At 71.0% G+C, this 115343-nt stretch carries 80 protein-coding genes, 1 tRNA gene and 5 pseudogenes (1 of these 86 running past the window's edge); 41 read left to right on the top strand and 45 right to left on the bottom strand.

The window, feature by feature from the left end; translation table 11 throughout:
* Window positions 1-2552, bottom strand: partial view of a fibronectin type III domain-containing protein gene (locus tag ACIA3K_RS24560; RefSeq protein ID WP_396804055.1) — the 5' portion only. 76 nt of this gene lie to the left of the window's left edge; the window shows 2552 of its 2628 coding nt (coding positions 1-2552); its start codon is at window positions 2550-2552; the stop codon falls past the left edge of the window.
* 200 nt (window positions 2553-2752) lie between these two features.
* The gene (locus ACIA3K_RS24555; RefSeq protein WP_396804054.1) at window positions 2753-5584 is read right to left on the bottom strand and encodes a tetratricopeptide repeat protein; all 2832 of its coding nucleotides are present in this window, start codon (window positions 5582-5584) and stop codon (window positions 2753-2755) included.
* 208 nt (window positions 5585-5792) lie between these two features.
* Here ACIA3K_RS24555 and ACIA3K_RS24550 point away from each other — a divergent pair.
* Both ACIA3K_RS24550 and ACIA3K_RS24545 read left to right on the top strand, forming a co-directional pair.
* Window positions 5793-5876 (top strand) — tRNA-Leu (locus ACIA3K_RS24550).
* Between the two features lie 815 nt (window positions 5877-6691).
* Entirely contained in the window at window positions 6692-7306 is a 615-nt protein-coding gene (locus ACIA3K_RS24545) for a hypothetical protein (protein ID WP_396804053.1), read from the top strand.
* Window positions 7307-7407: 101 nt separating this feature from the next.
* Here ACIA3K_RS24545 and ACIA3K_RS24540 read toward each other — a convergent pair.
* Window positions 7408-7570 (bottom strand): annotated as a pseudogene (locus ACIA3K_RS24540) (IS5/IS1182 family transposase); the annotation flags it as partial.
* A gap of 182 nt (window positions 7571-7752) precedes the next feature.
* On the bottom strand, window positions 7753-8331 hold the full coding sequence (locus ACIA3K_RS24535) for a carboxymuconolactone decarboxylase family protein (protein ID WP_396804052.1): 579 nt from the start codon (window positions 8329-8331) through the stop codon (window positions 7753-7755).
* A gap of 309 nt (window positions 8332-8640) precedes the next feature.
* Between ACIA3K_RS24535 and ACIA3K_RS24530 the strand changes: the two genes are divergently transcribed.
* Window positions 8641-9588 carry a hypothetical protein gene (locus ACIA3K_RS24530; RefSeq protein WP_396804051.1) on the top strand — a complete coding sequence of 316 codons (948 nt, stop codon included), beginning with the start codon at window positions 8641-8643 and terminating at the stop codon, window positions 9586-9588.
* A gap of 310 nt (window positions 9589-9898) precedes the next feature.
* Window positions 9899-11209: a multicopper oxidase family protein gene (locus tag ACIA3K_RS24525; protein ID WP_396804050.1), complete on the top strand. Its 1311-nt coding sequence runs from the start codon at window positions 9899-9901 to the stop codon at window positions 11207-11209.
* A 45-nt stretch (window positions 11210-11254) separates the two neighbouring features.
* Here ACIA3K_RS24525 and ACIA3K_RS24520 read toward each other — a convergent pair whose 3' ends face one another.
* A complete protein-coding gene (locus ACIA3K_RS24520) occupies window positions 11255-12418 on the bottom strand; it encodes an epoxide hydrolase family protein (RefSeq protein WP_396804049.1) in 1164 nt (387 codons plus the stop codon).
* A 282-nt stretch (window positions 12419-12700) separates the two neighbouring features.
* Here ACIA3K_RS24520 and ACIA3K_RS24515 point away from each other — a divergent pair, with 282 nt between their 5' ends.
* A complete protein-coding gene (locus ACIA3K_RS24515) occupies window positions 12701-14086 on the top strand; it encodes an FAD-dependent oxidoreductase (protein ID WP_396804048.1) in 1386 nt (461 codons plus the stop codon).
* Between the two features lie 198 nt (window positions 14087-14284).
* Here the strand turns inward: ACIA3K_RS24515 and ACIA3K_RS24510 are convergent, their stop codons facing one another.
* Entirely contained in the window at window positions 14285-15466 is a 1182-nt protein-coding gene (locus ACIA3K_RS24510; protein WP_396804047.1) for an acyl-CoA dehydrogenase family protein, read from the bottom strand.
* A gap of 375 nt (window positions 15467-15841) precedes the next feature.
* Between ACIA3K_RS24510 and ACIA3K_RS24505 the strand changes: the two genes are divergently transcribed.
* The 8 genes from ACIA3K_RS24505 (at window position 15842) to ACIA3K_RS24470 (ending at window position 25444) form a co-directional block, all read left to right on the top strand.
* Complete coding sequence (locus ACIA3K_RS24505; protein ID WP_396804046.1) at window positions 15842-16246, top strand: SgcJ/EcaC family oxidoreductase; 405 nt, start codon at window positions 15842-15844, stop codon at window positions 16244-16246.
* Between the two features lie 105 nt (window positions 16247-16351).
* Complete coding sequence (locus tag ACIA3K_RS24500; RefSeq protein ID WP_396804045.1) at window positions 16352-18109, top strand: non-ribosomal peptide synthetase; 1758 nt, start codon at window positions 16352-16354, stop codon at window positions 18107-18109.
* A complete protein-coding gene (locus tag ACIA3K_RS24495; RefSeq protein WP_396804044.1) occupies window positions 18106-18330 on the top strand; it encodes an MbtH family protein in 225 nt (74 codons plus the stop codon). Before ACIA3K_RS24500 ends, ACIA3K_RS24495 begins: the two co-directional genes overlap by 4 nt.
* 9 nt (window positions 18331-18339) lie before the next feature.
* Window positions 18340-19701, top strand: a complete 1362-nt coding sequence (locus ACIA3K_RS24490; RefSeq protein WP_396804042.1) for a condensation domain-containing protein — start codon at window positions 18340-18342, stop codon at window positions 19699-19701.
* Between the two features lie 14 nt (window positions 19702-19715).
* Window positions 19716-20954, top strand: coding sequence for an acyl-CoA dehydrogenase family protein (locus tag ACIA3K_RS24485; protein WP_396804040.1), 1239 nt, complete (start codon window positions 19716-19718; stop codon window positions 20952-20954).
* 62 nt (window positions 20955-21016) lie between these two features.
* Window positions 21017-22540, top strand: coding sequence for a 4-hydroxyphenylacetate 3-hydroxylase family protein (locus ACIA3K_RS24480; RefSeq protein WP_396804083.1), 1524 nt, complete (start codon window positions 21017-21019; stop codon window positions 22538-22540).
* A gap of 240 nt (window positions 22541-22780) precedes the next feature.
* Complete coding sequence (locus tag ACIA3K_RS24475) at window positions 22781-23782, top strand: class I SAM-dependent methyltransferase (protein ID WP_396804039.1); 1002 nt, start codon at window positions 22781-22783, stop codon at window positions 23780-23782.
* A gap of 15 nt (window positions 23783-23797) precedes the next feature.
* On the top strand, window positions 23798-25444 hold the full coding sequence (locus ACIA3K_RS24470) for a thiamine pyrophosphate-binding protein (protein ID WP_396804037.1): 1647 nt from the start codon (window positions 23798-23800) through the stop codon (window positions 25442-25444).
* Between the two features lie 18 nt (window positions 25445-25462).
* Here ACIA3K_RS24470 and ACIA3K_RS24465 read toward each other — a convergent pair whose 3' ends face one another.
* On the bottom strand, window positions 25463-26836 hold the full coding sequence (locus ACIA3K_RS24465) for an FAD-binding oxidoreductase (RefSeq protein WP_396804035.1): 1374 nt from the start codon (window positions 26834-26836) through the stop codon (window positions 25463-25465).
* 55 nt (window positions 26837-26891) lie between these two features.
* Window positions 26892-28112 (bottom strand): acyltransferase family protein, encoded by a 1221-nt coding sequence (locus ACIA3K_RS24460; RefSeq protein ID WP_396804034.1) that lies wholly within the window; start codon window positions 28110-28112, stop codon window positions 26892-26894.
* A 240-nt stretch (window positions 28113-28352) separates the two neighbouring features.
* On the opposite strand from ACIA3K_RS24460, the gene ACIA3K_RS24455 reads away from it, so the two are divergent.
* From ACIA3K_RS24455 to ACIA3K_RS24445, 3 genes are all read left to right on the top strand, one after another.
* Window positions 28353-29780, top strand: a complete 1428-nt coding sequence (locus ACIA3K_RS24455; RefSeq protein ID WP_396804032.1) for an extracellular solute-binding protein — start codon at window positions 28353-28355, stop codon at window positions 29778-29780.
* 111 nt (window positions 29781-29891) lie between these two features.
* Window positions 29892-30029, top strand: a complete 138-nt coding sequence (locus tag ACIA3K_RS24450; RefSeq protein WP_396804030.1) for a hypothetical protein — start codon at window positions 29892-29894, stop codon at window positions 30027-30029.
* Between the two features lie 56 nt (window positions 30030-30085).
* Complete coding sequence (locus ACIA3K_RS24445; protein WP_396804028.1) at window positions 30086-31705, top strand: MFS transporter; 1620 nt, start codon at window positions 30086-30088, stop codon at window positions 31703-31705.
* A gap of 186 nt (window positions 31706-31891) precedes the next feature.
* Here ACIA3K_RS24445 and ACIA3K_RS24440 read toward each other — a convergent pair whose 3' ends face one another.
* From ACIA3K_RS24440 to ACIA3K_RS24430, 3 genes are all read right to left on the bottom strand, one after another.
* Window positions 31892-33202, bottom strand: a complete 1311-nt coding sequence (locus ACIA3K_RS24440) for an RNA polymerase sigma factor (RefSeq protein WP_396804027.1) — start codon at window positions 33200-33202, stop codon at window positions 31892-31894.
* A gap of 113 nt (window positions 33203-33315) precedes the next feature.
* Entirely contained in the window at window positions 33316-33732 is a 417-nt protein-coding gene (locus ACIA3K_RS24435; protein ID WP_396804025.1) for a YciI family protein, read from the bottom strand.
* A gap of 133 nt (window positions 33733-33865) precedes the next feature.
* Entirely contained in the window at window positions 33866-35971 is a 2106-nt protein-coding gene (locus tag ACIA3K_RS24430) for an MMPL family transporter (protein ID WP_396804024.1), read from the bottom strand.
* Between the two features lie 217 nt (window positions 35972-36188).
* On the opposite strand from ACIA3K_RS24430, the gene ACIA3K_RS24425 reads away from it, so the two are divergent.
* Window positions 36189-36839, top strand: coding sequence for a dihydrofolate reductase family protein (locus ACIA3K_RS24425; RefSeq protein WP_396804022.1), 651 nt, complete (start codon window positions 36189-36191; stop codon window positions 36837-36839).
* A 198-nt stretch (window positions 36840-37037) separates the two neighbouring features.
* Entirely contained in the window at window positions 37038-38420 is a 1383-nt protein-coding gene (locus tag ACIA3K_RS24420) for an acyltransferase family protein (protein WP_396804021.1), read from the top strand.
* A 112-nt stretch (window positions 38421-38532) separates the two neighbouring features.
* Here ACIA3K_RS24420 and ACIA3K_RS24415 read toward each other — a convergent pair whose 3' ends face one another.
* Window positions 38533-40221 (bottom strand): (2,3-dihydroxybenzoyl)adenylate synthase, encoded by a 1689-nt coding sequence (locus tag ACIA3K_RS24415; RefSeq protein WP_396804019.1) that lies wholly within the window; start codon window positions 40219-40221, stop codon window positions 38533-38535.
* A gap of 304 nt (window positions 40222-40525) precedes the next feature.
* Here ACIA3K_RS24415 and ACIA3K_RS24410 point away from each other — a divergent pair, with 304 nt between their 5' ends.
* Window positions 40526-45802, top strand: coding sequence for a type I polyketide synthase (locus ACIA3K_RS24410; RefSeq protein WP_396804017.1), 5277 nt, complete (start codon window positions 40526-40528; stop codon window positions 45800-45802).
* A 100-nt stretch (window positions 45803-45902) separates the two neighbouring features.
* The gene (locus ACIA3K_RS24405; protein WP_396804015.1) at window positions 45903-47153 is read left to right on the top strand and encodes a cytochrome P450; all 1251 of its coding nucleotides are present in this window, start codon (window positions 45903-45905) and stop codon (window positions 47151-47153) included.
* A gap of 76 nt (window positions 47154-47229) precedes the next feature.
* Here ACIA3K_RS24405 and aroH read toward each other — a convergent pair whose 3' ends face one another.
* From aroH to ACIA3K_RS24380, 5 genes are all read right to left on the bottom strand, one after another.
* Window positions 47230-47616, bottom strand: a complete 387-nt coding sequence (gene aroH, locus ACIA3K_RS24400) for a chorismate mutase (protein ID WP_396804013.1) — start codon at window positions 47614-47616, stop codon at window positions 47230-47232.
* Between the two features lie 9 nt (window positions 47617-47625).
* On the bottom strand, window positions 47626-48429 hold the full coding sequence (locus tag ACIA3K_RS24395; RefSeq protein ID WP_396804012.1) for a TIGR03084 family metal-binding protein: 804 nt from the start codon (window positions 48427-48429) through the stop codon (window positions 47626-47628).
* 135 nt (window positions 48430-48564) lie between these two features.
* Entirely contained in the window at window positions 48565-49116 is a 552-nt protein-coding gene (locus ACIA3K_RS24390) for a copper resistance protein CopC (protein ID WP_396804011.1), read from the bottom strand.
* Between the two features lies 1 nt (window position 49117).
* On the bottom strand, window positions 49118-49714 hold the full coding sequence (locus tag ACIA3K_RS24385; RefSeq protein WP_396804009.1) for a hypothetical protein: 597 nt from the start codon (window positions 49712-49714) through the stop codon (window positions 49118-49120).
* A 72-nt stretch (window positions 49715-49786) separates the two neighbouring features.
* Window positions 49787-50854 carry an NAD-dependent epimerase/dehydratase family protein gene (locus ACIA3K_RS24380; RefSeq protein ID WP_396804007.1) on the bottom strand — a complete coding sequence of 356 codons (1068 nt, stop codon included), beginning with the start codon at window positions 50852-50854 and terminating at the stop codon, window positions 49787-49789.
* A gap of 189 nt (window positions 50855-51043) precedes the next feature.
* On the opposite strand from ACIA3K_RS24380, the gene ACIA3K_RS24375 reads away from it, so the two are divergent.
* The 11 genes from ACIA3K_RS24375 to ACIA3K_RS24325 all read left to right on the top strand — a co-directional run bounded on the left by ACIA3K_RS24375 (window position 51044) and on the right by ACIA3K_RS24325 (window position 65778).
* Window positions 51044-52036, top strand: a complete 993-nt coding sequence (locus ACIA3K_RS24375) for a DUF1702 family protein (protein WP_396804005.1) — start codon at window positions 51044-51046, stop codon at window positions 52034-52036.
* A gap of 229 nt (window positions 52037-52265) precedes the next feature.
* Window positions 52266-53264, top strand: coding sequence for a DUF1702 family protein (locus ACIA3K_RS24370; protein ID WP_396804003.1), 999 nt, complete (start codon window positions 52266-52268; stop codon window positions 53262-53264).
* Window positions 53265-53268: 4 nt separating this feature from the next.
* Window positions 53269-55239 (top strand): CRTAC1 family protein, encoded by a 1971-nt coding sequence (locus tag ACIA3K_RS24365; protein WP_396804001.1) that lies wholly within the window; start codon window positions 53269-53271, stop codon window positions 55237-55239.
* Between the two features lie 5 nt (window positions 55240-55244).
* Window positions 55245-56264 carry an enediyne biosynthesis protein gene (locus ACIA3K_RS24360; protein WP_396803999.1) on the top strand — a complete coding sequence of 340 codons (1020 nt, stop codon included), beginning with the start codon at window positions 55245-55247 and terminating at the stop codon, window positions 56262-56264.
* Entirely contained in the window at window positions 56261-62047 is a 5787-nt protein-coding gene (locus ACIA3K_RS24355; protein ID WP_396803997.1) for an SDR family NAD(P)-dependent oxidoreductase, read from the top strand. Before ACIA3K_RS24360 ends, ACIA3K_RS24355 begins: the two co-directional genes overlap by 4 nt.
* Before the next feature lie 2 nt (window positions 62048-62049).
* Window positions 62050-62487 carry an acyl-CoA thioesterase gene (locus tag ACIA3K_RS24350; RefSeq protein ID WP_396803995.1) on the top strand — a complete coding sequence of 146 codons (438 nt, stop codon included), beginning with the start codon at window positions 62050-62052 and terminating at the stop codon, window positions 62485-62487.
* An 18-nt stretch (window positions 62488-62505) separates the two neighbouring features.
* Window positions 62506-63060 (top strand): flavin reductase family protein, encoded by a 555-nt coding sequence (locus ACIA3K_RS24345; RefSeq protein WP_396803993.1) that lies wholly within the window; start codon window positions 62506-62508, stop codon window positions 63058-63060.
* The gene (locus ACIA3K_RS24340) at window positions 63057-64406 is read left to right on the top strand and encodes a cytochrome P450 (RefSeq protein ID WP_396803991.1); all 1350 of its coding nucleotides are present in this window, start codon (window positions 63057-63059) and stop codon (window positions 64404-64406) included. Before ACIA3K_RS24345 ends, ACIA3K_RS24340 begins: the two co-directional genes overlap by 4 nt.
* 113 nt (window positions 64407-64519) lie before the next feature.
* On the top strand, window positions 64520-64927 hold the full coding sequence (locus tag ACIA3K_RS24335; protein WP_396803990.1) for a VOC family protein: 408 nt from the start codon (window positions 64520-64522) through the stop codon (window positions 64925-64927).
* On the top strand, window positions 64927-65298 hold the full coding sequence (locus ACIA3K_RS24330) for a VOC family protein (RefSeq protein WP_396804082.1): 372 nt from the start codon (window positions 64927-64929) through the stop codon (window positions 65296-65298). Before ACIA3K_RS24335 ends, ACIA3K_RS24330 begins: the two co-directional genes overlap by 1 nt.
* A 30-nt stretch (window positions 65299-65328) precedes the next feature.
* The gene (locus ACIA3K_RS24325) at window positions 65329-65778 is read left to right on the top strand and encodes an SCP2 sterol-binding domain-containing protein (protein WP_396803988.1); all 450 of its coding nucleotides are present in this window, start codon (window positions 65329-65331) and stop codon (window positions 65776-65778) included.
* A gap of 13 nt (window positions 65779-65791) precedes the next feature.
* Here ACIA3K_RS24325 and ACIA3K_RS24320 read toward each other — a convergent pair whose 3' ends face one another.
* The 8 genes and pseudogenes from ACIA3K_RS24320 to ACIA3K_RS24285 all read right to left on the bottom strand — a co-directional run bounded on the left by ACIA3K_RS24320 (window position 65792) and on the right by ACIA3K_RS24285 (window position 74747).
* Window positions 65792-66469 carry a MerR family transcriptional regulator gene (locus ACIA3K_RS24320; protein WP_396803987.1) on the bottom strand — a complete coding sequence of 226 codons (678 nt, stop codon included), beginning with the start codon at window positions 66467-66469 and terminating at the stop codon, window positions 65792-65794.
* A gap of 177 nt (window positions 66470-66646) precedes the next feature.
* Window positions 66647-67726 (bottom strand): carboxymuconolactone decarboxylase family protein, encoded by a 1080-nt coding sequence (locus ACIA3K_RS24315; protein ID WP_396803985.1) that lies wholly within the window; start codon window positions 67724-67726, stop codon window positions 66647-66649.
* Window positions 67727-67763: 37 nt separating this feature from the next.
* On the bottom strand, window positions 67764-69422 hold the full coding sequence (locus ACIA3K_RS24310; RefSeq protein WP_396803984.1) for an FAD-dependent oxidoreductase: 1659 nt from the start codon (window positions 69420-69422) through the stop codon (window positions 67764-67766).
* Window positions 69419-69988, bottom strand: coding sequence for a DUF5987 family protein (locus ACIA3K_RS24305; RefSeq protein ID WP_396803982.1), 570 nt, complete (start codon window positions 69986-69988; stop codon window positions 69419-69421). Before ACIA3K_RS24305 ends, ACIA3K_RS24310 begins: the two co-directional genes overlap by 4 nt.
* A gap of 269 nt (window positions 69989-70257) precedes the next feature.
* A complete protein-coding gene (locus ACIA3K_RS24300) occupies window positions 70258-71085 on the bottom strand; it encodes a helix-turn-helix domain-containing protein (protein WP_396803981.1) in 828 nt (275 codons plus the stop codon).
* A gap of 1258 nt (window positions 71086-72343) precedes the next feature.
* A pseudogene (locus tag ACIA3K_RS24295) lies at window positions 72344-72892 on the bottom strand (response regulator transcription factor).
* Window positions 72893-73119: 227 nt separating this feature from the next.
* Window positions 73120-73839 carry an ABC transporter permease gene (locus ACIA3K_RS24290; RefSeq protein WP_396803980.1) on the bottom strand — a complete coding sequence of 240 codons (720 nt, stop codon included), beginning with the start codon at window positions 73837-73839 and terminating at the stop codon, window positions 73120-73122.
* A 26-nt stretch (window positions 73840-73865) separates the two neighbouring features.
* Window positions 73866-74747, bottom strand: coding sequence for an ABC transporter ATP-binding protein (locus ACIA3K_RS24285; RefSeq protein WP_396803979.1), 882 nt, complete (start codon window positions 74745-74747; stop codon window positions 73866-73868).
* A 107-nt stretch (window positions 74748-74854) separates the two neighbouring features.
* On the opposite strand from ACIA3K_RS24285, the gene ACIA3K_RS24280 reads away from it, so the two are divergent.
* From ACIA3K_RS24280 to ACIA3K_RS24265, 4 genes are all read left to right on the top strand, one after another.
* Window positions 74855-75997, top strand: a complete 1143-nt coding sequence (locus ACIA3K_RS24280) for a sensor histidine kinase (protein ID WP_396803977.1) — start codon at window positions 74855-74857, stop codon at window positions 75995-75997.
* On the top strand, window positions 75994-76596 hold the full coding sequence (locus ACIA3K_RS24275) for a response regulator (RefSeq protein ID WP_396803975.1): 603 nt from the start codon (window positions 75994-75996) through the stop codon (window positions 76594-76596). The genes ACIA3K_RS24280 and ACIA3K_RS24275 overlap by 4 nt, the downstream gene beginning before the upstream one ends.
* Before the next feature lie 134 nt (window positions 76597-76730).
* Window positions 76731-77636, top strand: coding sequence for a class A beta-lactamase (gene bla / locus ACIA3K_RS24270; RefSeq protein ID WP_396803973.1), 906 nt, complete (start codon window positions 76731-76733; stop codon window positions 77634-77636).
* 322 nt (window positions 77637-77958) lie between these two features.
* Window positions 77959-78789 carry a lysostaphin resistance A-like protein gene (locus tag ACIA3K_RS24265; protein ID WP_396803972.1) on the top strand — a complete coding sequence of 277 codons (831 nt, stop codon included), beginning with the start codon at window positions 77959-77961 and terminating at the stop codon, window positions 78787-78789.
* On the opposite strand, the pseudogene ACIA3K_RS24260 reads toward ACIA3K_RS24265, so the two are convergent.
* From ACIA3K_RS24260 to ACIA3K_RS24250, 3 genes and pseudogenes are all read right to left on the bottom strand, one after another.
* Window positions 78786-78917: pseudogene (locus ACIA3K_RS24260) on the bottom strand (serine hydrolase); the annotation flags it as partial. The gene ACIA3K_RS24265 and the pseudogene ACIA3K_RS24260 overlap by 4 nt on opposite strands.
* Window positions 78917-79099: pseudogene (locus ACIA3K_RS24255) on the bottom strand (LysR family transcriptional regulator); the annotation flags it as partial. The pseudogenes ACIA3K_RS24260 and ACIA3K_RS24255, both read right to left, overlap by 1 nt.
* Window positions 79100-79132: 33 nt before the next feature.
* On the bottom strand, window positions 79133-79732 hold the full coding sequence (locus tag ACIA3K_RS24250; RefSeq protein WP_396803971.1) for a TetR/AcrR family transcriptional regulator: 600 nt from the start codon (window positions 79730-79732) through the stop codon (window positions 79133-79135).
* Window positions 79733-79831: 99 nt separating this feature from the next.
* On the opposite strand from ACIA3K_RS24250, the gene ACIA3K_RS24245 reads away from it, so the two are divergent.
* Window positions 79832-80926, top strand: a complete 1095-nt coding sequence (locus ACIA3K_RS24245; RefSeq protein WP_396803970.1) for a saccharopine dehydrogenase NADP-binding domain-containing protein — start codon at window positions 79832-79834, stop codon at window positions 80924-80926.
* Between the two features lie 127 nt (window positions 80927-81053).
* On the opposite strand, the gene ACIA3K_RS24240 is transcribed toward ACIA3K_RS24245, so the two are convergent.
* A complete protein-coding gene (locus tag ACIA3K_RS24240; protein WP_396803969.1) occupies window positions 81054-82073 on the bottom strand; it encodes an aldo/keto reductase in 1020 nt (339 codons plus the stop codon).
* 127 nt (window positions 82074-82200) lie between these two features.
* On the opposite strand from ACIA3K_RS24240, the pseudogene ACIA3K_RS24235 reads away from it, so the two are divergent.
* Window positions 82201-82344: pseudogene (locus ACIA3K_RS24235) on the top strand (TetR family transcriptional regulator); the annotation flags it as partial.
* Between the two features lie 233 nt (window positions 82345-82577).
* Window positions 82578-84452 (top strand): S8 family peptidase, encoded by a 1875-nt coding sequence (locus tag ACIA3K_RS24230; protein ID WP_396803967.1) that lies wholly within the window; start codon window positions 82578-82580, stop codon window positions 84450-84452.
* Window positions 84453-84513: 61 nt separating this feature from the next.
* Here ACIA3K_RS24230 and ACIA3K_RS24225 read toward each other — a convergent pair whose 3' ends face one another.
* From ACIA3K_RS24225 to ACIA3K_RS24170, 12 genes are all read right to left on the bottom strand, one after another.
* Window positions 84514-85821, bottom strand: a complete 1308-nt coding sequence (locus tag ACIA3K_RS24225) for a sulfate adenylyltransferase subunit 1 (RefSeq protein WP_396803965.1) — start codon at window positions 85819-85821, stop codon at window positions 84514-84516.
* Entirely contained in the window at window positions 85821-86744 is a 924-nt protein-coding gene (gene cysD, locus ACIA3K_RS24220) for a sulfate adenylyltransferase subunit CysD (RefSeq protein ID WP_396803964.1), read from the bottom strand. Before cysD ends, ACIA3K_RS24225 begins: the two co-directional genes overlap by 1 nt.
* Before the next feature lie 7 nt (window positions 86745-86751).
* Window positions 86752-87615: a 3'(2'),5'-bisphosphate nucleotidase CysQ gene (locus ACIA3K_RS24215; RefSeq protein ID WP_396803962.1), complete on the bottom strand. Its 864-nt coding sequence runs from the start codon at window positions 87613-87615 to the stop codon at window positions 86752-86754.
* Between the two features lie 37 nt (window positions 87616-87652).
* Window positions 87653-88483 carry an ABC transporter permease gene (locus tag ACIA3K_RS24210; RefSeq protein WP_396803961.1) on the bottom strand — a complete coding sequence of 277 codons (831 nt, stop codon included), beginning with the start codon at window positions 88481-88483 and terminating at the stop codon, window positions 87653-87655.
* The gene (locus ACIA3K_RS24205) at window positions 88480-89625 is read right to left on the bottom strand and encodes an ABC transporter ATP-binding protein (protein ID WP_396803959.1); all 1146 of its coding nucleotides are present in this window, start codon (window positions 89623-89625) and stop codon (window positions 88480-88482) included. Before ACIA3K_RS24205 ends, ACIA3K_RS24210 begins: the two co-directional genes overlap by 4 nt.
* 48 nt (window positions 89626-89673) lie before the next feature.
* On the bottom strand, window positions 89674-90666 hold the full coding sequence (locus tag ACIA3K_RS24200) for an alpha/beta hydrolase family esterase (protein ID WP_396803958.1): 993 nt from the start codon (window positions 90664-90666) through the stop codon (window positions 89674-89676).
* 146 nt (window positions 90667-90812) lie between these two features.
* Entirely contained in the window at window positions 90813-92387 is a 1575-nt protein-coding gene (locus ACIA3K_RS24195; protein ID WP_396803956.1) for a hypothetical protein, read from the bottom strand.
* A gap of 301 nt (window positions 92388-92688) precedes the next feature.
* Window positions 92689-93651, bottom strand: a complete 963-nt coding sequence (locus ACIA3K_RS24190; protein WP_396803955.1) for a sulfotransferase domain-containing protein — start codon at window positions 93649-93651, stop codon at window positions 92689-92691.
* A 26-nt stretch (window positions 93652-93677) separates the two neighbouring features.
* On the bottom strand, window positions 93678-94517 hold the full coding sequence (locus ACIA3K_RS24185; protein WP_396803954.1) for an alpha/beta fold hydrolase: 840 nt from the start codon (window positions 94515-94517) through the stop codon (window positions 93678-93680).
* A 2-nt stretch (window positions 94518-94519) separates the two neighbouring features.
* On the bottom strand, window positions 94520-94831 hold the full coding sequence (locus ACIA3K_RS24180) for an acyl carrier protein (RefSeq protein ID WP_396803952.1): 312 nt from the start codon (window positions 94829-94831) through the stop codon (window positions 94520-94522).
* Window positions 94832-94869: 38 nt separating this feature from the next.
* Window positions 94870-99672, bottom strand: a complete 4803-nt coding sequence (locus ACIA3K_RS24175) for a beta-ketoacyl synthase N-terminal-like domain-containing protein (RefSeq protein ID WP_396803951.1) — start codon at window positions 99670-99672, stop codon at window positions 94870-94872.
* Window positions 99673-99745: 73 nt separating this feature from the next.
* Window positions 99746-107101 (bottom strand): SDR family NAD(P)-dependent oxidoreductase, encoded by a 7356-nt coding sequence (locus ACIA3K_RS24170; protein ID WP_396803950.1) that lies wholly within the window; start codon window positions 107099-107101, stop codon window positions 99746-99748.
* A gap of 674 nt (window positions 107102-107775) precedes the next feature.
* Here ACIA3K_RS24170 and ACIA3K_RS24165 point away from each other — a divergent pair.
* A complete protein-coding gene (locus tag ACIA3K_RS24165) occupies window positions 107776-108669 on the top strand; it encodes a sulfite exporter TauE/SafE family protein (protein ID WP_396803949.1) in 894 nt (297 codons plus the stop codon).
* Window positions 108670-108812: 143 nt separating this feature from the next.
* On the opposite strand, the gene ACIA3K_RS24160 is transcribed toward ACIA3K_RS24165, so the two are convergent.
* Window positions 108813-109856, bottom strand: a complete 1044-nt coding sequence (locus ACIA3K_RS24160; protein ID WP_396803947.1) for an NAD(+)/NADH kinase — start codon at window positions 109854-109856, stop codon at window positions 108813-108815.
* Window positions 109857-110142: 286 nt separating this feature from the next.
* On the opposite strand from ACIA3K_RS24160, the gene ACIA3K_RS24155 reads away from it, so the two are divergent.
* On the top strand, window positions 110143-110712 hold the full coding sequence (locus tag ACIA3K_RS24155; RefSeq protein ID WP_396803946.1) for an RNA polymerase sigma factor: 570 nt from the start codon (window positions 110143-110145) through the stop codon (window positions 110710-110712).
* Between the two features lie 110 nt (window positions 110713-110822).
* Window positions 110823-111851, top strand: a complete 1029-nt coding sequence (locus tag ACIA3K_RS24150) for a hypothetical protein (protein ID WP_396803945.1) — start codon at window positions 110823-110825, stop codon at window positions 111849-111851.
* 248 nt (window positions 111852-112099) lie between these two features.
* Here the strand turns inward: ACIA3K_RS24150 and ACIA3K_RS24145 are convergent, their stop codons facing one another.
* From ACIA3K_RS24145 to ACIA3K_RS24135, 3 genes are all read right to left on the bottom strand, one after another.
* The gene (locus ACIA3K_RS24145; RefSeq protein ID WP_396803944.1) at window positions 112100-112930 is read right to left on the bottom strand and encodes an FkbM family methyltransferase; all 831 of its coding nucleotides are present in this window, start codon (window positions 112928-112930) and stop codon (window positions 112100-112102) included.
* 168 nt (window positions 112931-113098) lie between these two features.
* Window positions 113099-114277, bottom strand: a complete 1179-nt coding sequence (locus tag ACIA3K_RS24140; protein ID WP_396803942.1) for a GDSL-type esterase/lipase family protein — start codon at window positions 114275-114277, stop codon at window positions 113099-113101.
* Between the two features lie 86 nt (window positions 114278-114363).
* Window positions 114364-114933, bottom strand: a complete 570-nt coding sequence (locus ACIA3K_RS24135) for a TetR/AcrR family transcriptional regulator (RefSeq protein ID WP_396803940.1) — start codon at window positions 114931-114933, stop codon at window positions 114364-114366.
* Between the last annotated feature and the right edge of the window lie 410 nt (window positions 114934-115343).

The following is a 115343-nucleotide window of genomic DNA, read 5'->3' as shown; positions in this document are numbered from 1 at the left end:
TTGTAGTCCACCTGCACCCACCAGGTGCTGCGCTTGTCCTTGTTGTAGATGTAGGCGTAGACCTCTTCGCCCGACTTCTTGCAGTAGGCCTGCAGCCGCGTGCCGTTTGCCACCCAGCCTGCCTGGCGGTCGTTGTCCTGCCGCGGAACCTCGAAGATCTCGTTGCCGTTGCGTTCGCCGGGGATCTCCCGCGTGCAGTAACTCGCCTCCGGGCCTGAGGCGCCGTTGCGGCACGTCGCGATCCCGTACAGCGGCTGGGTCGTCTGCGCCCTCGTCGCGGTGTTCTTGCCGGCCGCGTTGGTCGCCGTCACCGTGAACGAGTACGCCGTGCCCGGCGTCAGGCCCGTCATCGTGATGCTGGAACAGGCTCCGGCCTTCGCCGGCTCACCCGAGGTGCTCAGCGAGCAGGTGGCCCTGCCGCCGCCCGCGTCCACGGTGAACGTGACGGTCGCTCCCGTCGCCGTCGCCGACGAGCCGGTCACCGTCACCCGGGGAGCCGCGACCGTGCGGGCCGTGGCGGTGGCCTCCGGGCCCGGCCCGGCCTCGTTGACCGCCTTCACCTTCACCGTGACGTTCTGGCCGTTGCCCAGACCGGTGACGGTGGTGCGGGTCTCGGTCACCTCGCTGGTCTTGCCACCGACGTCCACCTGGTACTTCGTCACCGGCCGGCCGTTCGCCTCGGCCGGCGACCACTGCACCGTGACCGCGCCCGGCTGGTCGGCGACCGTACCGGCCTGCAGATCCAGCGGACGACCCGGCGCCGCGAACGGCACCACCGTGTTGCTGACCGGCGAGGCCGCCGAGCCGGCGCCCTTGTCGTTGACCGCCACGACGGTGAACGCGTACTGGGTCCCGTACTCCAGCTCACCGGCCGGAACCACCAGCTCGGTCTTGGTCGACTCGCCGGCCGGCGCGTTCGTCCCCGCCGACGTGGCCGTCACCGCGTACTTGGCGATCTTGTTGCCCTGGGCGTTCGCGGCCGGCCACTTCACCACCACCGTGCCGTCCGGCCGCTCCTGCGCCGTGATGCTGGCCGGCGGATCGGGCACCGCGGCGGTCGGGGTGACCGGGTTGCTGCTGCGCGGCGGGCCGTCACCCTTGGCGTTCACGGCGTGCACCGCGAACCGGTACGTCTCGCCGTTGGTCAACCCCTTCACCTCGACCGCGCGCTGGTTGGCGCCCACCTCCAGGCGCTGACCGGCGCCCTGCACGACGTACTTGATGATCTCGGCGCCGTTCGCGGCGGCCGGCCGCCAACTCACCCGGGCCTGGGCGTTGCCGGCGGCGGCCGTGACGCTGCGCGGCGCGCTCGGCTTGCTCACCCGGGGCTTCTTCGGCGGAGGCGGCGGCGGGGGCGCCGGCGGCGGGTCACCGCCCAACACGTCGTTGGCGTACTTGTCGACCTCGCGCACCTGGTGCTTGTCGTCCACCACCCGAGCCGTCGCCGAGTCGGGCGAGTTGATGAACAGGTGGTTCTCCCGGACCTCCATCTCCAACGGTCCGGTCGCCTTGCCCTTGATGGTGTCGACCAACTGGCCGCCCACGTCGAAGGAGTAGATGGTGCCGGTGGCCTCGTCGGCGCAGTAGAACCGATCGGCCCACGCCACCGCCGGGCTCAGCCGGTCGCCGCTACCCGGCACCGTGAACGTCCGCTCCTCGCCGACGTCACCCACCACCAGCACCCGCCGCTCGGCCGGCACCGTCACCGGCACCCGCGGCCCCGACGTGCGGGCCGGCAACGCCGCAGGGCCGGGCAGCGTCAACGGCGTCGGGCGCACCTCGCCGCGCCGTACCCGCAGAAGCCGGCCGGCCGTCCGGTCCAGCACCGCCACCCCGTCGTCCAGGGTGGAGACCACCAGATCGTGGCTGGGGTCGGCGACGTCGTACGTCTCGACCCGCTCCGGGCTGAGCCCTCCGCCGGCCGGCGCGGCCGAGGCCGGCGCGGACGGCAGCTTCGCGGCGGTGACCGCCGAGACCGTGCCCTCGCTGGGCACCGCGATCCAGAGCCGGCCCTCACCGTCGAACGCGCCGCCGGTGATGCCCGGCGGATAGCGCACCGGTTCACCGACCGGGCTCAACGAGCGCGGGTCGAGCTGCCGCACGATGCCCTGCACCGCGTCGACGACGAACGCCGCGTCCTCGTGCAGGGCGACGCTCACACCCAGGCCGGGCGTGGTCGGCGTGGTCGCCGTGAGCTGCAACGTGGCCAGGTCCAGTGAGCTGATCTGCCCGGTCTGCAGGTCCCGCAGGATCAGCAGCCGGTCGGTCTGGGCGACCTGCATCGGGTGCCGGCGGGCGCCCGGAATCTCGGTGCGGGTGTCCACCCGGGCCGTCACCCCGTTGACCCGGGCCAGCTCGCTGCGCACCCCGCTCCACAGCCAGGAACTCGCGTCGTAGTTGGCCACCGCGTTGTCCGCCGCGCCCAACCCCAGGACGGTCAGCCCCATGGCGGCCAGCAGCGCGGTGACCGTGCCCACCGTCACGAGCCCGCCTCGCAGTCGGGACCGGGAACGGGGGGCGTCGGTCCGCTCGGCGTCGTCGATGCTGGCCACAGCCGGCTGCCTTCCCTGAGTCGTGGCAGGTGGCGTACGCCTCGCGGCGACCCCTCCCCTGAGCCGGGTGCCATCATATGGCCCGGCCGGGAACGGGGGAACCCGCACCGTCACCCCTGTGGATACCGAGCGTGCGCGGCGGACGCCCAGCTCAGCTCCACAATCGTCAATCCGACGATGACCAGCTCGCCGGTGCGTGCTCAGCTCGGCGGTGTCGACCGCTCACGATCCGTGCACACCTGACCCGAGGTGGCGAAGCTGTCGGTCGAGTAGACGGCCAGCACCGTGAAGCAGTAGTCCACCCGGGAGCTGAGCCCGTTGACCGTGTGGCGGGTCCGCCCCGGCTCCACTGTCGCCATCACGCCGAGCGCCGACCCGGCCCGCCCACCCGCGACCATGAACGGCACCGTGCCCCCGGACGGATCCGTCCAGCTCAGCGTGATCGTCACCGCGTCGTCGCGCAGCTTCAGGTCGCCGGGAGGGGGACCGGTCGTCGCCGGTGCCACCGTCACCGGTGTCCCGGACGGCGGCGGCACGTCCTCACGGCTCAACACCACCGCGCCCAGGCCCGCGACCGCCACCAGGGCAACCCCGGCGGCCACCGCCGCGCCGATCACCGTCGCCCGGTTGCGGCCCGTCGAGCCAGTCCCATCGGGGTACGACGGCGCGTACGCCTCCTGCGGGTAGTACTGCCCCGGGTACACCTCGTGGCTGGCCGGGACGTGCTGCGCCGGGTACCGTTGGCCGGCCGGGTACTGCTCGGTGGCCGGGTAGGCGTGCGGGACCGGCGGGCCGTAGGGCGCGGCCAGGCCCGGCACCAGATCGTCCACCGGAGTCGACGCCGAGCCGCCATGCCCGCCGGTGAGGTGCGTCGGGCCGCCGTGTCCACCCGGGACGGATCCCGGTCCGCTGTGCTCGGTCGGGATCGGGGCGACAGGCGTCGTCGGCGCCGGTTCGAGGTTTGGTGCCCAGTCGGGTGGGGTCGCCAGATCTCCGGCGTCGGGCCTGCCCAGCTGAGGGGCCGACGGCCCGACGGCCGGGAACACCTCCGTCGACGCGGACGCGAAACCTGACGCTTCGCCGGGTCCGGCCGACAGCGCTTCCGTGCCTCGGTTGCCCGGAACGGGCCGCTCGGGCACGCCCGCCTGGCCGTCCCCGGTGCCCGGTGAGCGCGGCGTGCCCTCGGCGGCCGGTGTGGGCCGGACGTCCGCCGATCCGGGGGCGACGGCACTTGACGGGGGTAGCGGTTGCGGAGGTGCGCTGCTGCTCCACGGCGGCGCGGTCAGTCCCCACGGCGGCGCGCTCACCGGAGGCGCCGACACCGGCTGGCTCTGCCCAGGTGGTGCCGATACGGGGAAACCGGGCGGCCCGGAGACCGGGAACGCCGAGGCCGGTGGGCCGGAGGCGGGGTAGGGCGGTGCGGACGTCGGGAATGCCTGGGCTGGCGGCCCGGACACGGGGTGCGGCGGCGCGGACGTCGGGAACGCCTGGGCTGGGGGCGCGGACGTCGGGGATGCCTGGGCTGGCGGCCCGGACACGGGGTAGGGCGGTGCGGACGTCGGGAACGTCTGGGCTGGCGGGCTGGACACGGGGTGCGGCGGTGCGGACGTCGGGATCGACTGGGCTGGTGGACCGGACACGGGGTAGGGCGGCGGGAACGTCTGGGCTGGCGGCCCGGACACGGGGTAGGGCGGCGCGGACGTCGGGAACGCCTGCGCCGGGGGACCGGACACGGGATAGGCGTGGCCGGGTGGTCCGGACACCGGGTTGGCGGGCGGCCCGACTACCGGTTGGGGCCGGGCGGGCGGCCCGGAGACGGGGTGGTCGTACCCGGGCGGAGCGGACATCGGACGGCCGGCTGGTCCAGAGGCCGGCGCCGAGGGCAGGGGAGGTCCGGACACCGGCCGCGGCGGTGCGGCGGGCGTTCCGCCGAGTGCGTGGTGCGGGGGCGTGCCCGCCGGACTGTTAGTCGTCGGGATCGCTCCGGACGGGGTCGAACCCGCTGCCGTGCCGGCCGCGCCACTCGCCCCTGCCGCCGCGAGACGAGCCGCCTCCTCGGCCAGCAGGGGCTCGATCTGCCGTACCTGAATCGTGGGGTCATCCCACCGCGGCGCTGGCGCGGGGCTGGGGTGCGGACCGGCGGAGGTCGGCGCGGTGGGCCGCTGCGCGGTGGCGGGCGGTCCGGCCGTGGGCGGTGTCTGCGACCCGCCGGAGGCGGGGCGGGAAGGCGCGTCGTTCGTGCGCTGGCGCGGCGGCGCGGGTGGAGGCTGCTGCCGTGGGTGTGGCGTGGGCCGGGCGGCTAACCCAGGTGGTGGGCCGGCCGGTGGCCGGGGTGCGACCGCCTGCTGCTCGACCCGCTGGCGGGGCATCGGCGGTGCGGCCGGCACCGGGGGGACGGCCGACGCGGGCCGCGTCGGACCGGCAGGGGTCGGCGAAGGCTGCGGCGCCCAGGGCGACGCGGGCGGTGGCGGACCGTCCGTTGTCGGCCGCATCGCGGCCAGGGTCGCCAGAGACAGCGTCGGGCCGGAGAGTGCCGACCGGGCCCCCGAGTCGGTCGAGGTGGCGGAGGTCGGCGGCCCCACGTACGTCTGCTCCGCGGCGGGGCTGCCCTCGCCGAGGTAGTCACGGGCGGCGCGTACGACCGGGTGGTTCTCCCCGAGCGCCGCGGGCCCGGCGCTGGCGACCCGGGTGTAGTTGCGGCGGGCCTCGTGCCGGTTACCCAACTCCTCGGCGACCTCCGCGAGCTCGAAGGCGAGCGCGAGCATCGTCGGTTCGGAATGGTCCCAGCGCCGCTCACCCGCCGCGAAGGCCTCCTCGAGCACCCGGCGGGCGGCGAGCGGGTCGTCGGCCTCGCGGTGCAGGCGGGCCAACAGGTGAGCGGTGTGCAGCGTCTCGGGATGGTCCTCGCCGTACGGCGGACGGGCGGATCCGACGGCGTCCGCGAGCAACGTCCGGGCGGCGTCGTGGTCGCCCGCCGCGCGCAGTGCGAGGGCCCTTTGCTGTACGGCGGCCAGAGGAGAGGGATGGGACACAGGGCAATGCTGCCGTCACAGGGCCGCCGACGCTAGCCGGGGTCGCGCTCACGCCAACTCTCGTGACCCTGGGTGGCGGTGTGAGCAGCGACGGGAGGGTGATGTGCATGATCCACGGGTGCCGTGTACAGTAACTCCCCGTGCGGCCCGCTGGGCCGGCCTTCGGATGCAAGATCATCTGGGTCGGCGAGGTAGGCTGAACGAGCAAGTCCGGGTGGCGGAATGGCAGACGCGCTAGCTTGAGGTGCTAGTGCCCGTATAGGGCGTGGGGGTTCAAGTCCCCCCTCGGACACATCATCACCACATATTGATCATGATCCGCGCAGGTTGACCTGCGCGGATTTTTCTATGGTTGGTGTGCAGTGTTCCTGGTCGCAGACGATGGTGATCTTCCTGCTGCGCGGGAGCGTGAGCAGGTCGTGTGGCTCTGGATGGCGCTGGCAAGGCGGGGATGGTCGGCGAGTCGGGTGATGATGTGGTCTTCCCTGAGGTAGAGGATCTTGCTGTCGGCGGTTGGTGAGATGTTGGGTGCTGGCGACCGGATCCTGTGCGTCCAGCTCGGCTGTTACTGCACCTGTCTGCTCGATCGATGCCGCCGCCGGCAGAACGGCCCCTGACCGACCGGCCGCGGCGATTCGCCCAAGACGCGAGACGATCCCGCCAGGTGCGATCCTGCCGGGCCGCACCGCGGTGCTGGATCAGGTCGTGCTTCCGGTGGTAGCGCCCATCGTCCGGGTTAGGCGACACAGCCCCTCCGAGGTAATCGATGGCGTGATCATCAGCAGGTCATAAAGCATCACCGGGTCAGACCGGCGGCTTGACGCACGAGGCGGATGACCGCTCCGGCGTCGTACCCGGGGCAGCCACGAGCAGGACCGCCGGGACCGCATCACGCGCGGACTGCGTCCGGAGTGCTTACCGGCTCGGCGCGATGAGGGCGACCGACCCGATCTCGCCGCCGCCGTGGTGAGCGCGCTCTCCCTGTGGAAGGCCAACAGAACGTCAGCGGAAACGCAACCGATCATCGTGACAGAAATCTGAGTAATTTACAGCGATCGACGTTGCTGCTAGATTTGCCCCGATGCTGGTGAGACTGTTGGGGGAGCCATGAACAAGGCGTTCAACGTCAAACGCTCATCCCGTCGATCTATTCTTGCAGGCGGAATCTTGCTCGGCCTGTCGGCGGCAGCTGGCGGATCTTTGTTGTCGCCAGCACCGGTAGCTGCGGAACCCCGGTGGACGTCGGACGGATGGCGATTCTGCGTCAACTGCTTCGAGCTGTTCCTGTTTGACATCACCGTCAACGAAAGTCGCTGCCCGCAAAACAGCGGCACACATCAGCCTGCCGGCTGGACCTTCCGGCTGACGTACAACGACAGTCAGCCCGGCGTAGGCGAAAGTTCCAATGTTCAGGCCAACTGGCGGCACTGCTACCGATGCTCTGCGCTCTATTGGGGGCCGAGTGCGACGAAGAGATGCCCGCTGTGGCCGGGCGGAGATCATCAGTGGCTCAACCCGTATTCTCCCTATCCTCCTCGGCAGTTCCTACTGACACACGACGTCGGCCAGCCGTCAGGGTGGCAGAACCGGTGGCGGTTCTGCTTCAAATGTTCCGCGCTGTTTTTCGATGGCTACGCACAAAAGGGCCTCTGTCCATTCGACTATATTTATGGCCACACTTCGGCGGGGTACGACTTCGCGATGCCCGTCTCAGCCTACTGATCATGGTTCTCAGCGCGTTGGCGCAGGAAAGGCTTAGCTCCAGCGCAGCATCTAAGAGGACGTCTGACGCACGTATTTGTGTGTTGTGGTTGTAGGGGTTCTCGCCAGGTTCGGGTGGTTTCGAGGGTGAGGCGTTTGGCCGGGTTGTCGGTCATGGCGAGGGGTGATCATGCTGGCGGAGTTGTCAGGGCGGGTTTCGTAGTCGCGCACGAGTCGGCGGTGGTGCATGAGCCAGCCGATGGTGCGTTCGACGACCCATCCACGGGCACTGCCCTTGACAGGGACTTCAGCTGGACGCACCGGCGTGAGGCACGAGGACCTCCCGGGTGATGCGGAACCTTCGACAAGCTCCACCTCACCCAGAGGCCCGCACCCATTCCAAGATCTCAGCCCGGTCACCAACTTCCGTGGGCAGAACACCTGGATCTGGTCTTCCTTGTTCGTGCTCAGTTGGCCGGGGCGGTCGTCGGTTGCAGGGGAACCGCCGATTCGTAGCCAACCTCGATGATTCGACGCACCGACTCGGCGTAGGCGTCCTGACCGGCGGGCGCGAAAGTGCCGAGCCCGTCGACGTACCGGTTGAACATGCAGAAGGCGGCGGCGATCAGGACGGTGTCGTGGATTTCCAGGTCGGTGGCGCCCTCCGCGCGGGCGTCGGCGACGAGCTCGGTGGTGACGCTGCGACCGCTGATCTGGACCGCGCCGGCGATGCGCAGCAGCGCCCGCAGCTTCGCCGAGATTGGCGCGGTGTCGAGGTCCGCGCGTACCTGATCGACGAGGGCCATGCCCTCGTCGAGCTGCGCGGCGGCGAAAGCCGAGTGCGACGCACAGCAGAAGTTGCAGTCATTGCGACCGGAAACGTACGCGGCGATAAGCTCCCGCTCCCCGGCCGGGAGCGAGTGAGGGGCGCGCAGCAACACCTCGGCCAGCTCGTTGAGCGGCTTCGCCGTTTCCGGACGGTAACGCATCGGACCGGTGATGCCGGGGAACTCCTTTTCGTCGACCCCTAGATCGATGTACGCCATCGTGTCATGCCCTCCAGCCGTGAGCTCGGCCCGACCAGATCACGCCTCTGCCATCGACCACGATCGGGGCGGGGCGGCGTGAGCGGACGCCGCGCGGCCACGATCCCATACCGACCGTCTGTTGTGCGTCTTCGCTCGTGCTCTTCGCGGCGGCCCCGACGCAGCGCGGATCGTGCCTGAACTTGACGAACGGCGTGCGGCGACGGGGTGATCAGTACGACCGCAGAAAGCGCAATCTGGAACACATCCGGTCGGCCAACCATCGCAAGAATCGACCTGTCCCGATTTCCGCACGGAAGAAGGTTTGCCATGGTGACCACTGGAGTACCGGCCCCGGCCATCGGCTCCGCTGCGCGTCCCGGGATCCGCCGCTGGCCGCTCATCTCCGCCAGCGTGCTCGGCGGGGTGCTGCTGGCGGTCCTGTGGTCGTACGAGTTCGTTGACCATGTGATCGGCGACAACGTGGCCAACACGATGCTCGGACACGACGCGAAGGCGACCGCCATCGACGGGGTGGCAGCCGGCATGCTGTTCGCCTTCGTGTCCGGGTTCGCCGGCACGTTCACCGCCTGCAACATCGCCATGGTCGCGTCGATCGGCCCGATGGGCCACGCCAGCGCCGGCACCGTCGGCGGACCCGGATCGCGCGCCGCCCTGGCGACGCTGCTGCGCCCCATCGGGCTGCTGGCGCTCGGCATGGTGGTGGTGTCGGCGATCTACGGCTTCGTGGGCGTCCTGATCGGCGGCGCACTGCCGCAGTTGTCCACCGCGACGGCGGGCGGCATGCCGGTGCGACTGCTCCAGTCGTCGGTCGTGTTCGGGCTGGTCGGCCTGGCGTTCGTGTACCTCGGGCTCGCCGCGCTCGGCGTGCTGCCCGACCCCTTCGCGCGCCGGCCGGCGTGGCGGGTGGTGACTCTCGGCGCGTTGGTCGGCGGGTTCCTGATCGGCCGTCCCTACCCGCTGTTCCACAAGCTCTTCCAGTGGGCCGTCGACACCGGAAACCCGCTCTACGGCGCGGGGGCGTTCGTCCTCCAGTCGCTGGGTAACATCGCCATCATCGCCCTGCTGTTCGCGTTGCTGATCGTGCTGACCCGTGGCCGTTTCGTCGGCTGGCTCGCGGCCCGCCCGTCCCGTGCGGTGGCCGTCACCGGTGCTCTTCTGCTGGCTCTCGGGGTCTTCACGGTCGTCTACTGGGACGTCCGGCTGCCGGCGATGTTCGGCTACGGCTGGTTCCCGACGATGCCGTACAACCAGTAGCCACCAGCCGGCCCGGCCCGCCGCCGTTCGCCGTGCCGGGCGCCGCGCTCCATGACGGTCGCCGCGCTCCGTCGCGGAATCGCATGACAGAAGAAGACCACGGCCGTCGTCGATGCGACGCTGTGGCCGTCGGTGACCATGCGGGGATCGGAGCGGAATGCTGAAACGACGACAATTGATGGCACTAGGGGGCGTCCTCGGTGGGGCGGTACTGCTGCCCACCGGGGTTGCCGCGGCGCGTAGGGAGGGTGCCAGCGGGCCTCCTCAGGGGGCCGGGCACCACCACGGTCTGCCGGCGTCCACCGCCGGCGTGCGCAGCACGGTACCGCCGTTCTCGGTGCGGATGCCGGTGCCGGCGGTCCTCGCGCCGATCTCCAACGTGGGTGGGGTGGACGTCTACCGGCTCGCGATGAAGCACGCGGACGTCGAGATCCTGCCGGGCGTACGGACACCGGCGCTGACCTTCGGCGGCACCTTCGTCGGCCCGACCATTCGGGCCCGGAGCGGCCGGCGGGCGCTGGTGTGGATCGACAACCGGCTCGACGTGGCGGCCAACGTGCACCTGCACGGCGGTCACGTGGCCGCGTCCAGCGACGGGCATCCGATGGACGTGATCGCGCCGGGCGGCTCCCGGCTGTACGAATACCCGAACGGCCAGCAGGGCGCCACGCTCTGGTACCACGACCACAGCCACCACACCGAGGCGGAGCACGTCTACCGGGGCCTGCACGGGTTCTACCTGATCGACGATCCGGCGGAGTCGCACCTCGGCCTGCCCCGCGGGTCCTACGACATCCCGATCATGATTCGGAACGCCGAGTTCGACGCCGAGGGTCGGCTCGTCTTCTCCCTCAACCCGAGCACGCGCACGACGTTGCTGGCCAACGGGCGTCCCCAGCCGTACCTGCCGGTGGCCGCCCGGAAGTACCGGTTCCGGCTGCTCAACGCGGCCGGTGAGGCGGTGTTCCGGCTGAACCTGGGCGGGGCGCAGATGCTTCAGATCGCTTCCGACGGCGGCCTGCTGCCAGCCCCGGTGCCGCGGACCGAGCTGGTGCTGGGTTCCGCCGAGCGGGCCGAGGTGGTCGTCGACTTCTCCCGGTACCCGTTGGGTAGCCAGCTGGTGCTCGCCGACGGCGACAACCCGCTCGTGCGTTTCGACGTGGTTCGGACCGCTGAGGACACCAGCACCGTCCCCAGCACCCTGCGCCCGCTGCCGGCGCTTCCGCCCGCGACGGTGTTCCGGAACGTGTCGATGAACTTCGACCTGTCGAACCCGACCGCGCCGGTGGCGCTCGTGAACGGCCAGCCGTTCGACCCGAACCGGGTGGACTTCCAGGTCAAGCGGGGCACGACGGAGATCTGGACGGTCGTCGCGGCTGACCCGATGATGATCAGCCACACGTTCCACCTGCACCTGGAGCAGTTCCGGGTGCTGGAGCGGGACGGCGGCCCGCCCTCCCTGGACGACGCTGGCCGCAAGGACACGATCTACCTGCCGGTCGGCGGGTCCGCGCGGATCCAGGTCACGTTCAACGACTACGTCGGGCGGTACGTGTACCACTGCCACTTCCTGGAGCACTCACAGCTCGGCATGATGGCGCAGCTCGAGATCGTGCCCTGAGACGGCGCGGGAGCCGGCCCCCCGCCGAGGGGGGCCGGCTCCACCTCAGCCCTTCAGCGCGCGGGTGAACTCCCGGACGTCGGCCACGAACAGGTCGGGCTCCTCCATCGCCGCGAAGTGACCGCCGCGGTCGAACTCGCTCCAGTGGACGATGTTGCCGAAGTCCCGATCGGCGAATCGGCGTACCGGCTGGAACATGTCGTGCGGGAACACGGCCACGCCCAGCGGTACCGGGATCGCCTGGTGCCGCAGCGACGGCGGGTTCGCGATCGGCAGCATCGGCGCGACCTCGTGGTAGAGCTGAGCGGAGGAGGCGGCGGTGCCGGTCAGCCAGTAGAGCATGACGTTGGTCAGCAGCAGATCCCGGTCGACCGCCTCCTCGGGCACGTCCGTGGAATCGGTCCACTCCCGGAACCGGTCCACGATCCAGGCGAGTTGCCCGACCGGCGAGTCGCTGAGCGCGTACCCGAGGGTCTGCGGGCGGGTGGCCTGGATCGCCATGTAACCGGCGCCGTGGTCGCGGAATCGCGGCAGCAGGGCGAGGCGGGCCTGGTCGGCCTCGCTGAGCCCGGTCAGCTCGTCCGGGTCCTCGCCGGTCGGGCCGGTCAGCAGCATGTTGATGTGCACACCGAGCACGTGCTCCGGGTCGAGCTGACCGAGGATCAGCGACACCACCGAGCCGAAGTCGCCCCCCTGCGCTACGTACCGGTCGTAGCCGAGCCGGCTCATCAGCTGGGCCCACGCCCCGGCGATGCGTCCGACGTGCCAGCCGGGGGCGGTGGGGCCGGAGAAGCCGTACCCGGGCAGGCTCGGCACCACCACGTGGAAGGCGTCCGCAGGGTCTCCGCCGTGCGCCGCCGGGTCGGTCAACGGGCCGATCACGTCGAGGAACTCCGCGACCGATCCCGGCCAGCCGTGCGTGAGCAGTAGCGGGGTGGCCCCCGGCTCGGCCGAGCGGGCATGCAGGACGTGCACCCGGGTGCCGTCCAGCTCCGTGGTGAACTGTGGGTACGCGTTGAACCGGGCCTCGGCGGCCCGCCAGTCGTACTCGTCGCGCCAGTACTCCACGAGGTCCCGCAGGTACGACAAAGGCACTCCCCGCTCCCACCCGTCGACCGCCTCGGCCCCGGCGGGCCAGCGGGTCGCGGCGAGCCGGCGGTGCAGGTCGTCAAGCGTGGCCTGGGGGACCTCGATGCGGAAGGGGTCCATGCGTCGGCCTCTCATCCTGTCGAATGCGGTCGTTACCGGCCGGCCGTCGGGCGCTGCCCGGGGTAGATGACGGCCGGGACACGAGGCATCGTCACACCGCCGCCCAGAGGGCGACATCTCCTGGCGTGCGGAACGGATCCGCCATCCCACCGGGCGGCGGCGGCGACCGGCGATCCCGCAATCCGAAAGATGCTCGCCGCATGCGTCGGCTGTGACGATTCCAGGCGTCGGGGTCGGTGACCCGGCGTGGAGTCGGATTCGGCGAAACGAGAGGGTTGAGCGATGGCCGGACTGGTCGGTGAACGCGCGGTGGTGCTGGGCGGAAGTATGGCCGGCCTGCTGGCCGCGCGGGTCCTCAGTGAGTTCTACGGTGACGTGACGATTGTGGACCGCGATGTGCTGGTCGGGGCCACGGGGCCGCGACGCGGTGTGCCACAGGGCTTCCACGCGCACGCCCTGCTCGCACGCGGCGGTCGGGAGATGGAGGGCCTCTTCCCCGGGCTGACTGAGGAGATGGCCAACTCCGGGATGCCCATGGTCGACATGGGGGAGATGCACTGGTACATCGACGGCTTGCGGGTCAAGAACGCGCACACCGGCCTGGTGGCCGTCAGCATGACCAGGCCGGCGCTGGAGAACATGGTCCGCAACCGGGTCGCCGCGATCCCGAATGTGACCTTCCTCGAGCGCACCGACATCGTCGGGCTGATGTCGTCGCCGGGGCGGGACCGGATCATCGGTGCGCGGGTGCAGGCGCACGAGGCCGGCAGCGAACCCCGCGACCTCACCGCCAATCTGGTCATCGACGCCACCGGCCGGGGCTCGCGTACGCCCGTCTGGTTGGAGGAGTTGGGCTACCAGCGTCCGGCCGAGGACCGGGTGAAGATCGGCCTCTCCTACACCACCTGCGAGTTCGACCTGCCGGCCCGGCCGCTGGAGAACGACTGGTCGGAAATCCCGCTCGCCACACCGAGCAGCCCGCGCGGGGCGTTCTTCGGTCGGACGAAGGGCGACCGGCACATCCTGTCGCTCACCGCGATGCTCGGCGACGAGCCGACCACCGACCTCAAGGGCGTTCGGGAATTCGCCAAGTCGCTGCCGATCCCGACGGTGTACGACGCGATCCGCGACGCCGAACCGGTCGTCGGGCCGGTGCTGATCCGCTTCCCCGCCAGCGTCCGCCGGCGCTACGAGCGGCTGACCGCGTTTCCGCAGGGCTACCTGGTGGTTGGAGACGGTGTGTGCAGCTTCAACCCGGTGTACGGGCAGGGCATGACGGTCTCCGCCCTGGAGGCGCTCACGCTGCGCAAGCACCTCAACAGCGGCCGTGCCCCGCAGGCCCGTGCCTTCTTCAAGGAGATCTCCACGGTGATCGAAGCGCCGTGGGGGATCGCGGCCGGTGGCGACCTGGCGTTCCCCGAGGTGGAGGGGGACCGGCCGTTGATGGTCCGCGTGATGAACCGCTACATGGCCAAGCTGATGTACGGCATGCTCCACGACAGCCGGATCACCGAGGCGTTCATGCGGGTCGCCGGCCTCATCGATCCGCCGCAGTCGCTGCTGAAGCCCGCCATGATGATGCGGGTGTTCCGGGCCGCTCGTCGCCCGCTACCGGCCGTGCCGGAGCCCAGCCGGCCGGCCGAGTCCGCTTCGGAGCTGGCCACCTGATCTCTCCACCCCCTTCGTCGCCGCGTCGCTGGCCGGGTCGAACCCCCAGCGGCGCGGCGTCCTCAGCTCGAAGGCCCCCACCCGGTCCCGTCCCGACGTGCCAACCCGCCGGTGCACGGTGTCCGCGGGGGACCCGTTGTGCTCAGGGCCATCGACACAAGGACCCGCCGGCGACGCCGACGGGTCCTTGTGGATGGGTCAGATGTACAGGGTGTTCGGCTCCAGCCCGGAGAGGATGCGGCCGTACAGCTCCGCGTTCGTGTCCGGGTTCATCAGGGCGTGCAGGTTGATGGCCTGGACGTCCCGCAGGATGCGCTGGATCGGCACGTCCTGGTAGACCGACGAACCGCCGCTGGCCGAGGCGAGCAGGTCGACCGCCCGCCTGGCGAGCTGGGTGGCGCGGCCCATGTCGGCACGGGCACGAACTCGCTCGACCAGGGACCACGGCGTCCCGTCGATTCCCTTGCTGTCGACCGTGTCGGCGAGTCGGTGGGCGTGGAACACGGCCTCGTCCGTCAGCATCGTCGCCTCGGCCAGTTGCAGGTGCGTCAGCGGCGCGTCCGCCTGGTGTTCGTACGCCGTGTAGGTGATCTTGCGCTCCGGGAGGCGCTCCAGGAACACCTCGCGGGCCGCGGTGGCGAGGCCGACCGCGACACCTACCGACATCGCGGAAGCGCTGGCCAGCAGCGGTGTGCGGTAGATGGGGGACGCGGCGTTGGTGCGGGACGCGTACTGCTCGCCGAGCACCAGCGGCAGGGGCAGCACCCGCCGCTCGGGCACGAAGACGTTCTGCGCCACCGTGCTGACACTGCCGGTGCCGCGCAGGCCGGAGGTGTGCCAGTCGTCGACGACCTGAAGCTCGTTCAGCGGCACCGCGGTCATGATCGGCCAGAGGCTGCCGTCCGGCGCGGGGGCCATCGCGATGACCATCTGCCACTGGGCGTGCAACGCGCCACTGATGAAACCCCACCGCCCGTTGAGCGTGAGGCCGCCCTCGGCCGGTGTGCACATGCCGGACGGGCTCAGCGTGCCGCACAGTCGGACGTCCGGCGCGGAGAAGATCTCGTCCTGCACCTCGTCGGGCAGGAGCGAGGCCATCCACGTCGTGATGGAGTTGACCCCCGCGATCCAGGACGCCGAGCCGTCCCCTGCGGACAGTGCGGTCAGGACGTCGACCACGGTGCGGGTGTCGCTCTCGTAACCGCCGTAGCGGGCGGGCAGCCGCATCCGGAAGATGCCGGCCTCGGTCATTGCCTCGATCACCTCGTCGTGCAGGCGTCGATTCTGCTCGGTCCACGTGGAGTGCGACTGAAGCAGCGGTACCAGTGACGACGCGCGGCGGACGAGATCCGCCTGCGGGGGTGCTTGGGTGACGGTCACCCTCTCCTCCTCGATGCTGTCGGCGAGGGACTCGGTTGAGCCCAGGACGTGGGGTCCGCGGTGCACGCCGACCGGCCGCTCCGGGCCGGGCGCCCGCGCCGGCTCGCACGGGTACGCAAGCGGTGCGATGACCTGGGCGCGTACCCCTTCCGCTCGAAGGGAACTCTCACATCCACGCTGGCCGCGGCTCATCTCCCTGAGTGCGAACCCGGCTCGGGCGGCCGAGGGCCGCAGTGGGGCGCAACGGGGAAGATGCGGCACGGGCGGGCCAGTTGCGAGAGTCGTGGTGGCCCCGCTCCGGGGCGGGCGGACGACCGGCGCCGGGTGCCGGGCACACCTCCGCCGTTTTCTCCGCCGTCGCAAAGGAGACCGACGATGACCACGCCATCCGTCACCGACGACCAGGCCGCCATCGCTGCCGTTCCGCAGCGGATCGTCGCGGCCTGGGCCGCCCACGACTCCGATGCGTTCGCCGACGTCTTCGTCGAGGACGGCGTCATGATCCTCCCCGGCGTCCTGCGGCAGGGCCGGGAGGAGATCCGCGCGTTCATGGCGGAGGCCTTCGGCGGCCCCTACAAGGGCACGCAGGTGACCGGCCAACCGCTGGCGATCAAGAGCCTCGATACGGGAGCGGCCGTGCTCGTCACCCAGGGGGGTGTGCTGGCCCCGGGCGAGACGACGGTCCCCGCCGACCGGGCGATCCGGGCCTCCTGGGTGGTGGTGAAGCGGGACGAGCAGTGGCGGCTCGCCGTCTACCAGAACAGCCCGGCGCACGCCTGAACGACCGCACGCTGGGAGAAGAACCGGCGGGCAGCGGAATGTGATGCTGGCCGACGGCCGGCGGCGGCAGGGAACGTCGGCGGCGAGCAGAGAGCGGAGTACGCGATGGCCTACTCATGCGTCCAGGAGGCATTCGCGGCCGCGGTCGAGCGGGCGCCCGACGCCGTCGCCGTGTCGTCGGGTGCCGGCCAGCTCACCTACCGGGACCTGGACGTGCGGTCGAGCGAGGTGGCCGAACGGCTGCGGGCCCTGGGCGTCGGCCCGGAGACTGTGGTCGCGGTGCTGATGGAGCGCTCACCGGAGCTGGTCGTGACGCTGCTCGGGGTGCTGAAGGCGGGCGGTTGCTACCTGCCGCTGCCGGCTTCCTATCCGCGGGAGCGGATGCAGGCGGTCATCGACCGGGCGGGCTGTGGGCTCCTGATCACCGATCGGCCCGCGCACGACGACGGGCTGCCGGCGGTCCCGCACGTGCTCCGCCCGGGAGAGGGGGACCCGGTGGGGAAGGCCGAGCCGGTCCACCCGGTCCACCCCGACCAGCTGGCGTACCTCATGTTCACCTCGGGCTCCTCCGGCGATCCCAAGGGAGTGGCGATCACGCACCGCGGCGTGCTGAACATGGCCGCCGACCCGGTGTGGGCCGGCGGCGGGCACGACGTCGTCCTCATGGTGGCGCCGCACGCCTTCGGCGTCACCGCGTACGAGTTGTGGGTGCCGCTGTTGCACGGCAACCGGTTGGTGCTGGCACCCCTTGGCGACCTGGACGTCCACGGCCTGCGGGCACTCATCGAGCGGGAGCGGGTGACCGGCCTGCACCTGACCGCCGGTCTGTTCCGCGTCGTCGCCGAGGAGGCGGCGACCGCGCTGGCCGGGGTGCGGGAGGTGCTGACCGGCGGCGACGTGATCGCGCCGACCGCCGTCTCACGGGTGCTCGACGCCTGCCCCGAGACGCTGGTGCAGGCCATGTACGGGCAGACCGAGGCGACGGCCTTCGTCACCCGCTCGCCGATGGCGGCGCCCTACCAGGCGGGACAGACCGTACCGGTGGGCCGACCGCTGGCCGGCGTCCGGCTGTACGTCCTCGACGGACGGCTGGAGCCGGTGGCGCCGGGCGTGACGGGTGAGCTCTACGTCGCCGGGCCGTGCCTGGCCCGGGGCTACCACGGCCGTCCGGACCAGACCGCGGTGCGTTTCGTGGCCGACCCGTTCACGGGCGGCGGCGAGCGGATGTACCGCACCGGGGACCTGGCCCGGCTGACCTCGCAAGGGCTGGTTGAGTTCGTCGGCCGGGCGTCCGACCAGATCAAGGTCCGCGGCTACCTGGTCGAGCTGCGCGAGGTCGAGGCGGTGCTGGGTCGCGGGCCCGGGGTCGCGCATGTCGCCGTGACGGCGCACGAGGTCGAGGCGGGGGAGAAGCGGGTCGTGGCGTACGTCGTGCCGGGCCCGGCCGGCGTCGACGACGCGAAGTTGGCGGCGTACGCCCGGACGCTGCTGCCCGACTACATGCTCCCGGACGCGGTGATGACGGTCCCGGCTCTGCCCCTGACCCCGAACGGCAAGCTGGACCGACGGGCGCTGCCCGAGCCGCAGTTCTCCAGGGCGTCCGACTATCGGCCGCCGCGCGGGCCGCGGCAGGAGCGGCTCTGCGAGATCTTCGCGGAGGTGCTGGGTGCCCCCCGGGTCGGCGCCGACGACGACTTCTTCGCACTCGGTGGGCACTCGCTGCTCGCCATGCGGCTGGTCAACCGGGTCCGGTCCGCGCTCGGCGTGGACATCCGGATCGACATGGTGTTCGACGCGCCCACCGTGGCCGCCCTGGATGAGCGGCTCGACGTGGCGCAGGAGCCGGAGCGGAGGCCACGATGAGCAATCCTTTCGACGATCCCGACGGCGTGTTCCTGGTCCTGGTGAACGCCGAGGGCCAGCACTCGCTCTGGCCGGCCACCGTCGGCGTGCCGGGCGGCTGGACCGTCGCGTACGGCCCGACCGACCGCAACGCCTGCCTGACGTACGTCACCGAGTGCTGGCCCGACCTGCGACCCCGCTCCCTTGTCGCGGCGCTGGACCGGACCGTTCCGGGGAGTTGAGGAGAAGTCATGCCGTTCGTCGACATCTATCCGATCCGCGCCCCCCTCTCCCACAATCAGGAGTTCCTCTGCCCGTTCGACCGGGGCGAGGCGGAGGGTGCCTTCGGTGACCGACACGTGCTCGTGGCGGGCTGGCGGATCAGTGGCCGGATCGACCTGGACGCCCTGCGCCGGGCGCTCGCCGACGTGGTGGCGCGGCACGAGGCGTTGCGGACGTCGATCCTGCGCGGCGAGGGGCCGCACGCCCAGCTCGTCCACCCGCCGACGATGCCGCCGCTGGTCGTCCGGACGCTGACCCCGGCGCCCGGCGAGTCACGGGACGGACGGGCGGAGCGGTTGCTCAACGAGGTGGACGCGACCCCGTTCAGCCCGTCGCACCAACCGCAGTTGCGGGCCATCGTCGGCCGGTTCGACGACACCGACGCGGTGCTCGTGCTGGCCACCCACCATACGGCCACCGACGCCTGGTCGATGCGGCTGATCATGGAGGACCTGTCCGCACGGTACGCCCGCCACAGCGGGCACCCCGTGCCCGACGACCCGCCGCCGCCCACGTACCGGGAGTTCGCCGCCGAGCAGCTCCGTGGCCTGGAGAGCGAGCCGGTCCGGGCCGCCCGTGCGTACTGGCGGCGCAAGCTGCGCGGCGCGGAGATCCTCGGGCTGCCGACCGACTCACCCCGGCCGCCCGGCGTACCGAACGCGTACGCCGCGCACCGCTTCCTGGTCGAGGCGGGGCTGACGGCGAGCGTGCTCGGGTACGCCCGTGCCACCCGGAGCACACCGTTCGTGGTGCTGTTCGCGGCGTACACAGTGCTGCTGCACAACCGGACCGGTGCGTGGGACGTGACCATTCCGACCTTCCTCGCCGGTCGCTCCGACGAGCGGTTCCAGCGCACCGTCGGCATGTTCTTCTCGTTCGTCCCGCTCCGCACCGACCTCACCGGCTGCGACACCCTGCGCGAGGCCGTCGAGCGGACCCGTCGTACCTGTCTGGAGGCGTACCACCACGAACTCCCGTTCGGGCTGATCGCGGCCGAGGCGCCGGAGCTGACCCGGCAGTTCGCCGACGACAACCGGACGGTGGTCACGTTCGAGTTGCTCCAGTCCGGCTTCGGCGACGCCGATCCGCCGGCCGGAGGGCTGCACGCCACCGAGATCCGGCGGCGGCTGCTCTCGCAGGAGGACAGCTCGCACATCCCCGACGGCGGACTGTGGGCGATGGACCTGCTGCCCTCGGGCGAGATGGTGGGCAGCCTCAAGTACAACCGCAATCTTGTCGACGTCGGCACGGCCGCCGGGCTGGTGGACGACTACCGGCGGGTGCTCCGCGCGGTGGTCACCACGCCTGACGGCCCACTGAAGCAGATCTGAGCAGGGAGAGGCGTATGACAGTGGCCAGGGACGTACCGGCGCACGACTTCCCGCCGCCGCCCGAGCCGGACCTGACCCCGGAGGCGGTGATCGCCCGGGCGGGGGCGATCGCGGCGTCGTTGGTGGACCGGCAGGCGGAGACGGAGCGACGCACGTACTACAGCGAGGACACCCATCGGGAGTTCCTCGACGCCGGCTTCTACCGGCTCATCGTGCCCCGGCGTTTCGGCGGCTACGAGTTCGGTGTGCAGACCCTGGTACGGGTGGCCACGGCGCTGGCCCGCGGCTGCCCGTCCACCGGCTGGATGTACCTGTTCGGGGCGGCGCACGCGCTGGTGGCGGCCTCGCTCTTCGAGGAGAAGGCGCAGTCCGAACTCTTCGCGGAGGGTGACTTCGTCTGCCCCGCCGCAGTGGCGCCGACCGGCACCGCCGCCCGCACCTCCGACGGCGACTGGCTCATCAACGGCACGTGGGGGTACTGCTCCGGGTCGCCATACGCGACGCACTTCATCGGGCACGCGCTCGCGGTGGGTCCGGACGGGCAACCCGCGGAGCCGGTGATGTTCGTGCTGCCGCGCCAGCAGTGGCGGCGGCTCGACGACTGGGGTGGGCAGCTCGGCCTGCGAGGCAGTGGCTCGCATGGCATCGCGGTGACCGACGCGCGGGTGCCCGACCACCACGTCCTTCCGGTGCACCTGAGCCAGCTCAGCGTGACCGGCGGCACGCCCGGCCGGTTGCTGCACGGCAACCCCGAGTACGGCGGCGGTCCGCTGAGCTTCATGCTGCTGGAACTGGGCGCCCTCGCGGTCGGGATGGCCCAGGGCGCGCTCGACGCGTACGAGGAGCTGCTGCGCACCCGGAGCACCATCTTCCCGCCCGTGGTGCTCCGGATGGAGGACCCGGACTACCAGTTTCGATACGGCGAGGCGGTGGGGCTTCTGGCTACCGCCGAGGCCGCCCTGACCGATGCCGTACGGCAGTGGAGCGAGGCGTGCGCGAGCGGGCCGCAGGTCTTCACCCGGGAGACCGAACTCCGGCTCGCCACCATCAGCCGCGAGGTGGTCCGGCTGTGCTGGCGGGCGGTGGAGGGCCACCTCTTCCCGAGCGCCGGCTCCAGCGCGTCCCGGCAGGGCGAACGGATGGAGCGCGTCTGGCGGGACATGTCGATGCTGCACGGTCACGCGGGCCTCTCCACATTCCTGGCCATGAAGGCCAACCGGGAGTTGGCGCAGGCCCACTTCGGTCTGGCCTGAGGCGTACCGACCGGACGCGGACGAGCGAGGGGAGCACGGTGAACGAGGAATCCAAGCGCCCGATGACCGGTGCCGAGTACGTCGACAGCCTGGCCGATGACCGGGAGGTCTACCTCTTCGGCGAGCGGGTGAAGAACGTGACGACCCATCCGGCGTTCCACAACCCGATCAGGATGACGGCGCGACTGTACGACGCGTTGCACGACCCGGTTACCAGGGACGTGCTCACGACCCGTTCGGACGCCGGGGGTGACGGCTACACCCACCGGTTCTTCACCACCCCGCACAGCGTGGACGACCTGGTGGCCGACCAGCGGGCGATCGAGACCTGGGCCCGGATGTCGTACGGGTGGTTGGGCCGTAGCCCCGACTACAAGGCGTCGTTTCTCGGCACCCTCGGCGCGAACGCGGATTTCTACGAGCCGTTCGCGGACAACGCCCGGCGCTGGTACCGCGAGTCGCAGGAGAAGGTCCTGTACTGGAACCACGCCATCGTCCACCCGCCGGTGGACCGCAGTCGGCCGCCGGACCAGGTGCGGGACGTGTTCGTGCACGTCGAGAAGGAAACCGACTCCGGGGTGGTGGTCAGCGGCGCCAAGGTGGTCGCCACCGGCTCGGCGCTGACCCACTACAACTTCATCGCCCACTACGGCCTGCCGATCAAGGAACGCGAGTTCGCTCTGGTCGCCACGGTGCCGATGAACGCGCCGGGGATGAAGTTGATCTGCCGGCCGTCCTACTCGGCGACGGCCGCGGTGATGGGCAGCCCCTTCGACTACCCGCTCTCCTCACGGCTGGACGAGAACGACACGATACTCGTGCTGGACAAGGTCCTCATCCCGTGGGAGAACGTCTTCGTCTACGGTGACGTGGCGAAGGTCCAGCTCTTCAGCGCCGGCTCCGGCTTCCTGGAGCGGTTCACGTTCCACGGCTGCGTACGCCTGGCGGTGAAGCTGGAGTTCATCGCCGGCCTCCTCGCGAAGGCACTGGAGATCACCGGCGCCAGTGAGTTCCGCGGCGTCCAGAGCCGGCTGGGCGAGGTGCTGGCCTGGCGTAACCTGTTCCGCTCCTTGTCCGACTCGGCCGCCCGCAACCCCGTCCCCTGGCACAACGGCGCGGTCCTGCCCAACCCGGAGTACGGGTTGGCGTACCGATGGTTCATGCAGGTCGGGTACCCCCGGATCCGCGAGATCGTGCTCCAGGACGTGGCGAGCGGGCTCATCTACGTCAATTCCAGCGCCGAGGACTTCAAGAACCCGGACATCCGGCGGTACCTCGACCGCTTCGTGCGCGGGTCCAACGGCGTGGACGCGGTCGAGCGGGTCAAGGTGATGAAGCTGCTCTGGGACGCCGTGGGCACCGAGTTCGGCGGCCGGCACGAGCTGTACGAGCGCAACTACGCGGGCAACCACGAGAACACCCGGGTCGAGCTGCTGTTCGCGCAGGCCGCGTCCGGCCAGCTGGACGGCTACCGGGATCTGGTGGACAGCTGCCTGGCCGAGTACGACCTGGACGGCTGGACCGTGCCGGACCTGGCCTCGTACGAGCACTTCCGGCCGGTGCGCAACGAGCTGCTCAACGGGTGATCTGGTGCGCGTGGTCCGCACGCGGAGAGGTGCCGACGGATCACCGTATAACCGACCATATAGGTAGGAAGCGATCATTCGCCTAGACGCAGGTCACCGCCCCGGCGATCCGTCGGGACAACCCGGTCGACACGACCGCCCGGAAGCGCGGGTGACAGTGCGCCACGCCGACAGGAGGCACAGCCAGTGAGAAGCGCAGTGCAACGCGGTGGACCGGACGGAACGGAGGGCGGGCGGGCGGTGAGCATCGACGTTTCGCGGACCGGCAGCCAGCGCCACGTCGCTGACATCTTCAACTCGGCGGTCGCCGCCTGGGCGATCGGCGCGGCCTGGGAGGTCGGCGCGCTGGACGAACTCCGCCAGTCCGGCAAGCTCGACGCCCAGGAGTTCGCCGCGCGGCACGGCCTCGACGGGCCGTCCACCGAAGGCCTGTTCCGGGCCCTCGCCGCAGTGCGGGTGGTGGAGCGCGACGGTTCGACAGTCACCGTCGCGGCGGCCTTCGACGACGTGTACCGCAACCGTGCCTTCGTGCACTGGCTGAGCCGGGGCAGCGCCGAACTGTTCCGCCAGATGCCGTCGATCCTGCGCACCGAGAACCGAACCGGCCGGTTCTACCAGCGCGACGCCGCGGCCATCGCGTACGCCTGCCGGGAGCTTGACGCGCTCTGCTACGCGCCCACGTTCTGGGCGGCGATGGAGCGGGCCCGACCGACCGGGCTCGTCGTCGACCTGGGCTGCGGCAGCGGCGGCCGGCTGTTGGACGTACTCCGGCGCTATCCGGGCACCAGCGGCCTGGGCGTCGACATCGCCCGACCCTCACTCGACGTGGCGGAGCGGGACGCCGCGGCCGCCGGCTTGGCCGACCGGCTCCGGTTCGTGGAAGGTGACGTGCTGCGCCTGGAGCCACGGCCCGAGTTCGCCGAGGTGGAGGTGATCACCTGTTTCATGATGGGCCACGACTTCTGGCCCCGGGACCGGTGCCTGGCCACGCTCAGCCGACTGCGGGAGGTCTTCCCGGCGGCACGGCGGTTCATCCTCGGTGACGCGACCCGCACCTCCGGGATCCCGGACACCGAGTTGCCGGTCTTCACGCTCGGCTTCGAGCTGGGGCACGACCTGATGGGCATCCGTATCCCGACGATTCCCGAGTGGCAGTCGGTGTTCGCGGCGAGCCAGTGGCGGCTGCTGCGCACCAACCGCATCGAGATGACCGTCGGCGAAGTGGTCTTCGAGCTTGCCTGAGCGGAAGAGGAGACGATGAGCACGGTAGCGGCAGCGGTCGGTCGCGCGCTCGCCGACGCTGGCGTCCGGCACGCCTTCGGTGTGGTGGGCGGCGGCAACATCATGGCGGTGGCCGGCCTCACCGAGGGCGGCGTCCGGTACGTCGCCGCCCGGCACGAGGGCGGTGCCATGGCGATGGCGGACGCCTACTTCCGGGCGTGCGGCGAGGTGGCGGTCTGTACGACGAGTCACGGGGCCGGCGTCACCAACGTGGCCACCGGGCTCGCCGAGGCGGCCCGGCACGGCAGCGGCGTGCTGCTGCTCTGCGGAGACGCGCCGACCGGCCACCTACGGCGCAACGACATCGACCAGCGGGCCCTCGTCGACGGCCTCGGCGGGTACGTCGTCCGGGTCGACGACCCGGCGACCGCGCCGGCCAGGGCACGGGCCGCGCTGCGCCTCGCCCGCCGGACGCGCAGCCCGGTGGCCCTGTGCCTGCCGGCCGATCTGTCCCCGATGGAGGCTTCGCAAGCACCCGCCGCACCGGATGAGGACATCGCCCTGAGCACCCAGCCGTCCGCCGCACCCGACGAGCTGGCAGCCCTGGCTGACGCGCTGACCAGCGCCCACCGGCCGGTGCTGCTCGCCGGCCTCGGCGCCTGGCACGCCGGGGCGGCGAAGCCCGTCATGGAGCTGGCCGACCGCACCGGCGCGGTGCTGGCCACCACGGTCATGGCGGCCGGGCTGTTCGCCGAACACCCCTGGTCCGTCGGCACCTGCGGCGGCTTCGCCGCACCGGCGGCGGCGCGGATCCTCGGCCAGGCGGACCTCGTCGTCGCGTTCGGCGCCAGCCTGGATCCGTTCACCCTCCACCACGGGCGGCTGCTCGACCCGGACGCCACGGTGATCCGGGTGGACGTCGCCGCGCCCGGCCCCGGTGCGGTGGGCCGGGTCGTGGTTGGTGACGCCGCCGCCACTGCGGCCGCCCTGCTGGAGAGGATCCCCGACGGGCACCCGCCCGTGCCGTGGCGCGACACGCTGGGCGGCGAGATCGACCGGGCCCGCGCCGGCTGGCTGGGAGAGTCGTACGAGGACGCCGGGACGGCCGAGCAGATCGATCCACGCACCTTGACGCGGGCTCTGTTGCCGCTGCTGCCAGCCGAGCGGACGCTGGTGCTCGACGGCGGACACTTCATCGGCTGGCCCCTGATGAACTGGCCGGTCGGCGACCCGTCGGCACTGGTGTTCATGGGTGCGGCGTTCCAGGCCATCGGTCTCGGCTTCGCCGGCGCCGTCGGCGCGGCGGCCGCCCGCCCGGACCGCACGACGGTGGTGGTCCTCGGCGACGGTGGTGCCCTGATGGGGCTGCCCGAGCTGGAGACCCTGGTGCGTACGGGCGAATCGGCGCTCGTGGTTGTCCACGACGACGCCGCGTACGGGTTCGAGGTGCATCTGTACGGTCCGCGTGGCGCGGACCGCAGCACCGCGTCGTTCACCGAGACCGACTTCGCCGGGGTGGCCCGGGCGTTCGGGGCCACCGCGGTGACCGTGCGGAGCGTGACCGACCTGGACGCCGTGCGGGCCTGGCGGGACCGGGGTCGTCCCGGGACGCTGGTGGTGGACTGCAAGGTGGCGCGCGGCGTCGTCGGGCAGTTCCTGGCCGATCTGATCGCGGCGCACTGACCCGCGGGATGCTCCCGATCAGCGCAGCTCGGTCGCGTGCGGTGTGACATCGTCGCGGAACCGACCCTCGGGGTCGACCCGGCTACGGACCCGGTCCACCGCCGCCACCGCCGCTGTGTCCAGGTGGCCCTGCGGGGCGCCCACATGCTCCACGAAGGACGGAACGGTCCGGCCGGTGTCCCAGGGTGTGAGGGCGACCCGCACGGTGTCGCAGTGGGCGCGGATCTCCTCCGGTGTCGCCGCGAACGGTGCTGCCGAACCCGCGTAGGAGTAGGCGGCCGTGACATGGGCGAGGGCGCCGCCGGCGGCGGGCCGCCGCGCGTACGCCCCGCCGAGCTGGCGTAGCCCCGCCACCACCAGAGGCGAACCGGAGCCCTCCCCGGTCACCGCCAGGAACCGCCGTAGCCCCTGGTCGCCGAGGTCGTGCAGCAGCAGGTGGTCACCGATCACCGGTAGCGGCTCGGTGGGTTCCAGGTGTGCGGCCAGCACATCGCCGGGCCCGCTCTCCTGCCAGGCGTCGAGAATCGGCTCCGCCACGGCCCGCAGTGGGGCCAGCAACGCCTCCACCACATCGCGGGCGGCCGACACATCCGTGGGGCCGGGCGCGAGCACCGCCCCGTCGACGACCAGCATCGGGCCGGCGTTCAGCGGGGGCGGGACGTCCGGTGGAAGGGACAGGAGGCGTACCGAGGTGGTCGCCTCCGGCGGCGCGGTCAGCGTCCAGTCCCGCCACCGCGCCAGCAGGTCCGCGGCGTGCCGTGCGGACCAGTAGGTGGCACCGGTGATGACCCGGTGTGCCGGAAAGAGGGCGATCTCGACGGCGGTGACCACTCCGAAGCCGCCACCGCCGCCGCGCAGCGCCCAGAACAGCTCCGCGTCGTGGTCGGCGTCGACGCGCCGCACCGTGCCGTCGGCGGTCACCACGTCGACGGCCCGCACGGTGTTGACGGCGAGGCCGTGCAGCCGGCCGTACAGGCTGAGCCCGCCCCGGAGCAGGTAGCCGACCACGCCGACGGTGCCCGCCGAGCCGTGTGCCGCGGCCAGCCCGTACGGCGCGGCCGCCTCGACCACCTCCCGCCAGCGGGTACCGGCCGGTACCCGGGCCACCCGGCGGTCCGCGTCGACCTCGACGCCCCCGGCAAGCTCCGTCCTGATCAGCAGCGCCCCGTCCATCGGGGACCCCGCCGCCGCCCCGTGCCCCGTGGCGTGCACCCGGACGGACAACTTCTCCGCCTCGGCGTAGCGCAGGGCGGCCTGTACGTCCGCCACCGAGCGGGCGGTGAGCGCCACCATCGGCTCGGCGGGCGCGGCCAGGTTGAACACCCGGGTCGCCGCGGTGTACGCCGGGTCACCGGGCCGGGCGACGGCGGCGGGATGCGGGTTGATGCTCATGCCGTGCGTCCTTCGTCGAGGGTGCGGCCCGTGGCCGGTCGGGACCGGGATCGGCTCAGCGCGGCTGGGCGAGCGTCGTCGGCGGGTCAGCCGGTTGCGGCCCGGCCGGCGAGACCGGCGCGGACGGCCGCTCCGCGGGCCGGTGTCGGCGGCTGGTGGCGAACCGGCTCATGACCGGCCGTTCGACCGTGGAGTACAGCAGCCAGGACAGCACCAGTGTGATCGCGAAGAGCCCGACGATCAGGGCGACGGCGGCGGGGGTGGACCAGCCGGTGAGCGAGTCCAGCTGCGACCGGACGGTCATGATGACCATGTAATGCCACAGGTAGAAGGCGAATGACACGTCGCCGAGCCAGACCAGCGGACCGCTGGACAGCCACGACCCCTGCCGCCGCGTGTCGGAGACCGCGCCGGCCGCGATGACCAGAGCGAGCGGCAGGGCCATGATCGCGGCCAGCCGGAACGCCGGTGGGAAGAAGGAGCTGAGCGCGTAGGCGCCGATGGCCAGGGCGACCGCGCCGCCGAGGTCCAGCGGCAGCCGGCGGCCGGCGAGCACGATCCGGGCGAGCAGAATGCCGAGGACGAACTCCAGCATCCGCACCGGCGGGAACACCTGGATGAACCACAGTTCCCAGGTCGTGAGGCCCACCTGCGGCACCGGCGGCTCGGCCGGCAGCAGTCGGGCCAGGAACGGTACGGCCACGATGAGCGCCACCACCGTGAGGGCTGCGGCCCACAGCCGCTCGGGCCGGATGCGGTCGATGGCCCGGGCCAGCCACGGGAAGCAGAAGTAGAAGAAGACCTCGCAGGCGAGCGACCAGGTGACGAGGTTGACGCTGAACGCGATACCCAGGTCGTGCGGCCAGGCCTGCACCAGCGTGGCGTTCAGCACGGCCGGCCAGAACTCGACCGGGCTGACCCCGAAGGTGGTCACGCCGTACGCGATGAGCAGCACGGACACCACGAACACCAGCAGGTGGTTGGGGTAGATCTTGAACAACCGGCGCCGCCAGAAGCGAGGGGCGGTGTCGGTCGGGCGGCGTGACCAGGCGAGGACGAAGCCGCTGAGGATGAAGAAGAAGCTGACGCCGGAGTTGCCCTGCGCCACGATGGCCCGGAACGTGCCGAAGTCGTCCGCCGAGCTGAACAGGTTCGCGAAGGTCGTGTGGTGCAGGAAGACCATCGCCGCGGCGATGAAGCGCATCCCGGTCAGCGTGGGCAATCGGGTGGGTACGACGTCCGATCGTGTTCCGGCCTGTCCTGTCAACTCAGTCATGGCGTTCCCCCCTGCTGCCCGGGTGGCCGGGCGATCGGCACCGCGTCCGGTCCCGACCCTGGCAGCGGTCGCGCGGTTACGCACCTTCCTGATTGCGGTCTTTGGCCCGTCCGTAGGCGGTCGGAGACGGCGGACCAGGCGGCCGGACAGCACGACGGGAGATGCGCGCCGCCACTCCCGCCCCGAAGGATTCCTCTGGGGCCCGGCCGTCCGGTGCGCCGCGATCGGCAGGGGGAGCGCATGCCTGAGAAGACAGTGATCCACGTGTGGATGGCCGACCTCACCTTCCCGCACTACATGGACCGCCTCTGGGCGATCGGGGAGCGTTTCGAGGCCGCCCATCCGGAGTACGAGGTCCGCATCGAGGGGCTCGACTTCCGTACGCTGCCACTGCGCATCGCGCAGGCCAGCGCCGAGGGGCGGGCACCGGCGTTGGCCGAGTTCTACTTCACCGTCACGCAGGCCGCGTTGGATGTCCGGGACGCGTCCGGCCGCCCACAGTTCACCTCGCTGGAACGGGCCGTCGCCGGCCGCAGTGAGATCCTCGGCGAGCCGGTGGTGATCGACGACCTCGTGCCCGCCGTGCGCGCGTACTACAGCGTGGACGGTGAGCTGATGTCGATGCCGACGGCGGGCACCACGCCACTGCTGTACGCCAACCGGCAGCTGCTCGACGCCGCCGGGATCACCCGGCTGCCGTCCACCTGGGAAGAGCTGGAGGAGGCGTGCGCGCTTGTCCGGCGGGCGCCGGGCGGGCCGCCGCACGGGATCACGTGGGCCAACCACGGGCTCTGGTTCCAGCAGGCTCTGGCGGTGCAGGGCGGGTTGCTGTGCGACGGCGACAACGGGCGTTCGGCGCGGGCCACCCGGGTCCACCTGGACTCGCCCGAGATGCTGGCGTGGGTGCGGTGGTGGCAGCGGCTGCACGCGGCCGGCCACTATCTGGACACCGGCCGGATCCCCGACTGGTTGGGCACCCTGCGGGCCTTCGCCGAGCAGCGGACGGCGTTCCGGATCAGTTCGTCGGCAGACGTCAACTACACCGCGCAGGCCGCCCGGGAGAATGGTTTCGAGCTGGTGGTGGGGCGCTTCCCGTACCCGGCGGGGGTCCGCTACGCCGGCAACGCGGTGGCTGGCACGTCGCTGTGGCTGGCCGACGGGCTGGACGAGGTCACCCGGGACGGCGCGCTGGCGTTCCTGCAGTTCCTCAACAACCCGGAGAACGACGCCGCGCGACACCGGGCGGACAGCGCGGTACCGCTGACCAACGCCGGGTTCGACCTGCTCGCCGGGCAGGGATGGTTTGATGATCACCCGCACCAGCGGGTGGCGAGCGACCAGCTCAACTCGTACCCGCCCGGGTTGGCCGACGAGCACCGGATCACGTCGGACGGCCAACCGCCGATGTGGGGCGCGCTGTTCGGCGACTTCTCCGGCGCGCAGGACGTGATGACCCGGGCGATGGCGGACGTGCTGGCCCGCGGGGCCGAGCCGGCAGCCCGGTTCCGGCGGGCCACGGCGGAGGCGCAGACCATGCTCGAGGCGTACGCACTGGACTGTCGGCGGGGCGGCCCGGTGGAGCCGCAGAGTCTCCGGGTCGAGTTCTTCGCCGATGCCGAGGATTATTCCGGTGCCGATCTTGAGGACGTGGCGCAGTTGCATAGCTGACGCCAGCCGTCCTTAGCCGGGAAACGTAGGATAAATAGCGCACGGTTGCCCTTGACATTACTTACCGGCCTCAGCAAGATGCTATTTAGTGACGGCATCTTTATGTGAGGCGTGATCCTCATGCCCGACTATGGCACCATCGACATGCCGGTGGCGCCGTGGACCTTTCGTCTCCGCTTTGCGCTGCCGGCGGTTCGAATTCTCGACCAGGACCGCAATCGTGGGGATGCTCATTCGCCCAAGCTGTGACGGGCGTTTCCGTCCCGGACCTGCCGCTGTCGGAACATCTGGAGAGGACGAGAGGTGTGACTTCTGTCGAGGTACCCAAGGCCGGGCGTCGTGAGTGGTTCGGCCTGGTGGTGTTGGCACTGCCGACCCTCATGGTCGCGTTCGACATCTTCGTGCTGCTGCTGGCGTTGCCCAGCCTCGCCACCGACCTGGGCGCGGACGGCAACCAGCAGCTGTGGATCATGGACATCTACGGGTTCATGCTCGCGGGCTTCCTGCTCACCATGGGCAACCTGGGCGACCGGATCGGCCGCCGCAAGCTGCTCTTGATCGGCGCGTCGGCCTTCGGTTTGGCCTCGGTGCTGGCGGCGTTCTCCACGACCCCGGAGATGCTGATCTTCAGCCGGGCGTTGCTGGGTGTCGCGGGCGCCACGCTGGCCCCGTCGACCCTGGCTCTGATCAGCAACATCTTCCAGAACCCGAAAGAGCGGGCCATGGCCATCGGCATCTGGGGCGGCACCTGGACGCTCGGCGCCATCATCGGCCCGGCCGTGGGTGGCCTCCTGCTGGCCAACTTCTGGTGGGGGTCCGTCTTCCTGCTCGGCGTGCCCGCCATGGCGCTGCTGCTCATCGTCGGTCCCACCCTGCTGCCCGAGTACCGCAACACCGAGGCGCGACGGCTCGACCTGCCCAGCGTGGCACTCTCGATGATCGCGCTGCTGCCGTCCATCTGGGGCATCAAGGAGCTGGCCCGGCACGGCTGGGAGGTGCTGCCGCTCGGCTCTCTCCTGGTGGGCCTGGCCTTCGCGGCGATCTTCATCCAGCGTCAGCGGAGGCTGGCCGATCCTCTACTCGATCTGCGGCTGTTCGGCTACCGCGGCTTCAACACAGCGCTCGGCGGTCTGTTCATCTACAGCTTCGTCGGCGGGTCGACCATGCTGTTCATGAACCTCTACTTCCAGCTCGTCGGCGGTCTGTCGACGGTGGAGGCTGGCCTCGCCATGATCCCCGGCGCGATCGCCGGCACCATCGCGTTCGCGATCACGCCGGTGCTGGCCGGCAAGATCCGCCCGGCCTTCGTGATCGCCGGGGGACTGGTCGGCGCCGCCGTGATGATGCTGGTGCTCACCCAGGTCAAGGCCGAGGGGGGCACGACGCTGCTGATCGTCGGCTTCTCGATCTTCTCCTTCTTCGGTGTCCCGACGGTGGCGCTCGGCACCAACCTGGTCGTCTCGGCTGCGCCGCCGGAAAAGGGTGGCGTGGTTGGCTCGTTGTCCCAGCTCAGTAACGAGTTCGGTGCCACCCTGGGGGCCGCGCTGCTGGGGACGGTGGGCTTCGCCGTCTACCGCAACCAGGTCGACGACAAACTGCCGGCGGACCTGCCCGACGGAGCGGCAGCGGCGGCGGGCGACAGCCTGGCCGGTGCCGCTGCCGTGCTGGCCAGCCTTCCGGAGCGGGTCGCCGCGGCGGTCCAGGACGTCGCGCAGGCCGCGTTCGCGACTGGTCTGCACGTGGTTGTCGCCATCAACGCCGTGCTCCTCGCGGGGTTGGCGGTCCTCGTGGCCACGACCCTCAAGCACATTCCGCCGTTCGGCACGTCGCAGGGGCCGGGCGCGTCCGGCGCTGACGCGCCGGACGAAGAGCTGTCCCGCCCGCACACCACGCCGATGGTGGCGGCGGAGGACGCCCGGGACTGACCCGGACGGAACGAGGCGTCCCCGTCGGCCCGGGCCGACGGGGACGCTTCATTGCCGCGCCGGACACCGCTGGCAGCGCCGCACGACGGAAGGCCCTGGCCCGCAGACCAGCCGCCACGCTGCCGCTGCTCCGTGGGTCAGTGGACGGGCCCAACGCTGGTCAGCTGCTGGCGCGGGAACCGCTGGTCAGCGGGCGGGCGGTAACCCACGCGCGCACGACTCGGCCCGGCCGCGCAACAGAGTCCGTTCGCGCCCGTTGCCGGTCAGCGATGCCGCTCGGGTGAACTCCGCGCCCGCCTCGGCCAGCCGACCGAGTTTCACCAGCAGATCGCCCCGAACGCTCGGCAGCAGGTGGTACCCCTGCAGGGCCGGCTCTTGCCGTAGGGCGTCAACCAGCGCCAGCCCGACCGACGGCCCGAGCGCCATGGAGAGCGCGACGGCACGGTTCAGCTCGACCACCGGGGACGGCGCCACCAGGCTGAGCTGCTCGAACAGCGCGGCGATCCGTGCCCAGTCGGTCTCCTGGGCGCGGTGCGCCCTGGCATGACAGGCGGCGATGGCGGCTTGGAGCTGGTACGGGCCGGGCGTCCCGGTGAGCCGCTGTGCGCGGTCGAGGGCGGCCAGGCCGTGACCGATCAGTACCTGATTCCACAGCGACCGGTCCTGCTCGAGCAGCAGGACGGGCTGGCCGTCCGGGCCGGTGCGGGCTGGCAGCCGGGAGGACTGGATCTCCAACAGGGCCAGCAGCCCGTGCACCTCCGGCTCCAGCGGCATCAGTTCGGCCAGGATCCGGGCGAGGCGGACGGCTTCGGTGCAGAGGGTCGGGCGCAGCCAGTCGTCGCCGGCGGTGGCCGCGTAGCCTTCGTTGAAGACCAGGTAGATCACCTGGAGCACCGAGGAGAGCCGGGCGTTCCGCTCGGGCCCCTGCGGCACCTCGAACGGCACCTGCGCCTTCGCGAGCTGCCGTTTCGCCCGAACGATGCGCTGACTGACCGTGGACTCGGTGACCAGGTAGGCACGGGCGATCTCGTCGGTACGTAGACCACCGACCACCCGCAGGGTGAGCGCGACCTGGCTCGGCGTGGGCAGCAGCGGATGGCAGGCGGTGAAGATGAGGCGGAGGACGTCGTCGCCGAAATCCGCGTCGAGCACTGCCTCGAAGTCCGGGGTCTCGACCGTGCCGGCGGCCCGTGACTCGTGGCTCAGCTGTTCCAGTTTGCGCTGGTAGCGCTCCTGCCGCCGGAGCAGGTCGAACGCGCGGCGCTTGGCCGCAGTGGTCAACCAGGCGCCCGGATTGGCCGGGACGCCGGAAGTCGGCCACTGCTCCAGAGCGTTGACCAGGGCGTCGTGGGCGATCTCCTCGGCCGTGCCGAGATCGCCGACCACCCGCATCAGGGCGGCGACGAGCTTGGCGGACTCGTGCCGCCAGAAGGTGTCGACCGCCTGCTGGGCGGCCGAGGCGCCGGTTGGCGCCGCCTGCTGGATGACCGGCTCCACGGCCGGGGAATGCTGGGTCGCCGGCTCTGCGGTGAGCGGCGCCCGCTCAGGGACCGGGGTGCCGGGACCTGACGCCGTCGCGACCGGTCGGCGGGAAACAGCCATCGGGCGGCCTAACGGTCGGCGCTGACCGGAACAAAGGCCTGCCGCCAGGCTTCCGGTGTCAGATCCTGCGGGTCGACCAGTTGCCGGATCTCAGCCTCACCTTCCCACCCATTCCAGTATTCGTGGTGAAGCTGAAGAAATCGCATCGACAATTCCACCGCCTCGGATTTGGTGGGCACGTCGATCAGGGCATAACTGGCGATCATTTCCTTGGTTTCGGTGAATGGGCCGTCGGTGACGGTCATACCGTCATGCGATAGACGCACCCGCGCGCCGAGGACGGTCGGAGCGAGGCCTGCGGTCGACACGAGGACCTGCGCGTCGACCATCTCCTCCACGAACTTCTGCATCGCCCGGAGAAGGTCGTCCGGTGGCGGACCCGCGTCGATGTTCTCGGCGGTTCTGAGCAGGGTGAGGAATCGCACCGTTGTCACTCCGTCTCGCTCCGGTCGGCTGGGTCAGCCGACTCCCACCAGGGTAGGGCAGGCGACCCGAGACCTGACCGAACGTCACCGAGGGGGAACGGATCGGTTCGGCCAGGAACCTCGGCGGCACGGATCATGGAGCAAGGGCCCGGTCCTCGGCTCGGTCACTGGGGATGTCCGACGAGGCCGGACCGCGGCCGAGCGTACCGGGCCACCAGACCCGCTGGCCGAGATCGAGGGTCAGTGCCGTGACCAGCACCGACCGGACAATGAAGGTGTCGATGAGCACGCCGAGCGCGACCGCGAAGCCCAGTTCGACGAAGAACACCAGGGGGAGGGTGGCCAGGACGGCGAAGGTGGCCGCGAGGACGAGGCCCGCAGAGGTGATCACACCGCCGGTGGCCCGCAGACCGGTAAGGACGCCCTGACGGGTGCCGTGCCGGATGGCCTCCTCCCGCACCCGGGTCATGAGGAAGATGTTGTAGTCCACGCCGAGGGCCACGAGGAAGACGAACACGAACAGCGGGAACGAGCTGTCGGTGCCCTCGAACCCGAAGACGTGCGTGAAGACGAGCGCGCTGATGCCCAGCGTCGCGGCGAACGACAGCACCACGGTGGCGACCAGCAGCAACGGCGCCACGACCGCCCGGAGCAGCAGCGCGAGGATGACCAGGACGGTCAGCAGGACCAGCGGGATGATGAGCCGGTTGTCGTGCCGGCTGGCGTCGTTGAGATCGACGCCCATCGCGGTCTGGCCACCGACCTTGGCGTCGGCGCCGGGGATCGCGTGCACTGTGGCCCGGACGCGTTCGACGGTCCGCTCGGCGGCCGGGCTGTCCGGCCGGTCGGCCAGGGTGCCCTCGATCGCGGCCAGGCCGTCGCGGACGACGGGCTGGCTGACCTGGGCGATGCCGGGAGTGCCCGCGAGCGAACTCTGCACCGCCTCGGCAGCGCGGGCATTGCCGATCACCACCACCGGCTGGCCGCCCCCGGCGGGGAAATGCTCGCCCAGTGCCCGCTGCGCGGTCACCGAGGACGGTTCGTCGACGAACAGGTTGTCGGTGTCGAGCCCGTTCGCGCTCAACTGGGTCAGGCCGAGCGCCATGATGGCGAGCGCCAGCGTCGTGCCGATCCAGACCAGACGTGGCCGGGCGGCGACCCGCCGACCGACGGCGTCCCAACCGCGGCCGGTGCGGCCGTCGGTCGCGCCGGCTGTCGGCCGTACGGGCCAGAACAGCCAGCGGCCGCAGATCACGAGGAGGGCGGGCAGCAGCGTGAGCATCGCGAACAGCCCGATCGCGATGCCGATCGCGCACACCGGCCCGAGCCCTCGGGTGGAGTTCATCTGGGCGGCGAAGAGGCAGAGCATGGCGGCGGCGACGGTAGCCGCGCTGGCGACCACCGCCGGCCCGACGCGCCGCAGTGCCACGGCCATCGCCTCGTGCCGGTCCTCGTGCCGGCGTAGTTCCTCGCGGTAGCGGGCGACGAGTAGCAGCGCATAGTCGGTGCCGGCGCCGAACACCAGCACCGTGAGGATCCCGACGCTCTGCCCGCTGACGGTCATTCCCCCGTGTTCGGCCAGGAGGTAGATGACCGCCTGGGCGCTCACCAATGCGATGGCCGCCGAGACCACCGGCAGGATCCAGAGCACGGGGCTGCGGTAGATGAACAGCAGGAGGATCACCACGACCAGCACCGACGCGAGCAACAGGGTGGTGTCGAGGCCCTCGAAGGCGGTGGCCGAGTCGGCGTAGATCCCACCGAGCCCGCCGACGTGCACGGCGAGCCCGCCCGTGCCGGTGCCGGTCACCTCGCGGACCCGGTCAAGGGTGCCGGCGATCTCGGTGAACCCGTCGGCGCCCATCCGGATCGGCACCACCAGCTGTAGCGCCTGCCCGTCGTCGGCCGGCAGTGGTCCGATGATCTGCCCGGTCACCCGGTCCACCGACGCCAGCTCGGCGGCGTCGGCGCGGGCCACCGCCTCGTCGGCGGCGGTGATGCCGGAGGGCCGGACGTAGACGATCACGGCGGGCGCCACGTCGGCGGTCTGCAACCGCTGCTGTAGCTCCAGTGCCTGGGTGGACTCGGCGTTGCCGGGGAGCAGGTCGGCGGTGTCGTTGGTCTGGACGGCGGTGAGCTGTCCGGCCAGCGGTCCCAACGCCCCGGCCAGGACCAGCCAGAGCACGAGCACCGTCCACTTGGTGCGCCGGCCGCACACCAGCCGCACGATCGGACCCATCCGTTCCCCCTCGATTCGCACACCGGGAGCCGCCGACTACCGGGGCGACTACTGGAGCGTCGAACTCACCCGCCCGGGATCGACACCGCGGGGGAACTTTTTTCCACGGAACGGTCGGCGGTGGGCCAGACCGCCACGCGGGCTGCCACCGCGACCCGACGGGCGGCCGGGGGTGCCTTGACAGACCCTCTCGGCTCCGCCCAAGATGCAACCGTAATTGTCCGGATCGGCGAAATTCGCGCCGCCGGTGCGGGTACTGTCATTCGCCGACGGGTGCATCCAGACCGGTCCGCAGACTCTTGTCATCACCATCAGCAAAGGGAGTGGAATCGTGGCCAAAGTGGCACTCGCAATGATGGTCTCGGTCGACGGGTATATCGCCGCCGACGACGGCGGCCTCGACTGGATGTTTCCGCACGTGGGCCCGGAGTTGCAGGAGCATGTGATGGCCGGTCTCCAAGAGACGGACACCATTCTCATCGGCCGGGAAACGTACGAGGGAATGGCGTCCACCTGGCCCAACCAGAGCAACCCGGTGGCGGACCGGATGAACGCGTTGCCGAAAGTCGTCTTCTCTCGGACCTTGGAGAAGACCGAATGGGAGAACAGCCGGCTGGCCTCCGCTGACGTGGCCGGTGAGGTGCGCGAGATCAAGCGGCGTGCGCAGGGTGACGTGAAGGTGCTCGGCGGTGGCCTGCTGGCCCAGTCGCTCAGCGAACTCGGGCTTATCGACGAGTATCAGCTCGCGGTGGTGCCGGTCGTGCTCGGCGACGGGCGTCCGCTGTTCGCGGACCCCGCTGAGCTGCGGCTGGAGAGCAGCCGTCGGTACGACAAGGGCGTCATGCTGAACGTGTACCGGCCGGCCTGACCGAACGGCTCACCGACCGGGCCGCCCGCGTGCCGACGGCGCGCCGGCGGCCCGGTGTGCCCGCGTCATTGAGCACGGTGGAAGAAGGCTGCGGAGGGCTCCGCCGTGACACTGGGACAGGCGGTGGGCGTCCGCGTCCGTAATTGACGGACGGGCTGCGCGCGATACGTCCCCGCCCTCTCCTGAAGGGGCGTGCGCATGAGTTCCTCCTCCACTGGTAAAGCCGACTCGAACGGGCAGGACCGACTGACCGACACGAATGCGACAACTGCTGCCGAAGGCCCGGCGCCGGCCGCCGTCGTGGCCCGGGAAGCCAAGCGGGTGCCGGTTTTCGACGGTGTCCGAGGGTTGGCGGCACTGGGCCTGTTGGTGGTCCATGTCGCATTCGCCGGAAGCCTTATCGGTTCGTACGATGTGCCGCCCAGTAATCGTTGGGGTGCCTACATCGTCAACGGCTTCCAGCTCTCGCTCGGTGTCTTCTTCCTTATCTCCGGACTCTTTCTCTACCGCCCGTTCGCGCGGGCGATCATCGCCGGCACGCGGAAGCCGGAACTCGGGCCGTATCTCTTGCGCCGGGCGCTGCGGCTGCTGCCGCCGTACTACGTGATGACGGCCGCCGCGCTGCTGCTGCTGAACTTCAACAGCATCGATTCGGTCTGGTACGTGCTGCGACCGATCGTGCTCATGCAGAACTACGACCCGGTCTGGATGGCCGGTATGGACATCAGCTGGACCGTGCCGACCGAGGTCCAGTGGTATCTGGTGCTGCCGGTGATCGCCTGGTTGTCCGGCAAGTGGGCCCGCCGCGCGCCGGACCCGATCGCCCGCGCCCGCCGGCTGATGCTTCCCATCCCGATCCTGTTCGTCGTCGGGTTCGCCTGGACGGTCTACCTGCACCTGCCGTCGACCGGCCTCTACCCGCCCCAGTACTGGTGGCCGTTCGGGATGGCCGGCAACATCGGCTTCGGCATGATCCTCGGTATCCTGTCCGCGCGGGTCCAGGTGGTGCCGGACCGGATCCCCGCGCTGTTCCGGGCCGCCGCCGCCCGCCCGAACCTGTTCTGGCTGGGCGCGTTCGCGCTGTTCGTCATCAACTGCGCGAAGCCGTTCGGCCGTCCCGGCTACGGCGACTACGACACGATGGCCGCCGCGCTGTTGTTCTACGTGCTGCTGATCGTGGCGGCCTTCCTGATCATCACTCCGATGATCGCGCCTCACGCGAAGTCCCGCCTGATCGACGCGATCCTCGGCAACCGGCCGGTCGTCTACCTCGGACGTGTCTCGTACGGGCTCTACCTGTGGCACTTCGTCGTGCTCAACCTGGTGCTGCGCAACGGCAGCATCTTCGGCGGCGACCCACTTCAACTGGGCTTCCTGCGCGGACGGATGGGGTTCTGGGAGCTGGAGATCACCGTCTTCCTGCTGACCCTGACCGTCGCCACGGTGAGCTATTTCGTCGTCGAGCGGCCGATCCTGAACTTCGGCGAGCGGTACCTGAACGCCCGCAAGACGCGGACGGCGGCCCTGGCCGCGGTCAACCCGGCGGCGCCCAAGCCCGCCACCGAATCGGCCGCTGTCTGAGCTCGCGATCCGCGCGGGCGGAGCGACGGACGGAACAGGCCAGGGCCCGGACCGGAAATCCGATCCGGGCCCTGGTGCCTCATCCCGCCGAACCCGATCCTCCGCTCGGTGATCACCGCTCGCCGGCCGCCGCCTCGGCCGCCAGCCGTCGGCTGATGTCGGCCCGCAGGGACTTCTTGTCGACCTTTCCGACCGTGGTGATCGGGAGCGAGTCGACGGCTACCAGTCGGTCCGGGAGCTTGAAGTGGGCAACGCCCGCCCGCTCCATGATCGCCCGGATCGCGGCCAGTTCGACGGTCCGGTCGCCATCGGGGACCACGTAGAGGCAGATCCGCTCGCCCAGCTGCGGATCCGGCATCGCCACGGCCGCCGCCAGGCGTACCCCGTCGACCTGGTACGCGAAGTTCTCCACGTCCTCGGCCGAGATCTTCTCCCCGCCACGGTTGATGATGTCCTTGTCGCGACCCTCGACCACCAGGTTGCCGTCGGCCCGTCGGCGGACGATGTCACCCGTGCGGTACCAGCCGTCCACGAAGGAGAATCGGTTCAGCTCCGGCGATCGGTAGTAGCCCCGCGGCGTGTACGGCCCACGGGTGAGCAGGACGCCGGGCTCGCCGTCCGGCACCGGCCCGCCGTCCTCGTCCACCACCCGGATCTCGTCGTCCGGGCAGATCGGCCGGCCCTGGGTGTGCCCCACCACCTCCGGTGGGTCGTCCGGCCGGGTGAGGCACAGCAGGCCCTCACCCATGCCGTACACCTGTTGTAGCGGGCAGCCCAGGGTGGGGCCGACCCGTGCGGCCACGTGGTCGGCGAGCCGGGAACCGGCCACCTGCAGCAGGCGTACGCTGCTGAGGTCCGCGTCCCCCTCGGTCTCCCGATGCTCCATCCACCGCACCAACGCGGCCGGGACCAGTGAGGTCAGCGTGACCCGCTCGCGGGCGATGAGGTCAAACGCCCGTTTCGGCGCCGGCGACGGCGCGATGACGACCCGACCGCCGGACATCAGCGTGCCGAGCACGCCGGGCCCGGACATCGGGTAGCCGTGGGCGAGCGGCAGCACCGCGAGGTAGACGGTGTCCCCTCCCACGCCACACAGCCGGGCCGCCTGCCGGGCCATGTAGGAGTAGTCGTTGTGGGTGCGGGCGATGAGCTTGGGCAACCCCGTCGTGCCGCCGGAGAGCAGGAACAGCGCGACGGAGCGCGGGTCGGGCGCCGCCTGGTCGAGCTCACGTCGCGCCGTGGCCGGGTCCTCGGCCGGAGCGCAGAGCGCGCTCACATCCACGCTGGGCGCGCGTACGCTGGTGCCCAGCACGAGGACGTGCTCGACGGTGTCGCTCGCCTCGGCGACCTCCCAGGCCATGGCCCGGTGGTCGAAGTCCTTCACCACGTCCGGTACGACGATGGCCCGCGCCTCGGCGTGTGCGGCCAGCGCCGTGATCTCGGCCCGGCGGTGGGCCGGCAGGGCCATCACCGGGAGTACGCCGAGCCGCAGGCAGGCCAGCGTGACGACGACGAACTCCCAGCCGTTCGGCAGTTGCAGGATGATCCGGTCGTCCGGCCGCAGGCCGAGGTCACGCAGGCGCAGCGCGGCGCCGTCCGCTCGCGCGGTCAGCTCCCGATAGCTCATCCGCTGCTCCTCGTCCACCAGGCAGCAGGCATCCGGGTCGGCGTCCGCCGCGTCGTACACGTACGCGGCCAGCGGCCGGTCCTCCCAGTAACCCCTGGTGACGTAGTGGTCGACGGCATCTGCCGGCCATGGGACCGTGCCCGCGCGACTCGGTTGCGTGACTCGATGGGACATGACGGCCTCCCCCTCGATCGGTGTAGCAGCGAACAGCGGCCCGCCGACCATCCGGCGGGCCGCTGCCGGCCTCTTTGCGCAGAGGCTACGGCCGGCTCCCGCCCGTCTCTTCTCCTGGAATGCGCAATGGTCCCCGCCGTTGCCGAGAAGCGGCCGATACCCGCGTTGCGGTAGCGGGTGGGCGCGGCGACGGAGCGCATTCCAGGAGATGCCACCCCGTCATCCGGCCGCCGACGATGTGTCGGAGTTGACCGCCGGATCGGAGTGCGCCGTTTCCGGGCTGGTGATTCGAAAGGAGTGGGCCATGTCCCTGGACACCGAGCTCGACGACGCCGTAGCTGTCATCGGGATGAGCTGCAGGTTTGCCCCAGACCTGGACTCGCCGGAGAAGTTCTGGAAGTTCTTGATCAATGGTCAGAGCCATGTTTCGCAAATGCCCGAAAAACGTTGGGAGCCGTATGCGGCGAGCAGCCCGCAGGCCACCTCGATCCTCCGTCACACCACCCGAACCGGGTCGTTTCTGACGGACATCGAAGGCTTCGATGCCGACTTCTTCGGCATTTCTCCGCGAGAGGCGGCCTTCCTCGATCCGCAGCAGCGCATGATGCTCGAATTGGCCTGGGAAGCGCTGGAGGCGGCGGGGGTGCCGCCTCTGGCGTTGCGGGGGTCGGAGGTTGGTGTCTTCATGGCGGCCAACTCGAACGACTACGGCCGGCGGCTGCTCGAGGACATCCCGCGCACCGGGGCGTGGGCGGTGAACGGCACCACGTACTACGGCATCGCCAACCGCATCTCGTACTTCCTCGACCTGCGCGGGCCGAGCATGGCCGTCGACACCGCGTGTGCCGGTTCGCTGACCGCCCTGCACCTGGCCTGCCAGAGCCTCCGCTCCGGCGAGGCGCCCGTGGCGCTCGTCGGTGGCATCAACATCATGGCCACGCCGGCGCTGTTCGTGGCCCTCGACGCGGCCGGAGCGACCTCCCCGGACGGGCGCAGCAAGGCGTTCGACAAGGCGGCGGACGGCTACGGCCGTGGTGAGGGCGCGGGCCTCGTGGTGCTGAAGCGGTGGGCGGACGCGCGCCGGGACAACGACCCGGTGCTGGCGCTCATCCGGGGCAGCGGGGTGTTCCAGGACGGCCGCTCCGACGGCATGATGGCGCCCAACAGCGGGGCGCAGGAGCACATGCTCCGCCAAACGTACGCCCGCGCCGGCGTGGACCCCGGCTCCGTCGGTTACGTCGAGGCACACGGCACCGGCACGCCGGTGGGCGATCGGGAGGAGGCCCGGGCGCTCGCCCAGGTGTTCGGCGCCAACCGCGCGGCCGGCGAGCCCTGTCTGGTCGGCTCGGTCAAGCCGAACATCGGCCACGTCGAGGCCGGCTCGGGCATCGCCGGTGTGATCAAGACGGTGTTGGCGCTGCGGCACGGGGAGATCCCCGGGAGTCTGCACAGCGAGCCCAATCCGGACCTGAACTGGGAAGGGTCGGGGCTGAGCCTCATCGGCGAGCGACTGCCCTGGTCGGCGGGCGAACAGCCGCGCCGGGCCGGCGTGTCGAGTTACGGGGTCGGCGGCACGATCGCCCACGTGATCATTGAGGAGGCGCCGCCGGTGGGCGCCGAGCCCGAGCCGCAGGCGACCGACGCGCCCACCGTCGTGCCGCTCTCGGCGATGTCCGAGGCGGGGCTGCGGGCGCTGGCCGGCGAGGTGGCCGGCTGGCTGGACGACCACCCGGACACCCCACTCGGCACCGTGGCGCACACCCTGTCCCACCGCCGGTCGCACCTCACCCATCGGGCGGGCGTCGTCGCGGACTCGGTGCCCGAACTGGCGGCCCGGCTGCAGTCCCTCGCCGCCGGGGAGCGCACGGCGGGTCTGATCACCGGCCGCGCGGACGCTGGACAGGTCGACCCGGTGTGGGTCTTCTCCGGTCACGGCGCGCAGTGGCTCGGCATGGGCCGGGAACTGCTGCGCGACGAGCCCGTCTTCGCCGACGCCATGGACGCGCTGGCCGACGTCTTCGCGGCGGAGATGGGATGGACTCCGCGCGAGGCCATCGCCGACGACCGGCCGTGGACGACCGCACGGATCCAGGCGATGACCTTCGCCATGCAGATCGGGTTGGCTGAGGTGTGGCGGCGGCACGGCGTCCGCCCGGCAGCCGTGCTCGGGCATTCCGTGGGGGAGATCGCGGCGGCCGTGGTGGCCGGGGCGCTGGACCTGACGGAGGCGGCGCGGTTCGCCTGCCGCCGGGCGAGAGCGTTGCAACGGGTCGACGGCCGGGGCGCGATGGCGCTGGTCGGCCTGTCGTTCGCCGAGTGCGCGAACCGGCTCGCGGACCGCGTCGACGTGGTCGCCGCGATCTCGGCGAGCCCTCGGTCGACGGTCGTCTCCGGGGACCGGGACGCGGTCGAGGAGCTGGTGACCCGGTGGGGCGAGGAGGGCCTGGAGGCGCGACGGGTGGACACCGACGTCGCGTTCCACAGCCGGCACGTCGACGAGGTGCTGGATGAGGTGGCCGGCGCGGCCGGGGAGCTGCGTGCCACCGCCGCCGAGGTGCCGCTGTACAGCACGGCGCTCGCCGACCCCCGGTCGGACGAGCCGCGCGGGCGCGGCTACTGGACGACGAACCTGCGGCAGCCGGTCCGGTTCGTGCAGGCCGTGGAGGTGGCGATCGAGGACGGTCACCGGCTGTTCCTGGAGGTGTCCTCGCATCCCGTGGTCGCCCACTCGATCACCGAGACCTTCGACCAGCTCGACCTCGGCGAGGCCGCCGTCATCCGTACGCTGCGGCGGCACCTTCCCGAGCAACGGACCCTGCTGGAGAATCTGGCGGAGCTGCACTGCCGGGGCGGGCGGGTCGACTGGGCCGTGGAGCACGCCGACGGCGGGTTGGTGGAGCTGCCGACGATGGCCTGGCAACACCGCCCATACTGGATCTTCCCGCCGGCCGGCACCGACACCGGCGCCGGCGGTGGACACGACCCGGACCAGCACAACCTGCTCGGCGGCCGGATGACGGTCAGCGGCGCACCGGCCCGGCAGGTGTGGCAGACCCACTTGGACATGTCGTCCCGCCCGTACCCGCAGAGCCACGAGGTGGTCGGGGTGGAGATCACGCCGGCGGCGGCGATCATCGAGACGTTCGTCCGGGCCGCCGGGCAGGACGGGCGGCCGCCCGCGCTGAGCGACATCGTGCTGCGTACGCCGCTCGCGGTGGTGCCACCGCGGGTGGTGCAGGTGGTGCTCTCCGAGAACGCCCTGCGGCTGTCGAGCCGAATCATCCACGACGTGACGTCGGCGGACGAGGAGGTCGAGTGGATCACGCACACGACCGCCACCGTCGATCCCGGTGGGCGGCTCGAGACCGGACGGCTGGATGTCGACAGCGTCCGCGCCCGCTGCCCGGAGACGTGGTCGTGGTCCCGGGTGGACGACCTGTTCCGCACCAAGGGCGTCGGCGGCTACGCTTTCCCCTGGGACCTGGACGAGCTGCGGCGCAGCGACGAGGAGCAACTGTCGGTCCTGACCCTGGTACCGCCGCCCGCGCAGCGTTCCGCCAGTTGGGCGCACGTGATCGACGGCGCGCTGACCATCAGCGCGGTCCTCGTCACCCCGGAGAACGCCCACCGGCTGTGGATGTCGTCGCAGATCGGCGGTGTGGTGTTCGACGGCGAGCCGCCGGCGCGAATCACGGTGCACACCCGGCGGGCGGCGCGGTCGCCGGAGGACACGGTCGACGTCCTGGTGTCCGACGACAGCGGCCGGATCGTCTGCGACGTGCGCGGCCTGCGGTTCGCCGCGCTCCAGGACCAGCGGACCTCGGTGGCCACCCGTGACCTGGTGCACGAGGTCGTCTGGCATCCGCTGCCCGCGGTCGAGCCGGTGCGCCCGCTGCGCCGGGTGGCCCTGATCGGTGGTTCGCCGGCCCTGGACACGCTGGCCGCGTCCCTGCAACCGGCGGGGGTGCGGGCCATCCGGGTCGCGTCCCCGGACGACCTCGACGCCGCGCTGTCCGAGCCGGTGGACGCCGTGCTGGTGTCGCCGGACCAGACGGGCGGGCCGACCGAGCAGGCGGCGGAGGAGGGCGCCTGGATGGTGATCCGCACCGCCCAGCAGTTGGCCGCGGTGAGCGGGCAGCCCCGGCTGTGGTGCCTGACCAGTGGCGTGCGGACCGCCCGGGACGAGGCGGCGGTCGCGCACGCGCCACTGTGGGGGATCGGTCGGATCATCGGCGGCGAGCACCCGGAGCTGTGGGGCGGGGTCGTCGACGTGGACGTGCCGGCGACCGCGACGGCGGACCGGCTGCTGCCGCTGCTGGGCCGTCCCGGCGGCGAGGAGGACGTCATCTCGGTGACCGGTGACGGGACGGCTAGTGTCGCGCGGCTCGGGCCGATTCCCCACCCCACCGAGGCGCCCTCGGTGCACTGTCGGCCCGGCGGCACGTACCTGATCACCGGCGGCCTCGGCGCGCTGGGGCTCGCCGTGGCCCGCTGGCTGGTCGACCGTGGCGCGACCCGGTTGCTGCTGGTCGGGCGGCAGGGTCTGCCGCCGCGGGTGGAGTGGCCGGCCGTGCGGGGCGATCGCCTGCGGCAGCAGATCGACGAGGTGCTTGCGCTGGAGGCGCTCGGGGTGACCGTACGGGTCCTGGCCCTGGACGTGACCGACGCCGAGCAGGTGGCCATCGCGCTGGACCCGGCGACGCACGGGTTGCCGCCGGTGCGCGGGATCATCCACGCCGCCGGCGTGGTCCGCGACGCGATGGTCGACAACGTCGTCCGCGAGGACCTACGGGAGGTCCTGCGGCCGAAGGCCGACGGCGCGATGGTGCTGCACCGGCTCTACCCGCCCGGCAGCCTCGACTTCTTCGTGCTGTTCTCCTCGTGCGGGCAGTTCGCCCGACTCACCGGGCAGACCACGTACGCGGCGGCCAACTCGTTCCTGGACGCGCTGGCCGCGCACCGGCAGGCGCTCGGCGGGCACGAGACCCGCAGTATCGGGTGGACTTCGTGGCGTGAGATGGGCATGTCCGACGCGATCGGCAGCACCATGCTGGAGGCCAACTCGCGAGGGCTGGAGGCGGTCACCGCCGCCGAGGCGTTCCGCTCCTGGGCGTTCGCCGATCGGTACGCGTCGCCCTACCAGGCGGTGCTGCGGGTGCTTCCGCTGCCGCCGCACAGCCCCCGCCTGCCGATGTTCCGCGAGCTGACCGCACCCTCCACGTCCCTCGACGCGGCCGACGGTGAACCGGACGTACTGGCCGAGTGGGCCAGCCTGCCGGACCGGGAGTTCCGGGAGCGGGTGAGCGACGACGTACGGGAGCAGGTCGCGGCCGAGCTCAACCTGCTGGCCGAGGAGGTGGAGCTGCGGCGTCCGCTCATCGAACTGGGCGTCGACTCGGTGATGTCGGTGGCGCTGCGGGTCCGGCTCACCCGCCGGTACGGGGTGGAACTTCCCCCGACGATCCTGTGGAACCGGCCCAGCGTGGCGGCGCTGGCCGCGCACCTCGCCGACACCCTCCGGAGCCCGGACGAGGACGAGGAGCCGGCGGACGCGGCGGATCCCGCGCTCGCGTCGGCCTGATGCTCTCGCGCCCTCGCCGCCACCCGTGCGGCGAGGGCGCGACCCGGCGTACGGCACGGATGGAGATGATCGACGGCGTGCAGGAGAGGACGATGGGGAGATGACCGAGGCGCCGCGCCGGCCGGACTTCATGATGGGCAGCGCCGCGCAGCGGCACGCCGGGTACGCGCGGCTGCGCGACTCCGGCGCGGTGCACCGGATCCAGCTCGCCTCGGGGGAGACCGGCTGGTTGGTCACCGGCCTCGATGCGGTGCGTCGGGCGCTGAGTGACCCGCGCCTGCGCAGCCGAACCGGGGCGATCGGCGACCGGCGTTCCCTCTCCCCGCTGCTGCGGCTGAGCCTGAACAGCCACATGCTCAACAACGGCCCGCCGGACCACACCCGACTGCGTCGGCTCATCGCGCCGGCGTTCCAGCGCCGACGGATGCTGGCGTTGCGCGGCCGGATCGAGGAGATCGTCGATGACCTGCTCGACGGGATCACCGAACGGGACGAGGTGGACCTGGTGCCGGAGCTGGCGGCGCCGCTACCGATGCGGGTGCTCGCCCTGCTGCTGGGCATCCCGGCGGACGACATCGGCACGGTGCAGCGGTGGACCGCGACGTTGACGCGGAGCGACCTGCCGCTCGGTGAGCTGGAGACGACGGCCGCGGCGATGCTCGACTACACCCAGGCTCTGCTCGCGGCGAAGGCCCGCCGACCGACTCCGGATCTGCTGTCGGAGCTCGTGGCGGCGCGCGACGGTGGCGACCGGCTCACCGCCGACGAGCTGACCTCGATGGTCGCGCTGCTGCTCGTCGCGGGGCACGAAACCACCGGGAACTTCATCGGCAACGCGGTGCTCGCCCTCCTGACCCACCCGGAGGGCTGGCGGCGGCTGCCCCGCGAGGAGAGCGCGACCGCCGTCGCGATCGAGGAGCTGCTGCGCTACGAGAGCCCGGTGCAGGCGGCGCTGCGGGTGGCCCGGGAGCCGGTGGAGCTGGCCGGGCAGACGATTCCCGCCGGCTCGGTGGTCATCGTCTCCCTCCTCGGCGCGAATCGGGACGTCGCCCGGTTCGCCCAGGCCGACGAGCTGGATCTGGCCCGTGCCGAGAACCCGCACGTCGCCTTCGGGCACGGCATCCACTACTGCGTTGGCGCGCCGCTGGCCCGGCTGGAGGCCACCGTGGCGCTGACCCGGCTGCTCGATCGCTTCCCGGGGCTGCGGTTGGCCGTGCCGGCCGACGCGCTGACCTGGCGGGTCAGCATGTTCATGCACGGGCTCGTGGCGCTGCCCGTACGGCTGGGTGGAGCTGGGGCCGCAGCTGCCGTCGGGCCTCCCACGGCGCAGTCATCCCACCCGCCGTCGTGAGTCTCGGGCGGCGGCCCGGATCGCCCGGAAGTCCCGGTCGCACCCGACCGGGACTTCCGTGGCGTCAGGGGCGCGGCTATGGTACGGGCCTGGGCAGGTCGGGTCGCAGTCGCGCGGCGCCGTGCAGGTAGACGTGCCGTAGCGCCGAGCGCGGCCGGTCCCACTGCACGTGGGCGAGGAGCCGGATCACCCGCGGCATCGCGTCCGGAACTCCGATCTCGCAGGCGCAGAGCAGCGGCACGTCGGTCAGACCGAGCCGCCGGGCCGCCTCGGCGGGGAAGGCGCTGGTCAGATCTGGCGTCGCGGTGAAGAGGACGCTCACGAGCTGCGCGCCGGTGAGCCCGTTGCGCGCGAGCACCTCTCGTAGCAGTTCCTCGGTGGCGGCCAAGACCGAACCCCGGTCCTCACCCTCGGCCTGTGTGGCGCCGCGGATGGCGCCGAACGTTGCCGTCGTGGTGTCCACCGCCGGCGGTCAGGCCGCGGTCGCCGCGAACTGGCCCGGCGCGCGGCCGGGGCCGGACGGGCCGCGGTACGCCTGCGCGATGTCCAGCCACCGCTGCGACTCCGGACCGGTGGCGGTCAGTGCCAGGTCGTCGCGGTGCCGGCGCCGGGTCACCAGGAGACAGAAATCCGACGCCGGGCCGGTGATCCGCTCGGTGGCGTCGGCCGGGCCGAATTCCCAGCGGGCGCCGGAGGGAGCGACCAGGCCGAAGTAGAAGCTCACGTCCGGGGTCTCCAGGCCACGGGCCTGGTAGCCGAAGTCCCACACCCGTACGCCGAAGCCCACGAGGTAGCGGATCCGGTCGGTCAGCAGCCGGTGGACCCCCAGGGCGTCGGCGATGTCCTGCCCGTGCCCGAACAGCTCCATCATGCCCGCACAGGCCAGCACGGCGGGCGGCAGCGGCCGAACCAGCCACGGCACGGTCGCGGTCGCCGGTACGGCGGCAATGGCCTTCTCCGCCGCCGCGCGTTCGGTCCGCCAGCGGGCGAGCAGGACGTCCGGCTCCTCGGCCAGGAACGGGCGCATGGCCGCCTCGACGTTGGCGGTGAAGCTGCCGGAGAGCCGGCCGAGCATTCCGGTGAACGCGTCCGGGTCAGCGGCGGCGAGCCCCGCCATTCGGAACGTCGCGGCGAGGTGGGCGACCTGGTGGGCGATCGTCCAGCCGGGCGCCGGTGTCGGCAGTGCCCACTGTTCGGGCGTCAGCCCGGACACCAGCCGGTCGACGTCGTCGCCGTCGGCCGTCAACGCGCTGATCACCTGGTGGAGGTCGTTCATGGGGCGGCCATCCTCTCGGGGAGCGGTGGTTTCGGGTACGAGAACCAGGGTGGGCAGCACCGGTGAGGGCTGTCTTCTCCCAGGGTGCGGGGCACCCTGCCGGCTTCTCCCAGGGTGCGGGGCACCCTGCCGGGCTCAGGGGGTGTCGTAGGGCCGCCGCAGGTACAGCAGCGCCAGCACGACGGCGACGGCCAGACCGTCGATCACCAGCAGCGTGGCGCTGACCGGGTCGACGCTGTGCCCGTGGCTGGTGACCGCCTGCGCGACGGCCCGCTGAACGGCCGGCGGCGCCGGTGCCGGGGCGAGACCGGTGCCCACGCTGAACCGCACGGTGCCGGTGCTCTCGCCGCCGAGGTCGAACTCCACGTGGTAGGCGATGGTGAAGTCGCCGTTGCCGGTGATGTCGACAGGTAGTCGCAGGGTGTGCCCGTCGACGGTGACTGCGCCGGAGCCGACGTCGGTGCCGTCGGCCGCCAGCACCACGGCGTGGCTGAGGCCGGCGTCGACGCGGTCGACGAATGTGAGCCGGACCGCCCGGGGCGGGGCGGAGAGCGCGGACTGGGCCGGAGGGTCGCTGCCGGACAGGGGGTCGGGTGCGGCCGCGACAACCGCCCCCGGCGCCGCCGTTGTGGCGAGCACGCAGGCGAGCAGGACGGCGGCTGCCAATCGGCCGGCGAGGGCCACCATCTCAGGCCGCGGAGGCCGCGGAGATCGGCGTGGTGCGGGCCCGGGGCCGGGGGGCGCAGCTGCAGGACATCGCCGTCTGCTCGGCGCGGTTCGGCCGCAGGTGCAGGTACATGGCGACGACCATCGGGAGGAAGACGATCGAGTTGTAGAACAGGTGCAGTTCCACCCGGGGGAGGAAGATCTGCGCGATGCTGGTCGGCACGGCGGCGCCGAAGAAGTTCGTGTGCGTCTGGGCCTGGACGAGTAGCAGCAGATGCTCGATGTGGTGCCAGAACTGGATGGCGAGCGCCACCGTCCACCAGCCCTTGGCCCGCCCGACGAATCCGGGCCGGAGCAGGAACAGGCCCACCAGCATCACGATGGCGTACGCGTAGTGCAGCCACTCGGACGACACCAGCCAGGGGTAGAACTGCCCGAGGACGCCGCGAGCCTGCGGCCGGGCGTAGCCGAGGACCCAGATCTGGTACGCCTGCACGAGGTGCTCGGCCCAGTGCCCCACCACGACGAGCAGGAACAGGTTGAGCGCCGCCCGGTGGTGCCGGCCGTTGATCTGTTCGAGCAGCCCGGACCGGGACACGCGGGTTTCCCCTGTGGTCATCTGACTCTCCTCGTCGATCGCAGATAGGCGTCGCTCCGACACTACTTTCCGTGCGCCTGGCGTTCTTCTCCGTTATTGCGCTCGTGGGATGGGCTCACGGGTCGCGCCACTGGGTCCGCCGGTCGCGGCGTGGCCCGCCAGGCGGGAGCTCAGCCGCCCGGAGTCGGCCAGCCAGCGCACCGTGTCGGCGAGCGTCTCCTCGAACGGCCGGGCCGGCCGGCCCCGCAACCGGTCGGTCGGGCCGGAGTCCACCGGGCGGCTCACCGCACAGGTGTAGATGGCCCCGTACTCGGCGGGGAGGTGCACCGGCACGACCAGCTGGGCTGCGCTCACCAGCGCCCCGAGGGGCAGCATCGCCCGGGCTGGCAGGCGACTGGCGGGCAGTCGACGGCCGGTGATCCGGCGCAGCGCGGCGACATACTCGGCGGTGGTCACGTACCGGCCGGGGCCGAGGTAACGACGCGGGCCGAGACCCGGACGCAGCACAGCCGCGTGCAGGTCGGCGGTGTCCCGCACGTCGCCCAGCGGAAAGCCGCCCGTCGGCCAGACCGGCATCAGCCCGCGCAGGGCGTTGCGCAGCCGGGTGATCTGGTCGCCGAGGTGCGGGTCGTGGGGGCCCAGCACGGCCGGCGGATAGGTGATGACGACCGGTGCGCCGTCGGCCTGGTGCCGGCGGGCGATCCGCTCCGCCTCCACCTTGGTGGCGAGGTAGGTCTCGCGCGGTCGACCGACGGGCGAGTCGGCAGTGACCACGGCGGCGGTGGTGGGGAACAGGGCGCCCACGGTCGAGACGTGCACGATCGGGTCCAGCGCGGCGGACCGCGCGGCGGCCAGCACGACCTCGGTGCCGCGGGCGTTGACGGCCCGCATCGCGGCGCTGCGCCGACTGTCGAAGCTGTACACCGATGCCGCGTGGAGCACGGCGTCGCAGCCGGCTACGGCGCGCGCGACCGCGTCCGGGTCGGTGACGTCGCCGCGCACCTCGTCGACCGCGTCCGGATCGACACCGAGCGGTGACAGCGCCGCGGTGACCCGGGCAGCGGACCGGACGAGCAGCCGCACCCGGTGGCCGGCGTGGACCAGGGCCGCGACGCTGTGCGAGCCCAGATAACCCGTACCACCGGTCACCAGCACGAGCATCGTCGCTCCCTCCCTCGACCTCTGCGGCGATTCTCCACCGCTGCGGGACCGGTGACCTTCTTGTGCCGTGCGGCGTGCGGCGGACGGCGGAGGGCGCCGGATCCGGCCGGCAAGCTGGAAGATGCCCGCCGTTCCGACCCGGGCCGACCATGTGGTGGTGCCTGATGGCCAGGTGTTGGAGGAGGTCCCATGTCGTCCCTTGTGGGCGCGCTGCGGAGGCGGATTCTCACGCCGCCGCTGGCCGAGGTGAGCTTCGCGGCCCGGCGGTTCCCGGTGGAACCGTCGCCGGCCACCCGCAGGCTCGAGGTCATTCCCCGGGCGGTGATCTGCGGGTTCGAGTGGGGTGTCGAGGTGAGCGACCTGCGGGAGATCGAAGAGCGGATCAGCCTGATCGATCCGGAGCACGTCGGGTTCGCGTACGAGGGCGTGACGATGGCATTCACCGTCCGGGACGCGATGGGCCGGGGCCGTCGGACCCGGGAACTGCTGCTCGGCCCTGCCGCGCCGCACATCTTCCTCACCTACATCGGCATCGGCTTCGCGATGGCCCGGCTGCCGCGGCCCACCTGGCGCAAGGTGCTGCCGGACCTGCCCGATTCCGCGTACCACCCAACGATGTCCTGGCTGGCGGTCGACGGCTACGGCTTCGACCGCGCCTTCTTCGAGACCGAGCGGTGGGTGGGACGGCAGGAGCGGTCCGCCGCGTATCCGTGGGCGGGCCGGCCAGACTACTTCCACCGGGCGGTGGACCAGGGCATCGGCCGGGCGCTCTGGTTCATCCACGGCGCCGGCGTGGACGGGGTCGACGCCGCCGTGCGGGCGTTCGCCGCCGACCGGCGGCCGGATCTGTGGAGCGGGGTCGGCCTGGCCGCCACCTTCGCCGGCGGCGCCCCGCCGGACGCGCTGACCCGGCTGCGCCGGCACGCCGGAGAGCTGTGGCCGCACCTCGCGCAGGGCTCGGTCTTCGCGGCCAAGGCCCGTGCGTACAGCGGTTTCGTGCCGGCGCACACCGAGGGGGCCGTGGCGGCGCTGACCGGCCTGGCGCTGCCGGCGGCCGTGGCGTTGGCCGACGACAGCACCGTCGTGTTCCGCCCGGACGCGGATGAGCCGCCGGCCTACGAGCAGTGGCGGGCGCGGGTGCGGGGCCAGCTGGCGTCGCGCTCGGCGCTGCCCACCTCCTGAGAGCGCTGCCCGCCTCCGGAGAGCCCTGCCGCCTCCGGAGAGCGCTGCCCGCCTCCTGAGCCCCGCCCGCTGTCGCCGCCCGCGGCCTTTCCGTGCGGTCGGTCGCCCGAGGCCGCCGGAAATCGACCTGGCCGGGTGGGCAGGGCAACTTTGAAGAAGAGCGCAGCAACCGAAAAGTAGATACCCCAAAACGGCACTGGAAAACTCTGGTCCAAACCCATTGCCAGCTATGGGCAGGCCGATTTTGGGGGCACTGTTGTCAACTCCTTGGCGGGCGCTCAGACGTCGCGTTCTGACGCCGAACACATCGAATACCCGGCTTGACGTCCGGGGCTTCCACCAGAAGAACCCTGCCGCCCGTGACCTGCTGGAATCGGTAGGAAGAAACTTCCTCGCCGGCTTCGGATCGGCGGCGGAGGCGGGTGCCCCGCACGAGGTGCAGGAGCCGCTGAACCGGATCGAAAAGCGGTTTCGCGGATTTGCGTACGAAGGGGCGGCAATGGGATTTGCGATTCGCGACGCATTGTCTCCCACGCGTCGGTCCCGAGCCGCGGAATTCATCGCCGGATGCGGCGAGCCACACATCTACATGGCCTACATCGGAATCGGCTGGGCGATGGCCCGGGTACCGCGGCTGCGCTGGTCGGCGATCACCCCGGACGCGCCGCTGCTGCGCTGGCTGGTGCTGGACGGGTACGGCTTCCACCAGGCGTACTTCCGCACCCAGCGGTACGTGCACGACCGGTACCGGGAGGAGCGCTTCGGATGGCCGAAGGACAGCAGCGCCTGGTACGCCGGGCGCGCCATCGACCAGGGCATCGGCCGGGCGCTGTGGTTCGTCGGCGGCACCGATCCCGAGGTCGTCACCACGCTGGCCGACCGGTTTCCCGAGCCGCGGCGCGCGGACCTGTACAGCGGGATCGGGCTGGCCGCCACCTACGCGGGTGGGGCCGAGGAGGCCGAGCTGCGCGCGCTGTGGCGGCACGCCGAGCCGTACCGCCCGAACCTCGCGCAGGGTTCGGCGTTCGCCGCCTCGGCCCGGAAGCTCGCCGACCTGCTGGTGCCGCACAACGACGTGGCGACGCAGGTGTTCTGCGGCCTGCCGGCGCGGGACGCGGCGGCGCTGAGCGACCGGGCGCGGCCCACCGGCCCCGCCGGCCGTACACCGGCGTACGAGGTGTGGCGCCACACCCTCACCAATGAGTTCGTGTCGAGCGGAAGGGTCTGAGCACATGTCGCAAAAGGTTGGCTGGCTGCGGAGGCAGTTGGCGGGGATCGTCGCACTGGTGGTGGTCGGCGGCCTGTTCCTGTCCGCCCGGCTGCCCGGCGCCTCCGCCGCGGAACTCAACAGCCTGGCGAGCGGGTACGGCTTCGCGGCCACCTCGATCGCCACGCCGGGTGGCTACCCGGAGCAGACGATCCGGCGGGTCAACAAGGCGTACCGCGAGATCGACGCGTGGATCTCCTCGGTCGGCGCCGGCGTCGCGATGAACGACCTCGACGGAGACGGGCTGCCCAACGACCTGTGCATCACCGATCCGCGCATCGACCAGGTGGTGGTGACGCCGGTGCCCGGCGCGGCCGCCGACCGGTACCCGCCGTTCGCGCTGAACCCGGCGCCGCTGCCGATGAACGACGTGATGGCGCCGATGGGCTGCGTGCCGGGTGACTACAACGAGGACGGGCGGATCGACCTGCTCGTCTATCTGTGGGGCCGGACGCCGATCGTCTACCTCGCCCGGACGGGGGCGACCGCGCTGACGGCGGCCGCCTACCGGCCGGTCGAGCTGGTGCCGGGTTCGGCCGGCGGTCGGTACGACGGGCCGCAGTGGAACACGAACGCCGCCAGCGCGGACGACTTCGACGGCGACGGGCACGTGGACATCTACATCGGCAACTACTTTCCGGACGGTCCGGTTCTCGACGACACCAAGGACACCGGCGTCACCATGAACCGCTCGATGTCCAACGGCCTCAACGGCGGAGAGGACTACTTCTTCCGGTTCACCGCCGGCAGCGGCGGCACCGACCCCACCGTCGAGTTCCAGCGGCACAACAACGTGCTGCCCCGCGCGGTCTCGAAGGGCTGGACGCTGGCCTCCGCCGCCAACGACCTCGATGGCGACGCGCTGCCCGAGCTGTACCTGGCGCACGACTTCGGCCCGGACCGCCTGCTGCACAACCGCTCCACGCCCGGGACGTTCCGCTTCGAACTGGTCAACGGTGTGCGCGAGGCGCTGGTGCCGAAGTCCAAGCGGGTCGGCGCCGACTCCTTCAAGGGCATGGGCGTCGACTTCGGTGACCTCAACGGTGACGGGCTCTACGACATGTACGTCAGCAACATCGCGGCGAGCTTCGGGCTGGAGGAGAGCCACTTCGCCTTCATCAGCACCGCCAAGGACCAGGATGACCTGCGCGCGAGCCTGGACGACGGCGTGGCGCCGTACGCCGACCGCAGCGCGGATCTGAGGCTCGCCTGGTCCGGCTGGGGTTGGGACGTCAAGTTGGCGGACTTCAACAACAGCGGCGACCTGGTGGTGGCGCAGACGACCGGATTCGTCAAGGGGGAGGTCAATCGCTGGCCGCAGCTGCAGGAGCTGGCAATGTCCAACGACGAGCTGGTCTCGAACACCCTCTTCTGGCCGCACGTCACCAGCGGTGACGACATCGGTGGCTCGCAGCGGCTGCACTTTTTCGTGAAGGACTCCGACGGCCGGTACCAGGACGTGGCCGGCCAACTGGGGCTGGCCGTACCGGTGCCCACCCGGGGTATCGCGACCGGCGACGCCGACGGCGACGGCCGGCTCGACTTCGCGGTGGCCCGCCAGTGGGACGCCCCGGTCTTCTACCACAACACCGGGCCGTCCCAGGGCTCCTTCCTGGGCCTGCGGCTGACCCACCCCGCCACGTCAGCGGAGGCGGCCGCACCCGCCGGGCTGGCCGCACCCGGATCCCCGGTGGTCGGCGCCCAGGTCACCGTCAAGACACCGGACGGACGCACCTTCGTCAGCCGGGTGGACGGCGGCAGCGGGCACGGGGGCAAACGCAGCCAGGACGTGCATATCGGCCTGGGGGACGCCGCCGGACCGCTCGAGGTGCACCTGCGCTGGCGGGACCGCGGCGGCCAGGTACGTGAGCAGGACCTCCGACTCAACCCGGGCTGGCACGCGCTTCAGCTCGGCAGCAACGCCCAGGAGAGGTGAGACCGATGGTTCAGGCCACAATCAGCCCGCCCCGGCACGACCCGAAAGTGAACAAGGCGCTGCGCAACTTCGCCATCTCGATCACGGTGTTCAACATCCTCGGCTACACGGTGTTCGGCTTCGAGCAGGCCTGGACGTGGCCGTTCATCGCGCTCGCCACCGGCTACGGCCTGGAGATCGTGCTGGAGATCATCGGGGCCCGCAGCGAGGGCCGGCCGGCGCGGTTCCGGGGCAACGGGATCCGTGGGGTGATCGAGTTTCTCTACCCGGCGCACATCACCAGCCTGGCGCTGAACATGCTGATCTACGTCAACGACCAGGTGCTGGCGATGATGTTCGGCGTCGCGGTGGCGATCGGCGCCAAGTGGGTCCTGCGGGCGCCCGTCCGAGGTCGGATGCGGCACTTCATGAACCCGTCGAACTTCGGCATCACCGCCATCCTGCTCGTCTTCCCGTGGTCGAGCGTCGCTCCGCCGTACCACTTCACCGAGCACCTGACCGGGGCGTGGGACTGGGTGCTTCCGCTGGTCATCATCTTCGGCGGCACCATGATCAACGGGATGCTGACCGGCCGGATGTGGCTGATCCTCGGCTGGGTCTCCGCGTTCGCCCTCCAGGCGATCGTCCGGGGCCTCGTGCTCGACACGTCCATCCCCGCCGCCCTGGCGATGATGACCGGCGTCGCGTTCGTGCTGTTCACCAACTACATGATCACTGATCCTGGTACTACCCCGCCTCGGCCAGCGGCCCAGGTCGCCTTCGGCGCCGGTGTCGCCGTCGTCTACGGCGTGCTCACCGGCATGAGCATCCCGTACGGGATCTTCTTCGCCACCGCGATCGTCTGTCTGATCCGCGGCGGCTACCTCTGGGCTCTGCACTTCGCCAACCAGGCACGGCTGGAGCGCGAGGCGGCGGAGCGTGCCGCACCGCCGCAGGTGACCGAGCCGGACCGGCCCGACCCGTCCAGCAACGGCAGGGACACCTCCGGCCGGGAGTCCGCCGACAGGGAGGTCGTCCGCGCATGAACCGGATCGCCATCGTCGGCATGGCGTGCCGCTACCCGGACGCCGCGTCGCCGCGAGAGCTCTGGGAGAACGCCGTCGCCGGCCGCCGCGCATTCCGCCGGCTGCCCGACGTGCGGATGAACCTGGAAGACTACTGGGACGCTGATCCGGCGGCTCCGGATCGGTTCTACGCACAGACAGCCGCGGTCATCGAGGGGTACGAGTTCGACCGGCTCGCCTACCGCATCGCCGGCAGCACGTACCGCTCGACCGACCTGACCCACTGGCTCGCGCTGGACATGGCGGCGCTGGCCCTCGCCGACGCGGGTTTCCCTGCGGGGCAGGGGCTGCCCCGCCAGCGCACCGGAGTGGTGGTGGGCAACACGCTCACCGGGGAGTTCTCCCGGGCCAACCTGATGCGGCTGCGTTGGCCGTACGTGCGGCGTACGCTCGCCGCCGCCCTGAGCGCCCACGGCTGGGAACCGCAGCAACTGGCCGCGTTCCTCGCCGACTACGAGACCAGCTACAAGAGCCCGTTCCCGGCGGTGGACGAGGACACCCTGGCTGGTGGGTTGTCCAACACCATCGCCGGCCGGATCTGCAACTACTTCGACCTCAACGGCGGCGGCTACACCGTCGACGGAGCCTGCTCGTCCTCACTGTTGTCGGTGGTGACCGCCTGCCGGAATCTGGCCGATGGAGAGCTGGACGTGGCCCTCGCCGGTGGGGTGGACCTCTCGATCGACCCGTTCGAGATCATCGGCTTCGCCAAGACGGGCGCCCTGGCCCGCTCCGAGATGCGGGTCTACGACCGCGGCTCCAACGGGTTCTGGCCGGGCGAGGGCTGCGGGATGGTGGTCCTCATGCGGGAGGCCGACGCGCATCGGGCCGGGCACCGGGTCTACGCCACGATCGCCGGCTGGGGGATCAGCTCGGATGGCAAGGGGGGCATCACCCGGCCCGAGGTGGACGGTTACCGGCTGGCACTGCGTCGGGCGTACGAGCGGGCAGGCTTCGGCATCGACACCGTCTCCCTGTTCGAGGGGCACGGCACCGGCACCGCCGTCGGCGACGCCACCGAGCTGCGCGCCCTGACGCTCGCCCGGCGGGCAGCCGATCCAGCCGCCGCGCCGGCCGCGATCAGTTCCATCAAGGGGATGATCGGGCACACCAAGGCCGCCGCCGGTGTCGCCGGCCTCATCAAGGCGACGCTGGCCGTCTACGAGGAGGTGCTGCCGCCTTCGGTTGGCACGGTCGCCCCGCACGACCTGCTGACCGGGGAGGACACGGCCCTGCGCGCGCTACGCAAGGCGGAGCCGTGGCCGGACGGGGCACCGGTACGGGCCGGGGTCACCGCCATGGGATTCGGTGGCATCAACACGCACCTCGTGCTCGACCAGGGCGGACACCCCCGGCGTCGGGGCACCCGGGACGCCAGCTTCCCGGCGCTGGCCGCCTCTTTCCAGGACACGGAGCTGCTGCTCGTCGACGGAGCCTCCACCGGGCAGCTGCGAGAGCGGCTGACCCGGCTCATCGACTTCGTCCCGCAGCTCTCCTACGCGCAACTGGGTGACCTCGCGATCACCCTGCACGACGAGCTGCGGGACCTGCCGCACCGGGCAGCGGTCGTGGTCTCCTCACCGCAGGAGGCGCAGCGGCAACTGCGCGTGGTGCGGGACGTGCTGGACACCGGCGAGACGAGCCTGCTCGCCGCGGACGGGCGGGCCTTCCTGCACCACGTCAACGGACCGGGGCGCATCGGATTCCTCTTCCCCGGCCAGGGCTCCGGCCGCGGGACCAGCGGCGGCGCGCTGCGGCGGCGCTTCGCGGAGGTGGAGCAGGTGTACCTGCGGGCCGACCTGCCGGTGAGCGGGGACATGGTCGCCACCGCGGTGGCCCAGCCGCGCATCATCACCGGCTCGCTGGCGGGCCTACGGGCGATGTCCCAACTCGGGCTGAACGCCTCGGTGGCGGTCGGCCACAGCCTCGGGGAGATCGCCGCGCTCCAGTGGGCGGGCGCGATGGACGAGGAGACCGCCATTGGTCTGGCCGGGCTGCGGGGCGCGACGATGAGCCGGCACAGCGCGTCCGGCACGATGGCGAGTATCGGCGCCACCGCGGACGTCGTCCGGCTGCTGCTGGCCGGCCAGCCCGTGGTGATCGCCGGCTACAACGGTCCGAACCAGACCGTCGTCGCCGGCTCGGTGCCCGCGATCCAGGCGGTCTGCCAGCGAGCCCGGGAGGCGGGGCTGAGCTGCGCCCGCCTCTCGGTGTCCCACGCGTTCCACTCCGATCTCGTGGCGCCCGCGGCCGATGCGTTCGCCGACGCGCTGCCCACCGACCGGTTCGCTCCGCTCGGCCGGCGGGTGGTCTCCACGGTCACCGGCGAGGTGCTGGCACCGGAGACCGACCTCGCCGGGCTGCTCCGGCGGCAGATCACCGAGCCGGTGCTCTTCTCCCAGGCGGTGGCGCTCGCCGGCAAGGACATCGAACTGTTCGTCGAGGTCGGCCCCGGGCAGGTGCTCAGTCGGCTGGCCGCGGAGATCACCGACGTGCCGGCCGTCGCGCTGGACACCGACGACGAGTCCCTCGGTGGCCTGCTGCGGGTGGCCGGCGCCGCCTACGTCATCGGCGCGTCCGGTGATCTGCGGCGGTTGTTCGAGAGCCGGGTACGGCGGCCGCTGGACATCGACGCCGAGTTGCGGTTCTTCGCGAGCCCCTGCGAGGCGGCACCGGCGATCGAGGCGGGCGTACGCGCCCTGCCGGCGCCCGCCCGGCCGGTAGCGGACGCCGCAGCCGGCCGGACGCCCGGCGTGGCCGAGCCGGCCATCGAGGTGCTGCGGCGGCTGGCCGCCGCGCGCGCCGAGTTGCCGATCGAGACGGTTCGCCCCGACAGCCTGCTCCTGGACGACCTGCACCTGAGCTCGATCACGGTCGGGCAGTTGGTGAACCAGGTGGCCCAGGAACTCGGCCTGTCCGCCACGCAGGCGCCGACCACGTTCGCCACCGCAACCGTCGGCGAGCTGGCTCAGACCCTGGACGAGCTGACCGCCACCAGTGGCGGCGGACCGGCCGCCCCGACCGGCGCGGACGTCGCGGGCGCCGCACCGTGGGCGCGGGCGTTCAGCGTCGAGCTCACCGAGCTGCCCGAACCCCCGGCAGCCGCGCCGGAGGCGGACGGGCCGTGGCTGGCGTACGCCCGCAGGGACCACCCGCTGGCGGGGGCGCTGCGCGCGGCGCTCGAACGGGGCGGGGTCGGCTCCGGCGTCCTGGTCTGCCTGCCCGAGGAGTGCACCGAGGCGGACCTGGAGCTGGCGCGGCAGGGGGCGAGGGCGGCGCTGACCCGTGCGGCGGGCGACCGCTTCGTCCTGGTGCAGCACGGCCGTGGGGCGGCGGGCCTGGCCAAGACGCTGCGACTGGAGGCGCCGTGGGTACGCACGACGGTGGTCCACGCGCCGGCGGTGCCGGAGAGCGTCGACCGGATCGTCGCGGAGGTGGCCGCCACCACCGGCTTCACCGAGGTGCTCCTCGGTCCGTCCGGTGTGCGGCGGGTGCCCACCCTGCGCGCGTTGCCGGTCGGCCCGGCGCGCGTCGCGCAGCCGCTCGGCGCCCAGGACGTGCTGCTGGTGACCGGCGGCGGCAAGGGCATCACGGCCGAGTGCGCGCTGGCCGTCGCGGCGGACACCGGCGCGAGCCTCGGCCTGCTGGGCCGCTCGGATCCGCAGGGCGACGCGGAGTTGACGGCGAACCTGCGCCGAATGACCGACGCCGGGGTACGGGTGCACTACGCCCGCGCCGACGTCACCGATCCCGCCGAGGTACGCCGTGCGGTGGCCGAGGTGACCGCGGCACTGGGTCCCGTGACCGCCGTGCTGCACGGCGCGGGCGGCAATGTGCCGGCGGCACTCAGCAGCCTGGACGCGCAGGCGTTCCGGCAGACGATCGCTCCGAAGATCGACGGCCTGCGGGCGGTGCTCGACGCTGTGGAGCCGGAGCGCCTTCGGCTGCTGGTGACGTTCGGCAGCATCATCGGCCGGGCCGGCCTACGGGGCGAGGCGCACTACGCGACGGCCAACGAGTGGCTGGCCGAGCTGACCGACCAGTTCGCCGCGGCGCACCCGCTGTGCCGCACGCTCTGCCTGGAGTGGTCGGTGTGGTCGGGAGTCGGCATGGGCGAGCGGCTGTCGGTCGTGGAGGGCCTGTACCGCGAGGGGGTGACCCCGATCTCGTTGGACGCGGGCGTGCAGATGATGCGGCGCCTGGTGGCGGATCCGGAGGTGCCGAGCGTCGTCGTGGTGAGTGGCCGGACCGAGGGCATCGACACCGTCCGCCGCGAACTGCCGGAGCTGCCACTGCTGCGGTTCGTGCAGCAGCCGCTGATCTACTACCCCGGGATCGAGCTGGTCACCGAGGTCGAGCTGAACGCCGGCACCGACCGGTACCTGACCGACCACCTGCTCGACGGCAACCTGCTCTTTCCCGCCGTGTTCGGCCTGGAGGCGATGGCCCAGGTGGCGACCGCGGTGACCGGGCGAGGTCCGGTGCGGGCGCTGGAGCGGTTGGAGTTCCGCCGGCCGATCGTGGTGCCGGCCGACGGCGGAACCACCATTCGGATCGCGGCCACGGTCACCGGAGACGACACGGTCGCGGTGACGATCCGCAGTTCGGAGACCGGCTACGCGGCCGACCACTTCGCGGCCGAGCTACGGTTCGGCACCGACCCGGTGCCGGCCGGTCCGCCGGAGCAGGTCGCCGGGGACGTGCCGCCGGTGCCGTTGGACCCGGCCGCCGACCTGTACAACGGGTTGCTGTTCCAGGGTCCCCGCTTCCACCGGCTGCGCCGCTACCACCGGGTCGCGGCCCGGCACGTCGACGTCGACGTGGCGAGCGATGCCACGGTCGACTGGTTCGCCGCCTACCTGCCGGGCGAGTTGCTCCTCGGCGACCCCGGCACGCGCGACGCGTTGATGCACGGCAATCAGGTGTGCGTGCCGCACGCCACGCTGCTGCCGGCCGGCATCGACCGGATCCTGCTCGGTCCGGACCGCCCGTCCGCCGCGACGGCGCTGCGGTTCTCGGCTACCGAACGGGCGCGTGACGGCGACACCTACACGTACGACATCGCGGTGCGGACCGCCACCGGCGAGGTGGTGGAGCGTTGGGAGGGTCTGCGTCTCCAGGCGGTGCGCAAGGGCGACGGGCGCGGCCCGTGGCCCGCCGCCTTGCTCGGACCGTACCTGGAACGGGTGCTCGACGACCTCTTCGACGCGCGGATCGCGGTCGCCGTGGAGCCGGCGGCACCGACCGGCGCCGACACCGGGCAGCGGCGGCGGCACAGTGCCCTGGCCGCGGCCCGCGCGCTGGGCGAGCGGGTCGAGATCCGGTACCGGCCGGACGGCCGACCGGAGATCCCGGGCGATCGGCGGCTGTCGCTCTCGCACGGCGCCGGCTCGACGCTCTGTGTGGCCGCGACGACACCGGTGGGCTGCGATGTGGAGCCGGTCGCGGCGCGCTCGCCACAGGACTGGGCGGGCCTGCTCGGCGGCTACGCAGGCCTGGCCCGGCTGGTCGCCACGGAGGCCGCGGAGAGCGCGGACACGGCGGGCACCCGGGTCTGGTCGGCGGCGGAGTGCCTGCGCAAGCTGGGTCTCCTGCCACCGGTGCCACTCACCCTGGTGCCGCCCGCCGGTGACGGCTGGGTGGTTCTGACCGGCGGTGGGATCCGGATCGCCACCCTCGTCACGACCGTGCACGGCGTCGCGGAACCGGTGGTCTTCGCGGTGGCCCTCGATGGGCGGCGGTAGCCATGACCACCTATTTCGAATATCCGCACACCGTCGGATTCGAGGAGACCAACATCGTGGGGAACGTCTACTACGTCAACTACCTGCGGTGGCAGGGCCGGTGCCGGGAGATGTTCCTCAAGCAGCGGGCGCCGGAGGTTCTCGCGGACCTCCGGCGCGACCTGAAGCTCTTCACGTTGAAGGTCGACTGCGAGTTCTACGCGGAGATCACCGCCTTCGACGAACTGTCCATCCGGATGCGACTGCTCGAACTCGGCCAGACCCAGCTGGAGTTCAGTTTCGACTACGTCCGGCTCGACCCGGGCGGTGTGGAGACGCTGGTGGCCCGGGGTCGACAGCGGGTGGCCTGCATGCGCGGGCCGAACACACGCACGGTCCCGGCCCGGGTGCCGGACGCGCTCGCCCGGGCGCTGCAGCCGTACGTATCGGTAGCCGGCTAGAAGGTCTCGGGGGACACCGTGAACAGCGATGCGATTCCGGACCCGGACCTGACAGACGTCGTGACGCTGAGACGCGCCTTCGGCACCTTCGCGACCGGCGTGACGGTGGTGACGGTGGGCGGCGAGTTGGTGCACGGCATGACCGCCAACTCGTTCACCTCGGTCTCGCTGGAGCCTCCGCTCGTGCTGGTGTGCGTGGAACGGCAGGCGGTGATGCACCGCAGCCTGATGGGCGTTGGCACCTTCGGGGTCTCCGTGCTCGCCGCCGACCAGGAGCACATCGCCCGGTACTTCGCCAGTCGGGGGAGGCCGCTCGGTCCGGCCCAGTTCGACGAGGTCGACTGGCGCCCCGGGCGGGTGACCGGCGCGCCACTGCTGGACGGGGCGCTCACCCGGTTCGAATGCCGGCTCCTGCGCTGCTACGACGGCGGTGACCACAGCATCTTCCTCGGCGCGGTGCTGTCACTGGAGCGCTGCGTCGACGCGGAAGCGCTGCTGTTCCTGAACGGCCGGTTCCACCGGGCGACGTCCGCGACAGACGTGGACCTGCATCGAAGGGAGGTGCGTACATGACGCTCGTCAACCACCGCCGGACACCGCCGGGACCGCCGGTCGGCGCCGCACCGGGACTGCTCTGGAAACTCGCCCGGGATCGCCTGGGCCTGATGGCCGAGGCCGCCCGAACGTACGGCGACGCGGCCCGCATCGTGATCGGCCCGAAGAAGCTGTACTACCTGAACCACCCGGACTTCGCCAAGCACGTGCTCGCCGACAACAGCGACAACTACCACAAGGGACTCGGGTTGGCCCAGGCCAAGCGGGCGCTCGGCGACGGCCTGCTCACCAGCGAGGGGGAGATCTGGCGTAAGCAGCGGGCGGCCATGAAGCCGGTGTTTCAGAACCGCCGGATCGCGCAGCAGGCCGGAGCGGTGGCCGAGGAGGCCGGGCGGCTCGTGGAGCGGCTGCGGTCCCGGCGTGACGGCGAGCCGGTGGAGGTCATGTCGGAGATGACCGGCCTCACGCTCGGCGTGCTGGGTCGGACACTGCTCGACGCGGATCTCGGTGGCTTCGGCTCGCTCGGGCAGTCGTTCGCGACGATGCAGGACCAGGCGATGTTCGAGATGACCACCAACGGCCTGGTACCGATGTGGGTTCCCCTGCCGCACCAGCTGAGATTCCGCCGGGCGCGGCGCGATCTGCGCCGCACGGTGGACAAGCTCGTACGCGACCGGACCGGGGACGCCGACGGCGACGACGCGCTGTCCCGCCTGATCATGTCAGCCCGGCAGGAGGCGGACGCCCGCGTCGGTCAGCAGCGGATCTACGACGAGTTGGTCACCCTGCTGCTCGCCGGCCACGAGACCACCGCCAGCACGCTCGGCTGGACGTTCCACCTGCTCGACCGGCATCCCGACGTGTGGCAGCGGCTGCACGAAGAGGCGGTGTCGGTGCTCGGCGACCGGCCGCCGGTGTACGAGGACCTGCACCGGCTCACCTACACGACGATGGTGCTGGAGGAGGTGATGCGCCTCTACCCTCCGGTGTGGATGCTGTCTCGGATCGCACAGGGGGAGGACGAGGTCGGTGGCTGGAGGATCCCGGCGGGCGTGGACGTGCTGATCTGCCCGTACACGCTGCACCGGCATCCCGATTTCTGGGCGGACCCGGAGCGCTTCGACCCGGAGCGCTTCGCCCCGGAACGGTCCGCGCACCGGCCCCGCTACGCGTACCTGCCCTTCGGCGCCGGGCCGCGATTCTGCGTCGGCAACCACCTGGGCATGCTGGAGGCGGCCTTCGTGGTGGCCATGGTGGTGCGCGAGCTGCGCCTGGTCACCGAGCCGGGCTACCGGGTGGTACCGGAGCCCATGCTGTCCCTGCGGATCCGGGGCGGGCTGCCGATGCGGGTGTTGCCCGCCTGACGTCGGAAACGCCGCGCGGGCGCCCCAGTAGAGTCGGCAGCAACCCCTCACCTGGTGAAACCACCCCTACGCAAGATCCGTGCGCATGCCGTGGTCGGCATGGAGGAGGCATCATGGGCAACGCGGCTCTCGGCAGCATACTTCTCGGCACCACCGATCCGGTCCGGCTCCGAGCGTGGTACCGCGCCGCGCTGGCGCCCGACGACACCGGCGCGGGCTTCATCGACTTCGGCGGGATCGGCATCCTCATCGACGGACGGTCGGACGTCGACGAGAAGAACCCGCAACCCGGCCGACTGATCCTGAACTTCCACGTACCAGATGCTCGAGCGCTCGCGGCGCACCTCGACGAGGTGGGCGTGACCTGGGTGGCCGAGCTGACCGAACGCGACGCCGGGCTGTTCGGCACCTTCCAGGACCCGGACGGCAACTACCTGCAGATCATCCAGCTCAGCGACGCGTACCTGGCCGAGCAGACTGGGCGCAGCGTCGCGAGGACGACCCACGAGGAGATCCGGTGATGTTCACCGACAGCAAGGCGTTCAGTGGTTTCTCGGTCGACGACGTCCCGCGCGCCCGCGAGTTCTACGGGACCACCCTGGGGCTGCGGGTCAGCGAGACCAACGGAATGCTCTTCCTGCACCTGGCCGGGGACCGGCAGGTGCTGATCTACCCGAAGCCCGACCACGTGCCGGCGACGTTCACCGTGCTGAACTTCCCCGTGTCCGACGTAGAGAAGGCTGTCGACCAGCTCGTCGCCGCGGGCGTGACGATGGAGCACTACGAGGGGCTCGGCGCGGACGCGAAGGGCGTCAGCCGCGGCAACGGACCGGACATCGCCTGGTTCAAGGACCCGGCCGGCAACATCCTCTCGGTGCTGCGCGAGGACTGACGGCCACCACCTTCGAAGGGATGAGATCGGATGTGGGCAGAGGAAACGTATCCGAAGGCGGGCGACCCCCGGGATCTCGCCCGTTTCGTCAAGGCGGTTTCCACGGAGGAACTGCGCGGACTGCTGTGCAGCGAGCGGCGTACGGCCGTCCTGGACGGCGTCTTCAAGGGCATGCCGGACGTGTTCCGGCCGGAGCGGGCGGGTGGGCTCGACGCGGTGATCCATTGGCGGGTGGGTGACCGGCCCGGCGGCGGTTACGACACGTACGAGTTGGTGATCGCCGACGGATCGTGCGAGCTGTCGCCCGCGCCGACGCACCCACCCCGGGTGACGATGACGATCAGCGGCGCCGATTTTCTGCGGATGGTCACCGGCGTCGCCAGCCCGGTGGCGCTGTTCATGCGCGGCAAGCTGACCGCCCGCGGTGACCTGGGCCTGGTGATGAAGGTGCCGCAGCTGTTCGAGGCTCCCCGCTACTGACCGAGGTCGGCGCTCAGCAGCCGTCCCGGTGTGCCGGACCCGCCAGGCCCGGCACACCGGGGGTCGCGTGGGAGAAGCGGATGGCCGCGTGGTGTTCCCGGGCGAGCCGCCACAGCGAGGTGAAGGCCACCTCCAGCAGCACGGCACGGACTATCGCGGCGGCCCGGTCGGCACCGACGCCGTCGGACGGCAGCAGGTCCAGCTCCTGGACGGCCAACTGGTCCGCCATCTCCGCGTAGCGGTTGAAGAAGTCGATGCCGCAGGCGCAGCCGAGTTCGCGGAGTGTCACCAGGGTGGTGGCGAAGCGGTCGAGGTTCGGGTCACCCGCGTCGACCCGCCAACCGCTCTGGGCGAGGAGGGCGTTGACGTCGGCGCGGGCCCTCTGCACCTCGGCCGTCCCCTCAGTCGTAGGTTCTCCCTGGGTGATCGTGCGGTCGGCCACCTCGTAGAGCTGGGGCAGCGGGAGTTGGTTGTCCTCGATGGCGGCGAGCAGGCGCCGCACGGACGACAGGTCGAGCTCGCCGAGGCTGGTGAACGCCCGGATCAGTTGCAGCCGGCGGCGGTGTTCCTCGCCGTAGACGGCCTGGTTGCGCCCCGTCGGAGTGCCGGGAGGGAGCAGCCCTTCCCGCAGGTAGAACTTGATCGTCGCCACCGGTGTTCCGGTCTGTCTACTGAGTGCCGAGATCCGCATCGAACTCCCGCTGCCTGAATTACCTGATCGTAAATTAAATCATGTTCGGCGATGTGTCACTGCGCGGCGAAAGGGCATCGACCGGCCGATGTGCGCCGGCGCGACCGGCACCGGCAGCGCGGACGCGCCGCGCTGGCGGGCAGCGTCCGCTCGTTCGGAGACCACGCCGGATTCCTGTCAATGCTCGGTCGCCCACGGGCGCCGATGGGCGGCGTCCGGCGCGTGGAGCCGCGTGCCGATGGTGGTGGCGGCGGTCAGGCTCGCCCACGAGGTCAGCTCCACCAGCGACGCCGGGGTGCGGCCGCGCCGTACGGCCGCGATGTCGGCCGTCGTGACCTGGTAGGACGCGACCGCGGTCAGCAGGGCGAGGCGGGCCGCCGCGCGGTCGGGGGGTGCGATCTCGGCCAGGGGTTCCTCGACCCAGGCGCGACTGATGCCGGGTGGCTTGCCGTCCCACACGCGTAGGCGGGCGCGGACCAGGTCCCGCACGCCAGACGGCACCGACCGTTCGCCGGCGGCCTCGACGGCGGCGTACGCCCGGGCGAAGCCGTCCCGCAGGGTCGGGTCGGCGGCGGCCCAGGCGGTCGCCTCGCCCGGCTCGGCGGCCGGTAGCAGCGCCAGCGCGGCCCCCCGTGGCCGGGCCCGCCGCGCGGTGGGTGCCAACAGCCGTCCTGCCATCCCGAACATGACGTCGCGGACCCGGGGGGCGACCCCGGACGGGACCGGTGACGGATCCAGGAAGACGTTGACCATACGGTTGAGATAGTGGAAGGCCACGGCCACGCCGATCAGTTCGGCGCAAGCCGCCTCCGGCCGGTCGGGTGTGCGCTGATCGCCGCCGCCGGCCCAGGTGACGACGGCGCGTAGGGCGGGATCGGCGACCTCACCCGGCCGACCGGACAGCACGCCCCTGGCGGTGCCCCGACCGGCCAGCCCCTGCAGCATCGCCCCGTGCACGTCGACGCAGTACGGGCAGTCGTTGGCCGCGGAGACGGCTGCCGCCACCGCCTCCCGGGTGACCCGGTCGGTGGTGCCGGTGGCGATCAGCGTCTCGCGCAGCATCAGCCAGGCGGCGGCCAACGTCGTCGGCGCCGGCGAGTGCAGGGCGATGGGAGGCGCCAGGATGCCGAAGTCTCGGGACACCTGTCGGTAGACCGCTGCCACGAGACCCTCGGCGTCGCGTGGATGGGTCGGGGTCACATGCCGGATCTGCGCGAGCGTGCCCCGGCGGGTCGCCCTTGTGAGCACCGCACCCATCTGCCGTCTCCCTCTCCTCTGGTGGTGGCCAGCCGGCTCATCCGGCCAGCGGCACCGACTTCAACTGGGCCGCCACGGCACTTCGACCGGCCGTGGCGCCGTCCGGGGCCGGCGCGCCGTACCGGACGGAGACGCCCCGCCGGCGAGCGGCCTCGACGATGCCCGGTACGGCACGTTCGGCGAGCGCGGCGATCGTGAAGGCCGGGTTGACGGTCAGCGCGCCCGGCACCGCCGAGCCGTCCGTCACGAAGATGCCGGGGTGCCCGCGTAGCTCGTGCCGATCGTCAAGCGCGGAGGTCTGCGGGTCGTCGCCGATCCGGCAGGACGCGAGCGGATGCACGGTGTACGCGCCGACGACGTCGTTCGTCCACGGCATGACCTTGGACAGCCCGTCCCGCTCGAGGATGTCGCGCACGTCCGCGTCGGCCAGCGCCCAGCCGTGGCGCGTGTTCGCAGTGGGGTGGTAGGAGATCGTGCCCCGGCCGAGCATCTGCTGCGAGATGCGTTCGGCGTTGCCGGACGGTGGTGGTGCTCCGAAGACCCCCTCATTGTCGTCCTCCGACATGATGAAGATCGTCAGCCACGACCGCCACCGGCGCAGCAGGTCCTTCTTGGCCACGCCGAACCAGGTCGGCGGGGCGGCGTCCGGGGCCTGGGCCAGGATGGTGCCCAGCCCGGGCGGAAAGTACAGCTGCTCCAACGAGTAGCGGCTGAACTCCGGCAGCGAACCGTCGAGGCGGTCCCAGCTCGCCACCACCGGCCCCTTGCCGATCTGGTACGCCTGGTACGCGTCGCCGCCGTCGCGGCGCAGCCCGAGCAGCTCGCTGGCGCGGTCCTCGTCGATGATGGCGGTGTTCAACCGCTCCCCGTTGCTGGAGAAGTACCGGCCGACCGCGTGCGGCATGGTGCCGAGATCGGGCTCGGAGCGTTGCAGCACCACCGGCGTCGCGCCGGCCCCGGCGGCCAGGACCACGATTTTCGCTCGGATGACGCCGGTCTCGTGCTGGACGCGGTAGTCGACACCGTCCAGCACGCTGTAGTGCACCAGGTAGTCACCGTCGGTGGTGCGGGTCAGCCGCTGCACCTCGTGCAGCGGACGGATCTCCGCGCCGTGGGCCAGCGCCGCGGGCAGGTAGTTGAGCAGCATCGACCGCTTGGCGTCGAACCGGCAGCCGGACATCATCCAGTTGCAGTTCGTGCAGAGGTCGCGGTCGACCGCGGCCGGCACCGGGTTGGCCGTGCGGCCGGCGTGCGCGCACGCGGCGGCGAAGAGACCGCCCGGGTACGTCACGTCGTTCCAGTCCTGCTGGGTGACCGGCAGCGCCTCGGCGACCCGGTCGTACCAGGGATCGAGGGTGTCCCGATCGATGCTCGCCGGCCACATTCGTCGACCGATTCCGCCCTGACGGTCGAAGACGAACCGGGGGGCCCGGGGCATCGCGGCGAAGTAGACGACACTGCCGCCGCCGACGCAGTTGCCGCCGAGGACGCTCATCCCATCGCCGAGGACGAAGTCGAAGATCCGCGTGGACGACGAGCCGAGCTTGAAGTCGTGCTCGAACTCGTCACTGCGCAGCCACGGGCCACGTTCCAGCACCACCACCCGGGCGCCGCCAGCGGCCAGGTGGTACGCCGTGATCGCGCCGCCGAACCCGCTGCCGACGACGAGGACGTCGGTCTCCTCGATGCTGTTCATGCGGGGCTCCCGGTCGCGGTGGTCTGCGGATGCCGGGTGGCCAGCTCCCGGCGGTACGAGAACGCGGGAAAGCGCCACAGGCCGTCTGGCTCGGGTAGTTCGAACCGCATGCTGGTCAGGCCAGGATGGCCGGCGGCGATCGCCTCGGTGGTGTGCATGTGGGCCCCGGTGTCGAAGGCCATGTTGCTGAACATGAGCAGTGGTATCCACAGTTCGCGTTCGGGGTGGCCGGGCGCGACGAGCGCCTGAACGAGGGCCGTGCGGTCGGCGAAGGGAAGGGCGACGAAGGCGGGCAGAGTGCCGTCGAGCGTCACCCCGTGGTTGCTCGCATAGGTTTCGGCGTGAGCGTTCAGGGCGACCGCGAGATGGTCCACGATGTCCGCCAGGCCGCCGGCGGGCTCGCGGATCAGGGCGATGGCGCCGGCGGCGACGGCGCCGCCGCCATCGCTGACCCCGGCGATGGCCCAGTCCTTGGCGGATCTCTTCTCACCGGGGATTACGGTGTCCGCGAACGCCTCCAGCGTCATAGTGATCGTGCCATCGGCGTCGGGGCTGTCGAGGCTCACGGCAAACTCCTATCCGTCATGTCGCACACCGCTGCTGACTCGGCGGGAATCCGCCGCGATCCGGGTCGGGGACGAGGTGGCAACGCGGCCGGTTCTCGCAGAATTGCTGCCGGCGTGGCCAGTTCTCATGGTCCGAGTCCGCTCCTGCGCAGCGCATCTCTCTCGTTGCGGTCGCCCTCGCGCCGGGTCCGACCACCGCTCGGGTCCCGCGGCAGCACGACCGGCGGCCCGGGGCGTAATGCCCAGGGCCGCTTGGAAGATCGGTGCCGCTATGCGGCCGAGCGCAACTCCAGCCCTCGTTGCGCCTCGGCGGCGTGGGCGCCCACGCGCTCCAGGTCGTTGCGAGCCAACGCCATCGTGCGGACGTCCAGCAGCGCGAGTAGCACCGGCGGGTCCAGGTCGTGCACGGGCTTCAGCCGCAGATCCGTCTTGATCGTGGTGTCGCTCTGGAAAGTCAACGGTCCGTGGGTGGCCACTGAGATGGACTGCCGGTGCAGGTCAGGCTGCCGGCCAGGCTCTGGTGACTCGCCGGTGACGGACTGGGCGAGCAGGTACCAAGTGCCGGGTGGCACGGCCTCCAGCCGGTACGGGCCGGGGCTGGACAGGATGGTGCACCTGGCGGGTTGGCCCTGGGGTATCCGGTCGGCGAACAGGCCGATGAAGACCAGGCCGGGGCCGGTGAACTCGGAGGGTCGGACCAGGCCGTGCATGACCGCGTTGGACTGCACGGCATGCGGCCCCGGGTCGGTGGTGATGCGATGCGCGTAGCCCGCCCGCCGGCGGTATGTGGTCGGGGACATGCCGACGCTGCGGGTGAAGCGCGAACTGAAGGTGCCCACGCTGCTGTAGCCAACTCGCAGGCTGATGTCCGCGACGTTCAGCGAGGTCGACAGCAGCAGGCGCTTGGCCTGCTCCAGTCGGAGCGCGGACAGGAACCGCCCCGGGGACACCCCGGTTACCCGCTGGAAGATGCGGGTGAAGTGGAACTTGCTGAACATCGCGGAGCGTGCCATGTCGTCGATGGTGAGTTGCTCGCCGAGGTTTTGGCGCATCGTTGTGACGGCACGCAGCACTGCCTGCTTGATCGGATCTTCCACGACTCCCCCTTGCTTGATGGTAGGCCCGGCCGGTCGCTCGCGCTGGGCCCTTACCTCACCCTGGCCGGTGAGTCCGGAATTGGTGCCGTGTCTATGTGCACAATTCCGATTCCGGTGCTTGAGACAATGGCGTTTGCCGCCAATCTCTTCTATTTCTTCAGAGCGGGAATTCCACCGCCGCTCGGTATTGTTGCGACCATGTTAAGGAATGACCAGCGTCAATCTTGAGGTCCGTCACCGGATCCGAGGCTAGCCTACGTCGCCTCGTTTGGCAACGTTGTGGTGATGGTTCAAGCACGGAGCGCAGTCACCGTGTACGATTACTCCGCGTAACAATTGAGTCATCATGAATGGGCTGGTGACACGTCCGGTGGGTACCTCGATATGGATAGTAAAAATGCCCGGTCCTCATTGAGGGAAGTCCAATTCAGGGCGATGCATGGCTCGCTGTGCGGAAACTTGGGCAAGCCGGAAGTTGTCCCACCGGTGAACATATCCCGCTCCTTCGCGGATCGTGTCGATCGGAAATGGTGGTACTGCGGCAGCCCTCAGGTACGCGCCGAACCGGCGGCGGCGCCGTCGGGTTCCGCCCGGTGGCCAGCGCATCCGCCGTGGTGACAGCTTCGGCGGCACCGAAGGCGTCAGCGCTCGCTCCCGACAGCGGCGGTAGGGCCGCGTCCGCACGATCCGAGAGGCGGATCAGAGCCGTGACGGCCTGAGCCGGCATCCGATCTGCCATGCCGCCCGGACCGCAGGCGAGACGGGACCGCGACGGACGGGACGCGCAAGCCACCGGACAACGCGGGCCCGGACCACGCCGCGCAGCACCGGCTGGACCGTCGCTGCGTGCGGACCTCGCGGAGTCGCGCCATTGCGGGAGCCCGCCGCCGCGGTGCCTGCGAGAGAGACGTCGGCTTCAGTCCCGGCCCTTGGCTCGGTGTTGTCTACGCCGCGAGCCTTGGCGGCTATCAGCAGGATGACCCGTCGTTCGGTGTGGCCGAGACCGGTCCGCTCGTGCTCGGGTAGGCGCTGATGAATAGCGGGTAGGCGATCAGAAGGGAGACCACCGCGACCGAGGTAGGTACGATACCCCGGGTTGTGGTAATGGCTCGTTCCGGAAAGTGGATGATCGTCGAATGACTTAAAGTAACGATCGGTCGAATCGGTAAGATCGTTATCCACCTCGGCATACGCTCGTCTGCCGAATACGGTGCACCCGATCTCGGCAGGCGGGAACCCGGTCGACTGATGGTTCGGATCAGGTGCGTGGTCGCACCACGCCGGACTCGTAGGCGTACACCACCGCCTGTACGCGGTCCCGCAGGTCGAGCTTTGTCAGGACTCGACTCACGTGGGTTTTCACGGTGCCCTCGGACAGGAAGAGTCGGTCGGCAATCTCCGCGTTCGACATGCCCCGGGCGATCAGCGTCAGCACCTGCCGTTCCCGCTCGGTCAGGACACCAGGATCCGGTGCCACAGGTGCCGGAGACCCGCTCCCTACCGGGAGGTAGCGTTCCAGCAGACGGCGGGTCGCGCTTGGCGCCACAACCGCGTCACCGGCTGCCACGACGCGGATCGCGGAGATCAGGTTCGTCGGCGCAGATCAGCCGGGTCGCTTCGACGCGTCCATCTCCGGCATCCGAACGTCCATCAGCACCACGTCCGGGCGCATGTCGAGGGTCATCGCCACCGCCTGTGAACCGTCAGCAGCCTCGCCGACCACGGACATGCCGGGGGCCTGCTGCAGGATGAGCCGGAAGCCCGTACGGACAAGGGCTTGGTCGTCGGCGAGTAGCACCCGGATCATCCCTGCGACTCGCCGGTGACGTCCACGGGATCTCGCCGTGGAGCTGGGGGAGGGTTCCGTTCGCCGAGAGCAGCGCGCGAGCGCGGCGACCCGGGCTTGCGGCTCGACACCGTCCACGAGGGCTCGACACCGTCCACGAGGACCTGTCGGACGTCGGCGAGCGCGATGAGCCGTTCCAGCAAGGAGATCCTCGACGAGGGTCGGGGTGTCCGTACGGTCTGTGGTGGTCATCGGCGGGGCTCCCAGCGGAAGAGTCGGGTGGCGAGGGCGACGGCGACGACGACCCAGCCGAGGGTGGGTGCGAGCAGAGGCAGGGAGTCGGTCACGGCGACGCCCCCGTTCCAGGCGTTCATGGTCAGTTCGGTGGAGGCTCCGCCGGGCAGGAGTCGCTTGAGCCAGGCGAGGTTCTCGGTGCCGGAGATGCCGATCCAGCTGGCCACGGCGATCATGCCGAGTGTGACGGGCAGGGTGGTGACCTGGGCGTGTTCGGGGGAGTTCGTCAGCCCGGCCGTGGCCAGCGCCAGTCCGATCATCATGGCCACGGTCGCGAGGACCGCCACCACCAGCAGGGCGACGTTGTCCGGTCCGCCGGCCACGACGGCCAGGGCGGTCAGGATCGCGGTCACCTGCACCACGGTGAGCAGGAGTACGGGCAGCAGGAGGCCGGCGAGGATGCCGGCGTCGCTTTCGGCGGTGGAGCGCAGCCGCTTGAGGAAGAGGTTCTGCCGCCGGGAGGCCAGGGTGGTGACGGCCGTGGCGTAGAGCCCGAACGCGGCGACGGTGAACAGGACGATCGCCGCGATGTAGCCGAGGCTGCCGATGGCGGCGTAGGTCTCGTGCTGACGGACGAAGAACGCGGAGACCGCGGCCGGGATGATGAGGCTGGTGATCAGCACCAGCCGGTTGCGGAAGATCTGGATCAGTTCGCTGGACGCGATGGACAGCACGTTGGCGCTCCTTGACGGGACACGGGTCAGTTGCTGATGGCGCGGAACACGTCGTCGAGCCGGGTCGGTCCGGCCGCCAGGTCGCGCAGTTCCACGGTGTGGTCCTGCGCCCAGCCGAGCAGCAGGTGCAGGTCCTTCTGCAGTTCGAACGACTCGACGACGACCTTTCCGTCGGCGTCGACGGTGGCCGGTAGCGGTAGCGGCGGAACCGGCGTGGCAAGGGTGAAGTGGATCATGCCGGGGAGGGTGCGGGTCAGCTCGGAGACGGTGCCCTCGCGGTGGAGGGTGCCTTCGTGCATGAGTCCGATCCGGTCGGCGCGCTGCTGCGCTTCCTCCAGGTAGTGCGTGGTGAGCACGATGGTGGCGCCGTTCTCCCGGAGTCGGTCCACGGTCGCCCAGACGGCGTCGCGAGTCTGGATGTCGAGGCCGGTGGTCGGCTCGTCCAGGAAGAGCAGATCCGGGGTGCCGTAGACCGCGGTGGCGAAGTCCAGCCGGCGCTTCTCGCCCCCAGACAGTTGGGACACCTTGCGGCGGGCCCGGTCGGTGAGGTCGACGAGGTCGATCACCCGGTCGACATCGTCGGAGCGGCGGGTGAGTCGGCCGATGAGGCCGACGGACTCACGGACGGTGAGGTCCGGGGAGAATCCGCTCTCCTGGAGCATGACGCCCATTCGGGGACGGATCGCCCGCCGCTCCTGCGGACCGTGGCCGAAGACGCGCACGGTTCCGGAGGTTGGCTCCCGGTGTCCCTCGACCACCTCCAGGGTCGAGGTCTTCCCGGCTCCATTGGTGCCGAGCAGCGCGTAGAGCTCGCCGGGGCGTACCTCGAAGGTGAGGTCCTTGACGGCGTGGAAGTCGCCGTAGGTCAGGTTCAGGCGTTCGACTTCGATGACGGGAGTGGTGGACATGCACCCATGACAGCGCGGGTAGGGCCGGCCGGTCAGTGGCGCCATGTCATCACCGCATGTGACGTGGTGTCACTGGTCGTGGCGTCCGACGGCCCGATACTGGGGTGGTGACCGCCCGATCACCACGCTTCACCGAGTCGACGCAGGGGAGGCTGCGTCGGCTCAACCTCGCCACCTCGCTGCCGCCGGTGGTGTTCGCCGCGGTGGTCCTGCTGTACACGGACGCGCGTACCTGGTGGCACTTCCTCGTCCTGGCGCCCGGGGCCGTGGCGGGCGTGGTGGCCTTCGAGCGGTGGACGGCCAACGACCTGGCGCGGGTGGCGCTGCCGTGCCTGGTCGTGGCGGGAGCGGTGTGGCCGCTGGGGGCCCTGGTTGTCGGGAGCCCGAACGCCTACTGGGGGTTCTGTGCCGTGGGCTCGCTCGCCCTGCGTGAGGTACGGCGGCGCAGGAAGCTGGTGGTGGCCGGACTGTTCACCTACGTCGCGGCCGTCGGCGCGCTGCGGCTGCTGGTGCAGCGGGACGACATCAATCACGTACTCCTCACGTACGTCCTCATCCCGACCGTTCTCACCGTCCTCGTGACCCTCTTCACGGTGCTGGGGGAGCGCTTCTACGACCTCATCCGGGAACTCGAACAGACCCGGGAACGGGAGGCCGAACTCGCCGTGATGCGGGAACGCGTCCGGTTCGCCAGCGATCTGCACGACATCCAGGGTCACACCCTGCACGTCGTGAAACTGAAGATCGCCCTGGCCCAGCGCCTGCTGCTCGGTGACACCGCTCGGGCCGAGAAGGAGCTACGCGAGACCTACGCGCTGGTCAGCGACACCATCGCGCAGACCAAGGAACTCGCGTACGCCCAGCGGCGGCTCAACCTCACGGCGGAGATCGAGAACGCCAAGAACCTGTTCGAGGCCGCCGGCATCCGGGTTCGGGTGACCCGGGAGGGCGAGGTCGACGCACCCGTCAGCGAGCTGCTCGGTCAGGTGCTGCGCGAGACGACCACCAACATCCTGCGGCACGCGCAGGCCACCCAGGTGCAGATCACGCTCGCCGGGTCGGGCATCACCATCGTCAACGACGGCGTGACCGCTACCTCGCAGCCCGAGCTGAGGGGGCTGGCGGCGCTGCGGCAGCGGCTGGCGGGTGACGGAGGGGAGTTGACCGTGGAGCAGCAGCAGGGACGGTTCCGGACGGCGGCGACGTTCTCCGCCGTGCGTGCCGACGTCCGGCGGAGTGCCGGCCGATGACCACCATCGTGCTCGCCGACGACGAGGTGCTGCTGCGTACGGCCCTGGCCGCGCTCCTGCCGCTGGAAGGCGACATCACCGTTCTCGCCGAGGCGCAGGACGGCCGGACGGCCGTCGAGGCCACCCTGCGGTACGAGCCGGACGTGCTGGTCATCGACCTGGAGATGCCTGACGTGGACGGCCTCGGCGCGGTCGCCGAGATCCGCCGCGTGCGGCCCGAGCAGGTGGTCCTCATGCTGACCCGGCACGCCCGCCCGGGGGTGCTGCGCAAGGCGTTGAAGCTCGGCGTCCAGGGCTTCGTCAGCAAGTCCGCCGAGCCGGTGCACATCACCTCGGTCATCGCCACCCTGCACGCCGGGAAACGCTGGATCGACCCGGATGTCTCCGCGCTCGCCGTCACCGAGGACAACCCCCTCACCGACCGTGAGGCCGACGTGCTGCGGGTGACCGGTGAGGGCTACTCGGTCGCCGACATCGCCGTACGGCTCCACCTCGCTCCGGGCACCGTTCGCAACTACCTCTCCAACGCGATGCGCAAGACCCAGACCCGGACCCGCCACGAGGCAGCCCGCTACGCCCGCGAACACGACTGGCTGTGACCAACGAGTGACCATGTCGGATCAGCATGGACACCGCTGTTTGCGTCTTCGACCGCATGCCTCATGCCTGCCACTGTCGAGTCCTGTCCGACCGGCGCGCCCGCGCCGGACCCAGGGCACCGACAAGGAGAGTCATGGTCTTTTCGACATTGCGTCCGGTAGCCGCCGCGGCAGTGGTGTCCCTGGCCGCCTGCGGCCCCGCCGACGCCGCCGCGCAGCCGGCACCCGACCGTACGGCGACGGCCGCCGCGTCGACCGCCGCCGACCCGAACACCGGGTTCCGGCGACTGGAGGAGAGGTTCGACGCACGGCTGGGGGTCTACGCGATCGACACCGGCACCGGTCGCGCCGTGCGGTACCGGGCCGACGAGCGGTTCGCGTACACGTCGACGTACAAGGCATTGGCGGCCGCCGAGGTCCTCGACGAGACCACCGACGCCGAGTTGGACCGGGTGGTCCGGTACTCGGCGGACGACCTGGTGAGCTATTCGCCGATCACCGAGCAGCACGTCGCCGACGGCATGACGCTGCGCGCCATCGCCGACGCGGCTGTGCGGTACAGCGACAACACCGCCGGCAACCTGCTGTTGCGTCAGCTCGGCGGACCGCAGAAGTTCGAGAAGGAGCTGCGCGAGGTGGGGGACAAGGTCACCGATCCGGCGCGCTACGAGACCGAGCTCAACGAGGCGAAGCCGGGTGACCGCAGGGACACCAGCACCGCGGCGGTCCTGGCCGAGGATCTGCGGGCGTACGCCGTGGGAGACGCCCTCGAACCGGCGGACCGCGAGATGCTCAACGGCTGGTTGAAGGGCAACACCACCGGCGACGCGCTGATCCGTGCCGGGGTGCCCGAGGGCTGGGTCGTGGGGGACAAGACCGGTGCCGGCGGCTACGGCACCCGCAACGACATCGCGGTGATCTGGCCTCCGAACCGCCCGCCGGTCGTCCTCGCGGTGCTGTCCAGCCGTGACCAAAAGGACGCCGACTACGACGACGCCCTGATCGCCCAGGCGGCCGAGGCCGCCCTCAGCGCGTTGTGACGGCGCGGTGGCCCGCTCCCGTAAGTACAAGCAGTCCCACCGCGTGCCCCGGCACATCGAGCTACCGCCTCGGGACGCGGATGTCGAAATGTCACGGTGAGCTGGTGACACGGTGGCACTGCCCGCCGGACGCGGCGCGCGCTGCAATTGAGTTTCCGGCATCTTCGAAAGGAATCTCCCGATGAGCGCGCCACGATCCGATGGACCCCGGGTAGCGACGGAGGGCCCGATCCCCGCTGACCCGGCAACCTCGCGCCTTCGGACGTCGGCGCGGTCCGGGCCGGCCGTCGACAGCTCCCGGCCCTTCGGCGCCCACCTGCGGATGAGCTGGTGGAAGCCGCTCGTGGTCATCCTGGTGCCGCCGCTGGTGATGCTGCTTCTTCAGGTGGTGCTCTACCAGGTCGTCGGCGTCGTCGAGGGCAGCGACGACCCGATGTCGCCCACGCTCACGCCGTTGAAGTTGTTGGCCATCAACATCAGCATCGGCGCGGCGGGCGTTGTGGCGATCCTGCTCCTGGTGTGGATCGCCAAGGTGCCGTGGCGGAGCGTGATCAGCTTCCCCCGAGCCTTCGATGCCCGCCGCCTGGCGTACTACCTGGTCGGAGCGGCGTTGCTGGTGGGTGCGGGAATCGGTGTCGTGGCGTTGGTCGCGCCCGACTCCCCGGGCTGGACCGCCTTCGGTGTCACCGGCACGACGATCGGCGTGCTGGTGGTCACCGTCCTGAGTACGCCTCTCCAATCCGCCGGTGAGGAGCTGATGTTCCGGAGTGCCGTGCTGCCCGCCGCCGCGTCCTGGGTGCGCGCGGTTCGCCCGGCCCTGGGCGTCGGGCTCGTCGTCTCCGGTCTGGGCTTCGCCCTGGTCCACGGGTCTGCCGAACCCTGGCTGGCCGGCTACTACACGTTCATCGGCATCAGCACCGGCTTGATGGCCATCATCAGTCGCGGCATCGAGGCGCCGGTCGCCTTCCACGTCGCCAACAACGTCCTGTTCGGGATCGTCAACGCGGTGATGGCGGACGGCGAGCCCTACGCGATCGACCGGTCCACCGACTCGGGTGACGCGGCGCTGTTGATCCTCGGCGCGGTCAACGTCGCCATGGTGGTGCTGGTCTGGGTGCGCGAGCGGCGAGCCAGGACCGCCCCCACGCCCTAACCCCACCAGGGCAGGGTGCCCGTCCGCAGGTGATCGTGCAGGCTCCGGGCGACCTGTGCCATCGTCGCCTCGCTGCCGGGCTGCGCGACGGCGGGCACCCGGGACGCGGTGAGCGCGGCGATGGCGTAAACGTTGTCAACCGGACCGCGCGGGAGGTCCGGTCGAACAGCCGCGACCCGAAGTGCTCCTCCAGGGCGGCGACGCGGCGGCTCGCCACCGACTGGGGGATCCCCGCTGCTGCGGCACCGGAGGTGAAGCTGCCGTGGCCGCTGACGGCGACGAAGGCCCGACAGGCGGCGACGATGTCCATCCAGCCAACCTATAGCTGACCGATCGGACTGGTTCACGGCTGCGTGGTCGCCCCGTTGGCGCCGGGCACCTCCAGCGCCTTCCGCAGCGATACCAACGCCTCCGTCAGAAAGTGCCGGAGCGGCAGTTCGTCGCCGTCCTGGTCAAGCCACTGCTGCAGCGACACGGACAACAGGGTCACGCCGGTCTCGGCGAGCAGCGCCGCGGTCATCGGCGGCACGCCGCGCTCGCGGAAGCCCTCGCTGATCGCCTCGCAGATGCCCGCACGTTTGCGGAGTTCCCGTTCGCCGAGACCGGGGTCGGACCGCACGATCTCGCGTCGTTGCCGCAGGTCGGCCCGGCGGCCCTCGAACCGGGCCGGCGCCACGGTCTCCAAGGCGGCGACGATGAGCGCGAGCGGGTCGACGTCGGCCGGCGCCTCGGCGATCATGCGGCGGGCCATGGCGGGCAACTCGCTCTCGCCGGCGAAGAGCACCTCACGTTTGTCGGTGTAGTGCCGGAAGAAGGTCCGGGTGGTGAGGCCGGCCCGTTCCGCGATCTGCGGAACCGTCGTCGCGGCGAAACCCTGCTCGGCGAAGAGCTCGAGAGCAGCCTGTTCGAGCCGTTCCCGCGCGTCCGGACGCCATCTGCTCACCGGGCCGACTCTACCCTGATGACACGCCATGTCATCAGCGTGTAGGGTGATGACATGGCGTGTCGTCAGAATGCGCCGACACAGAAGCGGAGGCCGTTCATGGGCGCAGAGGTCTGGATTCTCGGCGGTACCGGCCGCAGTGGCCGTGCCATCGCGGCTGAGCTGGCCCGTCGCGGACTGCCGGCGGTCCTGGTCGGCCGGGACGCGGACCGCCTCGCTGCCGCCGCAGAGGCGACCGGCGCCGAGACCCTGGTGGCGGAGTCGCTCGCCGCCACCGCCGAGAAGATCCGCCAGCAGCGCCCGGCCGTGGTCATCAACACGATCGGGCCGTTCACGACGACCGCCGGGCCGATCATCGACGCCTGCCTGGGCGGCAGCCACTACGTCGACCTGGCCAACGACGTCGCGGCGGTGTCCGCCACGCTCGGTCTTTACTCCGCCGCGACGGCGGCCGATCGCACGCTCGTCACCGGCGCCGGGTTCGGCGTCACCGCCACCGAGAGCGTCGTCGTGAAACTGTGCGACGGCCGCCCCACGCCACTGCGGGTACGGGTCGACATGGTGCCCTCGTTGGCGATCGAGCAAGGGCAGATCGGTGAAGCCCTGGCCGCCACGATCCTGGACGGTCTGCCCGGCGTGGCGGGCGGCACCCGCTTCCAGGGCCGTCAGATCGCGGACGGTCGACTGGCGCCGGCCCGGCTCGGTGGCGATGCCCTGCGGCTCACCCTGCCGGACGGCTCCCAGGTGACCACGGCGAGCATGCCGCTCGGCGAACTGCTCGCGGCGCAGCGTGCCAGTGGTGCCCGCTTCGTCGTCTCGGCGTCCAGCGAAGCGCCGTCCGCGCCGCTGATCCAGGCGGTGCTGCCGGCCGCGACCGCGCTGCTGCAATGGGCTCCGCTGCGCGAGTTCGCCAAGCGTCGGCTCGCCTCGGTGCGGATGAAGGCAGCCGACCGGCCACGCCAGCACTCCTGGGGGCATGCGGTCGTGACCTGGTCAGACGGCGAGACCCGAGAGGGCTGGCTCCGGCTCGGGGAGGCTCAGGCGTACACCGGCGCGGTGCCCGCCGAGGTCACCCGCCGGCTGCTGGCCGGCGACGGCCAGCCCGGCGCGTACACCCCGGCCGCCCTCTTCGGAGCCGCCCTCGCCGAATCGTGCGGTGGGGAGTATCTGCTGACTGAGCCCAGCAGGCAGTGATCCACTGCTGGTTGGACGCGGGCTTGCCCGGCATGGGCCTGGAAGGTCTGGCTGTGCGGCGGCCCAGCGGCAGGCGGACGCGCGGACGCACGTCCGTCTGCCGCCTGGCCGCCGGTGTGCCGGAAGATCAGCGGCGGCGCAGCGTCGGGTCGAGCAGGGCGGGTGGGGTGTCGTTCTTCTCGTGAGCGGCGAGGTCGACGCCGGGAGCCACGATCGTGTCGATCGCGTCCAGCACGTCGGCTGAGAGCGCCGTGTCCGCGGCGGCGAGCTGTGAGCTGAGGTGATCCATCGTGCGGGGTCCGATGATCGCGCTGGTGACGCCCGGGTGCGCGGTGACGAAGCCGAGCGCGAGTTGGATCATGCTGAGGTCAGCTTCGTCGGCAACCGTGGCGAGCTGCTCGACGGCGTCGAGCTTGGCGCGGTTGGCGGGGACGCTGATGTCGTAGCGCTGCTGCATGAAGCCCGAGCGGTTCGTGCTGATGTCCTGTCCGGCGCGGATCGCGCCGGACAGCCAGCCCGACGCCAGCGGGCTCCAGGCCAGCACGCCCATGCCGTACTCCTGCGTCGCGGGCAGCACGTGGGCCTCGATGCCACGCTGCAGGATCGAGTAGCTCGGCTGCTCGGTCACGTAACGGCTCAGACGTCCCTCACGGGCGGCCCACTGCGCCTGCACGATGCGGTAGGCCGGGAAGGTCGAGGAGCCGAAGTAGCGGATCTTGCCCGCGCGCTGTAGGTCCGTCAGCGCCGACAGCGTCTCGTCGTCGCTGGTAGTCGGATCCCACCGGTGCATCTGGTAGAGGTCGACGTGGTCGACGCCGAGGCGGCGCAGGCTGTTCTCCAGCGCGGTGATGAGCCAGCGGCGCGAGCCGCCCCGCTGGTTGCGCTCGTCGCCCATTGGCAGGGTCGCCTTGGTGGCCAGAACGACGTCGTCGCGGCGGCCGGCGATGGCCTTGCCGACCATCTCCTCGGACTGGCCGCCGCTGTAGGCGTCGGCGGTGTCGATGAGGTTGATCCCCGCATCGAGCGCCGCGTCGACGATGGCGGTGGCGTCCTCCTGGGTGGTGTTGCCGATCTTGCCGAAGTTCATCGCGCCGAGTACGAGGGTGCTGACCTGCACGCCAGTGCGACCCAAGGTGCGGTACTGCATGACTGTCTCTCCTTCAGACGCCCGGCGGTCCACGGGTTGGTGGCGACCCACCGGTTCATTATGCTGAGCAAGCGGAGCGCTGTTCCGGTAAGAACTATACGGAACGACGTTCCGTTTTCCAAGTGGAGTGACGGAGGTAACCGGTCCCGCGCAGCGGGCCGACGCCCGGCGCAACGAGAGAGCCCTGCTCGACGCTGCCGCAGCGTTCGTCGACTCCGGCGTCAACGTGTCCGTGCGAAACGTCGCCGTCCTCGTGCGGGTGGGTGGGGGAATGGCTCGTCCTGGCCTCTTCTGTTGACGTGTCTAGGGTCGCTGCGCATGGATTTTCGACGAATCGACGGCACATCTCGGAATGTGCATACCTCGACCGCTATCCCGCGTGCGATATAGAGGTCCCTGGATCTGTCTTCTGCCGCCATCATTGAGTAATCTCTTCTCAATCGGCCAACATCGATTCCTCGTCGTGGGCGAGTGGACGAAGTGCCGAATCGGAGGGAGGGGAGAATGAGTCTCCCGAGAAGATCAATCGTGGTGGGCGCCGTCGCGATGCTGGCACTGACAGCCGCCACGCCGGCCGTGGCGGCCGAACCGGAAGGCAGCATCCGCAGTGCCGGCGGTGCCACGGCTGTCACCGACAGCTACATCGTGGTGTTCAAGGACAGCGCGGTGGGTCGGGCGCACGTCGGCGCGACGGCCAGCCGGCTGGCTGGTCAGCACGGCGGAGCGGTCGCCCGCACCTACTCCACGGCACTGCGCGGCTTCGAGATCACGGCCGGCGCCAAGACGGCGGCCAGGATCGCCGCGCACCCCGATGTCGCGTACGTCGAGCAGAACCACACGGTCGACATCTCCGGGACACAGCCGAACCCCCCGTCCTGGGGCCTGGACCGCGTCGACCAGCGCAACCTGCCGCTCGACAGCTCGTACACCTATCCGAACACGGCGACCAACGTGCACGCGTACATCGTCGACACCGGCATCAACTTCGCCCACAACGACTTCGGTGGCCGGGCCACGTCCGGCTACGACGCTGTCGACGGCGGCTCGGCGGACGACTGCAACGGGCACGGCACGCACGTCGCCGGCACCGTCGGCGGCTCGTCGTACGGACTGGCCAAGGGCGTCCAGTTGGTCGGCGTGCGGGTGCTGAACTGCTCGGGCAGCGGCACCAACGCCGGTGTGATCGGTGGCATCGACTGGGTCACCGCGAACGCGATCAAGCCGGCCGTGGCGAACATGAGCCTCGGTGGGAGCGCCAACTCCTCGCTCGACACGGCCATCAACAACTCGATCAACTCCGGCGTCACGTACGCGGTCGCGGCCGGCAACGGCAACGCCCTCGGCGTCCGGCAGAACGCCTGCAACTACTCCCCGGCGCGGGTGGCCTCCGCGATCACGGTAGGTGCGACGCAGAACAACGACGCGGCCGCGAGCTTCTCCAACTTCGGCACCTGCGTCGACATCCTCGCTCCGGGCGTCAACATCACCTCGGCCTGGTACAACGGCAACACCGCGACCAACACGATCAGCGGCACCTCGATGGCCTCGCCGCACGTCGCCGGCGCGGCGGCGCTGGCGCTGTCGGCGAACCCGTCCTGGACCCCGCAGCAGGTCCGCGACTACCTGGTCGGCAACTCCACCCCGAACGTGGTGACCAACGTCGGCACCGGCACCCCCAACCAGTTGCTCTACGTGGGCGGCGGCAGCACGCCACCGGCCGACGACTTCTCCGTCGGGGTGTCGCCGACGGCCGGTTCGACCGCGCCGGGCGGCTCGGTCAGCGCCACCGTGAGTACCGCGACCACCAGCGGCTCGGCGCAGTCGGTGAGCCTGTCAGCGAGCGGGCTGCCCAGTGGCGCCACCGCCTCGTTCAGCCCCGCCACGGTGACCTCGGGCGGCTCGTCCACGCTCACCATCGCCACCTCGGCGAGCACCCCGGCCGGCACGTACGGCGTCACCGTCACCGGTGCCGGCACCGCGGGTACGCGCAGCGCCACGTACTCGTTGACGGTGACCGGCTCGGGTGGCGGCGGCTGCTCGGGCACCAACGGCACCGATGTGGCGATACCCGACACCAACACGGCGGTGACCAGCGGCATCGTCATCACCGGCTGTAACCGTAACGCCTCCTCGGCGTCCACCGTGGCGGTCGATATCGTGCACACCTTCCGTGGCGACGTGGTCATCGATCTGGTGGCACCGGACGGTACGGCCTACCGGCTGAAGAACCAGAGCTTCTTCGATGGTGCCGACAACGTCAACGCCACCTATACCGCGAATCTCTCCACCGAGCCGGCGGACGGTACCTGGCTGCTCCGGGTGCGAGACGTCTTCTCCGGTGACACCGGCTATATCAACTCCTGGACCCTTACCGTCTGAGACGTGACGAAGGGCCCTTTCCGCTCCGATTTCCGGTAGCGGGAAGGGCCCTTGCCGTAGGTCAATTGAAGTCGACGATCATTCCGGCGGCGATGGTGCGGTTGGTGGTTTCGTCGATCAGGATGAAACCACCGGTGGTGCGGTTGCGCCGGTATTCGTCGGCGAGGAGCGGAACGGTCGTACGCATGCGGACCCGGCCGATTTCGTTGAGGCCGAGTTCGGTGGCGGCCTCGTCACGATGCAGCGAGTTCACCTCGAGTCGGTAGTGCAGCTCGCGGATCACGACCCGGGCGGTACGCGTGGTGTGCTTGATGGCGTACTTCGCGCCGGGACGCAGCGGGGTGGCCTCGTCCATCCAGCAGATCATCGCCTCGATGTCCTGCGCGACCGCCGGGCCGTTGTTGGGCCGGCAGATCAGGTCGCCCCGGGAGATGTCGATCTCGTCGGTCAATCGGACCGTGACCGACATCGGCGGGTACGCCTCGGCGACCGGTCCGTCCGCGGTCTCGATCCCCGCGATCCGGGAGGTGAATCCGGAGGGGAGCACCAGAACCTCGTCGCCCGGCTTCAGCACACCCGAAGCGACCTGGCCGGCGTAACCCTGGTAGTCGGTGATCGTGGTCGACTGCGGACGGATCACGTACTGCACCGGGAACCGGACGTCGACCAGGTTGCGGTCACTGGCGATGTGCACCCGCTCCAGGTGGTGCAGCAGTGACGGGCCCTCGTACCACGGGGTGTGCTCCGAGCGGGTCACGATGTTGTCGCCCCGCAACGCCGAGACCGGGACGACGGCGAGGTCCGGCACCTCCAACTTCGCCGCGAACGCGGTGAACTCGTCGGCGATCCGCTCGTAGACCTCCTGCGACCAGTCGACCAGGTCCATCTTGTTCACACACAACACCAGGTGCGGCACCCGCAGCAGCGAGCAGAGGAACGCGTGCCGGCGGGACTGCTCGACCAGGCCCTTACGGGCGTCGACAAGGATCAACGCCAGGTCGGCGGTGGAAGCGCCGGTGACCATGTTCCGGGTGTACTGGATGTGTCCCGGGGTGTCGGCGACGATGAACTTGCGCCGGGGCGTGGCGAAGTACCGGTACGCCACGTCGATCGTGATGCCCTGCTCCCGCTCCGCCCGCAGGCCATCGGTCAGCAACGCCAGGTTCGTGTACTCGTCGCCGTTGGCCGCGCTGGCCGCCTCCACGGCTGCCAACTGGTCCGTGAACAACGACTTGGTGTCGTAGAGCAACCGACCGATCAGCGTCGACTTGCCGTCGTCGACGCTGCCCGCCGTGGTGAACCGCAACAGATCCATCGCCCGGCCCTCGGGCGCTGCGCCCTCGACCACCGCGACCCCGGTCGTAGTCATCAGAAGTAGCCTTCCCTCTTGCGGTCCTCCATCGCGGTCTCACTCACCCGGTCGTCACCCCGGGTCGCCCCCCGCTCGGTGATCCGGGTCGCCGCGACCTCCTCGATCACCAGGTCCACCGTGTCCGCCTCGGACAGCACCGCCGCGGTGCAGGAGGCGTCGCCGACGGTCCGGTACCGCACCCGCGCCTTGAACGGCTCCTCCGAGCCTCGGGGCACGATGAACTCGTTCACGGCGTAGAGCATTCCGTCGCGTTCGATCACCGTACGTTCGTGGGCGTAGTAGATCGACGGCAACGCCAACCGTTCCTGGGCGATGTAGTGCCAGACGTCCAGCTCGGTCCAGTTCGACAACGGGAACACCCGGATCGACTCGCCCGGGTGGTGCCGCCCGTTGTACAACGACCACAGCTCCGGCCGCTGGTTCTTCGGATCCCACTGACCGAAGTCGTCCCGGAAGCTGAACATCCGCTCCTTGGCCCGGGCCTTCTCCTCGTCCCGCCGCGCCCCGCCGAACAACGCGTCGAACCGGTACTTCTCCACCGCCGCCAACAGGACCGGGGTCTGGATCCGGTTCCGCGTCCCGTCGGCGGATTCGCGGACCAGACCTGCCTCCAACGCCTCGGGTACGCTCGCCACCACCAACTGCAGGCCGAGTTCCGCGACGCGCTGGTTTCGGTAGTCCAGCACCTCGTCGAAGTTGTGCCCGGTGTCGACGTGCAGCACCGGGAACGGGATCCGGGCTGGCGCGAACGCCTTCTGGGCCAACCGGAGCATCACGATCGAATCCTTGCCGCCGGAGAAGAGCAGGACCGGGCGCTCCAGTTCGGCCACCACCTCGCGCATGACGAAGATGCTCTCCGCCTCGATCGCGTCCAGGTGCGACACCCGGTACGCCGCCGGCGTCGTGTCGTCAGTCGTCATCGCGGTATCAACCGGCTGCCGTGGCCGGTGCCGGCACGGGGGTCAGGTGTTGCCGCAGTGCGGCGAGGAGTGGGGCGGCCAGCTCCGGCCGGCAGACCACCAGGTCCGGCAGCCGGGGATCAGCCTCGTTGTAGCTCAACGCGGAGCCATCGATGCGGGAGGCGTGCAGACCCGTGGCCGTCGCCACCGCCACCGGTGCCGCCGAGTCCCACTCGTACTGACCACCGGCGTGCACGTACGCGTCGACCTCACCGGTGATCACCGCGGCGATCTTCGCCCCGGCCGACCCCATCGGCACCAACTCGGCACCGACCTCGTCCGCCAGTCCCGTCAGGAAGGCCGGCGGCCGACTCCGACTCGCCGCCAACCGGATGGTCCGACCGCCGACCGTCGGCGGCCGGGTTGGGGGTGTCTCGGTGTCGAGGGTACGGAGCTGGGCCGGCAGGGCGATGGCGCCCGCCACGAGCCGGTGCTCCGTCGGGGCGTTCCGTTGCCAGAGTGCGACATGCACCGCCCAGTCGGTCCGGCCCGGCTCGGAGAACTCGCGGGTCCCGTCCAACGGGTCGACGATCCACACCCGGTCGGCGTCCAGCCGCTCCGGCGGGGGACTGGCCGTACCCGTTGCCCAGGCCTGCCGGGCGTCGTCGTCCTCCTCCGAGAGCACGGCGTCGGCGCTTCTGTGCCGCGCCAGTTCAACGCGCAGCAGTTGGTGCGACGCGTGATCACCCGCGCGCTTCAACGCTGTCGGGTCGTGGTGGCCGTGCGTTGCGCGGACCTGCAGCAGCAGCCGGCCGGCCCGATCGGCCAACCAGGCGGCGAACGCGCCATCCGACGCGGGAGCTGCTGACCTGGGGGGTTCCAGCACGTTCATCGACGAACACCTCCGATAGACGCGGTGACCGTGCCGTTCACTGGACGGCACGCCGACTGAAACTTCGGACACTGGTGACCGTGACCATCGCGGCCACCCCGGTCAGGACCAGCAGACAGACCCACCCCGGTAGGTGCGCGACGCCGGGCAGCATGGCACCGCGCACGCCCTCGGAGACGTAGGTCATCGGGTTGAGGGCGGTGACCGCCTGGAACCACGGCATCGAGGAGAGCCGCGGCCACGGGTAGTGGATGCAACCGGTCCAGATGATCGGGGTCACGACCAGCGAGAACGTGATGTTGATCCGTTGGATGGGCAGGATCATCGCCAGCGTCATGCCGATGCCGCCGCCGATCCACCCGCCGAGCAGGATCGTCAGCAGGACCATCGGTAACCGTCCGGGCTGCCACGGGGCCGAGCCGACCATCAGTGCGCCCAGTGGGTAGATGAGGGCGGCGGCGACGAGCCCGCGCAGCATCGCGACCACGAGCTTGCCGACCGCTACCAGGTTCGTCGACAGCGGGGCGAGTAGCCGGTCCTCGATCTCCCGGGTGAAGCCGAACTCCTTGACCAGTGGCAGCGCGACGCTCTGTAGCGCGGTGGTGAGCGCGGCGAGCGCGACGATGCCGGGCAGGAACAGGTCGGCGAAGTTCTGGGTGACGACGCCCTGCCCGCCGAGCACCTTGACGAAGACGAAGAGCATGAACAACGGGGTGAGGCCGACCTGGACCAGGATGACCCAGAGTTCCTTGACGGTCACCAACAGGTCCCGGCGCAGAATGGCCAGGAAGGCCCGGTGGGCGCTGGGTCGCGCAGGTGCCGCCGTGGCGCTCGTCGCGACAGCCGGCGGGGTGTCGAGGTCGGTCACCGTGGGTCCCTTCCGGTCAGTCCGATGAAGACGTCCTCGAGGCTCGGCTCACCGATGTGCACATCGGTGAGGGTCGCCGACCGTGTGGTCAGGACGCTGAGTGCCGGCCCGAGCACGGTGGCGGGGTCGGCGGCGAGATGTAGCCGGATCCGGACGCGCTTACGCCCGCCCCGGTCGGGGGCGAGCGTGGCGACCGCCCGCTGCCGGGCCAGCGCGGTCAGTGCGGCGGGTGTGCCCGCCCCGAACCCCGCGCCGCCGCCGAGGCCGAGCATGGAGCGGAGACTGCCGGGCCCGCCCCCGGCCCCGGCGCCGGGCGGCGGCGGGTCGGCGAGCCTTTCACCCTTGCGTACGCCGGAGACCTCGGAAAGCGCACTCAACAGCTCGTTCGGTTCGTCGAGCGCGGCCAGGGTGACGGTCAGGTCGAGGATCGATCGTCCGGCGAGCCCGCCGACCAGGTTGCCCGGCGTGTCCGCGGTGAGCAGCCGACCGTGGTCGACGATGCCGACCCGGTCGACCAGGGCGGCGGCCGCGTTCATCTGGTGAGTGGTCAGTACGACCGTCACACCCCGCTCCCGCATCTCGCGGATCCGGCTCCAGATGAGTCGGCGGGACTGCGGGTCCAGACCGTTGGTGGGCTCGTCGAGGAAGAGCACCGCTGGTTCGTGGATCAGCGCGCGGGCGATCATCAGCCGTTGCACCATGCCACCCGAGTACGCCTCGATCCGCTTGTCCGCCCGATCCTTCAGGCCGAAACGGTCCAGGAGCGCATCGGCCCGCGCGTTTCGTACGGCGCGGCCGACGCCGTGGTACGCGGCGTGGTACAGCAGGTTCTGCCGTGGTGTCAGCGACCGGTCCAGATTGTTGTGCTGGGGTACGACGGCCAACTGGGCGCGGGCCGCGACCGGGTCGCCGACCACGTCGATCCCGCTGACGAGCGCCCGGCCCCCGGACGCCCGCAGCCGGGTGGTGAGGATGCCGATGGTGGTCGACTTGCCGGCGCCGTTGGGTCCCAGCAGCCCGAAGATCTCGCCGGGGGCCACCGTGAAGGACAGCCCGTCCACGGCTGCGTTCGTGCTCCCGGGATAGCGTTTGACGAGGTCGGCGACCTCGACCGCGGCCGGGCTGCCACCACTACTGGGCATCTGCTGCTCCCTCTCGTGAGCTGTCGGATCAGTGGCCGCCGGTGCGGGTCAGCCGCCGGTTCGGGGGTGTGCGTCGAAGAAACGCCAGATGGTCTCGGTCGCGTCCAGCGCGGTCGCGGGCGGATCCAGGCCGAGCAGGCGTTGCGCCTGCGGTCCGGGGCCGGCGGCACCGGGCCACTGGTGGCCGGCGTCGTCGACGGTGACCAACTCGACCGCCCGTCCCCCGGGGCAGGTGGCGACCGAGGTCCGGACCGGGCCCGAGGCGGTCGTCGCCGGCGCCGGGCATCCGTCGGTGGTACGCCATCGGCCGAGCAGGTCGGGGATCGGCGGGCCGTCGATCTTGACCGGATTGCGTCCGGTCCCGTCGTTGTCCCGCTTGCCCGGACCACCGCCCAACGGCACTGTCTGGTCCGCCATCCCGTGAATGTGGATCACGGAGATGGGTGCCGGGGACGAGCACGGACCGAGTTGGGTCGCCGCCACCGGCCCGATCGCGGCGAACAGCGTCGTGTCGCACGCCAGGCGGTATGCGAGCATCCCGCCGTTGGAGATCCCGGTGGCGTAGATCCGGCTGCGGTCCACCGGAAGCTGGTCGGCAACGGTGGCCACCAGTTGCTGGATGAAGGCCACGTCGTCCACGCCGTCGCGGGCCGGTGGGCCGCAGCAGTCCGGGCTGACCGCCCAGGAGCGGCTCATCCCGTCCGGGTAGGCCACCACAAAGCCCTCCCGGTCGGCCCGGGCGTTCCAGCCGTAGGAGGTTTCCGCCTGGGTGCCGGTGCCGAGCGCGCCGTGCAGCATGACCACGAGCGGCGCCGGCGTCGACCCGGCGAGGTTCGTCGGCCGGTAGAGGCGGTAGCGGCGCTCCTGCCCGTCGACCACGAGGGTGTGCGTCGAGGAGCCGCTGGGCACGGTGGTGGAGACCGGTCCCACCTCGTGCCGCTCCGGGTCGTCCCGGAACAGTCCACAGCCGGCCAGCAGGGTGAGTGCTCCGACGAGCGACAGGACCGTGAGCAGGTGTCGCCGCCGACCGCGCGGTCCCACGCGACGCGTCCAATATGCACCAAATTTCACCATAATCGTACCCTGACATGTTAATGTTCAGGTTTTGTAAAGACCTGCACCGATTTGTGTTTGGCGGGGATGGCTCCGCCCGTTCCCGCGAGGTGCCGCCGAGCGGAGCCAACCGACTAGCAGTGCTGCACGCTGAGTCGGATCAGTTCCCAGCCGCCCTCGGGAACGTCATCGTCCGGGTCCGTACGCAGGTTCATCGGATTGGCCATGCCCAGGTAGAGGGTCGACCCGTCGGCGATCATGTTGCGGATGCCGTAGTTCAGGTAGTTGCCGAGCCCACTGTTGTCCACCACCGTGGCCGGTCTGCTCGTCGAGTCGAAGACGAACAGGTCGCCGCCGTAGACCGGGGCCGGTGGGGGGTCGTCGGCCAATACCGAGGCCTTGCCGAACTCGGCCGCGGCGGGGCCGGTGACACCCAACAGCCGGGCGGTGTCCTGGCCCAGATCCTTGGAGATGTAGCTCCAGTCCATGGTGCCCACGTAGAGCTTCCCGCCCGCCACCGCCATCTTCCAGGTGTAGTTGTTGTAGGGGTTGCCCATGCCCGACGGGCCGTACAACGGGGTGTATCCGGTCGAGGCGGCGGCCCAGAGACCCGTTCCGTCGTTGCCCGCCGGGTCGTAGGCGGGCAACTGGCTTGCGCCGTACAGCAGGTCCACCCGCTGGTGGCGGTCGCCGAAGCTCTTACCTCGGAAGATGCTGATGGCCCGCTGCGTGCTGCGGACCGTGGCGCGCAGCGCGGCCTCGTTCGCCGGTGGGTAGGTCGCGATGTGCACGGTGGTCGCCTTCATCGGCACGTGCATCGTGCCCCAGTAGAGGTAGCCGTTGAAGGAGGCGAGCCCACCCAGGGCGTAGGTGCGGGCGACGACCGGATCGGGCTCGTACCCTTCGACCGACCAGACCTGGGTCCAGTTGTCGGCGTCGGCCGGCGTGAGGCCGCGTTCCCCCTGCGACAGCTTCGGGCTCATCCACACCCCGGCGACCCCGGACAGCGGCTCGTCGGTCGTGCCGGGCACGCCGGCTGCCAGGGCGTCGTCACCGGAACCCGTCCAGGTCGTCACGAAGATCCGCCCGTCGTGCACGGTGAGATCCGCCGCCTGGGCCGGCAGGTTCGCGACCTCGACGAAACTGAACGGATTGCTCCGGGAGCCGGTCCAGCGCAGCACGTGCCCCCGGTTGCCGCCGTTCGCGCCCACCCCGACACCCGCGTAGAGCGCGCCGTCGGCCACCACGAAGTGGCGGATGTTGCCGTACGCCGGCAGGTTGACCGAGCCGAGGAAGGCGCCGGTGCCGGTGTCGAAGGCGAACAGGTTGATGCTCTCGCCCAGGGCGGGCCCACCCAGGAACGCCACCCCCTGATGGGTGCCGGCGGCCCGGATTCCGGCGGTCGTGCTCAGCCGGTTGGCGTCGGTGGTGGAGGCGTTCTTCACCGCGTCGGTCTTCTCCGTCAACCGCCCCGAACGTTTGTCGTACGTGTACAAGCGGGGCGGGCGATGGTCCCCCAGGGTGGCGGGCAGAGTCGGGTTACGTTTCGCGATCTGGCTCTCGCCGTACTCGCACACCCAGTCGTCGTTCAGGTTCGGTGTCGTGTTGCGCAGGTTGCGCCCGCTGGTCATGCAGTTGACGTTCGCTCCGGTGCCGAACCACAGGCTCTGCGCGGTCTGGGTCATGCCCCACAGGTAGGACTGGTTCACCTTCGGCTGGCCGGTAGCGCAGGGAGGGCCGGGTGGATAGGCCACACCGACACCGGCGAAGCACTCGTCCGGGGTGCCTTTCCCGATCAGCGTCCGATCGTATTTCGGCTGATGTCCGGCCGTACCCGACGCATCCGTCCCGATCGGGGTGGCGGCGGCTGACGCTGGCGCCGCGAGGACGAACAGCAGTCCCAGTAGGGCGGCCGCGGCGAGCGGTCGCCGGCCCGACATCCGGAGTGGTTTCACGAATGGTTCCTCTCGTTCGACGGAGTCCTGACGGTCGGTGGGGCACGATCGCGGGTCAGGCCGCGGCGACCTCGCGGGACCGGGCGGGACTGACCACCCGTCCGGCGACCCGCCGTGCCCAGTCCTCCCAGTCCTCGAACTCCAGGAACCGGGCCAGTAGGCCGAGCTGCCCGATCGGGTCGGCGACCAGGTCCTCGTAGCTCATCCGGTGCAGGTGTCGCGGAGGCAGGTCGGTGAGCGCCTGCTCGGCCTGGCTGGTCAGGAACGCGCTCAGACCGAGGTAGCGGCGCAGGTCCTGGCCCCGGTCCCGGAGCAGGTCGGCGCTGAGCCGGTCCGGCAGGTAACGCTCCAGGTCCTCGGGCACGGACTGGCCGGGCTCGATCCGGAACGGGTCCAGCCCGCACCGGCCGAGGAACTCCACCCGCAGCTGAATCAGCTGGAACGACGAGTGCCGGCTCATCGAGCGGGCGGTCGCCTCCCGGTCACGGGTCAGATACACCACCTTCGCCTCGGGAAATGCCCGCAAAAGGTACGGAGCGACGTGGCTGGAACCGCCGGAACGCTCGACCCAGCGCCGTTTGCCGGTCATCACGGCCAACAGGTCGAGGAACATCCGGTGGTGGTCGCCGACCGACTGCGTCGGGAAGTCCGGCACCCGCTCGGCGAGCTGGTCGAAGAGGCGGTCCGGGTCGGGGGTCAGCTTCGACAGGGTGATGGCGAGGATCCGCGGCAGCTCGGTCATCCGGCCGGCCCACCTCCCGGTCGCGGGGTAGCGCACCTCCTTGGGCGGCAACCCGATCCGAAAGAGAGTGGCGAGTTCCGCCTTGGGGCTGCTCAGCACCGCCCAGTACGCGACCCCGGTCAGCACCTCGGAACTGCGCGCCCAGGGTGCGACGGACATGAAGAACTCCTGCGCCGAGAGAGTCTCGGGCTGCTCCGCGATCAGGTCCGAGAGCAGCGTCGAGCCGCACCGGCCGTTGCTGATGATGATCGACCTGCCGGTGACCGGGGTGTCCATCCGAGGACCTCCTGCACGTTGGGTTGTCACGGGGCGGTAGCCACCTCGGCCACCTCGACGGAGCACTCCTCGCGGAGCCACGCCAGGACGAGCCGGCGGACCGCCTCCGGCCGGTCGACCAGGACTGTGTGTTTCTCGCCGGGTAGGACCACGGTCCGCGTCTGCGGTAGCAGCCGGACCACCGCCGGTGCGAGCTCGACGACCGCGGAGTCCGCGCCGTAGAGGCAGAGCACTGGTACGCCGATCGCGCTGATCTGTGCGGCAGTGGGCAGGGCGCTCGCCGGTAGGTCCCGGGCCAGCGTGGTCGTCGCGAGCATCTCGCCGGTGGCCCGGGCCCGCCGCGCCACCCGTTCCCCCCGACCGGCGCTGATCTGCGCCAGCGCCTCCGGTCGGGGCAGGAGGTCGGCGGCCCGGCCCAGCCGGCGCGCGACCCGGGCCATCCACGCCGGGGTCGGCGGCGAGGATTCGATCGCCGCGACGGAGGCGACCCGATCCGGGTGGCGGACCGCGTAGGCGAATGCGATCGTGCCACCGAACGAGTTGCCGAGCAGGTGCACCGGACCCGTGACGTCGAGTGTGGTCAGCATCGCCGCCAGGTCGTCGACGAAGTCGTCGAGGGTGTAGCCGGTGGGTGGGCGCTCGCTGTGGCCGTGCCCCCGCAGGTCGTACATCAGCACCCGCAGTCCGGCGTCGGACAACGGTTTGGCCAGGGTGAAGTACCAGCTCGCGAGGCTGTCGGAGGCCATGCCGTGGATCATCACGAGGGTGGCCGGCGCCGCACTCCGGCCGGCGCCGACCTCGCCCGGCTCCGCGGCCGGTGGATCGAGGTGTTCGATGTGCACGTCGATCCCGTTGGCCCGGATCATCGTCACGAGTGGACCGCCTCGACGGCGGTGGGGCTCACGTCGAGGGAACGTGCGATGTGCTCGACCAGTTGCCCGACCCGCAGCTCGCCCACGGTCTCCAGATCCAGCTTCGCGACGAAGTGCGCGAAGTTGACGGTGTTGCCGTACCGGGCCTGCAGCCGGCCGGCGAGGGAGACGACGTCGATGCTCTCCATGCCGAGGTCGTCGCGGAAGGTGGTGTCCATGGTGATGGGTTCATCGGCGGCGAAGTCGCCGAGGACCGCTTGGATGATTCCGGTGAGCTCGGCGAGGATGTCGGCGTGCGAGGCGGCCATGGGAGGTACTCCTTCGAATGGTCGGGAGTGGATACCGGTCACGGCTGATCGGTCCCGGTCCGCGGGCCCCAGGTCCAGGCGACCACGTACCGTCGGGGCGGTAGGTCTTCGGGATTTCCGACCTCGCGGTGCTGGACCGGGTAGCTCCGGTCGTCGACGTGGACGGTCAGCACCGTGTCCGTGGCGCTTGTCACGACGAACCGGCGCGGGCGGCCGTCGAGCCCGGTCCCCTCCGCCTTGCCGACGGCCTCCTTGGCGGCCCAGAACCGGGTGAACCACCGCCGCCGGTCCTCGGCGTCGCCGCCGAGCGAGTCCAACAGGGCGATCTCCCCGTCGGTCAGGGCGAAGCGCAGGGTGCTCTCGGGATGGTCGGTGATCTCGGCGACGTCGATGCCGATGCCGGGCACCTCGGGTGGCGACGCCGGTCCGCGGGGCTTCGCGATCGCGACGCCGATCTCCGCGCAGTGCGCCAGCGAGACATCGCACTCGCGCAGGTCCCGGCCCGGACGTCCGTGCACCCGGGGTCGCCCGTCGGGATCGTTGCCGACCGTCAGCTCGATGGGGTAGATGTCGCGGTGCCCGTCCTCCCACAACCGGAACCGGACGGCGTCCTTCACCGCGATCCGGCCCAACAGCCACTGTTTGCGGGATCTGGCGGGCTGCCGCTCGTAGTCCTCGTACGCGGCCGAGCCCAGGATGCCGCGGGCGGCCATGCCCTGGGTGACCAGGTCGGTCCAGCAGTCGAAGGCCATCGTCCAGCCCTCGGGTTGGATCAGCGACATCGGATGCCGCTCGGGGAACCGTTCCGCTGGCCGCGCCTGCGGATGGCTGTCGAAGCGCCGGTCCACCGCGCCCTCGATCTGTGCCCACACCCGGTCGCCGACCACCAGTTGGGTGTCCGCGACGAGTTGCGCGTCGTCGATCGAGCGCACCCGGGCGACACACTCGAAGGCCGTACCGGGTGCCGGCGGGGGGCCGAAGTAGCGGATGTGGCGAAGGCCCACGGGCAACGCGACGGTACGGAACGGCTGTGTGGTGATGAGCCAGTTGCCGATCAGCTGTAGCGCGTTGTCCAGCAGGGCGCCCGGCGGCACGGGTGCGCTGACCACCCCCCGTACGTGCATGTCACCGAGGGCGTGCACGGCGGTGATGCCCTGGAACTGGGGGCCGTGGAACATCAGCCGCTCGGCGTACATCTCCTCGGCGCTGATCCGTGGCGGCCGCTCGGTCGCGGGATCGTGCCGCCACACCTCGGGCGGGTCCGCCGGATAGTCCGCGGCGAGTTCCACGGTCGACCGGGCGTACGGGCCGAAGGTGACCGAGACCAGGCCGTCACCGGTCGGCTTCACCGCGATCTCGACGTCCTGACCCGGCTCGGCTATCAGCCAACGGTTGAACCGGGCGTCGCGTACGGCCACCGCCCGCATGCCCGGCATGGCCTGCTCCGCCGCGTCGACCATGTGCTGTACCAGGGTGGTGGCCGGCACCACCGGCCACCGGTCCTCCATCTTCGGCCAGTCCGGTGGCTGGACGAAGAAGCAGTGGTCTTTCAGGTACGGCATGTTCTCGACGGAGACCCGCAACGTGATCCGCCGAACCGTACCCGGGTCGCCGTTGCTCGCGCTGGCGCTGATCGCCTTGCCGGTGTCGATCCCGTTGGCCGAACCGACGCCGTTGCCCGCGTTGCCGTTGCCATGGCCCCCGGACGCGACGGTTCGGGAGGGTCCGGCAGGCGGGGCGACCGGGGGGTGTCCGTCAACCGGGCGCGGCGCTACCGGCGGAGCCGGTCGGGCGGCCGCGTCCAGAACGTTCACCGCGTCCCGAGCCGTGTCCTGCAACAGCGCGGCGAGCTCCGCGGCCGCGCTGGACCGTCCGGTCAACCTGTGCAGAGCGGCGAGCGCCGCCGCCGGGTTGGTGCCGCTAGCCGCCGGCTCCGGCTGGCGCCCGGCCCCGACCGACGGCGACGCGCCGACCGGAACGGCCGTACCGTGATTCGGCGGACCCGCCGACAGGTGACTCGGCTGGGCGCCGCCCGCTGACACGCCGAGCAGACCGGCGGCGTCCGCCCCGAGTCGGACCAGTGGGCCACCGAGATCCAGCGAGATCGACGGGCCACGGCGTACCGGTTTCGCGGGTGCCTCCGCCAGCGGTGGATCGAGCGCGGTCAGGTTCGGGCTGCCGCCCTCCACCCAGATCGCGGTGGCGACCCGGCGGAGCTGGTCGAGCCCGCTGCGGTGCTTCACGTTGACCGGCATCGCGAGGTGCTCACGTCCGCGCAGGTTGTCGCTGATCAGCGAGGCCAGTTGCCCCGCACCGACCTGGAGGAAGACCCGTACTCCGGCGTCGTACATCGCCGCGACGGTCTGACGGAACCAGACCGGCTCCATCATGTGCCTGACGAAAAGCGCGTTGACCTGCGCCTCGTCAGCGGGGAACGGTGCCGCCAGGGTCGCCGACCAGACCGGTATCCGGGTCGGGTGTACCTCCCACTGGCGCAGCGCCGCGCCGATCGACTGCAGGCCGTCGACGAACACGGGAGTGTGGAAGGCCGACCGGAACGGCAGCTTCTGACACAGCACGTTCGCCGTACGCAGGGCCTCGACGAGCCGGTCCACCTGGGGTTCGGGGCCGTTCACCACCGACTGCCCCGGGGCGTTGTCGTGCGAGAGCACCACCCCCGGAAAGTCTCCGAGCATCGGGGTGACCCGGTCCGCGCCCGCTCCCACAGCGGCGAACACGTATCCGGAGACCTCGACCGAGTCGGCGTTGAACAGTTCCAGGAATTCGTCCATCGCCGCCGTGCTGATCTGCCCACTGGTCGCCGCGGCGGTCCACTCGCCGATGCTGTGTCCGGCGACCGCGTCCGGTAGCACGCCGATATGGCGCAGCGCCTTGTCGAGAAGTTTGCCGACCTCGATCAGCCCGGCGCCGTGCCGGCCCAGGTCCGAGGCGGACCACCGCCGGTCCGGCAGTCCGAGGTGCGCGGCGATGTCCGCCGTACGGGGCGCGAACTCCGCCTCCAGGCCGGGGAAGACGAAGGCGAGGCGCCCGGTGCCGGAGGACAGCAGCGGCGACGGGCTGAACCAGATGTCCCGTCCGCCCCGCCAGGCCTGACCGCGGTCCACCGTCTTGCGGGCGACGGCCAGCAGCTTGTCGGTCGGGCTGACGATGCCGAGTCGGCACGCCTCGGCCCCGTTGGCGGGCCGGTTGCTCCGGGCCCGTTCGACGCCGAGGGCCCGTACCTCGTGGTCGCTGCGGGACAGCAGGTCGGCCAACCGGGCGGGGTCCGGCGCGGCGAGCCAGAGCACCTGGTCCGGCTCGGTCACCGCAACCGTCGAGCTGGCCGTGCTCGGGGCGGCGTCTCGTCCGCCACTTGCTCCACCGACCGCCAACGGCTGCCCGCCGGTCGGCCGCTCCCGTACACCGGCGGGCTCGGGCGCCTGCTCGATGATGACGTGTGCGTTGATGCCGCCGAAGCCGAAGGCGTTCACCCCGGCGCGACGCGGCCCGTCGCTCTCCCACGGGCGGGCGGTGGGGATCGGGGCGAACCGGGTCGCGGCCATCTCCGAGCGTGGATCGTCGCAGTGCAGCGTGGGCGGCAGCACTCCCCGGTACACCGCGAGCGTCGCCTTGATCAGGCCAGCGATGCCGGCGGCCGGCATGGTGTGCCCGATCATCGACTTGACCGATCCGATCACCGGGCGTGGCCCGTCGCCCGAATGCGGTCCGAAGACCTCGGCCACCGAGACCAGTTCGGCCGCGTCGCCGGTGGGTGTGCCGGTGCCGTGCGCCTCCAACAACCCCAGCGCGTCCGGCGCGGTCGGGTCCAGCCCCGCCGCTTCCCAGGCGCGCCGGATGGCCAGCACCTGTCCGGAGGAGGCCGGGTTGAACATGCTCGCCGAGCGGCCGTCGCTGGACATCCCGCTGCCCCGGATGACGGCGTACACCCGGTCGCCGTCCCGGACGGCGTCGGACCACCGCTTGAGTACGACCACACCCGTGCCCTCGCCGATCAGCAGGCCGTCGGACTCCCGGTGGAACGGCCGGCTCTCACCGCGCCTGGACAGGGCCCGCAACTGGTTGAACACCGACCAGAAGCTGATGTCGTGAACGTGGTGCACACCGCCGGCCAGGACGGCGTCCAACCGTCCGCTGGTCAGCTCGGTGATCGCCTGGTCGACCGCGATCAGCGACGAGGCACAGGCCGCGTCCAGGGTGTACGCCGGACCGCGCAGGTTGAGCCGGTTGGCCACCCGGGACGCGGCCAGGTTCGGCACCAGACCGATCGTCCCCTCCGGCTGGTACGGGCCGAGCCGCTCGTCGAACTTCTCGCGTACCAGGTCGAGCCGGCTCTGGTCCAGCTCCGGAATCAGCTCCCGCAGCACCTGGATGACCTGGCTCGACATCCGCACGCGTTGGGCATAGCGGGCCTGCGCCGGACTGAGGATGCCGCCCCGCCCGAGGATCACACCGACCCGGTCGCCGCCGGGCAGTCGGTCCGCGCCACCGGCATCATCGATCGCGGCGGCGGCCACGTTCAGAGCGATGAGCTGGTCCGGTTCGATCTCCGCGACCGAGGCGGGCATGATGCCGAACCGCAGCGGCTCGAAGGTCGCGAACTCGTCGACGAACCCGCCGCGCCGGCAGTACATCCGGTCCGGCCGGTGGGCCTGCTCCGGGTCGTAGAACTCCTCGTCCCACCGGTGCGACGGCACGTCGGTGATCGCGTCCACCCCGTCGACCAGATTCCGCCAGTAGCTCTCCAGGTTGCCGGCGCCGGGCATCACCGCCGCCATCCCGACGATCGCGATCGGGTCGCTCCGATCGGTACTCGTGTTCATTTTCGGCCTCTCGCTCCACCGTCGATGGGCGTACCGGGTGCGCGGCGCGGGTGCCGCCGCATCCGCTGGACGATCACCAGCCGGAGGCGGTGTAGACCACGGAATTGATCTTCGGGTCGCCCCACGCCAACTCGCTCAGCAGGCTGAAGGCACCCGCTTCGGGGTCGATCAGATCGATGCCGCGGCGCGCGTACTCCCGACTCAGCTCGTCGCTGACCATCCCGCCGTGCCCGGCGCCGGGTGCCCACGGCCCCCAGTGCACGGTCAGACAGCGGTTGCCGGTGCTGGCCGCCCAGCGGGTGCCGATCGCGTCGACCGCGTCGTTCGCCGCGGCGTAGTCGCTCTGACCTCGATTGCCGTACGCCGCGGCGATGCTGCCGAACAGCACCACGAAGCGAGGCGGCGAGTTCAGCTCGTCCAGGCCGGTCAGGACGGAACGGGCACCGTCGACCTTGGTGCCGAACACCCGGGCGAACGATTGTGGGTCCTTCTGCGCGATCAGCTTGTCCTCGATCACGCCGGCCGCGTACACCACGCCGTCGACCCGACCGTGCGTACGCTCGATGTCCAGCAGTAGGCGGCGGATCGCCGACGCGTCCCGCACGTCGAGGGCGTGGTAGCGCACCTCGCTGCCCAGTTCCCGCAGTTCGGCGAGGGTCGTCTCGACCTCGCGGGCAGCCAGGACCGCCTGCGCGCTCTGTTCGATCTGCGCCGGTGACCGCAGACCCCGGCCGGCGAGCGCGGCACGCAACGACGCCTTGTCCCGGGCCGGCATCAGGTCCGGATCCTCCGGCCCGGTCGGCAGCGGCGTGCGGCCGACCAGCTCGATCCGGCAGCGGCTCGCCATGGCCACCGCGCGGGCGAACCAGGGCGTGATCCCGCGAGCCCCGCCGACCAGCACCACCACCGAATCCCGGTCGAGGCCGATCGCGGCGGCCTCGGAGGCACCGTCGCCGGCCGGTCCGGCACCGCTGGTCGCCACCGCGCCCAGCGCCACCGGCGTGAGGGAGACGGTCGTCCGCTCGGTCTCGCGCCGCACGACAGCCGGGGTTTCCCCCGGGACCAGCAACTCGTCGATCAGGTGTCGCGCGATCTGCTGCGGGTCGGCAGCACCGTCCACCTGGACGTACCTGGCCGCCACCTGTGGGTATTCCCTGGAGATGGTACGGAACAGGCCGGCCAGGCCGTCGCTACGTCCGGTACCGCCGACCGGTCCTGCCGCGAGCAGCCAGCGGGGACCGGCCGCGAGCGCCTGCTTGAGGAACGGGAAGATGTCGGGCAGCAGGGGTGCTCCGGCGCTGTCCAAACCGTCCAGCAGGATCAGCCCGTCGAAACCGGTGAGCTGGTCGACCTGCCTCCCGTCCAGCACACCCGTCTGCCCGGCCGCGCCCTGCTCCTGAAGCAGTTCGGCGAGGTACGGCAGCGCCGGGCTGGCACCGGTGATGAGGAAACGCGTTCCGGCGAGCACGTCGGCCGGCTGCCCGGCCGGCGAGGCGCCGGGGTCCGCGTCGGGAGGTCCCGCGACCACCGTCGCCAGGGGCAGTAGCCGCTTCGGTGTGATCCCGGCCCGACCGTTGGCGGTGACCGGCTCGGTGGGGACCGTCGCGGGTGCGATGGCCGGGCTCATGGTGGTCGGGGCCGAGGGCGCTCCCGCGGGTGGCGCCACCATCGGTGCGGGTGCGGTGAGGGCGCGTGGCGCGGGCGGCGCAGCCAGTGTGCCGTTGCTCGGCGACGGCGCCGGGGCGGTCACCTCCTGCGTCTTCTGGTTGAGCCAGTCGACCATGGTGCGTACGGTGCGGGCCTTGACGAGGTCTTCGAGTTCGGCTTCGTCGCCGTCGACGGCGAGGCCGAGTCGTGCGGCGACCTCGCCGGCGACTTCGGCGCGTTTGATGGAGTCGATGCTGAGGTCGGCTTCGAGGTCGAGGTCGAGTTCGATCAGGTCCACCGGGTAGCCGGTGCGTTCGCTGATGACGTCGAGGATCGCGGTCTGGAAGTCGGGACGGGTCAGTACGGCGGTGCCGGTCGCGACCAGAGCGGTGGAGTGCGCCATCCCGTTCGCCGGGCCGAGTACGGAGGTCGCGTGGATCACGGTCGGACCCGTCGTCGACCGGATCTTCTGGTTGAGCCAGTCGACCATGGTGCGTACGGTGCGGGCCTTGACGAGGTCTTCGAGTTCGGCTTCGTCGCCGTCGACGGCGAGGCCGAGTCGTGCGGCGACCTCGCCGGCGACTTCGGCGCGTTTGATGGAGTCGATGCTGAGGTCGGCTTCGAGGTCGAGGTCGAGTTCGATCAGGTCCACCGGGTAGCCGGTGCGTTCGCTGATGACGTCGAGGATCGCGGTCTGGAAATCAGGACCGGACGCGGCGACCGCCACAGCTGCCACCTCGACCCCGCCGGTCGGTGCGGCCGGGGGAGCGGCCATCACCGCCGTCGCCGTCGCGACCGGGGCGACCTCGGTCCCGTGACCCGGCAGCACCACCGGCGGGTACGTCTGCGAGGGCTGCCACACGAGTCGCCCACCCGCGCCGTCGCCGAAGTACGCGAGCATCACGTCCCGCTGCGAGGCGATCATGTCCCGGCTGGTGCGGAGGAACTCGCTCAGCAACTCGTCGCGGCTGTCCCGACCACTGAAGGCGGTCCCGTTCGAAGCGGTCATCGACAACTCCTTGATCTGTCGTGGGGGTGTCATTCCGCCGGGCAGGCTGTTCCCGGACTGATCTCGTACGAGCTGGCCGTCCACGGTCCAGAACGGACGCTGGCCCGTCTTGACCGCCCCGAGGTCGGCCGTGTCGCGGCCCTGGAACAACCAGCCGGTGCGGACCGGCACGCCGGCACAGGCCAGTTGCGCGACAGTGACGAGGAAGCCGCGCAGTCCCTCGTCGGGGCGGGGCTCGGTGGCGACCGCCAGGTGCGGCCGGTCGCCGAGGATGGCCCGGACCAGCTTGGTGAGGACCTGACCGGGGCCGGCCTCCACGAAGGTCCGAGCCCCGCTGGCGTACATCGCCTCGATCTGTTCGACGAAACGCACGGGCGCGCCGATCTGCGCGGCGAGCCGTTCACGTACCCGGTCGGCGTCCCCGTCGTACGGGGCGGCCGTGTGGTTCGACCAGACCTGGATGGCCGGCTCCCGTACCGTGCTGGACGCCAGCGCCTCGGCGAAACGTGTGGTGCCGCCGGCCACCACCGGGCTGTGGAACGCGCACGCGACGGAGAGCTGACGGGCCGACAACCCGCCTTCGCGCAGCGCCGCCACCGCCGACCCGACCGCGGGAGTCGGCCCGGAGATCACGACCTGCGTCGGCGTGTTCCGGTTGGCCAGCACGACCTCGCCAGCCAGTCCCGATGCGGTGAGCAGCTGGCTCACCTGCTCGGCGGTGCCGGTGACCGCCGCCATGGTGCCCGGATCGTCTCCGGTGGCGGCGAGGATCGCGTCGGCCCGTTGCCGGCTCAGCGCGAGCAGGGTCTCGGGGTCGAACGCGTCGGCTACGCAGAGCGCGACGAGCTCCCCGTAGCTGTGTCCGCCGGTCAGGTCCGGCCGGACGCCCAGCCGACGTAGCAGGTGGTCGACCGCGAGGCTGCCGATGCCCAGGACGGGTTGGGCGACCCGGGTGTCGCGTACCCGGTCCTCCTGCTCGCGCGCCGTCTCCGGGTCGAACGCCGACGGCGGGAAGAGCAGGTCCGCCCACTCGGCGCCGAGGCGCAGGTAGTGCCGCAGCTCGGGGAACGCGACGAACAGTTCGGCGAGCGCACCCGGCCGCTGGCTGCCCTGACCGGGGAAGAGGAAGGCCACCTTGCCCGGCTCCGGGTCGTCCGACGGTTGGACCAGCCCGCGCGCCGGGTCGTGCTCGCCGGCGACGGCCCGGCCCAACAGCTCGGCGAGTTCCTCCCGGTCACGGGCGACGATGGCAATCTGGACCGCGCCGGCCCGGTGGTCGGCCTCGTCGGACAGCGACGCGGCCAGGTCCCGCAACGACCACGGTCGGCCCAGCTCGTCGCGGTTCGACAGCATCTCCAGCAGCCGCCGTACCCGCAGATGTGCGGCGGGCCGGTCGGCGCCGCGGAAGCAGAACAGCTCCGCCGGCCAGGACTGCCGGGTGTGCCGTGGCTCCGGGCTGTTCGCATACGCGCCGAGCACGGTGTGGAAGTTCGTCCCGCCGAACCCGAACGCGCTCACCCCGGCCAGCCGCTCGGCCGCCGGCGCGATCCACGGGCGAACGCCGGTGTAGAACGCGAAGGGGCTGCGGGCCGGATTCCACGCGGGGTTGGGGCGGGTCAGGTGGATCGTGGGTGGCTTGACTCCGGTGTAGAGCGCGAGGCTCGCCTTGATCACGCCGGCCAGGCCCGCCGCGCACTTGGTGTGCCCGATCTGCGACTTCACCGAGCCCAGCGTGCAACTACCGGGCTCCGCGCCGGCCTCGTCGAAGAACCGGGTCAGGGTCTCCAGTTCGGTACGGTCGCCCACCACCGTGCCGGTGCCGTGTGCCTCGACCAGACCGACCTGTCGGGGCGAGACCCCGGTTCGGTGGTACGCCCGGTCGAGGGCGCGTCGCTGCCCGCTCGCCCTCGGGGCGGTGAGCCCGAGCGCACGTCCGTCGCTGGAGCTTCCGATGCCCTTGATCACGGCGTAGATCCGGTCGCCGTCGCGCTCGGCGTCGGCCAACCGCTTCAGTACGACGCACGCCACCCCCTCGCCGAGGGCGATACCGTCGCCGGTGCTGTCGAACGTGCGGCACCGTCCGGTGGGGGAGAGGGCGTGCGCGGAGGTGAACATCAGGTAGTCGTTGATGCCGTTGTGCAGGTCGGCGCCGCCGCAGATCATCAGGTCACTGCTGCCGGCGCTGAGTTCCTTGCAGGCGGCGTCCATCGCGGCGAGCGACGAGGCGCAGGCGGCGTCGATGGTGTAGTTGGGACCGCCGAGGTCGAGACGGTTGGCGATCCGACCGGCGATGACGTTGGCCAACACGCCGGGGAAGCTGTCCTCGGTGACCGTGGGGAGTTGGTCCTCCAACTCGGGCGGCACCTCCCCGAGGTAGGCCGGGAGCATGGTCCGCAGCGTCTGGGCGTGACCCATGTCGCTGCCGGCCTCGGCCCCGAACACCACCCCGGTCGAACGGTGGTCCGCGCCGGCCGCGTCGTACGGGTATCCGGCGTCGACGAGCGCCCGATGTGCCACCTCGAGCGCGAGCAACTGGGTCGGGTCGATGCTGCTCAGCGCCGCCGGGGGTATCCCGTACCGGATCGCGTCGAACGGGACCGGCTCGATGAACCCACCCCACCGGGAGACGCTGATCCGGCCGGCCTTGCCCGGCTCCACCTCGGGCGCGTAGTACGTGTCGACGTCCCACCGGTCGGAGGGCACCTCGGTGACCGCATCGGTGCCGCTGAGTACGGTCTGCCAGAAACTGTGCAGGTCGGGGGAGCCGGGCAGGACGCAGGACATGCCGACGATGGCGATGTCCAGCGGCGCGACCGGCTCGTCCACCGGCGCGGTCGGCGGGACGAGTTCGGCGCGCAGCGCGGCGGTCCGTGCCGCGAGGAACTCCTGTGCCTCGGTGGTGACCTGCACGTGCAGCTCCGCGACCGTGGTCGGTGCGTGGCGCAGCACCGCGACCTGGCCGGCCATGAACATCCCCTCGACGGCCTGCACCGCCTCGTCGACCTCCACCAGGCCGTCGTCCTCCCGGCGTACGCCCTTGCTGGCGATCCGCAGCCGACCGACGTTCAACAGCTCCAGTTGCTCCCAGACCTGGCGGTTCTCCACCCCGGCCGACTCCAGCTCCTCCCGTACGTTGTGGAAGTCGTTCACGAACGGGCTGGGCAGGCAGCGGGTCGCGTGTCCGGGGGCGGTCTCCAGCAGCGACGTGCTGGTGGCGGCGATGGCCGTACGGTGGAACAGGGGCTGAATCGCGCCCTCGGAGACCGCTTCGCTGGTGAAGAGGTAGGCGGTCCCCATCAGCAGCCCGATCTGCGCCCCGCGGCCGGTCAGCGGGGCCGCCATCGCGGCGACCATCGCGGACGATCGGGCGTCGTGGATGCCGCCCGCGAAAAGCAGTTGCAGCCGCCCGGCATCGGCCGGCGTGTCCGCCAGGAACTCTTCGATCACCAGCAGCTGCGCCTCCCACAGGGGAAAGCTGGCCCGTGGGCCCACATGCCCGCCGCACTCCGCGCCCTCGAAGACGAACTTGCGCGCCCCCGCCCGCAGGAACTGCCGCAGCAACCCCGGTGACGGTACGTGCAGGAAGGTGGTGATCCCATCCTGCTCCAACGCCGTGGCCTGGGACGGCCGCCCGCCCGCGATGATCGCGCACTGGGGTCTGATCTCCCGGATCGCCTCGAGTTGTGCCGCGCGCAGCTCGTCGGGCGCGAAGCCGAGCACCCCGACGCCCCAGGGCCGCTCGCCCAGTCGATCGGCGGTCTCCCGGAGCACCCGGCGGGACTGTTCCCCGCCGGCCAACGCGAGCGCGACGAAGGGCAGCGCGCCGTCGGCGGCGACCGCGGCCGCGAACGGCGCCTCGTCGCTGACCCTGGTCATCGGGCCCTGCACCACCGGTATCCGGACGTTGAGGGCGTCGGCGAGCGCGGCGCCCGGCGCCAGGGCGTCCCCGGCGGACGATTCGGCGAGCGCTTCGAGAAGGGTGGCACGGATTCCGCGTACGGCGGCGGCGGTGTCCGGCCAGCGCCGGGCGAAGACGGCGGCGAGCCAGCCGTCCTGGCCGATCGGCAGCAGTTGTGAGGCGCTGTCGTGCGGACCGCCCCGGCGGATCCCGCGTACTCCGTCGACGAGGACCGTCTCGGACCCGTCCAGCCGACGGATCGCGCCCCGCACGTCCGCCGGGAGCTCCGACTCCGGCATGAGGGTGAGCTGGCTGTCCAGGACGACGCCGGCCGCGCCGCCGATGACACAGGCGACGGCGGTGCGGGGGCCGACGCCGCCGGCGACCCAGATCGGCAGGTCGATGTCGTCGGCCGTGGCCAGTTGCTGGAGCAGGACGAACGAGCTGAGCTCGCTGACTGTGCCGCCACCCTCCATGCCCCGCGCGATGAGCCCGTGCGCTCCGGCGGCGGCGGCGTACCGGGCGTCGTCGAGGCTGGTCACCTCGACGAGCACGCGGTACCTGTCGACCACGTCGGCCAGTGGCCAGGGCGCATCCGGCGGTAGGACCAGGAGATCGACCCGGCCGTGGCCCGCCCGTTCCACGTCGGCCGGCGTGACGGTGCAGCCGGCAGGTACACGTACGCCGATCGGTCCGCTCGACCCGGCGGCGGCCTGGGCCAGGGCGGTGAGTGTCCAGCTGTCGCCGGAGGCGAGATCCAGGACGCCGTGACCGCCGCCGTGGCGGGCGGCGGTCACGATCCCGGGACTGGGTTCGAGGAGGCTACCGGCGCTGATCACGATTACGAGATCGCGCGTGTTCGGTGCAGGGCTCATCGGACTCCCACTTCATTGGGCGCCGGGTCTCGGACGCTACCGAATGAATCAGATGATCAATCGGGGGTGCTGCCCGCAGAGAATTGTCGTCCGTCGATCTCGGGCTCCGATTAAGTTAGGCCAGCTTAGTTACGGCTCAGTTAACTTTCCCAAAATAGCCCGATGGCCTGCGGTTTCTCCGATCGCACCGATGAGACGCGGGACATCTTCCGGCCGCCGCGCCGTGGCGGCCTGACCTCGGGCGGCCGGTCGGTGACCCCGCTACGGTCACGAAGCGTGCTGTTAACTATCGACGTACTTTGAATTCAGAAATGTTACTAGGCCGGCAGGAAAAGTGACGTCTATCACTATCATCTTGCAGATCCGGCTTATGAAAGCACTCTTATCTGGTCGGTTTGGTGGGGCCCGGGACCATTCCTATCTCCTGAGTATGGAATTGGTCCCGGGTCGGCCCTCGTTGAATGGGCCGAATGCCTATCGGAGAGGAGGAGAATCGACCGACAAAATGCCATGTCATCGAGCGGGGGCGACCCGGGCGCGTCGCTTGACCGACCACCGCCGGGCGGCTCCGGTCGGCGCCACCGGTCGCGCGGGCTCCGCGCCCGCCCACCGCCCGTCCGACCCGAGCGGTCTGCTTCCCCTTCCACCTGCCTCCAACGAACTGGTGGTCCCTCATGCGCAAGATTCTCCTGCTGGCCCTGGTCGGTCTCGGCGCCCAACTGGTCGACGGCAGTCTCGGCATGGCCTACGGCGTGACCTCGACGACCCTGCTGCTCGCCGTCGGCGTCCATGCCGCCGCCGCCTCCGCCACCGTGCACCTCGCCGAGATCGGCACGACCCTCGCCTCGGGTGCCGCCCACTGGCGATTCGGCAACGTCGACGCGAAGGTCGTCGCGCGGATCGGCATTCCGGGGGCGGTCGGCGCCTTCGCCGGCGCGACCTTCCTGTCCAGCCTCTCCACCGATGCGGCGGCACCGATCATGTCGCTCATCCTGCTCACCCTCGGTAGCTACCTCCTGATCCGCTTCACCACCTTCGGTCTGGCGAAGGGCAACATGGGCAAGCCGCTGCGCAAGCGATTCCTCGGTCCACTGGGTCTGCTCGCCGGCTTCGTCGACGCCACCGGTGGCGGCGGCTGGGGACCCATCGGCACCCCGGCGATCCTGGCCAGCGGCCGGCTCGAACCACGCAAGGTCATCGGATCGATCGACACCAGCGAGTTCCTGGTCGCCGTCGCGGCGAGCCTCGGCTTCCTCGTCGGTATCGGTGCGGAGAACGTGAACGTCGGCTGGGTCGTCGCGCTGCTCATCGGCGGGGTGGTCGCCGCGCCGGTGGCGGCCTGGCTCGTACGCCTGGTCCCGCCCCGGGTGCTCGGCTCCGCGGTCGGCGGCGTGATCGTGCTGACCAACAGCCGAACCCTGCTCCGCAGTGACTGGTTCAACGCCCCGGCCACCCTGCGTTATGGCTGTTACGCGGTCGTCTGCGCGATCTGGGCGGCCGCCGTGACGTACTCGATCCGTCAACACCGGAAGGAGCAGCAACAAAGCGTCCCGATCGGTAACGGCTGACCGGCGTCGATCCAAGTGACCAGGAACGTCGGCACCTCCCGGCACGCTGTTCGGGAGGTGCCGACCGCGGGGATGAACCAGTAACCCGGACACCGGCAGCACCAGGCGCCCCCGTCGCGGACGTGAGCCGCGTAGCTCGGTCTCTAGGTCGGCAGGTGCAGGTGTTTCAGGTCCTCGGGTATCGGCAGGTCCGGTCGGTAGATCAGCATCGGCGGCTGGCTGTCGGTGTCGGCGCGGGCGGCGGGAGCGTCGGCGAGGGAGAACTGGTCGCGGAGTCGGCCGAAGAAGTCGTCGACGTCGGCGACGATGAGCTTCGCGCGGCGTCGGGCGGGGTAGACGGCGACCCAGTCGCCGGGGTCGAGGATTCCGTGTACGCGTCCGTCGACGACGACGGTGACCTGACCCGAGCGAGGGAGCACCTGGACGCCCACTGGTTCGTCCGGAGCGGTGACCATGCTGCGGTTGAACGCCATGTGCGGGGCGACCGGGGTGAAGACGAGGGCGTTGAGGCGCGGCGACAGGACCGGTCCGCCCGCGGCGAAGGAGTAGGCGGTGGAGCCCGTCGGTGAGGCGACCATGACGCCGTCGGCGGAGTAGGTGGCGAACAGCCGCCCGGACAGGTACACCGCGACGCTGGTCTGCCGGTCCCGGCCGAGTTTTTCGAACACGACGTCGTTGAGGGCGCTCAGGCCCAACGGGACACCCCACCCCACCTCGTCGGGCGTGCTCGGCCGGGGAAGAGGTGGGGCAGCATCGGGACCGCGGCCGTAGCGCAGCAGAGTCCGAAGTTCCGAGGGGACCTGCAGCGGTCGCGACGCCCGCAGGGTGAGCAGCATGCGCTCCTGGACGGGTGCGCGTCCGGCCAGGGCGGCGCCGAGCACCCTCGGCAGGTCCGTCGCGGCGAACGGGGTGAGGAAGCCGACCCGGCCGGCCTTCACGCCGAGAACGGGTGCGTCGGCCTCGACGGCGACGGCCAGTCCGCGCAGGAGAGTTCCGTCGCCGCCGATCGTCACGACGAGCTGAGGCCGCTGCGTCAGGTCGGCCAGCACGTCGGCAGGGCTCTGCTCGTCCTGCCAGACGTTCAGGGTCTGCGAAGCGGCACCGTGCTCGGCGCAGATCCGCGACACCATCTCCGCCGTCTCAGCGGCCTGCGGCCTGGTCGGGTGTACGACGACGCCAACGAGCATTCGAACTCCTCCACGCCCTCTCGGCTGTCACCTCATCTGACGATGACCACTGCGCATCACCCTACGTACCGGGGTCGGCGTCACCGCGGCGTGATCGCCCAGGTCGTCGCTGTCAGACGCCCTCGAGTCGAGCGGACGACGGGGAGCCTCGGGTGGCTCGCCGCCCGCCACCTGAGCCGCGCCGACAACCCCGGGACGACCGCTTGCCCTCGGATCTCGGCGCCTGAACACTTTTCGGCCGGATCGGCAATGTCAGGGTGGAGCGCGGACTGTGCCGAGGAGGGCCATGGCTTCGGATGCCGATTTGATCGGCCGGTCGCTGGACGGCGATGTCGACGCCTTCGTCGAGGTGGTCGAGCGCCATGAGGCCGCCGTCGGTTCGTACCTCGTTCGCCGGGCGGGGCGGGACGCGGCTGAGGACCTCCTGGGCGAGGTTTGGGTTGCGGCGTTCGAGTCGCGGCGGTCGTACGACCGGTCGTACAACGATGCTCGGCCGTGGCTGTACGGGGTGGCCTTGAATCGCTTGCGGCGCTACTGGCGGTCCCTGCCCGCCGAGGACCTGGTCGCGGACGTGCCGGACGTGGCTACTGGCTGGGATCCGTGGTCCGCGGTGGACCTCGGGGTGGACGCCCGGGCGGTGCTCCGGTCCGCCCTGACGCGGCTCAAACCCGAAGAGCGGGAGGTCCTGAGGCTCGTTGCCTGGGAGGACCTGACGGCGGCCGACACCGCCCGGGCGCTCGGCATACCGGCCGGGACCGCGCGGCGGCTGAGCCAGGCCAGGACGGCACTGCGCGACGCGCCGGGCGTGTCCGCGCTTCTGAAGGACCGCAACAGCGCGAAGGAGAGACACCGATGACCGACGAGCTCGATCTGGTCGGTGCGTTGGGCAGCGCGGAACCACTGCGCCCGGAGGCGTATCAGCGGGCTCGGGCGGTGCTGCGGGCGGCTATGGCCGACCCCGGAACCGTGCGGCTGGGCGCGATATCAGCGGACGACACGACTGTGGAGGCAGCTTCAACCATGGAAACGACGACAACCACGCGGGACCACGCATCCAGCCCGGCGTTCCAGCGCCGCCGCCGGATCGGTATCGCGGGCCGCTTGGGTATCGGCGCCGGGGTGGGGGTTGCCGCCGCGGCCGTCGTCGTCGCTGTGGTGCTGAACTCGTCGGCGACCGGGGGCACGGAGGCCAGCAGGGATCCGTCGGCCGCCACCTCGGGCTCGACCAGCGTCGACGGGTCCGCTGAGCGCGCGCCGCTGATGACCCTCGCCGGTTCCATCAAGACGGTCACTCCGTCGGCCGGCGACGCGTGGCTGGTGAAGGCGACGCAGGTGCACGGCACCAAGACCATGCAGGTCGTCTACACGCTCTACACCGACGGTCACGAGATCTATACGGGCAACAGCGTGAAGGACATCAAGCGTGCGATTGCCCGTCACCAGGACCAGATGACGGACGGCGGTTACGCGCCGCTGCTCAAGGCGGCCGTCGCGGCGGCGGACAGCAGCCCGGCCGACGGCCGGACCCAGATGCTCAAGGCAGCCGAGGATCCGCTGGTGGGTCTCGACCCCGCGGCGCAGAAGGCGGCATGGGACAAGCAGCAGGCGGACGCCCAGGTGATCATCAAGCAGAAGGGCGGCCACGCCACGCCGAAGCCGTACAGCCCCCAGGCCGTTCAGCGGCACTTCGACAACGCCCTGTGGACGTTCAGCACCCAGGCGCTGTCCGCTGGCGACGGCAACACCCAGGTCCGGGCCGGTGTGCTGCGTCTGCTGTCCACCATCCCTGCGGTCAGCGTCGAGAACTCGACCACCCAGGGCAGGGCCACGTTGACGATCACCGCCGGTCCCGAGGTGTTCGGCGGCGAGGGCAGCGAGGTGCTGATCGTCGACGCCACGACCGGCATGCTGGTCAAGGACGTATCCACCGTGCCGGGCCTGGCCGGGGCCTCCACGACGTACGAATCCTCCCGCGTGACGAAGGCCCGCCTGTAGCAGACGGGCGTGACGCGCCCGAACGCGAGGAATGGTACAAATGCCTACAAACTAGAGCACATGCCATTAATGGCACTGAGATGTGCGGTCCGGCCTTACGGGCGAAGCGGGGTGCCGGATTCGCCCGGTCGGCGGATACCACACTTCGCCAGGGTTCCTTGCGACGTACTCGTCCTGGTTGGACCCGGGATCGCGGGACGGCCGAATATGGGGTGACCCGGGCGGACAAGGTTCTAGCGGGCTCCGGATCAGGCAGGCTGTGCGCGGGCGTAGACGTCGCCCGAGTTGGCCTCGTGGGGGAGCGCCCGCAGGTACGCCGCTACCTCGTCCGCAGGAAGCCAGCCGTCGAGGGCGAACGTCATCTCGTCGCCGAGGGCGACGGTGAAACTGGTGAAGCCCAGGCGGGTGAGCCGGTCCAAGCAGTGCGCGGCCAGGTCCCGTTCGATGGTGGTGAACTCGAAGGACAGCGCCGGCAGGGGGCGGCTCAGCCCGGCCAGCACGGCGTCCTCGAATCCCTCCACGTCGATCTTTACGAAGCCGGGTACACCGTGCGCCGCGACCAGGGTGTCGAGTGTGGTTCCGGGCACCTCGATCTCGACGTCCCAGATCTCGTCTTCCCAGCCGTCGGCTCCCTCGGCGGCCTGCAGGAAGTCGGCCGACGCGGTGGAGATCGTCGGGTTCGCCGAGTTGACGTGCAGCCGCACCGGCCCGGTACGCGGCCCGCACGCCGCCTCCACCACGGTAACCCGGTCGTCGTCTGCGTAGAGGGCGCGCAGCGCCCGGGTACAGAGTGGTTGCGGCTCGACGGCCACCACGCGGGCGCCCAGCCGCCGGAAGCTGCCGAGCCGGTCTCCCACATGCGCGCCAACGTCGAAGACCAGGTCCCCTGGGCGAACCAGGGGCGCGTAGAACGCATCCATCGCCGCGTCGCGGGCCGGGTCGCCGTAGTACGCCTCAAGGGATCGGCGCAACCCGGACAGGGTCGGATCCGCCTTGAGTGCCTCCACCGCTCCGGGGTCGTCGGCCACTGGTCTGACCGTAGTCGCGCGCCGAGCAACGCGAGGGCGATTCGCGTCCATTTCCCGCCGTCCAACGCCACGGCGGGTTGCCAGGTCCGCGCTGCCCGCGCTGCCCGCGCTGCCCGCGCCGCCCCGCGGGCGGGTCGGCTGCCACGGACGGGACAACGCAGGCCGGAGTACGCCGGGCAGCACCGGCTCGTCCGTCGCTGCTCGGCGCGCGGCAGCCGGTCAGCCGGTCTTGATGGCGAAGGGGCCGCCGTCGCCGAACGCCAGGCGCGCGAAGTTCTCGGCGATACGGCGATGTCCGGCAGCGTCGGGGTGCACCTCGTCGGGGAGTGGGAGTTCGGCGTAGTCCGCCTCGCCGTAGAGGTCACGTCCGTCGAGATAGTGCAGGTTCGGATCATCGGCCGAGCGCTGTTCGACGATCCGGGCGAGTTCGTCACGGATGACGTTGAGGGTCAGCCGCCCAGCGCTGCGCTCGGCCGGATCGCCCGTGGCCTTGAATCGCAGAGTTCCGCCCCCGAAGTCCGGCACGAGGGGACCTGGCGTGTCCTCCTGAACCGGGCACAGGAGGGCGGACACGACCAGCAGTGGTGTGGTCGGGTGCCCTTCGCGGACCGTGTCGAGGAAGCCGTGGACCGCAGGGGTGAAGGCGCGAAGACGCATCACGTCGCTGTTGACGATGTTGATGCCGATCTTGACACTGATCAGGTCCGCAGGGGTGTCCCGCATGGCGCGGGCGGTGAACGGGTCGAGCAGCGCGCTCCCGCCGAACCCCAGGTTGACCAACTCCACGCCGCCCTCGGCCGCGGCCAGGGCTGGCCAGATGGCGGTGGGATGAGTGGCGTTCGAGCCGTGGCTGATCGAACTGCCGTGGTGCAGCCACGTCCTGCTTCCATTGGGCGGGGCCTGCTCTACGGGCGCGTCGGTGCGCAGCGCGATCAGCTCGGTGATCTCCGTGTGTGGAAGCCAGATCTCGATGTCCTTCTCACCCTCCGGCAGGCCCGCGAAGCGGGCGGTGCCGGACGGCCCCTCGGCCAGCACGGAGGTCTGGGTGAACATGTTGGTGACCGTCCGGACGTTGCCTTCGGGCACCGAGGCCTGTGCGGCCAGGCGCCCGTTGATCAGCAGGTCGTAGACGCCGTCCGGTGGGGCCGGGAAGCCCTGGTAGACCCGCTTGGTGGGCAGCGTGTCCAGTTCGATGGCGGTGGCCCGGGTACGGAAGGCCAGCCGCACGCCGGACGGCTGGGCCTCCGCCATGGCCAGTTGGTCGTCGGGGATCTGCTGGCGTGCCCGGGCGGTCAGTCGGTGCGGCAGTAGCCCGCGCGCGGTCGCCTCCAGATCGACGAAGCCGCGCACGAGGCCCGCGGTGACCGGGGTGGTGATCGACTGGTGTTCGGTGGGCATTGCCTCAAGCCTCTCGATCGAGATCTCGATGTTCATCGGCGCGCGCCGCGCTGCGAACCGCTGGCGGTGGTGCGGCCATCGTCGGGTCAGCGAGTGCTGCGGTTGCGTAACACCGCGTCGAGCGAATCCACGATCCATTCCCAGGATTCCAGCGCGTCGGGAGCGCTGTGTTCGAAACCACCGGCCAGCTCCAAGCTGACGTAGCCGTGGAAGACGCTGCCCAGCATCCGGACCGCGTGGGTCGCGTCCGGCTCGTCCAACCCGTAACCCCGCAGGATCGCCCGAGCCATCTGTGCGTGCTGGACGCCGGCACTTGCGGCCGCCGTTTCCGGATCGAGCCGGAGCCGGGTGGCGGCATAGCGGCCCGGGTGTTCCCTGGCGTAGTCGCGGTAGGCGTCAGCGAACGCGGCCAGAGCGTCCCTGCCGGCCCGGCCGGCGACGGCGTCGGCGACGCGGTCAGCGAGTTCCTTCAGCGCGAACAGCGCGATGCGGGTCCTGAGGTCCTGTGAGTTCTTGAGGTGTGAGTACAGGCTCGGGACCTTGACGTCGAACCGCCGGGCGAGCGCCGAGACCGTGACCTGGTCGAAGCCGACCTCGTCGGCCAGTTCCGCCCCCGCTCGGGTCAGCCGCTCCGGCGTCAGTCCTGGTCTGTCCATCACGCCTCCCTGTCTTCCTACAGCTATTATGCTTCTACCTAATACCTGTAGGCAAATCGGCCTCGGTTGAAGCTGACGCGACGTTCCGCCTGGTCGTGTGCGCCTCAGCGCTCGCGGACGAGAACCTGAGTGCCAGGAGCGGTTCCGGGATCGTGGGGCGGCCGGCCGCCGGCGTTCGACAAACAGCTCTACAAACGGCGCACCGTCGTCGAACGCTGCTCATGCAATGCGGCGCCGTGCGTCTTCGCGACCGCCACGCCATGCGACCGACGGCGACAACACCCTGACGAGCGTGATGCCTGTGAGTCATCTAGATGCAACGCCGTTCAGTTAGGCGTTTCGGTGGGCTGTCAAGCGTGTCGTGGAGACGAAGCAGCGGAGCTCCGGTATAGAGGGTGGTCACTCTAAGA

It is taken from the genome of Micromonospora sp. NPDC051543 (genome assembly GCF_044454415.1).
Taxonomy (GTDB): domain Bacteria; phylum Actinomycetota; class Actinomycetes; order Mycobacteriales; family Micromonosporaceae; genus Micromonospora.
Note: the sequence above shows the minus strand (reverse complement) of the source record. Positions and strands in the feature narration are given on the sequence as shown.

Coding starts and splice junctions, on each gene's coding strand:
- ACIA3K_RS24545 (WP_396804053.1), top strand. CDS start 6,692: ATGAACAAGGCGTTCAACGTCAAACGCTCATCCCGTCGATCTATTCTT.
- ACIA3K_RS24535 (WP_396804052.1), bottom strand. CDS start 8,331: ATGGCGTACATCGATCTAGGGGTCGACGAAAAGGAGTTCCCCGGCATC.
- ACIA3K_RS24530 (WP_396804051.1), top strand. CDS start 8,641: ATGGTGACCACTGGAGTACCGGCCCCGGCCATCGGCTCCGCTGCGCGT.
- ACIA3K_RS24520 (WP_396804049.1), bottom strand. CDS start 12,418: ATGGACCCCTTCCGCATCGAGGTCCCCCAGGCCACGCTTGACGACCTG.
- ACIA3K_RS24515 (WP_396804048.1), top strand. CDS start 12,701: ATGGCCGGACTGGTCGGTGAACGCGCGGTGGTGCTGGGCGGAAGTATG.
- ACIA3K_RS24505 (WP_396804046.1), top strand. CDS start 15,842: ATGACCACGCCATCCGTCACCGACGACCAGGCCGCCATCGCTGCCGTT.
- ACIA3K_RS24500 (WP_396804045.1), top strand. CDS start 16,352: ATGGCCTACTCATGCGTCCAGGAGGCATTCGCGGCCGCGGTCGAGCGG.
- ACIA3K_RS24495 (WP_396804044.1), top strand. CDS start 18,106: ATGAGCAATCCTTTCGACGATCCCGACGGCGTGTTCCTGGTCCTGGTG.
- ACIA3K_RS24490 (WP_396804042.1), top strand. CDS start 18,340: ATGCCGTTCGTCGACATCTATCCGATCCGCGCCCCCCTCTCCCACAAT.
- ACIA3K_RS24485 (WP_396804040.1), top strand. CDS start 19,716: ATGACAGTGGCCAGGGACGTACCGGCGCACGACTTCCCGCCGCCGCCC.
- ACIA3K_RS24480 (WP_396804083.1), top strand. CDS start 21,017: ATGACCGGTGCCGAGTACGTCGACAGCCTGGCCGATGACCGGGAGGTC.
- ACIA3K_RS24470 (WP_396804037.1), top strand. CDS start 23,798: ATGAGCACGGTAGCGGCAGCGGTCGGTCGCGCGCTCGCCGACGCTGGC.
- ACIA3K_RS24465 (WP_396804035.1), bottom strand. CDS start 26,836: ATGAGCATCAACCCGCATCCCGCCGCCGTCGCCCGGCCCGGTGACCCG.
- ACIA3K_RS24460 (WP_396804034.1), bottom strand. CDS start 28,112: ATGACTGAGTTGACAGGACAGGCCGGAACACGATCGGACGTCGTACCC.
- ACIA3K_RS24455 (WP_396804032.1), top strand. CDS start 28,353: ATGCCTGAGAAGACAGTGATCCACGTGTGGATGGCCGACCTCACCTTC.
- ACIA3K_RS24430 (WP_396804024.1), bottom strand. CDS start 35,971: ATGGGTCCGATCGTGCGGCTGGTGTGCGGCCGGCGCACCAAGTGGACG.
- ACIA3K_RS24420 (WP_396804021.1), top strand. CDS start 37,038: ATGAGTTCCTCCTCCACTGGTAAAGCCGACTCGAACGGGCAGGACCGA.
- ACIA3K_RS24415 (WP_396804019.1), bottom strand. CDS start 40,221: ATGTCCCATCGAGTCACGCAACCGAGTCGCGCGGGCACGGTCCCATGG.
- ACIA3K_RS24410 (WP_396804017.1), top strand. CDS start 40,526: ATGTCCCTGGACACCGAGCTCGACGACGCCGTAGCTGTCATCGGGATG.
- ACIA3K_RS24405 (WP_396804015.1), top strand. CDS start 45,903: ATGACCGAGGCGCCGCGCCGGCCGGACTTCATGATGGGCAGCGCCGCG.
- ACIA3K_RS24395 (WP_396804012.1), bottom strand. CDS start 48,429: ATGAACGACCTCCACCAGGTGATCAGCGCGTTGACGGCCGACGGCGAC.
- ACIA3K_RS24390 (WP_396804011.1), bottom strand. CDS start 49,116: ATGGTGGCCCTCGCCGGCCGATTGGCAGCCGCCGTCCTGCTCGCCTGC.
- ACIA3K_RS24385 (WP_396804009.1), bottom strand. CDS start 49,714: ATGACCACAGGGGAAACCCGCGTGTCCCGGTCCGGGCTGCTCGAACAG.
- ACIA3K_RS24380 (WP_396804007.1), bottom strand. CDS start 50,854: ATGCTCGTGCTGGTGACCGGTGGTACGGGTTATCTGGGCTCGCACAGC.
- ACIA3K_RS24375 (WP_396804005.1), top strand. CDS start 51,044: ATGTCGTCCCTTGTGGGCGCGCTGCGGAGGCGGATTCTCACGCCGCCG.
- ACIA3K_RS24370 (WP_396804003.1), top strand. CDS start 52,266: ATGGGCAGGCCGATTTTGGGGGCACTGTTGTCAACTCCTTGGCGGGCG.
- ACIA3K_RS24365 (WP_396804001.1), top strand. CDS start 53,269: ATGTCGCAAAAGGTTGGCTGGCTGCGGAGGCAGTTGGCGGGGATCGTC.
- ACIA3K_RS24360 (WP_396803999.1), top strand. CDS start 55,245: ATGGTTCAGGCCACAATCAGCCCGCCCCGGCACGACCCGAAAGTGAAC.
- ACIA3K_RS24355 (WP_396803997.1), top strand. CDS start 56,261: ATGAACCGGATCGCCATCGTCGGCATGGCGTGCCGCTACCCGGACGCC.
- ACIA3K_RS24350 (WP_396803995.1), top strand. CDS start 62,050: ATGACCACCTATTTCGAATATCCGCACACCGTCGGATTCGAGGAGACC.
- ACIA3K_RS24340 (WP_396803991.1), top strand. CDS start 63,057: ATGACGCTCGTCAACCACCGCCGGACACCGCCGGGACCGCCGGTCGGC.
- ACIA3K_RS24335 (WP_396803990.1), top strand. CDS start 64,520: ATGGGCAACGCGGCTCTCGGCAGCATACTTCTCGGCACCACCGATCCG.
- ACIA3K_RS24330 (WP_396804082.1), top strand. CDS start 64,927: ATGTTCACCGACAGCAAGGCGTTCAGTGGTTTCTCGGTCGACGACGTC.
- ACIA3K_RS24325 (WP_396803988.1), top strand. CDS start 65,329: ATGTGGGCAGAGGAAACGTATCCGAAGGCGGGCGACCCCCGGGATCTC.
- ACIA3K_RS24320 (WP_396803987.1), bottom strand. CDS start 66,469: ATGCGGATCTCGGCACTCAGTAGACAGACCGGAACACCGGTGGCGACG.
- ACIA3K_RS24315 (WP_396803985.1), bottom strand. CDS start 67,726: ATGGGTGCGGTGCTCACAAGGGCGACCCGCCGGGGCACGCTCGCGCAG.
- ACIA3K_RS24310 (WP_396803984.1), bottom strand. CDS start 69,422: ATGAACAGCATCGAGGAGACCGACGTCCTCGTCGTCGGCAGCGGGTTC.
- ACIA3K_RS24285 (WP_396803979.1), bottom strand. CDS start 74,747: ATGTCCACCACTCCCGTCATCGAAGTCGAACGCCTGAACCTGACCTAC.
- ACIA3K_RS24275 (WP_396803975.1), top strand. CDS start 75,994: ATGACCACCATCGTGCTCGCCGACGACGAGGTGCTGCTGCGTACGGCC.
- bla (WP_396803973.1), top strand. CDS start 76,731: ATGGTCTTTTCGACATTGCGTCCGGTAGCCGCCGCGGCAGTGGTGTCC.
- ACIA3K_RS24265 (WP_396803972.1), top strand. CDS start 77,959: ATGAGCTGGTGGAAGCCGCTCGTGGTCATCCTGGTGCCGCCGCTGGTG.
- ACIA3K_RS24245 (WP_396803970.1), top strand. CDS start 79,832: ATGGGCGCAGAGGTCTGGATTCTCGGCGGTACCGGCCGCAGTGGCCGT.
- ACIA3K_RS24240 (WP_396803969.1), bottom strand. CDS start 82,073: ATGCAGTACCGCACCTTGGGTCGCACTGGCGTGCAGGTCAGCACCCTC.
- ACIA3K_RS24230 (WP_396803967.1), top strand. CDS start 82,578: ATGAGTCTCCCGAGAAGATCAATCGTGGTGGGCGCCGTCGCGATGCTG.
- ACIA3K_RS24225 (WP_396803965.1), bottom strand. CDS start 85,821: ATGACTACGACCGGGGTCGCGGTGGTCGAGGGCGCAGCGCCCGAGGGC.
- cysD (WP_396803964.1), bottom strand. CDS start 86,744: ATGACGACTGACGACACGACGCCGGCGGCGTACCGGGTGTCGCACCTG.
- ACIA3K_RS24215 (WP_396803962.1), bottom strand. CDS start 87,615: ATGAACGTGCTGGAACCCCCCAGGTCAGCAGCTCCCGCGTCGGATGGC.
- ACIA3K_RS24205 (WP_396803959.1), bottom strand. CDS start 89,625: ATGCCCAGTAGTGGTGGCAGCCCGGCCGCGGTCGAGGTCGCCGACCTC.
- ACIA3K_RS24190 (WP_396803955.1), bottom strand. CDS start 93,651: ATGGACACCCCGGTCACCGGCAGGTCGATCATCATCAGCAACGGCCGG.
- ACIA3K_RS24185 (WP_396803954.1), bottom strand. CDS start 94,517: ATGATCCGGGCCAACGGGATCGACGTGCACATCGAACACCTCGATCCA.
- ACIA3K_RS24180 (WP_396803952.1), bottom strand. CDS start 94,831: ATGGCCGCCTCGCACGCCGACATCCTCGCCGAGCTCACCGGAATCATC.
- ACIA3K_RS24175 (WP_396803951.1), bottom strand. CDS start 99,672: ATGAACACGAGTACCGATCGGAGCGACCCGATCGCGATCGTCGGGATG.
- ACIA3K_RS24170 (WP_396803950.1), bottom strand. CDS start 107,101: ATGAGCCCTGCACCGAACACGCGCGATCTCGTAATCGTGATCAGCGCC.
- ACIA3K_RS24165 (WP_396803949.1), top strand. CDS start 107,776: ATGCGCAAGATTCTCCTGCTGGCCCTGGTCGGTCTCGGCGCCCAACTG.
- ACIA3K_RS24160 (WP_396803947.1), bottom strand. CDS start 109,856: ATGCTCGTTGGCGTCGTCGTACACCCGACCAGGCCGCAGGCCGCTGAG.
- ACIA3K_RS24155 (WP_396803946.1), top strand. CDS start 110,143: ATGGCTTCGGATGCCGATTTGATCGGCCGGTCGCTGGACGGCGATGTC.
- ACIA3K_RS24145 (WP_396803944.1), bottom strand. CDS start 112,930: ATGGACGCGAATCGCCCTCGCGTTGCTCGGCGCGCGACTACGGTCAGA.
- ACIA3K_RS24140 (WP_396803942.1), bottom strand. CDS start 114,277: ATGCCCACCGAACACCAGTCGATCACCACCCCGGTCACCGCGGGCCTC.
- ACIA3K_RS24135 (WP_396803940.1), bottom strand. CDS start 114,933: ATGGACAGACCAGGACTGACGCCGGAGCGGCTGACCCGAGCGGGGGCG.